Here is a 115,343-nt window from a genome sequence, read left to right as displayed (position 1 = left end):
GTCGCTCACCTAATCGAACCTTACTGGGACGATACAACACTCCTTGTCATTAGCTCGGATCTCAGCCATTTCCATCCTTACGAAGAGTGTGACGACATTGATACTAAAAGCTGTAACAAAATAGAAGCTGGTAAACCGCTAACAAGTAAAGAAGCCTGCGGCTATCTTGGAATCAATGCAGCAAATAAGCTCATAAAACAACAACGATGCCAATTAAAACGACTGTCTCGCACCAATTCAGGAGACAGCCCTCATGGCGATAGAAACAAGGTGGTAGGTTATGTCAGCTACGCAATATCAAGATAAAACGCTAACCAATCAGGAACTATCAAAGCTACTCGATATGGTTGAAGTCACCGTGAGCTGTTATTTGGCGGAAAAGCCTTTACCTAAAGTGCGACTTGACGACTATCCAAAAGCCATAGCAGAAAAAGGCGCGTGCTTTGTCAGTCTACATGTCGATGGCCAGCTTCAAGGCTGCATTGGAACCACAGTCCCTAAAGTACCATTAGTTCTAGAGGTGATGCGCAAAGCTTGGGCGAGTTGCTGTCAGGATAAACGGTTTCTACCACTGCAAAAATCGCAAGTCGATGGTTTGGAGATCGAAATATCGGTTCTGACGGAGCCTAAATCCCTCGATGTTGTTTCTGAATCCGCACTCATTGCTTATCTTACCAATAACAAATGTGGACTGACGTTGTCTGATGAAAAAAAAGCCGCACTGTTTCTTCCTCAGGTTTGGGAGCAGCTACCAAGTCCTATTCATTTTCTTCAGCACCTCAAACAAAAAGCTGGCTGGCACCCTACCTATTGGCCAGAAGATATGACGGTAAAAGTATTCGACGTTCAAAAATTGAGCCGTAAGTACCGGAGAATGTAGACGATCTTACTGATTTTCTCGCCGTACTTTCAATCTGTGTGCTATTTAAATCTTTGGTGGTATGATTCGCGCTCACAACAGGAGTTGAGTGAGCTTTTTAAACTGGTACAGCGAACAGTGGATGTCGCGGTTGCCACACCATGAGAGTACCTATGCTTGAAGATCTCGTTGTTGTTGTCGATAAATTTGGAAACCCAATTGGAACCGAAGATAAGTTAGATGCACACCGAATGGGCTTTCGTCACCTAGCCTTTTCAGTCATGCTGTATCGCTATCGTGATGGTGAACTTGAGTTCCTAATGCAAAAACGTGCGTCAAACAAGTATCACAGTGGTGGACTTTGGAGCAACACCTGCTGCTCTCACCCTAGACCCGACGAAGACATCATTCATGCCTCAAAACGTCGCCTAGAAGAAGAGCTCGGTATCCGAGACGCTTTAACATTTACCGATATCGGTACTATTAGCTATCTTGCCAAGTTCGACAATGGCCTTACAGAAAACGAGTTGGATCATATTGTGATTGCACAAAGCAGCGATGTCACATTAGATATCAACCCCCGCGAGGCAGAAACGTGTGAATGGCAAACGATCAGTGCGATTGAACAGGGAATAATCGCTCAGCCGCAAGCCTATACCGCCTGGTTTAAACTGGTCTTAAATAAAGTCACAGCGCATCTCAACGACTGATCATTGCACATCACTCATCTAGAGAATCGGCACTAACTCGCAAATTTTAGTGTCGATTCGCCGCTTCAATTTACAATGTAAAACAAGAACACAATTGGCTTTCAAGACAAGCGCTGTACAGCTTTAATCTTGTTTGGTGACAAATAGCTGCTCACAACGCAATAACCCCAATATCTGCCTTATTTTGCACCAAGTTGAAACATCAATAAATCTCAAGCACAACAAACGTGCATCCTGTCATACTTCATCCCTAAATTGGTGCAATCACACCGTCAACAACTAAGCTCTTCATTGATATTCAACACGTTAGCCTCTGGCGTGTTTCTTGAAAGGTAAAAGACTAGACCTACTCTAATTGCACAATTTCAGGGAGAAATAAGATGCAAGACGTTCTTACCATCGTCCTCGCGGGCGGCATGGGCTCACGGTTAAGCCCCCTAACCGATGACAGAGCCAAGCCAGCAGTTCCTTTTGGCGGAAAATATCGGATCATCGACTTCACGCTAACCAACTGTTTGCATTCAGGCCTTCGTCAAATATTGGTTCTGACCCAGTACAAATCCCATTCTTTACATAAACATATCCGTGATGGTTGGTCCATCTTCAACCCAGAACTCAAAGAATACATTACTGTGGTCCCCCCACAGATGAGAAAGGGAGGAGCTTGGTACGAAGGAACTGCGGACGCGATTTATCACAATATGTGGCTGCTGTCGCGAAGTGAAGCCAAGCATGTGGTGGTTTTGTCCGGCGACCACATCTATCGCATGGACTACGAAGCCATGGTCCAGGAACACAAACAAAGTGGTGCTAAACTCACTGTGGCCTGCATGGACGTCCCTCGAGAAGAAGCAACGGCCTTTGGTGTTATGGCCACCAACGAGCAAAAGCAAGTCACCGACTTTTACGAAAAACCGAGCGATCCTGCCTCAATGCCAGACGATCCAAATCGTTCTTTGGTTTCTATGGGGATTTATGTGTTTGAAATGGAAGCGCTGCAACAAGCACTGGAGCAAGATGCGGAGCTCGACAGTTCAAGTCACGACTTTGGTAAGGACATCATACCTAAACTTATCGACTCGCAAGGAGTCTACGCATACAACTTTGGTGATGACAAGGGTCGTGTAGCGCGTGATTGTTACTGGCGTGATGTCGGCACCATTGATTCTTTTTATGAAGCAAATATGGATTTGCTAGAGCCCGTTCCTCCCATGAACTTATATCAAGAAAACTGGGGAATTCGCACCTACGAGCCTCAGCTTCCACCAGCGCGCACTGTACCTTCGGCGACGGGTAACGAAGGTATTTTTATTAACTCTATTATCGCCAATGGCGTGGTGAACTCCGGAGGCTCTGTACACCATTCCATTTTGTCATCCAATGTACGTATCAATGATGGCGCAACCATTGCCGATAGCATCTTGTTTGGTGAAGTGACGGTGGGGGAAGGCTGTCAGTTGGTCAACTGTATCGTCGATAAGCACGTCAATATTCCTGATGGCACAGTGATCGGCGTGAACCCGAAAGAAGACGCTCGACGCTTTCATATTTCAGAGAAAGGCATTGTAGTGATCCCTGAAGGCTATGTTTTTGAATAGTTAAGCTATTGTTTCTCCTTGAATAATACCCAATTAAAAAATACAGAAAAGCCGCTCTCCCCCGAGCGGCTTTTGTTCATGGGTGTTCGTTACTCTCGTGTATTAGATAACACACACTTTTTCCCAGCTTCCATCACTTCCCGGTACCGAATTCGTCCACCACTTCGCTTTATATACGACACCTTGATAGCTCATCTTATCACCACCGCTGGCGTGACTTGGCTTGCCTTCCCAATCAAGGTTAGGGAAATTCGGGTACTCGTTTACGCCTGTAAGACTACAAGTATCACTACCCCCACCGCCTGTACCACCACCGTTACCGCCACCTGCATTTAGGTCTGCAAGCGGAAGATTAGGCTGCTCAAATGCGAACGCGTAATCTAAGCCATTTACATTCACGGTGTAATTAGCAGGCCCAGAAATTGGCAAGTAATACACCATATCCAGCTCGTAAGTGGCACCAGCCGCTAAGTTCTTCCAACTTGGTAAACTGAACGCTACTCGATGCATTGGTCCATCAAGACCACCAATATTGTTCGCTCTCGTGTGGCCCGAAGCAATCACCTTCAAACCACCACCCGATTGGTCTTTCGCATTATCTGGCGCAGAAACAGGAATATCAAACTGGAACTCAGTACCACCAGGAAGATCGCTGCCCGTGTTGTTGGTAAAGGTCACTTTCGGATTAATTGGATAGTTTTGGTCACCGACTTTGAAACCACTGATGGAAACCGTGATATCCACCGCTTTTTCAGGCACCCCTCCTGTAGCAACTTTGTTGCCATAAGGCGTAGCACTCAAGAACTTGTCGTACATGGCCTTGGTCATGCTGTTACCCATATGGTACTCACCATTACCCGTCGCACACGCACTCTCCGTTAAATCAACTGCACCACGGTTACCATTAGCATCAAGGACGTAGCAGTTATAGTCACCCGCTAACTCCCAAAACATAATGCCACCAATCTCCTTGTCGATGACGTACTGCGCTTTGGTATTGATAGAATCGACATCTTCAGTGGAAAGGAAGACATTTTTCTCTGCATTCCATAACCAAGGAGCCACTGCAACACTGTCGTAGTTACGCGTATAGGTACCAACAAACTTATCGGTAGGATCATTCACTGGATCTAGGCCATACGCCTCGGCGTAAGAGCCCCAAATACCCTTTTCAAGGTTTTTGGCATGCCACATTGGGTTAGAGCCTGCGCCCATCTCATTGCCATTGGCATCTTTGTCATGCCACATGTTATCGATACCCAGCGCACCATAGCCACAGTTGTTCTTCTCACCTTCACCCGTGCCCGCTGGACATTCTGATTGACTTGGTAACGGTGCCCTACCCCATAAGCCATTGGTACCACCGGTAACGTTCTGCCATCCACGAGTGTAATAAGGAACACCAATATTGATTCGACCTGCTGGCATCGAGCCGCGGAAGTAATGATACGCCCAATCCGTATTCAGATAACCAATCCCACCATAAGCGGCAGTGCCATAAACATTCCACATCGCAAGTTCAGAATCTTTGCCCGTATCATAGAGCGCTGCGTTGTGACCCACGTGGTCGTTCCAGGCACCGTGCAAATCGTAGGTCATGATATTAACGTAATCGAGGTACTGATTAACGGACATGGTTTCCATACCACGTAACAAGTAGCCCGACGAAGGTGCTGCGATCGTCAGCATGTAATGAACGCCATCTTGCGCACTCGCCGCATCAAGCTTCTCACGCAGCACCTTCATTAGGACTTCGTAAGACTTCCACAAATGCGGGCGCCTGGACTCGGCAAAGGCTTTATCATCTGGGTTACCCGCTCCTGACATTGAAGTTGGGTATTCGTAATCAATGTCTAAACCATCAAATTGATAGTTTCGCATCATTTCAACAGCAGAGCTGGCAAACGTCTCGATACCTTGGGTGTTTACAGATCCATCGGCGTTGGTCGTCATCGTATAAAAACCGCCATCGGCGATTCGTGTACCATCTGGAGCAAAGTGACCACCGGTCTCAGCCCAGCCACCAATTGAAATAAGCGTTTTTACACCGTGTTTCTTTTTAGCTGTCGCCAGTGCACCAAAGTGTCCTTTAAAGCCAAGAGCGGGATCGATTTCTACCCCAGACCATTCTTTATTAACTGCTACGTTGGTCGGATCGTTAACGTCACCAACATTAACCTGGCCATCAGAGCCTATACTGACAAATGCATAGTTGATATGAGTGAGCTGCTCCCAAGGTATGTCACTAACAAGATAGGCAGCCTGCGGGTCATCACCAGAACGCCAACTGGTGAAATAGCCAATCACTCGTCTTGGGTGATCGGCTCCCATGATCTCGCGCCCTTCTGCATCGTAAATCGTGCAGTAGGGAACTTGAACACCTGGGGTTTGATAGAGACCATCAGGTCGACAGTCAGGCTGCGTAGTAGTTGCAGCTGAAATTGGTGAGTAGATCGTAGCAGCGCAAATAACAGCCAGTAAACTCAGTTTACTGCCAGTATTCACCAGCTCCTTCTGAATAGAATTTTCCATTGGTTTATTTTCCATTAAGCAGTGTTTAACACTAGACATCCATACCCAACAAGCCCATTCACCTGAAGAATATATAGCTAGCGACCGATTGATAAATCACAAACACTTTAGTTACCAAGAAAATTAAGTGGGTGAAATTTGCGCTTATTGAGATTTTTAATAGGTTTTATTAAGAAATGCCTCGCAATAATTTGCTACTTAGATGTAAATGACTAGAACTTAATTTGCAGCAACAACCCAATTTTTCGATGGTGAAGAATGTTACATAACCTTTCATCTACAGCGTTTCGCTCTAGACAAAAATACTGTTTTTTAGTCGGTCAAAAAGCAATTCAGATTTTGTCGATCTATTTTCAACAAAATCGTCCTATAATGCTTTTATTACAGTCAGTTACATAGGATGGAAACCATGAAGTTAAAATCGCTTTTAGCGAGTGCTATCGCAGCTAGTTTGCTAGTGGGGTGCGGTGCCAACACAACCCAAGGAGCCGCAGAAGGCGCAGCTGTAGGCGCAGTGTCTGCAGGAATGCTTGGCGCATTAACTGACCTCATTGTTGATGGTGAAGTCGATACATATCGTTTGAGCCGCAACGTAACAGCTGGCGCTCTGGCTGGGGGGACTGCAGGTGCTGTGGATGGGTATGCCAAAGACCAACAGGCAGAAGCCAAGCAAGCGTCGGAAAGCGCCCCACCTCCACCGGCAAAACCAATGCTTGAATTCGGTCCCGATGTAGAAAGCTCCGTAACAGCATTGATAGCTTGTCAGCATGATGATGCTTACCGTGCTGCACTAAGAGCTGAGGAAGCGTCACAGCAATCCTACAAAGAAGCAGGCGTCGCCATGCAAGGCTTGATTGATTACGACCGTGACAACACAGAAGGTGTTGATAGAGCGGTGAGCAAATACGTCAAACTCAGCTCTAGTATGAACGATGTAAACCAAGCAAAAGTCCAGTTGGAAGCTTTACACAAAGAGCTTCAACAAGAGCGTCAAATCGCAGGTAGCGCGCCAAATTGTAGCTAATTTGACACCATCACACTCTTCGAAATAAACCAATCTGACTCAGGCTTCCCCTTGAAGCCTGATCTATTTGCCCCAAGTATAAGTAACAGCATTAAATTAACCGGGAATCAATTCTCCAGGTTATACATACAAGGCAATACATCCAAAGCTACCTATACTAGTCAAAAGGCAAAGTCATGAAATTCAGCTACGTAAACCCTACTGTGATTCACTTTGGCCAAGGTCAGATTGTACAGATCACCAATAGCATCCCAAAAGATTCAAAAGTCCTCGTTATCTACGGCGGCGGCTCTATCAAAAAGAACGGCGTTTATGACCAAGTAACCGCAGCACTGGGCGATCATGAGTGGCTCGAGTTCTCAGGCGTTGAGGCTAATCCAACAAAAGAAACTCTTGATAAAGCCATCGACATAGTGAAAGCAGAAAACGTCACGTATTTGCTTGCTGTGGGTGGCGGTAGCGTCATAGATGGCACCAAATACGTGGCCGCCGCGTCTTTGCACGATGGCGATAGTTGGGATCTGATCACCGGAGTCTACAAACCAGAAACTGCGATTCCGCTAGGTGTCGTACTCACACTGCCAGCTACCGGCTCTGAGTCAAACATGGGCGCCGTTGTGACTAAGAAAGCGACCCAAGAAAAGCTCGGTTTCCTATCGCCTACTGTCAGACCCGCATTCGCTGTTCTAGACCCAGATGCTATGAAAACTCTACCTGAACGCCAACTGATCAATGGCTTAGTTGACGCTTGGGTACACGTCTGCGAGCAATACATCACCTCGCCAACAGGTCACATGGTTCAAGAAGGTTATGCTGAAGTGCTGCTTCGCAATCTAATAGTGCTCGGAGACTCGTTTGAGCAACGTGATGATGCATGGCGAGCGAATCTAATGTGGACAGCGAACCAAGCTCTAAACGGCCTAATTGGTACTGGTATGCCACAAGATTGGGCGACGCATATGATAGGCCACCAGCTTACTGCCCTTTGGCACGTGGATCACGCACGTTCGCTAGCCATTGTTCAGCCGTCACTACTTCGCAGCCAAATGGAGTTTAAGCAAGGAAAAATCGAGCAGATGGGTCGAAACGTATTCGGTCTCTCGTCGAGTGACGATTTAGCCGAACGCACCATCAATGCAATCGAGGCTTTCTATGCCAAATTGAAGGTAGATACGCGCCTTTCAGAAGTTGAAGGCGACAAATCTGAGGCTGTAGAAGCGGTGATTAAGAAACTCGAAGACAACGGCTATCTCAAGCTTGGTGAAAATCAAGCCATCACCATAGATGTATCACGTCAGATCTTAGAAAACGCGTTGTAAATAGCCCTTTTTATACATAAAGCTCGGTCATTTTTGCCCGAGCTTTTTTGTGTAATTAATGAAGTTTATCTAGCTTCTTGATTTTCGATATTTTGGGTGAGTAATAGGTATAGCGGATAATAAAGTCTTCGTATAGTCATGCTTTGGTGTGCGATACACCTCATCACTAGTGCCATATTCCACGACCCTGCCCGCTTTCATCACCGCAACATTATCCGAAACGTGTCTCACCACCGACAGATCATGGGAAATGAAAATAATGGCCAAATTGAGTTCACGCTGTAAATCGAGCAGCAAGTTGAGAATTTGCGCCTGCACCGATACATCGAGAGCCGATACGGATTCATCGCAGATAAGCAGCTTAGGTTTAACCGCTATAGCTCGCGCTATTCCAATCCTTTGACGCTGCCCACCAGAAAACTCATGGGGATATCGATCAATGGCGTCTTCTGGCAGGCCTACTTTCTCAAGTAGTTCTCTTACCCATTTCTGCCTCTCGATCGGATTTCCTAATTTATGGATGATAAACGGCTCTTCCAAAATCATCCCAACAGTGTGCCTTGGGTTCAATGACTCCATTGGATCTTGAAACACAATTTGCATTTTTTTGCGAAGCGGACGCATAGCCTTTGGCGACAGCTTAGTAATGTCGTTGCCTTCAAAGAATATTTTTCCATCACCCGGCTCAAGCAGCTTTAAAATCGTTCTGCCCAATGTGCTTTTGCCACATCCTGACTCCCCGACAAGTCCCAGCGTTTCTCCGCACTTTATCGATAATGAAACGCCATCCACCGCTTTCATCACGTAGCCGCGACGGAAAATGCCACTGCCAGATCGAAAATACTGCTTCAAGTCCGTTATCTTCAGTAATTCACTCATCTAAATACCTTAAGAGTCTGTAACTCAAAGGATTACCTTAATGGAACATGTCTTCGGTAATCGGTTTAATATCAATTTTGTGTTTTGGTGGATTCTCTAAGCTCGGTATCAGACCCAGTAAACGTTCGGTGTATGGATGCTTAGGATGATCAAAGAGCTCAAAGACATCGGCTTGTTCGACAATTCGCCCCGCGAACATCACTGCTACGTCATCGCAGATCTCAGCTACGACGCCTAGATCATGTGTGATAAAAATCATCGACATACCAGTCTCTCGCTGTAGCTCCTGCATAAGTTCCAAAATAGACGCCTGCACAGTGACATCGAGCGCCGTGGTAGGTTCATCGCATATCAAGATGTCAGGCTTACAAGCGAGCGCCATTGCTATCATAACGCGTTGACGCATTCCCCCAGACAGGTTGTGAGGATACTCATCAAGACGCTTTTCCGGAAGTGGTATCCGAACCTTAGTGAGCATCTCCAATGACGTAGCACGACGCTCGACTTTGTTCAGCTCCGGACGATGCAGCTCTAACACCTCATTGAGCTGTTTGCCAACGCTCTGCACTGGATTTAGCGCTGTCATAGGGTCTTGGAAGATAATCGATATTCGGTCACCCCGCATCGCGTACATTTGCTCAGGTATTAACTGAAGTAAATCAGTATCACGATATAGAATCTGTCCTGCTGTGACCTCTCCGTATGGTTTTGGCAAAAGTCCCATAATAGACATGGCAGTAACACTCTTTCCACTTCCAGATTCACCCACAATACCCAAAGTGCGCCCCGCTTTTACATCGAAACTCACGCCGTGCAGTACCTCACGATTACCCTCATCGTTATAAAAACGTACCGCGAGGTCTCTTACACTTAATATCACATCATCTTGCATTATTACCTCTCCCTGCTCGCTACTCTTCACAGTTTATAGGTATCGTCGATAATGGTGACAGGCTCAAAGCTTTCGCCTTTTTTCAGGGCTGACTTGGTCTGTGTTTTTACATCGCTATCAATCCAAAAATTTGCCACATCCGTTACCGAGAACATGGTTTCAGTCAGCTTAGTCATGCCTTTTTCTGGTACCCGTAGCCAACGCCAATGCGCTTCACGAGTGTATGGCACCATATAACCAGGAACAATTAAGTACTCATCTGACACTTTTTGTTGGATCTGATGAGACAGTTGCTGCTTTTTCGCGACATCAAACTCAACCACATACTGGTCGATCAGATTGTCCATGTCTGGGTTTTGATAGAAGGTATGATTATTGGTTTGCGGCTTAGCATTGTCTGAATGTAAATACTCCCAATACGCCGGGATTTCGCCACCGCCCATATGTAAGAAAGCAAGCTGGTGTTTTTTCTCTAAAATGAACTTAAAGGCTGACGATCCATCAACTAGGTTGAGATTAAACTCCAACCCCGCTTGTTTCGCTTGCTCTTTGAGATATGCAACTCTTGGAGTATGTGGTGGGTAGCCGTAAGTAATATCGAAACTCAAGCGCTGACCTTTGTCATTGACACGAATTCCATCCGCACCGACCTTGTTAAAGCCCGCAGCTTCAAAATAACGAATTGCCTTTTTAGGATCGAAAGCTGGCGCTTGATTATTCGGTCGGTCGTAGCCACCATGACCAGCCCCCATGCTGTGAGGCATACGAAGATAGTCACCACGAAGCACTTTTTTTAGCATGCCGTCATAATCAGAGGCGTAGACGATACCCGCTCTTACATCACGACTCTCTAACAGCGGCATTGAAGTGTTCATCCAAAGACCACCTGCACCTTGAGCGGTTTGATTGTAACCCCAAAATTTTTGGATATAGCCTTGTTGGTAGGGTTTGCTATCCGCTTTCTCATGCCAAAGGCTTGGAAGCACTAAACCAAACACATCAAGATCACCTTTCTCAAAGTGTTTTCGTGCGATATCGGAGTCACGAATTACCGTTAAACGCACTTTCTCAACATTGTAACGATTCTTGTAATAGCGATTGCTGTAACCCCACCAGTCTTGACCGACGTGTTTAAAGGTCACGCTCTTGCCTTTTTTCACATTGGACATGTAATAAGCCCAAGTCGTTGGCTCTGCCTTGAAATTAAATTTACGCACGAAATTGTCTTCGATGCCATCACCATTTTCATCCTTCTTAGGATTGGCAAAGAAGTGCTCCGGTCTTGGCTGAAGCCCATTGCTTGGCAAGTTGATTTGTATCATCAACTCTTCTTGGCTCATTTTCGTCGCTGACTTGATGGCAATGGTGTAGTCATCAATTTTGCTGACGTCTTCAATTTTGTTAGTGAAAAAGTCGTTATACCACGGCGCTACAATGTCTTTTGAACGGTTGTAAGTAAGCATGAACAGGTAGTCGTCGGCATCCACCTTCTCACCGTCAGACCATTTTGCTTCGGGGTTGAGCTTGAAGTAGACCGTTTGGTTGTCATCACCATAGGCCCATGCTTCCGCTAATTGAGGTATCCAATTACCTGTATTTGGGTGTCTCGCCGCAAGTTTTGGAGTACCGTCCATAAAGTAGTGCCGTAAACCCGAGTTAGAATCGGAGCCCACACTTCTTAGCGTTTGCGGAAAACTCGACATATGAGTGCGCAAAGTCCCACCGAACTTTGCTTCATCAGAAGCAAATAGCGGCTCATTCATATTATCAATCCAGGTCAATCCGGACGGGAGTTCATTAGCGCTGCTGCCAAAAGAGAGTGCAGCCAATACTGCCGCAGTCAACAATGTATTCTTATGCATGAGATATCCTTATCCTTACTTCCAATCGCAAGACGCCCCAAACGCCTTTTTCAAAAGGTTAATACGGTCCTAGACTCGCCCGCATTCAAACCGTGTATTTTAAACATAGCGGGTAAACTTCTTGGGGTCGAAGGCCGCTCTCACTGCTTCTCCAATAAACGTCACCATGACCAACACCGCTACAATAGCCGTTACGACAGATGTCACTATCCACGGGGAGTCTAAATTCGACTTTCCTTGCTGCAGCAACTCTCCCCAACTCGGTGTTGGTGGCATGAGACCTAAACCCAAATAATCGAGCGCCGTCAGCGCCGTAATATTCGCAGCGATGGTAAATGGCGCCAAAGTGACAATCATTACCATGGTGTTAGGCAAGATATGATTGAATACTATACGTATATTAGAAGCGCCCAATGCTTTGGCAGCAGATACATATTCCCGTGCGACTTCTTTGTACGTCATGGTGCGCATGTACCAAGTAATCCCCATCCATCCAAACATCACGTTTATTGCCACAAACAACGCGAAGCTCGGCTGCACAATCGACACTAAAATCATAATCACATACAAGAACGGTACCATTGACCAAATCTCGATAAAACGCTGAACAAACAGATCAAACTTGCCACCCAGAAAACCCATGGCACAGCCTACAGCAACCCCAATAGCGTATGACGCCGCCATAGTAAGCAGCGCAAACCCCATAGCCGTCCTAAAGCCATAAACTAGGCGAGCCAAAATATCTCGCCCTATCACATCCGTACCTAAAAAGTGCCTAGACTCAACGCTCGGCGCATTAGGTGGGTATTCGCCAGAAAAATCTTGCTCGTAAGGGTTCCAAGGTACTAAAGGCATGATGACAAAATCCTCTCCCGCCTCCGCCTCCGCCTCCGCCTCAAAGGAGAGTTGTAACGCGCGATAATTAGCCTCGCCAGCACTGTCTTGACCGAATTCAATTCCTAATCGCACATCACTGACAACTGGAAAATAATAACTACCTTGATACTTCACCAGCAGTGCTTTGCTATTTATTAAGAACTCCGCAAATAAAGACAACACTAACATTGTGGACAGTATAATAAACGACCAGTAACCTCGCTTGATTCGCCTGAAGTTAATGAGCTTCTTCTTAGTAAGAGGACTAATAACCATGAACTAACTCCCAAACTTCACGCGCGGATCAACAAATGCGACGCATATATCGGATATGATATTTCCGAACAGTAATAATATGGCATTAATTGCGACTATTCCCATTACGACCGGATAGTCGCGTTCCATAATGGACTCATAACCAAGCAATCCAATGCCATCTATATTAAATATTACTTCTATCAAAAATGCGCCTGTCATAAAAAATAACAATGAGTTACCAAAGTGACTGGCAATAGGAATCAGGCTATTGCGAAGTGCATGCTTTCTTACTGCGTGTTTGAACGGTAAACCTTTGGCAATTGCCGTTCTTATATAGTCTGCTGATAGGTTCTCCATGAGATTGTTTTTCATAGTCATTGTCAGTGTCGCAAAGTCACCAATCAAGTAACAAATTAACGGTAGTATGGCATGCCACATTATATCTTTTACTTGCTCGGACAATAACTCATAGTCTTCAAAATCATCACTCGTAAAACCTCCCATGGGAGTCCATTCGAGGTGATAACTAAACAGTGTGATCAGCAACACGCCAACGACATAACCAGGGAGTGCGTAGCCAACGAAGATGGCTACGGAAGATACTGAATCGAAAATAGAGCCGTGTTTCAATGCTTTATAGTAACCAAGAGGGATAGAGATAAAATAGCTGATAAAGAAAGTCATCCCTCCATAGAACAGCGATACAGGTAAACGCTCGGCAATCATATCCGATACAGGCTCATAATATCGGGTCGACTCACCAAGATCTAAGCTAGCTAAATTGCTCAGCCACTCAAAATAGGCCACATGAACAGGCTTATCGAGACCGTAAAATGCATTAAGTTCTTGGATTTGCTCCTCAGATAATGCTGAGTTTGTGCCCGACATGGACAGGGAACCGCCGCCATCTCCTTGAGAATGCATATTCGCTAACATTCTCTCCACTGGCCCTCCAGGGACAAACCTTGTTATCGCAAATATTAGAATTGTTACGCCAATAAATGTCGGCACTACGAGTGCCAGACGACGAAGGAAATAAGACAGCATTTATCAACTTCTCCATGTTTGCTGTTCACTAAATAGCGATACTAATTAGCCTTTAATTTTTGGCTAAAAATTAATTACTCGGCTTCCTTGCTCAGACAATTAATTTTATCACTCTTTATTTTCGACAACGTTTTTATCACAAACCACAAACACTGTCACTTTTAATTAATAACACTCATAATTTTAAAAAAAGAACAAAATTTCATAAATAAACCCTCTCCAATATATCAAACTGGAAGATAGAGCATTGACTCTACATAAAATTGTAAGAATCGATCCATTAATTGTGCATAAATATTCAGATGAGCAGTATGAACCAAGTATACTATTGACTCTCATATCGCTTATGCATTAAAGCTTTGTTGCCCCAATGGTTAGATTATAGACGATGAGTCTATGCGATGAATTATTGTGTAACTTTGCAATTAGCCAATAAGTTCAAGTTCGCGTGAATTAACAGCATAAAATGCCAATTGTTTAATGTAAGATCGAATAATGATCTGCTTTTACGGCAATTGCTAGATTCAATGGAAATTTTTATAAATCACACTAGTTTTTGCAACTTACTTACAAGAAAACACCATTTTAATGACAATTTAAAGAACATAATACTTTTTACAAACTAGCATTCGTTTTAACTGGCTGATTTGACATTACTTTTTTAACCCGTCATAAGTTGCGCTTGTTGTTAACACCGAGTTAACGACTCAACCAAAAATGCAATACACAACAGACGTCAGTGGAAATCTGGCGAAACGGAGTACAAGGATGTTAAAAAAAAGCACATGTCTCTCGGTAGCAGTGAGTCTTGCGCTTGGTACCGCGAATTTATTCGCAGTGCCTATAGCGTTTGCTGAAGAAACGGGACAACAGGACGTAGAAAAGCTTCAAAAAATGAAAGTGACTGGGTCACGCATTTCTCGTGTAGAGATGGAAGGCGCAGAGCCAGTTCAAGTCCTTTCATCAGAATACATTGAAAATACAGGTCTAGTTGCAATAGGTGATGTCTTGAACCAATTACCTGGCGTGGGTGGTACGGTACAAAGCACATCTGTAAACAACGGCAGTAACGGCGCAGCAACGGTCAACTTACGTGGTTTAGGCGCTGAACGTACGCTCGTTCTTGTCAATGGCCGCCGTATGGTTAATGGTGGCACGGGGGCAGACGCATCCGTTGACTTGAATATGATTCCTGCTGCAATGGTAGAACGTATTGAAGTACTGAAAAATGGTGCGTCTTCTGTCTACGGTTCTGATGCAATCGGTGGTGTAGTTAACATCATCACTAAACAGAATTTTGAAGGGTTCGAGCTTAATGCTAAGCGCGGCACCACATCAAACAGCGATGGCCAGGTGACCGACATCAGCATGCTCGCAGGTGCATCAAACGATCGCGGTAATATTACCTTCTCTGCAGGCATGACCAAAGAAGATGAAATCATGGCCGGTGATCGTGGTTTTGCCAATACCGACCAACAGCATGATGGCTATGGCGGCCAGTTCCAAAGTGGTAGCTCGGCTCCTCCATGGGGTTACTACGATGGTAAGACATTTGGACCAGAGGGCAGCGATACTCTACGTGACTTTAATGCGCCTGGTGATCTCTACAACTATGCGCCGGACAACTACTTAAAACGCCCAGCGCAGCGTCGCTACCTTGCTGCTCAAGGCAACTACCTACTAGGTGAAACCAGCATACTTGGTCCAGTGACGGCAACATTCGAAGCTCTCTACTCCAACTCTGAGTCCAACTATTTACTTGCAGCTGAACCTATTTTCGGTAAGTTTAATGGCTATGACCCTATCTCAAAAGACAATGAATTCAACAACACAGGTTCTGATATCGTTGATTGGCGCCGACGCATGGTTGAGACCGGTGGTCGTAATCGCTTCTTCGAGTCAGATACGGGCCGTGTTGTATTAGGTCTAGATGGTGAGTTCCAAAATGGTTGGACGTGGGATGCCAACTACAACTGGGGTAAAACCAAAACCAAGCAAATTGAAGATGGCGTATTTATGAAAGATCGCGTGAGTAACGCGGTAGGTCCATCTGCAAATGGTCAATGTCTTGATGCGGGTGGTAACGTGATTGCTGGCTGTGTGCCCATGGACATTCTTGGAAACGTAAGCCAAGAAGCACTGGATTACGCGACATTCACTCGCCAAGATACCGGCTTTAACCAACAGCAAATCATCAACTTCAACGTAACGGGCGACATCTACGAAACCGAGATGGGCACCATCGCTTTTGCTGCCGGTTACCAAAACCGTGATGAGCAAGGTGCGAACCAACCAGATGCATTAGTTGTTCTCGGTAACGCTTCGGGTAATGCAGAATCAGAAACCTCGGGTGGCTACACAGTTGACTCATTCTACGGCGAATTACTGGTTCCAATTCTGTCCGAAGTGACGATGGCAGAATATTTGGAAGCAAAGATCACCGCTCGTCATGATAAATACTCCACATTTGGTGGCGCGACCACTATGGGTTACAGCTTCTTGTACCAACCGATTGGCGATTTGATGCTTCGCGGTACCTACAATGAAGTATTCCGTGCCCCGTCAATTGCTGATCTGTACGGTGGCGCGCAAGAAAGTGCGGATGTTCTATCGGATCCTACGGGTCAAGACACCAGTGGCCGCACGCAGTTCCCTGTATTCTACGGCTCAAACCAAGAACTTCAGCCTGAAGAAGGCCACACAGCGTCACTTGGTTTTGTTTTGTCACCATCATTCGCAGAGGGTTTCTCTGCAACGGTTGACTACTGGCAGGTAGAGCTTGAGAACCTAATTGACAACGTTGACCCTCAGTTGATGTTGGATCAATGTGCCAAAACTGGTGAGTACTGTGACAAGATCACCCGTGACGGAAACGGCGACATTGTTTCTATCGATGCTCGTACCACAAACCTAGGTAAGCTTGAGAAAAACGGTATCGACTTCAACTTGCGCTACGTGCATGACTTTGACGTCGTCGTCTTCAAAGCTAACTGGGACAACACCTACAACTTCAAGCACGAAGTCACACAAGCGGATGGCTCTGTTGTCGATTACGCTGGTAAATTCATCAGCGACCAAATCGGCCTATACAGTAAGTACCGCTCAACGCTTAACTTGGGCGTAACTCGCGATGCATGGCGTGTGAACTGGAATACTCGCATGATCGCAGGTGTTGACTACGAACTGTCAGGGGCTGCTGACGCCCCACAAGACACATACAACTTTAGCGTACCTACCATGTTCTACCATGACTTGAGCGCTGGCTACGCGTTTGATAACGGCTTCACTCTGTCTGGCGGTGTCAACAACCTGTTTGACGAAACACCACCGCTTATCCTAGACACCATCTCGGGTAACACAGACTCCACAACCTATGACGTTATTGGCCGTTACTTCTACGCCAATGTAAACATGAAATTCTAATTAATCCCTTCCTCCTGTTTCCGGCACGTTCGCGTGCCGGCTTTTTTCGACTGACATAACACAAGGATGCACACATGAAGATTAAGGATATCGCGCTGAGTAGTCTCACCATAGCCATGCTCGCTATTGGTGGAACCAGCTACGCTGCGGATAGTGGCCAAGTCGTCGCTACACAAGCAAAAGCGAACAAAAACGCGCAAACATCGCAGGCAAAAATCGACAAATACGCGGAAAATACCGACTCGATGCTAGCAGAATACAAGGGTTTGTTGCGTCAAATCGACAGCATGAAAGCGTATAACCAGCAAATCGAAAAGATGGTGAACTCACAACAAGGCGAGATTAACTCACTCAACAGTCAGATCTCTCAAATTGACCAAACCGCAATGGAAGTCGTCCCGCTTACGCTGAATATGGTGCAAGCACTCGAAGACTTCATAGAGCTCGACCTCCCCTTCCAAATCGAAGAGCGTGGCAAACGTGTTGCCGAGCTTAAACGCCTAATGGATCGTGCTGATGTTACGACATCAGAGAAATACCGTAAGGTAATGGAAGCCTACCAAATTGAAGAAGGCTTCTCGCGCTCAATCGAATCTTACAAAGCCAGCCTCGAGCGCGATGGCGAAGTCGTCACTTATGACTTTTTACGCATCGGTCGCACAGCGCTTCTTTATCAATCTCCAGACGGTCTAGAAACCGGCATGTGGAATCAGCAAACTCGCGAATGGGAGGCACTCCCAGAGCAATATCGCGGCGCAGTTCAACAAGGTCTACGCGTTGCTAAGAAGCAAGCGCCACCAGCACTGATCAAGCTACCAATCTACACCGGGGAGAAACAATAATGACTGCATTTAAATCTATGGCCTCACTTGTGCTCTCTGGCCTATTGCTTTTGCCGTGCGTCGCGAGCGCAGAAACCAAACCGATTTCCATGAACGAGCTTCTAAAAACGGTTAAATCGCAAAGCTCGCTAGAATCTAAAGAGAACAAAGAGCGTGAAGCAGAGTTCTTAGCCGATCGAAATAACCAGCAGGCGCTACTTGAAAAAGCCCGAGCTCAACTCGCGCAAGAAACGACTCGCGGCGACACACTTAAAGCGACATTTGATAACAACGATGTCCTCCTCACTGAGCTCACTGAAACTCTTCGCCAACGTTCAGGCACTCTCGGTGAAATGTTTGGTGTCCTTAGACAGTACGCGGGTGAGTTTAAAGGGCTATTTAACGCCTCTCAAAACGCGGTTAAGTTCCCAGAGCGTGGTGCACTCTTGACAAAGCTCGCTGAGAGTAAAGAGCTCCCATCGACAGCCGAGCTTGAAGGTTTCTGGTACACCATTCTTCAGCAAATTGTGGCCTCTGGTGAAACATCAAAGGCTAACGCCACCGTGGTTTATGGTGAAGGTAACGAAGCACAAACTGACGTCACTTTAGTGGGTGAGTTCAATGCTATCGCTGACGGTAAGTACGTCACGTACGTTCCACAAACGGGCAAGTTTGAAGAGCTGTCTCGTCAGCCATCTACCAACATCACTACCCTTGTATCACCGTTTGAAAGCACTGAAGACAGTTATCAACCGCTGTTTGTTGACCCATCACGTGGTGTGATCCTTTCACTATTAGTGCAAAGCCCAACCGTTAAAGAGCGCGTCGATCAAGGTGGCATCGTCGGCTATATCATTTTGGGTATGGGTCTTATTGGTGCCTTAATTGCGGTCGCTTGTTACCTACGCCTTCTAGTCATCGGCGGTAAAATGCGTAAACAAGCGAAGTCTGAGGAAGTACTAAAGAGTAACCCTCTTGGCGAAGTTATCGAAGCATACCAATCACATAAAGGCAGCAACCTTGAAGATCTAGAAGCGAAACTGGATGAGATCATTATGCGCAATGCACCGCGAATCGAGCGTTTCGTTGGCTCAATTAAGCTATTTGCTTCCGTTGCTCCCCTACTCGGCCTACTGGGTACAGTAATGGGTATGATTGGTACGTTCCAGGCCATCACACTCTTCGGTACAGGAGATCCTAAGCTGATGGCCGGCGGTATTTCAGAAGCACTCGTGACCACTATGCTTGGCCTCGTTGTCGCTATCCCACTGCTGTTCTTCTACACCCTAGTCCATAGTAAAGCACGTCGACTGGTTCAGACACTCGAAGAGCAAAGCGCTGGATTTATTGCTCGCTACCAAGAAAAACTGCACTCGTCAGAGGCATAAGGAGCGACTATGTGGTGGTTAGTCGAAGAATTTGAGTCGATAAGACGCTTTTTAGGAATGGGTGGTGATGTCTTATTCGCCATCTTTATTCTCAGTTTTTTGCTCTGGAGTGTGCTACTTGAACGCTGGTTTTATTTCTTAGCCGTTGCTCCGCGAATGGCAAAGAAAACACTCGCGGAATGGACTGCACGCTCCGAGCATCAAAGCTGGAACGCAAAAATGATCCGCCAAGAGCTTGTTTCACGTCAGGATATTGAGAACAAGAAAGGACTGCCGGTCGTCAAAGTGCTTATCGCACTATGTCCGCTGCTTGGTCTGCTGGGTACGGTTGTCGGCATGATCCACGTGTTCGACATCCTTGCTGTGGTAGGCACAGGAAGCCCGCGAGCCATGGCCTCAGGCATTTCAAAAGCAACCATACCAACCCTTGCGGGAATGGTCGCTTCTCTGTCTGGTTTGTTCTTTAGCACTCGATTGGATCATCTTGCAAAAGTGACCACACAAAAGCTGGAAGACCAGCTAAAACATGTCGCTTAGTAAACGGAATTATAAGGATATAGGTCATGAAAAGACGCTATAGCAGCGAAAGCAATGAAGAAGCAGCGATCGATATGACGCCAATGCTAGACATTGTTTTCATCATGTTGATTTTCTTCATTGTTACCACTTCCTTCGTCAAAGAAGCTGGTATCGAAGTCAGTAGGCCAAGCGCTAACACGGCGCAGGTGGTGAAAAACGGTAACATTATGGTTGCCATTGGTGCAGCTGGCGATGTTTGGGTCGATAAGCGCCGTATCGAAGTCGATGCAGTGCGCGCGAACATCGAACGACTCAAAGCGGAAAGTCCGGAAGGTGCAGTGGTGATCCAAGCAGACCAAGAAGCCAGTGCCGGTGTCGTGGTTAAAGTGATGGATCAAATAAAAATGGCTGGGGTAGAAAACATCTCCATCGCCGCTACAGATAAGGGGTAACCTATGCGTTATCTGGCCTCTGTAGCACTGGCGCTCGTTGTCGCCCTCGGACTTTTCTGGGGGATGGACAAGCTGGTAAACAAAGAGCGCCACGAGTTAGCGTCGAGTGACGATCTTCGTATGGTCGATTTTATTCGCGTTAAACCGCAAGAAAATGTACAGGAGAAAAAACGAGAACTACCAAAACCACCACCACCGAAACGCCCTCCACCGCCACCAGAAATGAAAGTGGCGTCGACGGTCAAGCCTGTGATGGAGCAGATCGCTATGGATATGCCTAACCTAAATCTGCCTGTGAATGTCACTGGTGGTTCTGTGTTGGGTCACTACACCCAAGGCGGTGGAGCTCAAGTTCTTGGCAATAACGGTCCAGTACCTCTGGCCACGTTCCAGCCGCAAATGCCGCGTAAAGCAGCGCGTTCTGGAATAGAAAGAGGAGTGGTGTTGGTTGAGTTCACTGTGAACGAACGTGGCACGGTTGAAGATGTCAAAGTCCTCAAAGAAAACCCACGTAAGCTAGGCCTCGGCCGCGCTGCCAAAAAGACTATCGCTAAATGGACATTCAAACCTAAGCAAATCGATGGACAGGCGGTCAGTACTCGTATGTCACAAGAAATTGAGTTTTCTACCAACTAAGGAGTCGAACATGAATACGTTCAAAAAATTGGCTTCTGTGTTACTTATAGCGGGCTGTTTAAGCAGCCCAGCTATCGCTCAGGATCCACCTCAGCTTTCCGACAAGACATTTCGTACCGTTAACAAGGTGCAAAAATGGATCGCAGAAGAAAAATACACTTACGCCATAGAAAAGCTAGAAAGTGCCATTGAGTCTACCAAGAAGAAAAAGTACGACCGAGCCGTCTTACTACAACAGATGGGTTTTCTGTACTCACTTCGTGAAGACTACAAACAAGCGGCGAACTACTTTGCTCAAGCACTCGAGGTTAATGCCCTACCCGTGCCTGTCGCGCAGCAAGTACGCTACAGTTTGGCTCAGCTCTATCTCGCCGAGGAGCAGTACCAAAAATCAGTCAATACCATGAAGGCTTGGTTTGACGTGGCGAAAACCACTGAAGACAAGCCAAACGCTCATGCTTATATCACACTGGCAAGTGCCTATGTGCAAATGGGGAATTACAAAAACGCCATTCCACCGACCAAAAAAGCTATCTCGATGACCAAAGAACCGAGTGAGTCTTGGTATCTGTTACTGCTTGCTTCTCATTATGAACTTAAGCAGTACAAGAGCACGGCAGGTGTACTCAAGACACTCACTTCCAAATATCCACAGAAGAAGCGTTATTGGATGCAGCTTTCTGGGATCTACATGGAGATGAACCAGGATCGAAACTCACTAGCAGCACTAGAAGCCGCTTACGAGCTCAACCTACTGGAAAGTGAAAAGGAGTACTTAAGGCTAGTCAACTTTATGGCTTATCAGGGCATCCCTTACCGAGCAGCGAAAACACTTAAGCTGGCGATGGAACAAGGAAATATAGAGAAAACGCAAAAGCATGTTGAAAAGCTCGCGTCTTTTTATCATCAAGCGCAAGAGGTAGACCAAGCGATTTTGGCCTATCAACAAGCGTACGAGATGAGCCCAACAGCCAAGAGTCAAATCCGTATTGCTCGTCTTATGCTTCAAGACAAACAGTATAAGGTCGCCTCTGAATACACTAAGACTTATGCGCCTAACGCAACTAAGGATCAAGTAGCAGAGCTGCAATACATAAAAGGAATGGCACACTTTGAGATGAAACAGCCAAAACTCGCGCTCAACTCAATGAAAAAGGCCGCAAGCTCAAAGGAGCTTCGTCCAACGGTCAGCCCTTGGATCAGTTTTTTGGAGCAATAAGACTGATTAGAATATCGAGAGGAGATGGTTGTGTTCTTCTCTTGGTTAAGTGTGAGTCAGTCGCACGTTTAGGGAAGCTTCGGCTTCCCTTTTTTCTCTTCTAATCTGACGTCAGTTTCAAATTGTTAATAAAATGTCGCAATTATTTTCTAGCGAAAATCGCAGTGTTGGGCATAACATTTACGTAACAAGTGATAATCAGATATGAAGGAGCAATATCTATGCTCTCCTCTTTGCATGTAAAATTAAACGCGATTAACAACAATAAGTACTTCCAAGCATTTACTGTAGTTGTGATCATACTTGCTGCGTTGACCATCGGCGCTAAAACGTTTGAGCTACCCGATGCTTTAAGCGGAGCAATTCAATGGCTCGATGTTTTCATATTGCTATTCTTCTTGATTGAAATAATCATCAAGTTCTTCTCATACCAAAACAAGCTCAATTTTTTTAAAAGTGGTTGGAACCTTTTTGACACCGTTATTGTTATCGGCAGTTTAATACCGACGGCGGGACAAGGCATTTTAATCGCTCGCCTCCTCCGTGTATTTCGAGTATTACGTTTAGTCTCTGCCGTACCGCAGCTTAAATTACTTATTAACGCATTATTTAAGGCGATCCCAAAAATGGGCTATATCGCCGTTCTAATGTTTATCATCTTCTACATTTATGCTGTCATCGGTAGCTTGGTATTTTCCGACATCAACGAAGAACTATGGGGGGATGTATCCATATCCATGCTCACCCTTTTCCGTATTGCAACTTTTGAAGACTGGACAGATGTCATGTACGAAACTATGGCGGTCTACCCCATCAGTTGGGTCTACTATCTAACATTTATTTTCCTGACCGCATTTGTTTTTTTAAACATGATGATAGGTGTTGTCATTGAGACTATGACAGCAGAACATGCACTAGCTGAAAAAGACAATGAATCCGAACTACCGCAGCTCACAGCCGATCACCAAACAAGACAGATATTTGCTACTCACCAACAAGTACAATCATTGCATCAAGAGTTAGAGGAGATAAAAGCGCTGTTGAAATCGAAGCCCCATCAATAAGGTCAATCTCTCTGTTTTCGCGAGTTAATATCCAGAAGTTATTTTACACGACAACCGTTCTTTTATCCTTGCATGCAACTTTTAAACCGTTAACGCACTTCTTCGAACGTATAAACGAGGAATATCACGAACAGTTCAACCTTAATAACGTGACGACAACTAATTTACTCTAAATTTTCTACCTGATTATTTAATCGAGCTGCTGTTTAGAACTGCACCGAATGTGATCTTTGGAACAATTTACAAACTCAAACCGTATGCAATTCCCCTCCTTATTGACAAACTGATCAATTGTACTAATCACTTATATTGCCACAACAAACTGGATAACGATATTAAGCAGAAAATATTCAAGGTCAGTTTAGGCTTATTCTTCACCGTCTCTATTTATGGCTGTAATAGCGACAACAACAATTCTACCGGTAATGTTAGTGCAGGAGACGCTTACAGCGTCACTGCCATCGATGAAACAGAAGGTGAAGTAACCGAACCTTTTGTGATGTCAGCACCTGCAGGAGAAAGCGCGGTAACGCCTCTGACCACCATTGTTCATAACTCGATGAAGAAAGATCCTTCACTTAGTAAAGAAGATGCGGTTCAAAAGCTTGCTAACGAGTTGGGAATAGAGTCTGACGATGTTTTAGGAGACTTTATTGCAGGCGAAGGTAAACCAAAAGCAGCGTATGCAGCAGAACAAATCGTCAGTATGGGAGCGCTACCTGAATCACCAGATGACCTTGCCGAAGCTGCAGACCAGACCTCGACTGAATCCTCAAAATTTGAGCTCGTCGTGACCGCTGTGAATCAAGATATAAAAGAGATCCTCGATACGGTCTCTGACTCACAAACGGTCGAAGAGATCAAGCAGGATTTGGCCGCGATTCCACCACAGGTCCCGCCAACCGATAGTGATGGCGATGGGATTCCCGATTCTATCGACGCTTTTGACCAAGATCCAACAGAGTGGGTGGATAGCGACCAAGACAATCTCGGTGACAACGAAGATGATCCCTACCCCAACGATAGTGACAACGACAGTTACGCAAATAACATCGACCGCTTTCCCAACGACGCTACGGAATGGTTCGATGATGACAACGACGGGCTTGGTGACAACGAAGATGATCAGTCACTCAATGATACCGACAATGATGCCATCGCAAATGACACCGACAACTGTACAACTGTCGCCAATCAAGACCAAGCGGACTTTGATCAAGATGGACTCGGTGATGCCTGTGACAACAACGTTGACCTCACGTGGAACGTAACCAATTGGAACGACGCAACCTGGCAGTAGCGACAAAACAAGATTAGAAACCTTAAGGATAAGTATCATGGAAACTTCAAACAAACTTATGTTGGCAACACTGTTCAGTCACACCATCGCAGTTGGCACTTTTGCCGCTGTACCCAACACATTCAGCGCAGGTTCACCAGCTCTAGCAAGTGAAGTGAACGAAAACTTCTCACAACTCGATTCTAGACTAACGGCGCTAGAGGGCTCTGAGTCAGATTCCTATATTACTGTTGAAGTGGATTGCTCCGAAAACGCTAAAGCGTTGGTCGAAGCGCTTGAAGGCTCACGTAATTCTAATGCACAGATGGAATATTTGATTTCCGGTTCTTGTGAAGGAGCTGAAATCGCTCGCGCAGACGTAAGAATCGACGGCTCGGGGAGCGCTAGTATTACTGAAGGCGAAGATATGGACGGGGAGTCCCTATTTATAGATGCGCAGTCCAACGTTCGTCTTTCTAACCTTACATTGGAGGGAACCCTGTTTGTACGCAACAATTCTAACTTGCGACTAGAGGATGTTACATTGCCTACGCCAGTAATTAGTGGCGACGAGTATGATCCCAATATCTATATACGCACCTCATATCTACGTATTAACTCGGGATCTATCGACAATCTATCTCTTCTACTTAATCGCAACGCATCGGCTGATATTAGAAGTGCGGTAATAGGAAATGCTTTCCAAGTTGTCGCCGATGGAAACTCCACTTTAGTTATCCAATCTGACACAGCCACTTACGATACCGTTGAAGCCATAGGCAGCTCATTCGTCCACAGCAAAGGTAGTGTTCTAGTAGCAGACGACCTATACGCCTCTAGGGGCTCATCGATAGAGGCAAACTCACTACAAGTTACCGATTTTGTCGATATCTGGGGCAACTCTCACCTTTATGTTCAAGGCGACGTGACTGTGGGTACTGAAGGAAATGGACGCTTCAACGTATTCCAGAACAGTGCAGCGCAAGTTTCGGGCAATCTTTCTGCTGGTGAAATGGAGTGTTCAAACTCTTCATCTTTCGATGTAGATGGCGACCTGGAAACGCGCGGTTCGCTCGACTGGGCTGGCGATGCAGGTTTAGCAGTTCAGCGTGGCTGTTTCGGTCGTTATGGTGAATCAGATTCGAACTCACTCATTGGCGGATATGTTATTGACCATCATTCAGAAGTCTACACACCATCTTGGGCTGCTCTAAGTGAGTCCAACGATGAAGAACCGCAGTAGAGAATAAGGTTGAAGGTTTTATGGAATGGTTTTTCAATTGACATTAAATACGCTTAAGCCTTTCCATAACAACGCTAGCTTTACTTTCTACTAAAGCTCAAAAGCCCCCATCATAGGGGGCTTCGAGTATGAAACAATTAAACGGCTAAGCTAGAACTGATAGTTAAATTCAAGGCGATGCTGGCCATCTCGAAAACTCACTTCATCACTAAAGTTTGCAAAATAGCGAAAATTCAAACGTGGGTTAACCTGATAACTTGCAATCAACTCGTGCATAGTAATATTGCTTTTCCCCGACCCATAAGCGTTATTTTTATAGAAATCTGAGCCACCAATGGTTGTAAAATCCGTTCGAAGAGAGTAGAGGTCAAAACGACAACAGCAACCATATGTGTCAACAGTAGCCCGAAGATCTTCGAAGAGTCAGAAAACTGCAGATGCGACAAAGCACGCATCAAAGCGTTTCTCTAAAAAGTAAGAATGAGTTTGCTACAGATAAGGATTGGAGCGTGCAGCGGGAATCGAACCCGCATCATCAGCTTGGAAGGCTGAGGTAATAGCCATTATACGATGCACGCATCATCGTGGGACGAGAGTTAATATGCCACATCTGATAGAAAAGAAAAGCCTCTTTTTGAACATTCTGGGTTAACTGCGCATCTTTGCTTCGATTTGCTTCTTAATTGCACTATCACACTGATACGAAAAGGAAAAGTGAGAGGTAAATCTCACTTTTCCTTTTCGAAGCGAAGAACCGTTCGCTCGTATAAATAGTACTTCTTCAAATCGAAATTAAATCTGATAGTCAATAGTTAGAGAAGCGTGTTAAATATAGCGACTACCAAGTCTACCTATCGTTTGTTATCAATCAGCTTTCTAAGACATTGAAACGTTTGCGGTTCGCCATCTGACTGCTGCAATGCGTTCTGTTACAGTGAATAAAATTGATAGCAAATTGAATATTAACTATCGAAAAACCCTTGAAGCTTTGGTACCTTTACGCCACCGAAGTGGCACCACGACATTGATTAGACGAACCTATGCCTTCCACTCAAACAATTAAAAAAATCGTAGATATCGGCGACACACTTCACCGCAGTGGATGTGCCCCTTATAAAGTGGAAAAGTACGCGCAATACTACGCGCAAAAACACGGCATCGATGTCATGGTGCAAGCCACCCCAACCGCCATCAACTATCAATTTCCAGATAAAGACAACACGGTTGTACTAAAGCGATTAAAACCCGCCTCCATCAACCTTAGCTTGCTCGCCAACACTATCATTCGAATCAATCAGCCAAGCAATGAGCCGGTTCCAGAGCCGGTCGGTTACCCAAAGTGGGTGGTCGCCCTGGCTAATATGGGGATCCCACCCGCTTATCTCATGCTGGTAGGCAGCACGTTGGAAGCCATTGCATTTTCTATGTTGTTAGGTTTGATGGTTTGGGTGTGTCAGCTTGTTTATCGTGGGCGCAACTCTATCGCGGTCGAGTTCATTTCAGCTCTACTCACCGGGGTACTTGTGGCATTTATCGCCAGTACCGGCGCTGCAATTCCCATATGGGCGTTATGTATTGCGAGTGTCGTTTTGTTTGTGCCCGGTTTATCTATCGCCAACTCACTTGAGTGTTTGGCATTTAATGACTTAGTCTCGGGTACCGCTCTTTTGGGGCAAAGCGCCCTCACCCTCATAAAATTGTTTATCGGTGTGATGATGGGGCTCAATATTGGTGAGGCCTTTTGGGGGCAAGCAGAGTCTCTGTCCTACACCAATGAAGTCCCGCTATGGCTGCATTGTTGTGGGCTATTGCTCATCTCAACCTCCATTGGCGTCATTTTTAACGCCCGCCCAACTGACATTCTACTGGGACTACCCGTAGCCGTGCTTGGCATGTGGGGGCCGTTCTATTTAGGGTTTGATAGCGGCTGGGTTGTGGGCACTTGGGTCACTACGGTGCTCATCACTTTATATGGCACCTGGGTTGCCAAAAGGCTTGATCTCACGGGTTCCATTTACATTGTTCAGGGCATCATTATCTTGGTACCAGGAAGCCGTGTTATGGTGAGCGCTAGCCAATCTGTGTTTGAGCAATCGATTTTACCGATCCCTAATATCGGTTTATCCGCATTATTTATGTTTTCAGCTATTGTGGCTGGTCAAATTACCGCATACTCAATATACTCGCCAAAAATAGAGAGATAGGCCTAATTAATTGGTAATTCTATAAAAACCTTTAGCACTTCAAAATAATCGTATTGTTTGCACAATCTTTACAAAACATTATTTCGAGTCGCTAAATAATGTTTTATATCAATATGTTACACATCCTACTCAGATGTTGATCCAGCGTCAAAAATTTAGCTATCTGTTTGAAATGTCATGAAAGTGCCATCTAAAAACGAGCTACACATCAAATATTCAACATTAATATATTCACCACTCTTTGACTTGCCTAAGAAGTCGCTTATATTCGTTACTGGCTAGAAAAAAAGTTCCATTGTATACAAAAAGCATTCGTTGAATTCTCGTGATTCCCCCGACGCGTTGTACGCAATAGCAATTTCATTTTCCACGCTATAGCTGCCGGATTGGCAATAGAAACAAGATAGTAAAAAATTTAGGATATAACTATGTCTAACACAGTAACTGGTACAGTTAAGTGGTTCAACGAAACTAAAGGCTTTGGCTTCATTCAACAAGAAAATGGTCCAGACGTTTTCGCTCACTTCAGCAACATTAAAGCAGACGGTTTCCGTACGCTTGCTGAAGGCCAAAAAGTTGAGTTCCGAGTAACTCAAGGCCAAAAAGGCCCTCAAGCTGAAGAAATCGTTCCAGTTTAAGACTGACTTCCAGTAACGTTTGATAAATAGCCAGCTCTGCTGGCTATTTTTGTATCAGTTAGTCCCAATCCCCTACTTTGTTAGTACCCTTTTGCGGTGAGACGCGTACTATAGAGTCAAACGATATTCACAAATTTTGAGCATTCTCATGGCCTTAAAACCAACCATTTATAAGTTTCGTGTTGCCTTGACCGACATGAATCGTGACTACTACGACTCTCTCAACCTTACCGTCGCCCTGCACCCTTCTGAAAATCAGCAACGTATGATGGCAAGACTGATGGCATTCTGCTTAAACGCATCTCCCGACCTTCAGTTCACCAAAGGATTATCGACCATTGAAGAGCCGGACATTTGGGAAAAATCACTCGATGATCAAACCTTGGTTTGGATTGATATTGGTGAGCCAGATGTTGATCGCGTTAAGAAAGCCACTCGACTCTCTAAGAAAACCAAGGTTTACAGCTTCAACACCAAAAGCGATGTATGGTGGCAACAAAACCAAGGTAAATTTGGCTATTTAGATGCTAGCGTCTATCGCTTCGATAATGAGTCTATCGAATCACTGACTGGGTTGGTTACTCGAACAATGGATCTTTCTGTCATGATTACCGGAACCTCCCTATTTGTTGATGCGGAGAGTGGCTCAGTAGAAGTCACTGTAGAGGAATTGCAAGACAAATGATTGAACTGAGGGAAGCACTGAACGACATTAAGGCCGACACGCTTAGCATTGCAGCGACGCACCAAGAAGCTCTGAATAACTTGTGCGAGCGAGAAAACCTTTTGTTCGCTAGAGCACAAGAGAATAAACCCGATCATGCCCCTTCTGGTTTACTACTTGGTCTATTCACCAAACTTAATGTAGAAGCGCTTTCCTCTCTCAATGCACATCTTAATCAAGTTCAGGCGATGCAATCTGCTATTGAGCAACAAGTGGGCAGTGAGCATGCCCGTGCATTTAAGCTCCCTGTTGTTGAAGAGCTGATGTTAGTAACCCATATCTGGGTCTATATCCAAGGGTACTTGGGAATGGACTTTAGCCTCGCCAATGATCACGCCCTGCAGACCAGCGAAACGCTCAGCCCTCTAACACAAAAAAGTATCGATGACTTACGTATAGCATTCAACCAAAGCTACTATCAGGGCTTTCGCGAATTTGAATCAAAAAACCCACCGTCATCCGGTTGGGAGAGGTGGTTTGAAAAATGGTTTAACTAGCCGGCTAATTGAACTAGCCGACAAGTTAGGCTAAGCGTTATAGGTTTGCATGTGGACCAAATACTTCATAGTGAATACGTGAGCGCTCCACATCCATCGCTTCTAGCTGTGCCACCACGGCCTGCATAAAGCCAACTGGTCCACAAAGATAGAACTCACCAAAATGAACTGGTAGAGAATCTTTGATAGCTGATAAATCCATCATCCCATTGTGACAATTCGTCGCTTCATGCTTGTCCTGTGGTTCACGATACCAAGTATGTTGTTGCCAGCCGTTTGCAGCCAAAATTGTCGCCGTTTCATCAACAAACGAATGCTGCAGCTCATTTTCACACGCGTGTAAGTAAGTCACTTGCTGGGAAGAATCTTGCTTACCGATTTGTTGTAGCATTGCTTGCATAGGCGTGCAGCCCACACCGGCAGAAATAAGTACCACAGGTGCATCAGACGGCTGGTAAAAGAAGTCGCCAGCAGGTGGCATAACGTCTAGTGTTGAACCAACATTTAACTCACGATGCAAATAGTTAGAGACCAAACCATCAGCATGCTCACTCGATTGCTCTTTTTTCACAGAGATACGGTAGCTTGTGCCCGTTGGTGCTTGAGAAAGTGAATATTGTCGAATTTCCACGTTATCACTGCCCGTTGGTGAGACTTGAATTCCCAGATACTGACCTGGTTGAAAATCGAGTACTTTGCCGCCGTCTTCAGGCTCAAGAACAAAACTCGTGACTAATTTAGACTCTGATGTTTTTTCGACGACGACGAATCGACGAGTACCGCGCCAACCACCCAGTGCTTTTTCACGCAATTGGTAAAGCTCTTCTTCGCGATCGATAAAGATCTGCGCTAAAAATAGATACGCTTCTGTCCAAGCCTCCTCTACAGCCGGAGTGAACGCCTCTGGCGCCAGTTCACGCAATGTCTCAATGAGGTGGTGCCCAACAATTTGGTAGTGATCAGCTTTGATGTGAAAGCTCGTATGCTTGTGCGCGATACGTTCAACTGCTGCTGACAAAGCAGCGAGGTTTTCAATGTTCTTAGCGTAAGCGGCTACCGCTTCAAACAAAGCAACGCTTTGACGACCCGACTTTTGATGAGTCATATTAAAAATGTCTTTGAGCTCTGGGTTATGAGCAAACATTCGCTGATAGAAATGCTGAGTCAGAGCAGGTCCAGCTGACTCAAGTAGAGGAATAGTGCTTTTGATGATTTCGATATGTTGATTACTTAGCATAGTGTTCCCTAGAAGGCTTTAAATTACGACTTTATTTATAGATATAATAATAGACTGGCTGTCTCACGTGTTTCCTGCTAACGCAGCACGCTTTTTATATTTAAAAGTGAACTATTCGCGTTCACATCTGATTTTACAGACAGTGTGTTGCAGAGTTCGTGCCAAGTATAAAAACATCGGTATTCATTGGTTTTAAAGAACATTTAGACTCTAAATTGAGTCAAAATGACTACTTCCATTTATGTCCAAATGACACTAGAATGACAACCATACTCATTTACAACGTCGTATCCCACATGCAAGATATCTCCACCTCAAGTCTTATCGACCTAACCGTTGGTCTCGCTAGCAGCAACAACGATCAAGAACGTTTCGATTCGCTGCTCAATACTATCAGGAAAACCATTCGCTGTGATTGTGTAGCGCTGCTTTCATTGCAGGGAGACACGCTAGTACCACTGGCGATGCAGGGGCTCGCTCGAGATACATTAGGACGACGCTTTGTCATTAATGAGCATCCGCGTTTCGCTGAAATCTGCGCCGCTAGTAGCCCAGTGATTTTTGATGCTGATAGTGAGCTGCCCGACCCCTTTGATGGTCTATTGATTGACCATCACGGCGACCTGCCAATGCACTCTTGTATGGGGCTTCCGCTGATTTTTGGCGAAAAAATGTTGGGAGCGCTAACGCTAGATAGCCTAGAACCGAATGTCTTTCATAGTATTCCAACGAGAAATCTCGAAGTTCTGTCTGCTATCGCCGCCTCTACGTTGAAAATGGCACTCACTTTCTCTCAGCTAGAATATCAAGCAAAGCAATCGAAGCAACTTCTCGAAGAGCTCAATGAGGAAGCTTGGGAGCGAGACGGAGGAGAGATGATCGGTAACAGTGAGCCAATGCGAGCGCTTAAATCTGATATTGAGATCGTCGCGCCCTCCGACTTCAACATTTTGATCCATGGTGAAACAGGCGTTGGCAAAGAGCTGGTTGCGCGCACGCTGCATTACCAATCAACCCGAAGACAACAACCTTTGGTCTACGTGAACTGCGCGGCCATCCCAGAAAACCTGATTGAGAGCGAACTGTTTGGCCACGTCAAAGGAGCGTTTACAGGCGCCGATAAAAACCGCCTAGGTAAGTTTGCACTCGCAGACGGTGGCACCCTGTTTCTCGATGAGATTGGGGAATTGCCACTGGCCGCACAAAGTAAGCTTTTACGCGCTCTACAAAACAATGAGATCCAACCTGTCGGTAAAGATCAGATTCAGAAAATTAACGTCCGCGTGTTGGCGGCAACCAATCGAGACCTCAAGTTAGAAGTGGAAAATGGCAAGTTTCGCGCAGACCTCTACCACCGTCTCAGCGTCTACCCGATTTCCGTTCCTCCACTAAAAGAACGTCTTGGTGATGTGGAACTGCTAACCGGCTTTTTCTTAGAACAAGTGCGCAGAAAACTCGGGATCAGCCAGATCAAACTCAACCCGAATGTCGTTACTCACCTTAACCGATACGCATGGCCAGGCAATGTTCGCGAACTTGAACATGTCATAAACCGTGCGGCCCTAAAAGCAAAAGCCCGCTCGATGGGAAAAGCGGTTGTGTCCGTCACCATCGATGACTGTGGACAATTTGATGACGCACTTCCACCACAAAATCAAACCAAAGCAACGACTATTGAGCTTCCAAAAGAGAGCGCTGGAATCCGCGAGGCCACGGAAGAATATCAACGAGCATTGATATCAAATGCGTTAGTCAGTGCAGACTACAACTGGGCTCAAGCGGCACGCGAGCTCAAAACGGATCGTGCCAATCTTATCCGATTGTCTAAGCGTTTGGGTCTTAGCGTCACCAAGCGTCATAGTTTATCTAGGGAGTAAACTGCTTTAGCGAATGGGTTTATCGAGAGACTAAACGTATCGGTAAAGTAAAAGAGGTGTTAAGATTTGGCGCTGTACGTGTTGGAAACAAAAACACGATAACAACTATAAGCTCAACAAATCCCAAAGAAAGGTAGTTATGAAGTTCATCCGCATTATTTTAGGCAAAATCATTCTATTGCTGAACTTTGTGTTTTCACCACGCGGCGTAAAACGCAGCAGTGAAGCACAGCAACAAGCTGATGCCAAAGCATCGGCGATGCAGCTTTATCAATTCGAAGCTTGTCCATTTTGTGTCAAAGTTCGCCGTGAAATGAAACGCCAATCTATCAATATCGAATTAAAAGACGCGAAAAACGATCCTGTTGCTAGAGAAGAGCTTTTAGATGGCGGCGGTCGAGTTAAAGTGCCATGTCTGAAAATCGTCGAAAATGGCGAAGAAACATGGATGTATGAGTCATCGGACATTGTGAGTTACCTGCAAAAAGAATTTGCCTAACCCACTTTGAATCTCGTCACCGAATAAACAAACACCCGGCCATGTTGCCGGGCGTTTTTCTAGGGAGTGTTGGCGGACTTACTCCACACAATCCCATCCTGTTGGGTCGATAGAGTTGATCCAGTCAGCAACCAAAGCCACTCCTTCTTTGTGTACGACATGACGACCAAGTTCAGGCATCATGTTGCCATTATCGATGTTGATTCGATAATGCAGAACCGAATTGTCGGCATCCCCTGGCATCACTACATAAGGACTAGGCCCTTTGTGGAACGTAATGCCACGCGCACACAATCCCATTTGACCGACACCTTCTCGCCAATATTCCAACTTAAATGGGTTACTGGCCGCCTTACCTTCTGTTCGATGGCAATGCGCACAGTTAATATCTAAGTAAGCTTTGGCGTAGTCTTCTAGCTCGGCTGGAGTTAAATTGGTTGCCCCGGCTTCGGTATCAAACTCTGGTACTGCCGGTAAGTTGCTCGGTGTATCCGGTAAGCTCACCAATCCCAAGTTTTCCCAGTGCAATAGTTGGTTAATCGGATTACCTAAAGATACAGAGCGAACACTGTTCATATTGCGTGCTTTTGGTCCAATTGGTGAGAAGCCTGCCGCTTGGGTACTACCTACAGGATCCGCCACATCTTCGGTAACTTTGTGACACAAAGTACACTCATTACGGCTTGGTACTTCGTACGTAAATGCCAAGTTTTCACCGTTATGTTCAATAGTGCGCTCAAATGGTACAGATACTGCGGTGAGTGTGGCGTCCGTTTTATCTTCATTCCACACATATGGCAGTGCCACCCAGCCTGAATCACGACGAATCAACAATCGAGTCTCGATCAACTCTTCATCTTCGCCAATCGAATTATCAGTACTCGTTGGTAATGTGAACGTTTTTATTAGTACCGTACCAACTGGGAAATCGAACACTTCTTGAGAACGGTAGGTCGCCGACACATCTTCTGGCATCAACACATAGCGATACTTGCGAGCGTAATCTGTAAACAGTTCAACGTTCATTTCATACAACGTACCTTTACCTGATGTCGCAAGGTTAAGGTTCTTAGTCGGATCGCTAGCATCAGCGAATAGATGATAGTCAGAGAGATTCGTACAGTTTTCGGCAAAGCTTGCAGAATCACGAGTCAGTGCAGCCCAATTAATATCACCTGCCGTATTAGCACGACACATCTCATTACCAACTATGCCATTGTTACCTGAGCCCGAATCTCCATCATCTGGCGTTGCATCCGTAATGCCCCAACCATATTCCACCCCATCAATGGTTACGGTGTTTACAGCCAAAGGCTGTTTAACATCACACCCACCGCGCAGCAGTGACGTATGAGGGTTCTGGTAGAGGAAATCTGCGTTTGCTGGGTTCTCTGAGTATCGGCCTATTGCTGTTGGGTCTAAGTGATCCACCAGCACACCAACACTGGTTCCAGTATTGTTGATGACACAGTTTGAATCTGCGTCCGTAAAATTGGTTAAGTAGTTCCAGCGGTCAGTACCAAATGTGCCATTAAGCGCATCGCGCAGCTCGGTAAACATTTGCGAGCGCACCAACGACTCACCGGCGCCATCATAGAAAACGGCAGGAAACGCTTGATGCTCAAGTGAATACGCCAGCACCATATCATCAATGAGGGCACCGTTGGGGTTCATGCCCACATTGGTAACCGAATTATCGTGGAAGTACATACCTGTCGGTACTGGGTTCCAACCTTGTAAAATCGCAGCTCCTTCAGAGCTACTTGGGCCAGTAAAGCTTGGCACGTACGCTTCTGGGTTGTCATTCACCAACAAGTAGCTGGTCATTGCCACAGCCATTGAGTCGTGGTTATCGATAGTGTTGTTAAAGAACTCGCCATTACGGCCAGATAAAATCACTATACCTGTACCGGGAGGTACGATACCCACCACGCCACAACCACCAACGCCTTTATCACAGGTTGTATCAACATAGTTAACTAAGTTATTGTCGCGAATAGTGTTATTGAACACCCTTACGTCATCAACTAGACGGCCAATAGTGGTTGCACCAGGCAAATCAAATAGTAAGACGCCGCCGGTATTACCCACTGCAAGGTTGCCGTATACATCAACGCCCGAGCTGTTTTCAATTTCAATACCTGCGATGTTTTTCTCAGCCACATTGTTACGCACCACGGCACCAATGGTTTGCCCCACATAGACACCTGCATCGGCACTGCCGTAGCTCCATGTATCTTCGATCAAAACATTTTGCGATTTCACAGGGTAGATACCGTACGTGCCACGCAGTGAACCATCTTCATCTCGTTCACGGGGTACTTCCAGCCATACCGTTGCGACATCACGAATAATCAGCCCTTCGACAGAGTCCGCTTTGATGCCGTTTTTCGACGCTTCAGACACCTGCAAGTCAGATATCACGATATTGCTACCGCCACTGACTGCAATGCCGTCCTTGCCATCTACATTAGAGAAATCCAAAAAGGTCTTCGTTATCCCCGCCCCTTTGAGCACTAGGTTGTCTTTCGAATCAACAGTAAGCTGATTGTTCATTTTGAAACAGCCTTCAGGCAACGTGATAGTGCTGTTGCTTTCTGCTAGTTCTACGAGGTTTTCAATGGCGGTCACTTCACTTGCGCTCGCCCACTCCATACCATCAGCACAATGCGTTGGTGACCCATAGTCAGACAAAGCATAAGCGCCGGTGGGCTGAGATTCTTCATATTCGTCACCGTTACACCCGGTAAGGATGACAGCAACCATTGCCGCTAGCGAGAGCGGTCTTAAAAGCGTAGACATCATGATTCATTCCTTATCAAAAATCGTCATCCATTAAAAACGGTGGTTGAATTGCAACGCGTACAAATAAGCGTCGCCTTCAGATTTGAAATCCACTGTCGTACCAGGCAAATTTTCTGGCTCTAACTCTTCAGTAAAGGTGGTTTCTTTCGCGTCGATGAAGCTGAAACCAAAGTCTAACCAAGTAGAATCACTAAACGCGTAGCTAGCACCTACGCTGTAGTTCATACGGTCAGAGTCCGGTAGGCTAATGCTTGGATGATTGACGTTAGGGGTTTGGTCAAAGGCAATTCCCGTGCGCAACGTGACGGCAGAAGAAACACCATAGGTAAGACCAAGTGCGTACTTGAACGAGTCCTCGAATTTTTCATCCTTTTGCAGCACAGTCACGCCATCTACCGTGCCACGAATTTCTTCGAAAGTGCTCCAGCCAGTCATTACGACGCTGTAGTGGAGTGCAAGTGGCTCCGTAACCTGGTGATAGCCCGAAAACTCAGCAATGCTTGGCAAATTAAGTTCAAGTTCACCGCCGACGGTTTGACCTGGCTGAGTCACTATGCCGTTGGGAACATCCGTGGTGTAATCACCCTTCAAGGTAATATCGACTTTCGAGCGATAGCTAAGCCCAAAGCGATGGTTTTCATTTAGCTCCCATAAAACGCCAAGATTAAAACCATACCCCCAACCATCTCCTTTTAATGAAGTTGCAATATCGGTGCGATTAAAGTTAGTACCATTCTGACTATTAATTGCATCAGCTAATATACCTAAGGTTCGCTCCAGTTCTGCATCAGCATAAACTGCGCTCGCACCAACCGACACACTAAAACTGTCATTGATTTTATAAGCAACGTTAGGGTTAATATTCATCGTTTTTAAGCTGGTTTTGCCAGCAATAGGCCCGGCCAAATAGTCTTTAGGATATTCAGTCATTAGACCAAAGTCGGTAAATAAACCCACTCCGACATGCCACTGTTCATTTATAGGCATGGAAAAGTAAGCTGATGGCACAATGACATCATCGACTACATCGTTGTTGGTCAGCTGTCGATTAAAACTCTCAGAAGGTCCATTACCCGTGACACGAACTTGCGGTGCAATATAGGCTGCTCCTAACGATAGTTGCGCTTTACTAAAACGAGTAATCGCCGCGCTGTTATGGGCAATCGTTGCTGCTGAATCAGCAATCGCCGCTTCACCCGCATTCGCTCGACCAAGGCCTGCAGCCGAATGCTCTGCAAGCTGAAAGCCCGCAGCCCACAAGGGTGTGGAGGATATTGCCAGCAAACCGGCTAGGGAGAGCGTCGCATACCTTTTATCCATTATTATCTACTCCATGATTTTATAAGGATGCAAAAATTCCGTGCGTTTTGGGGCAAACACACTATGATAGGAAGTCATTCCATTGTTATGCTGAGATATTGATGCACACTGTTTTCAAGATAAAACGGGTGCAATTAGACATGATTCTTTAGGGGAGTCACCTCTCTTTAAAATAGCTATTGAGCAAACTATCTAAAAAGTTAGAGCGAAAATTCCAATCCAGTTAGTCTTATGTTACAAAAATGTTAAGCCGGTCTCGTTATTTAATTATTTAACGGATTAAAAAATAACAGAATCGCACTTTACCGTATGGCTAACCTGCAATTTATCAAGCATCGTTTTATAACTGAATGCGCATATTTGGCTTTCTGAGTCATTTAACGTACGATATTTTTATTACTAAAGTAGAAGGCTCTAATTCAATACATAGCTCACCTACCCTTGATTATTATTAAACGCCATACAGTGTCAAAATAATGACTCGCCGTGACAAAATTACGACACTAGCAACTATCAAGCATGCTAGAGCAATACTAAAAGCTCTGCTTTCATGCACTGCGCATACATTGACGGTTCTCTCGACCAACACCTAGTGCTAGAATGTCCGCCCAACGGCTAAAAGTAAAAACAAAGGTAAGATAATGAATCCAATTATTGCCCTATTGAAAGAGAACAATATTAGTGACGCGCAAATCAATGAGATTTTCGAGACACTAACGCAAAACCCATTAGCGGCCATGGCAACCATTAGCCAACTGGGCCTGCCTCAAGACAAACTTCAACTATTGATGAATCAAGTGATGCAAAACCCAGCACTCATCAAAGAAGCGGCAGAAGAGCTTGGCCTCGATTTTGCTAAAGTTGAAGCGGCAAAAGAACAGCTAAACAAGTAATGCCTGAGACGTAAAAAGGCCGAGGTGACATTCGTTATCCTCGGCTTTTTTGTAGCCATAGTTTCAATTTGATGCTGACCCAAACAGCTCAACACATCATACAGGTAACAAGAACCGCCTTATTAGGCCTTCTGTTGGTAACTAAGGCGACTTCTCCATCCCAAGTTGCTAGAATCCGCACAGCTTTCAACCGTTACTCGTAAATAATTAAGTTTCCTATGTATAAATTAACCGTAAATCTCGCCGACTTCCTTGCCCAATACTGGCAAAAGCAGCCAACTATTATTAAAGGTGGATTCGCCTCTTTCACGGATCCTATCTCGCCAGAAGAGCTTGCAGGGCTATCGATGGAAGAAGAGATCGACTCTCGCTTTGTCTCCAATCTTGATCAAAATTGGCAGGCTGAACACGGCCCGTTTACTGAACAAAAATTCGCAGAGCTTGCAGATAGCCACTGGTCTTTAATTGTGCAAGCCACTAATCATTGGCATGCGGGTGCTGCTGAACTCATCGAGCCGTTTAAAGCGCTCCCTCAGTGGCTATTTGATGATTTAATGGTGAGCTACTCCGTCCAAGGTGGCGGGGTGGGTCCACACATCGACCAATACGATGTCTTTATTGTTCAGGGAATGGGAAAACGTCATTGGCGAGTTGGCGCGAAAGATATTGGGCAATACAAAGAAACTAAGCGCCATGAAGCACTGCGCCAAATTGAGTCTTTTGATGCCATCATCGACGATGTGCTTGAACCTGGCGATATACTCTATATCCCACCTGGTTTTCCACATGATGGATACGCCCTTGAGCCATCGCTCAGCTACTCCGTTGGCTTTCGTTCTCCAAAAGAACAAGAACTTATCAGCAACTTCGCCGACTATGTGTTAGCTCACGACTATGGTGATAAGCACATGGATAAGCCGACTCTCAGTGCTACCAAGCACTTCGGTCAAATCAGCACCAATGATAAAGAAACGCTGACAAACATGTTGATGTCGGCACTGCAAGACGAGTCGACCATCAAAGACTTTCTAGGTTGTATGCTTAGTCAGTCGCGTCATCAGCTCAATATCATTGAACCGGAACAAAAGTGGACATCCGAAGATATCGCCCAGCACCTTTCAAACGGTGGTTCTATCTATAAAGTGGCGGGATTACGTGCTCTGTTACATGAAGAAGAGCCGACCATGGTGTACATCAATGGTGAAGTGTTCAAGTTGCCAGAAGCGCAAACTTGGTTAGCAAGAGCCCTCACAGATAGTGACGTTATTGTAGATATAGAGCCTAACTCTCACGTGGTACCGCTTCTGACTGAGCTCATTAATAAAGGCTACTGGTTCATCGACTAACAACAAAAATGGCGTCCGATTTGGACGCCATTTTTTCTTCTACTCGGGGCGGTTAGTCTTTAATACGAACAAGAGTAAACAGCGCAAAAGCAAGTGCTACTGCGGCACTTAGCGCAATAAAGGTGAACAAGCTCGCCATACCCGCAACCTCACCCACAACACCGCCAAGCGCTGTGCCCGCTGCGTAACCGCCCGCAATCGCGAACAGCAGAAAGCCTTGGGTCGCTGCAGGAGACAAAGTCGTGACCTTGGCAACAATTGCCGGCTTAACCATGTCGACCATCGACAAGCACTGCATAAACACTAGGTGCATCACAAGTGGTAGATAAAAGTATTCTGTAGAGCCAGTGACTAAGTTTGAAAGTACCGTGCCAACCACAATGTAGCCAACTAACCCCACAACCCACACTTTACCTGCCCCGAATTTTCCAAGTGCACGACCAGCAATATCCAATGTTAATAGACTAATTACCGAAGAGATGGATAGCAGCAATGCCGTTGCTGACTTGTCAATGTTAAACAAGCTTTCAAATAGGTTAGGACCTTGCGCGACTTGGTTAGAGCTTGCCAGCATTGCAATGAACACCGCCAACAGGAAAGTAACAAACGTTAGGTTCCAGCGCCCTTTTTCTTCGCTTTCACCTTGTTGTGGTGTATCCGACACAATGCGCTGCGCAGCCGCTTTGCCATCAATAGATACAATTATCATCGCAATAATCGAAAGCGCGCTAACAATACCGAAGCTGAGCGTTGCACTGATGCCTTCAGCTATAGCCAAAATTGCGCCCATGACAATCGCGCCAACAAAGATACTTTGGTTCATGCGAGTTAAGCGCAATGCCTCTTGCGCTTTATCAAAACCTGCAGCCACGATAAAGGTCGGGTTGACGGTCATTAGTGTGATAGAGCCAAGACCCACCAAGAATGTCGCCAGGTACATCGCCCACGTCGTAGGAACAAAAGCGAACAACGCCATGGCAAAGGCATAGAATACGAGTGATGCTTTTTGTGCCATGCTATGCAGCTTCAAGCGATCGACGGTTGAACCTATTAGTGGCGCAATAAAACCACTTAATCCAACAAACGAAACCGCTGCTCCCGTGTGTACCATAGAGCCCGTCACGTCCAGAATATGACTAGGGATCAAAAGCGGTAACGCGATAAGCTGGATAGCACCAAACATAAACGCTGCGGCATACCAAAATGAAAGTCCGTGTTTTTGCATAAGTTAATGACCTGATTATCTGATTTCTATTGTCAGCCTATTCTTATTTGCTGCCAATGAGCAGTATCAAACCAGAATAATAGGTAACATACGTCGCTGGTTTCATGAACGTTTATAACTCGAATTAGCCAAATTAATCCAACCCATTAACAGAGCTATATCTATTTCGCGCACAATTTCACAGTTACATATTTTGTAATATTTAGTTTCTGTAAAACAATCCTTCAGTTGATGCTGATCAGTATTTAAAAGTGTCGATATCCTCAGACTATGCATTCTGTTCCACTTTCAATAGGTTGTTCCATGTCTGACTTAACTAAAGAACGTAAAGTAACGATCGGAAGCTATATAGCCTTAGCTTTTGCGATTGTTTTCTTCTCTGGCTTACTCCAATCCAACGAATGGTATGGGGTATTTGATTTCACCACGCTCAACGGTGCATTTGGCCAAGTTGCCCACAACGTCACTGAAACTGAAAATGGCGTTCAAGCTGCAACCACCTCTTTTCGCGGTGTCGGTGGCAGTGGCGCACGTGACGGCTTCATTTTCGCATTGACTCTGATTCCAACCGTGATGTTCGCTCTGGGTATGATTAATGTGCTTGAGCACTATGGCGCGCTGGATGCGGCTCGCAAATTGCTTTCTCCCCTTCTACGTCCGCTAATGGGCATTCCTGGCAACTCTGGCCTAGCATTGATTGCCTCATTGCAAAGTACAGATGCAGGTGCGGCGATGACGCGTCAGCTAAAAGACGAAGGTCACCTAACCAAGCGCGAAACCGACGTTTTCACCATGTTCCAGTTCACCGCAGGTGCGGCGATTGTAAACTTCTTCTCATCTGGTGCCGTACTTTTCACATTGACTCTTATGGACGGCTCACTTGCCGTAACATCTTCAATTGGTTTGGCCGTCGCCGTCATGTTCTTGTTTAAGTTCGTTGGCGCTAACCTGTTCCGTGTGTATTTGAACATTACTGAAGGCAAAGAAGATAAGACACCAAAACAAGACCAAACGAATACGCAGCAGGAGACCGCATAATGAGCGACGTAAAAGCTAAAAAACCAATGGTCACTGACATTTTTGTTGAAGGTGCAAAGAAAGGTTGGGTAATCGCCACCACGTCAACCGTACCGAATGTCCTAATGGCATTTGTGATCATCAAAGCACTGCAAATTACCGGTGCTCTAGATGCTATGGGCGCTATTTTTGCTCCAGTCATGGCTATTTTTGGCTTGCCTGGCGAAGCGGCGGCTGTACTTATTGGTGCTTGGATGTCGATGGGCGGCGCGGTTGGTGTGGTCATCACACTGTTTGACCAAGGCATCTTAAATGGTACTCACATAGCCATCTTAGCGCCTGCTATCTATCTGATGGGATCTCAAATTCAATACATGGGTCGTATTATGGGACCGATTGGTACTGAAGGCCGTTACATTCCAGTAATGATCGCAATCTCTGTCCTCAACGCCTTTGGCGCTATGTTCCTAATGAACATTTTGGTCTAGCAATAGCACTAATTTGACCATAAAAAAATGCCCATCATTCTATGTTGATGGGCATTTTCTATTTGTGGCGATTACACCTTAAAATTAGCGACTTGCTGATGAAGCTCGCCCACGTTCGCGGTGACCTGCTCTGTCACCTCGTTGGCTGAACGTGTTTGTCCTGCGACCGCACTGAGTGAGTCATTGATATCATTCACTAACCCTGAGATGGTTTGTGTCGCATTCGCCTGCTGCTCTGCGGTTGCCGCTAAGCTCGCCATTTGTGCATTCACAAGTTCTACTTGTTCTGCCGACAACTGAATTCGACCCAGCGCTTCATGAGTCTGCTCCATAGCATCGGAAGCAATCGAAGTTCCCTCATTGATTTGCTCTTCCACTTTATTGGTTGAACTGCGGATAGCTTGCACAATGGCGTTTATCTCTGTAGTGGATTCCGTTGTTCGGCTGGCAAGCATTCTCACCTCATCAGCAACCACGGCAAAGCCTCGGCCTTGCTCTCCTGCTCTTGCCGCTTCTATCGCCGCATTAAGCGCTAATAGATTGGTTTGCTCAGCCAACCCTTCGATTACCTCGGTTACTTTGCCGATAGCTTGACTCTCGTTGCTAAGCTGCGCGACGAGCTGCTGTGCAGTTTGAATCGCACTAACCAAATCCGTCATATTGCCGTGGTTTTCGGTCAGCATGGTTTCACCAGAGGCTAACTCTTGCTTAGCATCCACCAGCGCAGAAGACGAAATCTGAACCTGGCTTGCGGTTTGCTCAGAGCCCACCGCAACCTCAGACAGCGAATGACCAATGTTATCTAGGTTTGACGACTGCAATTCAACTTGCTGCAAACTTTGGCGACTATGTTTGGTCAAGTCATCCATCTTGTCCTCAACAGCGCCAACACTTTGCGACACTTGCCCCACTAACCTAGACAGTGATTGGTTCATGCTGTTGATAGAGACCATAAGATCCGCCAATTCATCGCGGCCAGTGACCGTCAGTGGTGCACTCGACACATCACCTGCAGCGATCAACTGCGCACGCTTAGCAATTAGCGACACACGGCCACCAATTTGACGCCCTAAGAAATGGGAAACGATAAAGGCGACACCAAGAACAGCAACGCAGCTTAGCGCTAATATTGCCAGCAGTGATTTCACGCTAGAGCCGATGCGATTTTCTGTCTCGCTTGCTTTTTGTTGAGCAAGAAGAACCACATTATCTAGCTCACTTTCAACTCGCTGAATCGATGGTAGCAACTCAGACTCCATCAAGAAATTAGACTGGTTCCAGCTCGGTGATTGGCGCAGTTCAATCACTTGTTTTGCTAGCGGTATATACAGGCCTTTCATCTCATTAAACAGAGACCATAGACTTTCATCACTGCTACTAAATAGCTGTGTTTTGTAGCCGATTTGCTCGACGACTTTAGCGTGTGATTTCAAAAAGTCATTGTACTTATCGAGGTAGTCTTGATTGCCGTACTGAAGATAATCTCGCTGAGCAGAAAGTGCGTTAGCAAGAGAGTTGTAGGCGTCGGCATAGAGTTTAAATAAGCGTTTGCGCTCACCACCCGCCACGCGGCCTGCTTCTTCGTTGATAAGCCCCTGTATTTGATCAAGAGCGACCTCAGCAATTGGCGCCGCTTCATTGATAAATAGCGCATGCGCTGGGAGGTTGTCATGGGTTTGTGCAATCTCTAATATTTTATTCGCGGTCTCTTTAATCGATGTCCAGCGCTCACTCACTGCCAAATAGGTTTGTTCCGGCAACAGTCCTTCTAAGCTAATAAGCTGAATATCAACGCGTTCAATATGTTCCAGCACCTTGGTTTTAGAAACCTCTACCTGCTCTTCCGAGCCCACCAGCAACATATGGCCTCTTAACTCAGAAACCGTCGTTTGCAATGACTGGCCAAGTTGGCGACTGGCATCAACCGTTGGTAGGTCAAAGCGCAATAGTGAATGTGTTTGTGTTTGCAGTCCATCAACGCTTCGATACACAAACAGAGATGAGACGATAAAAAGTACTGCAAGCGCCAGATAACTCATCCGAAGCTTACTCGATATCGAGAGTTTCATCCTTAAACCTCTATAAAATACAAACGAATTATCACTATATCGGTAAATTAAAAGAATTCTAAACATTTTGTTGATGTTTTTATTACCAATTTTTTGCGATGCCATGGATTAGACTTTAAGATTGAGATCAAAGTCGACATCACAAGGTGCAGTTATGGCTAAAGATTTATTCGCAAATCTTGATTTAAACCTATTAAGAACCTTCATCATCTTGAACCAAGAGCGCAATATGCGAAAAGCGGCGGAGCGCCTGTTTGTCTCACAGCCCGCCGTAAGTAAAGCTCTGCAACGACTGCGTGATCACTTTGATGATGAGCTGTTCGTAAAAACCCATCATGGATTGCGTGCTACCGAAAAAGCACACCAATTGGCGGATGCATTAAGCCCTGTCATGGATGATTTGGCGAGTGCAGTCAATCACTCTGCAGAATTTGACCCAGCGGAACTGGATGTCACCTTAAAGCTTGCTATCTCCCCTTTTTTCCTCGCCGGGATCGCCAACCAACTGTTTAATGCTATCCGGGCAGAAGCGCCTAATGTGCAAGTTCAGCTACTTAACTGGAGTAAGTCAACGATTCAAGATATCGTCAACGACGATATTCATTTAGGGCTAAACTACACCATCAATCATGCACCAAAGGAAATCATCCAAAAGCGCATCATAGAAGACCGGTTCAAAGGCTACTTGCGTACTGGGCACCCGTACGACAAAGACTACCTAGAAATTGATGACGGTGTAGAGTTTGAAATTGCCACGCTTATTGCCGCTGACTGGAACTCGAATCAATCCATATCGGAAAAGATGATTCGTATGCGAGGCCATGATCCTAAGATCGTATTTCGATCCGAACTTCCCTCGGCAATTATCGACGTAGTGAAGCACTCAGATATGATGTTCCCAGGCTCTAGCTTTTTAAACCTCGACACACACCCGGGGCTACGTTCACTCGATATCTACTTCGGTAGCGCCGCCTTAGACACAGATATCAATGCCTTCTACCACTACAAAAACCGAAACAACACCACCACCTTGTGGCTACATAAGCTTATTAAGACAATTTTAACCGCTGATAACCCTGGGTTATCAGGCTAATAATAGCCATTTATTAATAACTTAAGTTCATTTGCATGATAAAGGCTGTTCATTAGTTCAGCCTCATCAAATTCTTTATAGTTCTCTCATCGGCTCGGAACGCCAAATCAAAAAGCAAGATGCCTCCTTTAGTTCCAATACAATTTTGAGAGATAACCATGAAACTTAAATTAATCAGTGCAGTAATCGCCGCTTCATTCCTAGCAGGTTGTTCTTCTAATGGTTCTAGTCACGATGGCGGTGAGCAAGCACCGCAAGATGGAATCGCCAACGTAACCGTTCATGAAGGTGATGTTTTCAACGCTGCGCTGGTTGAAGGCGACGAAGGCAACCACAATGTACTTGCTGTAGGGGGCACCGAAGGCAATGGCTACATTGTTCACAACGGCACAACTTATCTCGTTGAGGCGGGTGATGTGACTACCCTTGACGGTCAAGAAGTTGGCAGCATTCAAGCACAAGACGGCGGTTTCATTTTCCACGGTGTTAACGGTGGTGAAGTTAAGCTAACTAATGTTGATGGTCGTCTGGTTATTTCGGATTATCAACCACCTCGTCCTGGTAACGATTTACCAGTTACCGACCCAGATTTCGGTGTAAGTCCAAGTGATGTTTGGTTTATCGATAGCGAAACCGGTGAGCTTAAGTTTAATGGTGAGACCGTTGGCCAAATCTCTCCAACAGATGACGTGGTCGATGGTACAGGTACTTATAACGTTCGAATTGGCGATGACTACGAAGTAAAGCAAATCCAAGTGATTAACTATGGTGGCTATGTTGAGATCAAAGTACCAGGCAAAGGTCGCCTTGCGATCACTATCGATAACGGTGTGATTAGCCGCATTGGATGGGATGCTCCAGAAATGGATCAACCTATCGAGATTGACCCTGGCTTTGGTAATGATCGAGTGATTAAAGATATCGAGCGCCAAGAAACGGCAACCGGTGTTGAAATCAAACTGGTCGGCTTCAACGGCGGTGAAGTTTACGTGTACACCGACCGAAATGGCAAAGTGGAAGATGTCAAAATGAATTCAGAGGCGAGTGCGTTCATCAAAGCTCACTTACCTAAATCAGAGATCAACCGCGATGAAGTAAGACAAAAATTGCAATCGCTATCTCAAGAACAACGCCAACAAATCAAGCAAGCAGTAAAAGACCGCGTTGGTCGCTCTTAACAGACAGCATCATTAGATAAAACCAAAGGAGCCGGATTTATTCGGCTCCTTTTATTTTGAGCGAAAGAAATATGAAGAGATACATAGCTACCGCGATGGCGTTGTTGCCTTTTTCTACGTTGGCCAGTCACCATGAATTGTCCTACTACGAACCAACCATGAGTTTTCAAACCTCAAAAGTGGCAGACACTTGGGTTGGGACTCTTTCCGGTACGGTTCAAGCGACAGAAGAAATCAATCTCGGGTTTGAAGTTGATTCAACGGGCTACCTTGAGCTAGGTGCCGGCTACGGTATGTTGTTAGGCGAAACCTATACAGAAGCCTTCGCTACATATGGCAGAGCGGACTTGGTCGACATCTACAACCTTGGCGCTTTCGCCGGTCGTATGCTTAGCCACAATGTTTTAGTCTTCGCTTCAACATCCTATGAGTGGCGAAAAAATGTCTTTCAGAGTGATGACTTCCCTATTTTGAGTCCAAATTTCAGCACACACCGCGAATGGAAAGCAAGCTTGGGAGCAAGCTACACCCCGGTGACTTGGCTAACCTACAGCTATGCGCTCAACCACGACCGTATTATGTCCGAAACACATTTGGAGCCCAGTATTTTTCATGCCGACTTTACCCTGACCTTTAAGCCAAAATATGTAGAGCCATATGTAAAATACCGATATGGCCAACACCGCGTCCGTCCGGGAGAGCCAAGAACGACAGAAGGTACATTTGAGTTTGGGTTTAACCTAAATTTCCGATAATCAAAAGTGATTAAGGCCAAATGCAGTCAGCATTTGACCTATTGACTACTTGCCCTTTTGAGAAGTGGTAAGCAGCAACCGACTTACCTTCGTGCTCTCGACTTGTATTTTTTGATTGAGGCTAGGGTTAACAAAGCGAATAACGACAACATCGACGCAGATCCACCGTTTTCTTCGGCAATAGCTGGCGCTGTTGGTAATTCTGGAATCTCAATATTTGGGTCGATGCGTGAGGTAGTTTCATCACAGTGTTCATAGTCACTAGAGTCTGACAACTGACAATGAGCTATGTAGTCCACTTCCATAGTGGCACGTTGCAAATTAGGGTCAATTTGCCCACCTAACATACCTCCCATGGCGACATTAAGTAGAACAAACATAGGTTCTTTGTAGCGTGGACAATGGCTCACGTCGTGGCGAATGACTTCTTGGTCATCGATGAAAAAAGCAATTGAGTCGCGATCCCATTCAATGGCATAACGATGCCAGTCCAAGACATCTTGCGCACCATTCGTGTATGGGTGGCGATATTCAGCACCGCACCCCGCAGTATTGAAAAAGTTGGTGATATAGCTTTGTGGCTGATTGGAAAACCACTCCCAAACATCAATTTCGCTGGCACCGGAGTTTGGCCAGCCAACATTGTCGTTGTCACCTTTTACCGGCTGCTCCGCGATTCTATTTTCTAGCATCCAAAAAGCTGGCCATGTCCCGCCCTCCAAATCGTGAAAGCGAATACGAGCTTCAATCCGACCGTACAAAAACTCTCGTTTGTCTTTGCTATTAAGCCGACCTGATGTCCAAGTTTTGGTTTGCCCTCCCAACGTCATACATTGGTTGGTTTGCTTTCTGGCGATAATTTTCAAAGTACCATCAGATACGTCATAGTTACGCGACTCGCTAACATCATCGTCGGTGTAACACTGCACTTCGTTGTTGTAGTTTGCTTGTGTTTGCGCCGTCCAGTTATCCCAATTGACACCTTCTCCCTCAAAGGTATCAATCCAATGAACCTCCCATCCGGCGTGCGCTTTAGGGGCGATAACACCAGCAACTAAAGCACCCAACATCAAACCAAGGCTGTAGAGCCTGTTGTTAACCATTTCTTTGATCCTGTATTTCAGGCAGCACAAAAACCACTTGCGACACGACGGTCGAAGCAGAATTGAACTTAGAGATTAATGAAAGTGGCGATGGCATTATTGCCATCGCCTATCGATAGTTATGTTCTAACGTTAATTGAAGTAAGACTTATGTTATTGCTTCTGATGAGGGGTACTCATACCCGGGCAATTATTCAAACCAAGAGATATTGCGAACCTGAATATCCGCATCAGTCAGACCTACTTTAGTGGTACCGTTAACGATAAACGGCTGGGTGACTTGGCTTAAGTTTGGATCACTAGAGAACTCACTGATATCGACTTCAAATGATTGCCACTCGGTCGTTAGCTGACGTTCACCTTCATTAAAGCGAATCGTGTGATTGGTTGACCACTCACCGCCAGTATCGGATTGGAAACCAACACCAAACCCAAATTCAGCGAGTGCCTTACCACCCTCAGTAAAGCCACGGATTTCAAATTTGAGTGTCTTAACCGCGGTAAAATCACGGCGGCTGTCGTCACCAATGTGAGCTCCCCATCCCCAATCTTTTGCAGAGCTAGGTGAGGTAGCCACGGTTAGCACGCCTTCTTCGTCAACACCAGCCCAAGCTGTATCTTCCCAAGCAAACGCTCCTGCACCACTAAATAGACCAGCACCAAGGACTTTGAATTCACCCTCCACTGGAGGCTGTTCAACTGGAGCAAACGGTGGTGGTAAAACATCGTCCAAAAGTGATGCGTAGATACCACCGTAGCTCGCAGTAAAGCCATTGCAGTCACGTGTCAGCCCAAGTGCATTGAGTGTGTCGACTTTGTCCCAAGCAACGTACTTAACATTACAATCGATATCGATGAGACCGAAGCTTTTCTCTGAGTGACCTGGGTTGTCACCACCTTTCCATGGCTCGTCAAACGCTTGAAAGAAGAACAGAGATACGCCTTCGTTGTTAGCGAAATCGCGCATATCGTCATGGAACATCTTCTGTTTATACTCATCAGCCGCTTGTGTGCCACCCTCGCCGTAGCCGTCGTTAGAGTTCGTCGACCAACCTGTCTCACCTATATGAATTGGCTTGCTAGGATCGACGCTATTAATAAACTGCTGCGCGGCCGCGTACTGCTCTAGCGAATGCTGATGGGCTTTTTGCATTGAGATGGCAATTTGCTGCTCTTTAGTTAATGTCTGATCTGCTTCAGCTACCTTCCAATCTTCTTTAAACTCTGGATGATAGAAAGTGTCATGGTGTGCATATGTGTGCAGCGATACATAGTCCACCGCTTGTATTAGCGCTTTTAGATCTGCTTGGTCACCGTAGTTGCCATTGGGATCTATGCCTGCCCATACTGCCCAGTTGTCTGATGTCGTAACCCAAATGTCTTCGGTGTCACTGCTTTCAAGCTTCCAGCTTTGTAGGTCATTCACGTGATTGAGGATGATTGAAGGGTGGACCTTGTAAGACGAAGCCCAGTCGACCATTGCCTCATTACCCACCGCAATCACTTTAATGATATCGGGATACGCCAAGGCGAGTTCTTTTGCTTTTGCGAGCTCTAACGCGTTATTCGGAGAGTCGGTTGCCGAATCAATCGCCTCGCCAGTCCAAGCGCCGTTCGCATCTATCCAAACACCGAGCATGACGTACATTTCAAATGTATTGCCATCGCCTGCGGCCTCATCTTTAAGCTGACGGATTGCAGCTAACAGGTTCTCAGTGTTGCTCTTGCCATCAGTGCCAATAAATCCTTGAGTGTTATAGGTACGAACCACTTTAATGCCCATAGCATTAAGAATTTTCATATCTTCAACATGATCAGCGACAGAAGGAACAAGGTCACCAGATGCACGAGTGTCGCTACGCCATGCGCCATAAGAGATTGCTTGATACTGAGGGTTACCTAATAGTGGCTGACCCGTATCAGATACAGGGTAGCTCTCTGGCATCGGTTGCTCTGCTAGGCCATCCCCTTCAAGGCGAATATTGTCCCAATAAAACACTTTGTCACTGCCCACGTTTCCAAAGTCGAAAAACAAACTCTTCATGTTATAGGTAATAGCATCGCTCAACTCGCCTTGGTTCAAATCGGCAAAATCAAAAGTCAGCTGTTCCCATTCATTAGCCTTAGTCGTTGTCACTAGCACTTCAGCAAACTGAGTAGCATCGTTAGAATTTTCAACTTTAAGTAGAATTGGTACATCGACCTCTGGTGAATAAACCCATGCAGTGACAACGCTTCTTTCAGCGCTTAGCTCGAGGCTAGTACTATCTGCAATCGTACTACCAGCCCAAGTTTCTGCCCCGGCTACTTTCGTCGTCTTAAGTACCGAGCCTGTTACAGACATGGACGTTGGATCTGGGTTGATAGCGTTCGTTTCTGTGAACGCATTGCCAAAGTCAATTGGAGCTTGAGATTTCACATCCATTTGATAATCCGGCGTAACAGAAACAGTAATTTCACTACCGCCTCCATTGTCTCCACCTTGGTTACCACCATCCGTTGTAGTATCTGTAGAGTCTGAACCACAAGCCGCGAGCATCGCTGCAGCAGTGGCGAGAACAAGAGGTTTCAAACTGCTTTTAATCATTGTAACTTCCTTGCGTATTGGAATTTCTTATTGTTGAAGGCGCGAGGCACCATCATTGAACAGCTCAAAAAGTGGCATTATTTGAGTAAGCGCTTTCTTTTAAAGAAACAAGAAAACACTGATAAAGCCTCCTTTAGTTTCACCAAACTTGGCGAACTCACTATTGGTGAAAAGCTTGTATATCTAGTATTAATCAACATTTTCTGAGTGTATAGCGGTTAAAGAAAGTTGTTTTCGTAAACAAGAAAACCATCACCAATAAGAAAGCGCTTACTTTTATGGGAGGTTAGTCGACGGTTTATTGTTCAATATATTTAGAGGCTAGTTATCCAAACACACGCTCTCTTAGTTCATCATCCTACCTACTTGTCATCCTCGAGAAATCGAGGATCTCTTATAACGCATAGACATCTGAAAATTGACGATATGTATTTTGCATTTAGATAAGGTGCAGGCTGTGGAAGCTCCCCTTTTTCAAGGGGATGACAGGATTTGAATTTCTAAAACTAAAAAAGGAGCATACGAATATGCTCCTTATGGCCAGTTAGTCTTATGTATTAATTAACTATCTTTCGAATCGAATATTGTCTAACTTAAATGTCATCGCGCCTTGTGGTTCAAAGACTAGGAGGTTGTTTACCGCTTTTGGATCCGCCTGGGAGCCAGGCGCGAAGCTGTTATCACTATCTAAAATATCAGCGATGGCTATCTTCACCTGTCCCCATTCGCCTACCGCTGGCGTTGCAACGACATAGTCACTCGTGTTTGGCCAGCCACTGTCCATCTTGATTAGTAGCTCAGTATCTGAGCCTTGTTCTACTTTGATATCAAAAATTAAGGTGCCATTTTTCTTCCAATCTGTCATGTCAGTCACCGGAGATCGGAAATAGAGGTTACCCGCACCGTTTTGCTTAGTGATTTCAAGTACCGAACCACGTCCCGCTTCTTCAACGACTGCATGTTCCACTAGGTTCACCGGATCGTAACTTGCGAACGCCAGTGCTGCATTCAACGTATCCGTGAAAATATCCAGCGTTGGACTATCGGCATAGCTATCGTCCATCGCCAAGATAGCCGGCGCTTCGTGACCTTCGACGTGTTTCGCTAGTTCAGAGCGACTAGAGCAGCCCTTGCCTTTCCAGCGGTCGACGCCACATCGGTATACTTTGACATAATCCACCAGCATGGTTTTCGGATAATCACTATCATCAACACCCTGTTGATTGGCATTTGCAGACCAAGAACCACCAATCGCCAGATTTAACAGTAAGTGGAACTTCTCATCAAAAGGGGCTGCGCCTTTTGCATTGACCAATAGGCCTTTCTCTTTTTCATACTGGCTATACCAGCCATCTTGAGTCTGCGTGGCGTAGTGCAGATTATCAACGTACCAGCGGATTTCGCCTTCTTCCCACTCAATGGCGTAAGTATGGAATCCATCAGCTGGATTCACGCCCTCTGGCAACGTCGCACCTTGGCCACTGTACACATTGTCTGGCCACTTCTTACCATAGTGGAGGCTGCCATAAATGCGGTTTTCTTCATCGCCAGATTGTGCATTCGGGGCATCGGATTGAGTCTTTAGGTTCACGGCCTCCATAATGTCAATTTCACCAGATGCCGCCCACGTCCCGTATTTATTTTCGGTTGGAAGCATCCAAATTGCCGGCCATGTACCTTGACCTGTAGGCAGTTTGGCGCGAATTTCAAAACGACCGTATTTTTGGTCGCGCTTGTCTTTAGTACGAAGCCTCGCCGAGGTGTAAGGCAGCGTTTTTTCCGGACCCGCTTTTCCTTCTGGATTATCAGGCCCCGTGTAGCGCTCTTTGTGCGCTACAATGTGCAGCATACCATCTTGGACAAAAGCGTTCTTACTTCGGTTGGTGTAGCACTGCTGCTCATTATTGCCACCCCCCCAGCAGTTTTGCTCCAAACTCCAGTTTCGTTTGCTGATGCTGTCACCTTCAAACTGATCCTCCCATACCAACTGCCAATCACCACTCACTTCTACTGGAGCATTGGTAAGCATAACGGGTGCTTTGGTTTGGACGAGCCCTGTATCCGCTTCCTTCTCTTTGTCTGTACTAGCGCAGCCAGACAGCAGAGCTATTGAGATTACTGAGCCCAGTACTGTTGGGGTGAAATTTGCTGTTCGCTTTTCCATTCGCATCACTACTCCTTGAATACGAGTATGCCTAAACCGATTAAAACTGATTACTCAACTCACTGACCAAACTGCCCACCCACATTGAAAGCGCTTACTTTCGAAACTAAAAAAACGCGCGTTAGCTTTGATGGTAAAATCAATAAGTTTTGTGTCATTTTGCTGCCTATTTGACTCTTGCAGCCCGTATTAACTAGTTCACTACAATTCAGACACCTTGTATACAGCGATAAAAATTCCTTTCTCTAAAACTAGCGAACCATCACCAAAAAGAAAGCGCTTTCAATTAAAAATATAAAACCGCGGCTATTTATTGAACTAGCCGCGCTGGCGCGGCTAAAATGCAGACAGCGAGACCAGAGTTTTGGTGTAATCTTGTTCTGGCCTAGCAAACAGTTGCTGAGTATTGCCTTGTTCAACAATCTGGCCGTCTTTCATCACTATGGTGTAATGGCACAGCGACTTAACCACATTCAAGTCATGACTAATAAATAGATAAGTGAGCCCGTGCTTTACCTGAAGTGCTTTAAGCAAATCCAGCACCTGAGCCTGAACTGTGCGATCCAGTGATGAGGTTGGTTCATCGAGCAGAATAAACTCAGGCTTTAAGATCAACGCCCTCGCTATTGCAATTCGTTGACGCTGACCGCCGGAACACTCATTTGGATAACGATGACGCGTTTCTGGATCTAAATCGACTTCACGCATCACATCGCAAATCATAGAATCCAATGTTTGCTCATCATGCTCAAAGTGAACACGAAGCCCCTCACCAATGACTTGTGCTACTGACATTCGTGGGTTAAGCGCAGAGAACGGGTCTTGAAACACCACCTGCATTCGGCTTCGATATGGCAGCATTCCTTTTCTGTCCAAAGTTTGAATGTCTTGCCCATCAAACTCAATCAGCCCTTCACTTTGAACCAACTTGAGTATTGCCATTCCAGTGGTCGATTTACCTGAGCCACTCTCCCCTACCAGACCAATTGAATGCCCTTGCCGTAACTCAAAGTTCATGTTGGTCACAGCTTTCACGTGGTCGAGAACCCGCTTAAACAGTCCCCCCTTAATTGGGAACCATACCTTGAGATTTTCTACTGACAGTAATGGTTTTGCGCTAGTGCTGACTTCAACCGGTAAACCGCGTGGATCTGAATTAATAAGCTTCTGAGTGTAAGGGTGAGAAGGCTCATTGAACACCTGCTGACACTCACCGACCTCTACTAATCTACCTTGCTGCATTACCGCTACGCGATCAGCAATACGCCTTACAATACTCAAGTCATGGGTGATGAAGAGCATAGCCATGCCCATCTCTTCTTGGAGCTCTTTAAGCAAGTCAAGAATTTGTGCCTGAACCGAAACATCAAGCGCCGTGGTTGGTTCATCTGCGATAAGAAGCTCTGGCTCATTGATAAGTGCCATAGCGATCATCACACGCTGACGTTCTCCACCAGACAGCTCATGCGGATAAGCGGTAACCTTCTGCTCCGGGTTGCGAATACCAACTTTCTTGAGCCAACTAATCGCGTGTTGTTCCGCTTTATTGGTGCGCATACCTCGGTGAATCGATAGGGTTTCTACCAACTGCCTACCCACTTTGTGAAGCGGATTGAGCGACACCATCGGCTCTTGGAAAATCATACCAATGCGACCACCACGAATGCCACGAAGCTGTCGCTCAGAGCAGTTCAACATATCGATATCATCGAACTTAATATGACCGTTCAAGTAATGGCTGGAGCCCTTTGGCAATAGTTTAAGTATGGAATTGGCGGTAACTGACTTACCAGAACCACTTTCACCTACCAATGCCAGCGTCTCTCCTTTTCGGATATCCAGTGAGACATCGAAGGTCACTTGTTCAACATTTTTGCCTCTGCCAAAGCCAACCGACAAACTATCAATCGAGAGCACGTGTTTTGGATCGTCTTTAGTCATCATCCTCTCCTAGCCTTGTTGATGTGGGTCGAATGCATCGCGCACCGCTTCGCCAGCAAAAACCAGTAAAGTCAGCATCATAGATAACACAGCAAATGCGGATAAGCCAAGCCAAGGCGCCTGCAGGTTAGCCTTGCCTTGCGCCAGCAGCTCACCCAATGATGGAGAGCCCGCAGGCAAACCAAATCCTAAAAAGTCGAGCGAGGTAAGTGTGGTTACCGAGCCAGAAAGAATGAACGGCATCATAGTTAATGAAGCCACCATCGCATTGGGTAACATATGTCGCAGCATAATGCGCTTATCGTCGACCCCCATGGCATGAGCTGCTCTCACATAATCAAAATTTCTACAGCGTAAAAACTCGGCACGCACCACGCCGACTAAGCTCATCCAACTAAAGAGCACCATAATACCAAGTAGCCACCAAAAGTTGGGCTCCACGAAGCTGGATAAGATGATAAGCAAGAACAGCGTCGGCATACCCGACCACACTTCAATAAATCGCTGCCCAAATAGGTCAACCCAGCCACCGTAGTACCCTTGCGTGGCACCAACGCCAGCGCCAATCACGCTGGAAACAATGGTTAAAATAAAACCAAACAATACCGAAATACGAAAACCGTAAATCACTCGCGCCAGTACATCACGGCCTTTGTCATCGGTACCCAACCAGTTCACATTATCTGGTGCAGATGGTACTGAGGCAACAATGTCGTAGTTGATGGTATCGTAGCTAAAGCGGATCAATGGCCAAATCAAATAACCTTTCTCTTCAATTAGCTCAATGACATACGGATCGGTATAGTCAGCTTCGGTTTCAAATTCACCGCCAAACTCGGTTTCGGCGTATTGCTCAAATATCGGGTAATACCATTGATTGTCATACTCCACCAATAGCGGTTTATCATTGGCAATAAACTCAGCAAAAAGACTGAGAATAAACAGCAACATGAAAATCCATGTAGACCAGTAACCACGTTTATTGGCTTTAAATCGCTGCCAACGCGCTTTTGTAAGGGGATTCATTGCCATTTATCGCGCCTCGAAATCGATACGAGGATCGACCCACGTATAAGTTAAGTCAGAAATAATGCTCAAAATCAGACCCAATAACGTCATAATGTACAAGGAGCTAAACACCACTGGATAGTCACGCTGAATCGTCGATTCAAAACCAAGCAGACCAATGCCCTCTAACGAGAACATCACCTCAATCAGCATTGAACCAGTAAAGAAAATGCTAATAAAAGCCCCAGGGAAGCCGGCAATAATAATCAACATGGCATTGCGGAACACGTGCTTATAGAGGATGCTGCTTTCATCCAGACCTTTCGCACGTGCTGTCACCACATATTGCTTGTTGATTTCATCTAGGAATGAGTTCTTAGTCAGCATACTAAGCGTCGCAAAACCACCAATCACCATTGCAAGGATGGGTAGCGTTAAATGCCAGAAGTAATCGACGATCTGCTGATACCAGGTTAACTGGTCAAAGTTGCTTGATACTAGGCCACGCAGCGGGAACCAACTGAAATAGTTACCACTAGCGAAAAAGATAATAAGAATGATGGCAAACAAAAAGCCGGGAATGGCGTAACCGACAATCACCACGGCACTCGACCATATATCAAACCGAGAGCCATGATGAATCGCCTTCAAGATCCCAAGAGGTATGGAGATCAAGTAGATAATGAGCGTGCTCCACAGACCAAGCGATATCGAGACGGGTAGCCGCTCTTTGATCAAATCAATCACATTACCACCGCGGAACAAGCTATCGCCAAAGTTAAACATGGCGTAATTTTTCAGCATATCAAAGTAGCGTTCGTGAAGCGGTTTATCGAAACCAAACTGAACCTTAATCGCTTCTACGACTTCAGGGTCAAGGCCACGTGAACCCTTGTAGCCTGTGGCGACATCACCCTGCCCCGCATCAAGCTCTACCTCTGTACCACCACCACTAAATCGTTCCATGATGCCAGAATCCAAGCCTTGCATCTGAGCTAAAGCTTGTTCGACAGGCTCGCCAGGGGCGATCTGAATGATGAAAAAATTAATGGTTATGATCGCCCACAGTGTTGGTATCACCAACAACAAGCGTCGGAAAATATAGGCCGCCATGCAATCCTCTTATCGACGTTTTTCAGGAAGCATTTGTGCCTTCTGCTCTGAAATCCACCAAGTATCTATACCCAAATCATAAGTAGGCAGAACATCCGGACGCTCAAACTTATCCCAAGTCGCGACACGGTACTTTTTGATGTGCCACTGAGGAATGATGTAATAATTCCATTGCAGCACTCGATCTAATGACCGTCCGAGAACCTTTAATCTTTCCGGATCGTCTTGGCTGTCTGCAATCATATCGGTGAGTGCGTCAATAACTGGGTCTTTAACGCCAGCTTGGTTATAGGTGGAGTCGATAAAATTCGAGTTCCAAACAATTTTTAGGTTTGAACTTGGGTAGCGATGTGCCGAGTAGCTAGAAGAAACCATGTCATAATCACGGTCACGCCAGCGTTTTAGGTATTGAGTGGTGTCAACCGTACGTATGCGCATATCGATACCCATAGCACGCATGTTCTTTTGAACAGGTATCGCGATACGCTCTGTGGTCGGGTTGTAGATCAGAAGCTCAAAACTCAGTGGCTCACCTGTATCAACATTGGTCATCACCTTATTTTTAAGCTCCCAACCTGCTTCTTTGAGCAGGGCAAACGCTTTGCGCATTTGTGGACGAATACGGCCAGAACCATCCGTTACAGGAGGATTATATTCGTCAGTGAATACACGCGCTGGAATTTTATCTTTAAACTTATCCAGTACTTCTAGCTCTTCCGACGAAGGTAACCCTTTCGCCTCGTAATCCGTATTTTGGAAATAGCTACGTGTTCGCGTGTACTGGTTATAGAACATGTTGCGATTCATCCACTCAAAGTCCATGGCATAACTCAACGCCTCACGGACTTTCGAATCACTAAATGCTGGTCGCTCGGTGTTGAATACAAACCCTTGAGTGCTCATAGGCTTGTGGTGTTCAATTTCTTCTTTCTTGATATAGCCACGGTCAAAATTACTGCCTGTGTAAGAGCTAGCCCAAAACTTAGCACTCGACTCTTGCCTAAAATCAAACTCACCCGCTTTGAATGCTTCTAACATTACCGTGTCATCACGGTAATAGTCATATTGGATGGTTTTAAAGTTGTTTCGGCCAACATTAACCGAGAGATCTTTCGCCCAGTAATTCTCGTCGAGCTGGTAAGTAAGGGTTTGCCCCATTTTGAAATCGACAATTTGGTAAGCACTGCTGCCTACTGGAGGCTCATTGAGGGGCTCGGAGAAGTTTCGATCTTTCCAATAGTGTTCCGGTAGAACTCGGGTGCCCTGCGCTAAACCGAACAGTTTCTCTTTGTTGGGAACCGACATATCAATTCTTACTGTAAGCTTATCAATAGCTTTAACGCTTTTGACATCCTTATAGTACGCCTTGTACTGAGGCACACCTTCCGCCATGAATTTGTTGAAAGTGAACTCTACGTCTTTGGCAGTAATCGCTACACCATCACTAAAACGTGCTTTAGGATTAATATCAATCTCTAGCCAGGAGTAATCATCGGAGTAACGGATTTTCTCCGCGATGAGTGGGTAGTAGGCATCGACCTCATCCCCGGAAGGAAGCATCAACGGATCGTATAACTCGCCAGTCGCAGCGGCAGGTTGACCACGAGATGCATAGCGGTTGAAATTATCGAAAGTGCCCATCTGCCCAAACGTAACTTTGCCGTACTTTGGTGCATCAGGGTTAACATAATCAAAGTGTTTGAAATTTTCTGTATACTTAGCGCTACCGAATCCGGTCAATGAAGTGGTCTCAACCACATTAGCTGCCATCACCGCCGATGAAAACAGCCCTACTCCCATCGCAACTACCGCGTGTTTTATTAACGTCATCCTTTCCCCCGAAATAAAGAAAGGGCGTCAATGTGCGTCCTTTCTTCGCTAGCGTATTTTTTTGCTTATTTTCTTAAGTATATATCTATAAATAGCTGTATTTGACGGGGTTTTCAAGGGTTCGAGGGGGGAGTTATTTCAATATTGGGTTAAACCTATAGGGTGATGAGGCCAAACGATGAATTAATCGCCACATTGACTACTTTGTTGGATCTTATGTGTTTCTGGACAGTACATGTGTACTCGGCCTGAATTACCTTTTTTCGATTTGTAGAGTGCCTTATCAGCTAGCTCGATAATGTTACTGTCATCAGAGCTATGCGTGGCAACACCGATCGAGCACGAGACGTTAAATCGACTTCCACTGCTGCTTTCAAACTCCAACGCATCTATCTTGCGGGACAATCGAGTTGCCAGTGTATACGCTTGATGCACGTGACTGCCTGGTAGCAACAGCACGAACTCATCACCACCATAACGGCACAGTTTATCCTCCGAACGGGTAAACTGATCGATCACTTCGACCACATCAACCAAGACTCGATCGCCAATAGAGTGACCATACTTGTCGTTAATCGGCTTAAATCGATCGACATCAATAATCAGTAAAGAGCTCGGTACACCCAATTCCCTGTAGTTAGTTCTCTCTTCTTCCAATGCAAGGTGCAAGTAGCGGCGATTAAAACAACCCGTTAGCCCATCAGTGTTTGCTTCTTCCAACAGCACCTGTCTCTCGGCCATATCTTTTGACACATCAACAGCAAAACCGATAACACCTAATACTTGATTGTTCTTTACGATAGGCGATGACACGGTAAGGTGATAAAGCTCACTATCATCAATTGAAAAAGGAATCTTTTGCTGACTAGGCTTACGATTCTCGACGACTTGCTTATCATTGAGACGCATCATTTTTGCGGTGCGAAAACTAAATAAATGCCAATCAGTTTTGCCCTTAATACCCTCAAGGGTTACGCCAAAGGTATCGAGCACTTTTTTATTCACGTACTGATAATGACCATCCACATCTTTAATAAAGATGTAGGCATCGACTGCATCGAATACCTCAGATAGACCAAGTAGTTCTTCGCTGGATTCATGTTGAGTCGATAAAATCAGATCAAGCATACAATAACGCTTTTAGTGCACCACGTTGAATATAATAGCCTTAGAGTTTATACCCAACTTTCCGAGTTTGCAGAAGAAGGTGGCTATTTTGTCGCCACAAATCCTAATTTTGATAGCTGGAACACATTTTGAACAAAGGTCACACAGTCATCCTGCAAAAACTTCCCTAACAGATTGACAGAGCGAGAACTTAACTTGGAAAAGCACCATTATAGGGGATGAAAACAGGGGGATTAACCGCAGATACAAAGAGAAATAGCCCTGTTCCACAGGCTTGATAAATAGCCGATAGCCGCTAGTCTTAGTACGATAGTTGTGATTTAAATCACATTAATTGAGTCATTGAATCTTTAACTTCAGGATTGCGTTATGAGAGCACTACTTATTGCAGCCCTAGCATTGGGCTTTTCCCTTTCAGCGAATGCCGCACAATTAGAGCCTGCCGGAGTGGCAACTGGACAAGGCGGAGCGAATGTCTGCCTCTATAAAGCGGCGGGCACTGAAACGGTTGTTTATGCCCTATATAGCAACACGCCTTGCCCTACCCTAACAAGCAAGTAAGGTAATGACAGAGTAGTAAATAAACTACTCTGTCACTTACGTCTAATACTTCTTCATTGCCTCAACAAAAGCCTTCTCCGCACTTTGCGAACCCAGCGCTTCTGCTTCTTTTGATAGCCTTAATGCTTTCTCAAATTGTCCTTTCTCGACGGCACGCTCAATAGCGGCATTAAAGGCTTGTTCTTTTTCCCCAGTAAGTACGCCCTCTGGTTCTGCCTCAACATACTTCTCCGCAACTTGTTGGCGCTCTTGCTGCTGAGCTTCTGTTTCGAGACGTGGCCCTGTCGGTTGATAATCTAGCTCGAGAGTCACAAGTCCGACGGCGGCGTGAGGTATCTCGTTGGTGGAATAAAACGGATCACTGGCCGACACTTGTCCTGATTGCAGAGCAAACTCACTTGGTGGCATTGGCTCTGAGCTCGTCGCCATGGCCTTATCTGTGGTGACGACGACCAAATAGCTTGGCGCTCTCCCATCAGGATAGCGGTTTGGAACCGAATACTCACCAATAAAACCCGATTTGTACAATAGCGAACTTTCGCGATGCTGAATGACGTTGTCGTCAATTACATCAACAACTTGATGGTCGCTATCGAGGATGAGAACGGTGGGCACCAACACTTGTTTGTCGATCACTGAGTACACGGTAAGATCGATGTTGCCAAGCGCGTTGGGCAGTTTTATTCCTTGAGCAAAACTGCGCCCGGTCTTTAGTGCTACTTTTGCAGACTGAGGGGTAAGCAAAACATCCAACGAACCAGGCTCTGTGACATTTTGATAATTGAGGCTTGCCATTGATTGGCAACACCCTTGAGACGAGGCAAGTTGCTCATACCCGAGCACATCATCACCACTTGGTACGATTTGATCTTGTTTCGCACAACCAAAGGTGGTCGCGAGTACTATCGCGAGAATGGTTTGTCGTAACATGGCAACACTCCTTACTGCTTATGGCTACGTCATGGTATGAACTATTTTAACCAAAAAGTAACCGCTTTCACGACATATTGTCGGAAAGTTAGAGTTCAAACAAAAAGCCACTCTATAATTAGAGTGGCAACATAAAACTAGCTTTGATAAAGCGAGAACCAAAACCCTTTATCTTTAGCATAAACACAATACAAATCATGAATATTGTGAAAAATACGGATATGCTCTCTCCCCGTGATACACATATCCGTCCCCTCTATAGACAGTGGTTTACATTACCACCACATATCCGCTTGGATACCTACTAGCAGGTCTGCCTTATCGCGGCTTGAACCATCAAGGTACGTCGCTAGGAAGCGGATTTCTGGAGCAGGACCAAAGCCTGTACCTACTGTCACTGTTGGTGCGATAGTCAGTTTGTAGTCATATGCACTGCCACCAACATCATTTGCGTCAGACCAATCACCGTATTGATAGCCCGCTTCTGTTGCAATTGACCAGTTCTTAGAAATTGGGAATGTTGGACGTACCATCGCCGATGCCCAAGAATCTTTACCACGTTTCTCTAGGTCGTTATATTGACCTTGAATTGAGTGGAAAATACTCACGCCGTTTTCAAAGAAGTAACCACCCCAAATTAACGCACGTGTTGATACGTCACCCGAGTCGATTTTCTTCATATTAGCAGGACCAGCTGCACCGCCGTAGCCTGGTTTCCATGCATTATATGTTGTGATTGTACCGCCCAACAACTGACCAGAGCCTAAGCCTTTACCTGCTTGTGCAATATATTTAGTGAAGCCCTTTTCAGACAAACCAAATACAGTATCAGAATGGTAGATACCGGTAATTTCCATACCTGTGTCAGCATATTCTACGTCATCAACGAAGTTATCCGGGAGGTATTTACCCATAGCGTGAACTTCGAAAGAACCAAAATTAACACCAACATGAGCTGAGTGCATTGGGTTGTTATCATCGAGTCCCCAATAACCACCTTCCGCATTGTCACTTGCGATATAAGCGAAATCCCATTTGTTACCACCAAGTTCAATGCCTTCTACGCCTACACCAGTACCAGACATATCGGTATAGAAGAAATCTGTCATAAAGATGTAATTATCTTTACCATAGAAACGCTTACCACCCCACATTGTGCCCGTTTCTGTTACACCATCAAATTCAACGAATGTTTCAACCAAACCAATGCTACCGTTAGCTGCATCCGCGTTGGTACCTAATTGGTTTTTACCCTCAGACTGCGCGTTGTCTGCACCAGCACGAGTCTTAATACGAATAGCTTGACCGTCTGCAGTATCAAAGTTCTTTTGTAGAGCAAGCTCAAAGTGGTTATCTGATTCGATACCGAGACGACCTAACTTCTCTTTTGTAGCAGGGAATTTTGAACGTTTAAAATCATCGTTCTTACTATACAATGCACCTGCACGGAAATAACCATGGAATTCGAAACCTTGTGTATTTTCAGCGGCGATCACGTTTGAACTAGCAGCACTTAGACCAGCCATTAGGCAAGCAAGCGAAATTTGTGATAATTTCATTATCAGCTCCTGATTTATTATAAATTGTTTTCCGTTTTTAAATACCAAGAAAATAAATTAGCAACCACTGCTTTTATTTAATTAGCACTGACATTTAGAAAAAGAATGAAATCAGACCCCCACCTGAATTCACACTATTTCTAGTTTTCACCTCTCCCTTAGATAAAGGAAGAGAATAATTCATTGTTGCTCTTTCTATTACTAATCAAATTTTTGGCCGCAAGAGTCCCCCAGCATTTAGCCGAAATAATCATTTTTTTGCGTCACCTCAATGTAAGCGCTTACTTTAGTAAGCTAACACTTTTACGTTTGATCAGTTCTATCTTACACAACACTCAGCCTATCACTTGATATGGCGGCACTTTCACGTGCCTTCGTCTGAAAGCCACCCTTACTACATAGAAAGCGCTTTCATAATTTGTGAGATTTTTGAGGAATAGTGACGATTGAAGCGCTTGTTCCTCATTGCTTGATAACCATATTAATAGCAGGCAAACACTATGTACACAGCATCCATTTCAATGAATGAACAAAACATGAGGCTCATCACCAGAAAGAAAGCGCTTTCTTTTGCTAATGTGGCGTCTATCACTAAACGTGAGAAAGCAATTCGATATGATGCTTTCAAGCCTACAAATCGCAAGCCAGATCACAGAATGCCGTCGTGGATTATGCGTTCCACGCTCGGATTACCAATGACCTGTCTATTTGTAGTATAGTTAAAAGGTGTTATTGAATAAATTTCCAATAATTTCAATAAGATTGAATGATAGGATCGAAAATTGATTACGATAAAAGAAGTCGCAGAACTTGCCCAAGTATCCCAAGCGACGGTGTCGAGGACACTCAATGGCCACTCTTCTGTAAAAGAAGCCAACAAGCAAAAAGTGTTTGCTGCGATGGAAGAACTGGGCTATCAGCCTAATACCTTCGCGCAAGCGCTTGCATCAAATCGCTCATGCAGTATTGGTATGCTCGTGGGTACTTTAGACGGTCCTTTCTATGGTCCAATGATGCATGAAGTTGAGAAAGTGGTACGTTCAGAGAATTATCATCTGATCATCACTAGTGGTCATGAAGAGTACGATGAAGAACATGAGTCAATCCGCTTTCTGCGTTCAAAGAAAGTTGACGGTTTGGTACTCACTGTCGATACCCTTTCCGATAGTGAGCTACTTGAGATTTCTCGTCAAAATGAAGCGACGGTACTGATTAACCGCTACATTCCAGAAATGGCAGATCGCTGTATTTGGTTAGATAACGAAAAAGGCGGCTTTCTCGCCACTGAATATCTAATTAAAAAAGGTCACACTCAAATCGGTTGTATCAGCGGTCAGTTAAGCAAAGTGGACAGTCGCGATCGTCTGCAAGGCTATCGCAATGCGCTAAGTCACTATGGTGTTGCTTATAATCCGAATGCTGTCGTTGAAGGTCGATTTGATAATCAATGCAATCACGATGCGATTCGTCGTCTTTTGGATCGCGATATTCCACTGACCGCCATTTTCTGTATGAACGATAACATCGCAATGACGGCTTACACGCTTTGCTTAGAACGCGGCATCAAAGTGGGTGAAGACATTTCAATTATTGGTTTCGATAACGTACCTTTTGGTCAACATATGACACCAGGTCTCACCACAGTTGATTTCCCTATTCAAAAAATGGCCACCGCCGCCGCCAAGAAAGTCATGGCCATTGTTAAAGGTAAGAGTACCGCATCGCAGCCTATCGAACCCATTGAGCCAAGTATTATTAGCCGTGGTTCAGTTAAGACATTGAGTAGCTAATACACTTAGTCATTAATACATAGCACCATTAGCTCAATTCTTAACACGTTTTTCTCCCATTCATTCATAAAAAAAGGCAGGACAATTCATTGTCCTGCCTTTTTATTTACGTTTTGTTTCTAGATAACCAGTTTTTCCGCTGGAATCGTCACGTATACCGCTTTCACCTGACCACTACGATCGAAAATGTGTTTGCTCAAATTCTCAGGAATCATATTCGACACTTTTTCAATCTTAGGACCATTAACTAACTCTACCGTAAGAGAAACTTCATTTTGCTCTTCACTCAATGTGTACACAAATGGTACCTGACACAATGTGAATGCAAGACTACCTACTTCTACATCAATTTGATGCTCCTGACCATTAAGGTCGAAGTAGTCAAACGCAACTGGCTCAGTTAAGAACTCAGACTTATCGAGTAGGTTCGGAGTAATTTGAATCTCACCATCAGTGATTGCAACCCCTAGCTCACCGAAGCGAGTGATCACTTCCTCTTTCACTTGACCGGTCATACCTGGTTGCTGTGCACCGGCTTGTTTTGGTGTGTGTGAGTATGGGTCAGTTGGGAACGCACCATACACTAGAGGCGTTTTGTTGAAACCGATACCTTCACGGACTCGGTAGTAAAACTCAGCCAATTGCTTAGTTTTCTCTGTATTGCCCAGCTCTACCCACGCTTGCTGATAGTTCTCTTGAACCGCTAGCAATAGCTTTGAAACCATGTGCCAGTAAATACAGCCTAAGCCCTCATAGCCAAACATGGTGCCAGAGCGCCCCGTAAACGCTTTGTGATTAAAGGTCTGTTCGTAGATATCAGCGACTTTTTCCCAGTCCTGACGACCAAAACGTGGATAGTCTGCAGCAACTTGTGCGATGCGTGCTTCCAGTACACCTGCATTTTCGAAATCAGCATTGAAGTGAACACGGTTTTCAATATCTTGATTCACAATACGCTTGTCATCGTTCTCTAGCATCGCTTGCAGCAGCGGGCTATTATCCACGAGGTTCTTAGTAATGTGGTTCTTCTTCAAGAAAGCCGTTAAGTCACGGTCTGGATAGAGCATAAAGCTCAGTTGATCTTCACGGAACATCTCGCTATCGAAAAGCTTGGTTAGCAAATCAACCGCTTGTGTCGCATCTAAGATGCCCGCACTTAGAATAGCAACTTGACCTTCAAGCATCGGGTACAAGTACTCAACATTGGCACCATCACCTTGTAGATCAAGAATGTTGTAAGCGTTATACAGGCCGTCTTCACGCTTGTTGCTATGAATCGTATGGTCAAGTAGCGTCTTGGACACGCGAAGTAGCTCTTCCACTTCCGTCATCTCAACCGTCGACTTTCCTGAGAAACCGTTGGCGTAAATGCCCACACGGTATTCTTCTGCTACTTTTGCAAGCTTAGTCAGTAACGCTTTACGTGACTGAGGTGTAATTTTCTCAACACGCAATGATGCTGCCGCTTCTGATAGCACTTCACTGGTTTTAGCCAGCCACGTTGCCACTTCGCTTGATAGCGCAACGTTAATTGGCGCGCGACAAATAAGCTTTTGCATGAATGTTACGTATCGGCGCATGTAGTACAGCGTCACCATAGACAAACCGTTACCAACAATCGCGTTGTTCGCATCATTCCACTCTGGACGTTGCGTATTGAGCCAAATACCGCCATCGATCACGAAGTTACTAAGCTTAGAAAGTAGTGGCACCAACAATTTCTCTAGCAGGTTAACTTGGTAGACCTCACCATTGCCACTCATCACTAAGCGACCATCACTGCCCATGGTTTCCGTTAGTTCTTCAGTTGTCGCTTGCTTTTGCTCGTTGAACGTGACGGTATCTTTCGGGTTAGCAAACAACTGCTCTACACCAGAAATTTCATAAGGTACGTTAGCGTAACTGTATGTCTCTTCACTTAACCATTCGATAAGGTCATTGCTTTGATACTTATCCGCCAATTCAAGGAACTTAAGTAGGTAGATGATCTGGTGATCACCCCAGTAACCAATGTTGCTCCATGGATCATCTAAATCTAGAAGTTCCCAGTCGACACCCTCTTTAGTAATACGGTAAGGGTTGTAACCATCAATAGTCGATGCGTTGACAAACTTCGCTACAAAGGAACCAATGAAGTTTGGATAGCTGAGCGCCATTGCTTCCCAGTTTTGGAAAATATCACGCCAGTTACCTTGGTACGCGAGCAAACGCTGACCTTCTTCATCACGCACTTTGATTTCAAAATGGTTCCATGGGCGGCTTGGATCACCGTGGCGACGACCGAATGTAAGTGGTAAATACTCGTAAGCCATACGCAGTAATTGCTGGTCACCGGTATCTTTCGCCATAGACACCAATTGTGGATGCGATAGGTTTTCTGGCAGCGTGCGCAGCAATGCAGAGTGCTTCTCTACAACCTTCTTGTTGATACGAGTGAACGTTGCCAGCACATCGCTGCTATCAAGCTTATAACCATCCACAAAAACGCCGCCACGCATGTTGTTAAACAACACATTAGCGTAGTGGTGAACCGCGGTTTCTTCCGATGACGTCAACTGCCATGCATCCGCTCCAGCCATAAGTAACTTGAGCTCATCACGATTCGCTTTCACATCTTTGGCGACAGTCGCATAGATTTCATCGTCTAGGACAAGCTGGTTTTTCAGAACAGCAACGTCAGCGTGTGACTTATCGATATCCGCGATGATAGTCCAAGATTCACAGTCACCAGCAGAAAGCGTCAGGGACTGAGTGATAAGGAAAGCACCACGCTCGCCGCGAGTCAGTGATTCCGCGTTTAGCGGTAATCCTTTACGGAAATTCGCTACATCTTTGGCGTTCAGCGTCACTTGCTGAGCGTTAGGCGCGATGCCGAAAACCGTTGTTGCACGCAGTGATTCTGCTGGCTCAGCACGGTCGCTAAGCTTGGCGTACATGCTGTACGTTGCCATTGGCAAATCTTCAATGCGCTCATTCCATTTGTACGCGTCTACCAGTGCACTGCGCGTTTGCAGAGCTTGAAGCGGTGCACCTGAAGGTAGCAAGTTTTGAATACCATCAATGATGTCAAACTCAACCGCGTTCTCACCCAAGTTAGTAACATGAGTTTCACGAACGAAGCCAAACTTGTCTGATGTAGACCAGCTATATTGATAGCCCAGACCTAGTGTATGGTTTAACTCTTCAAAGATGACCTTATCGCCAACTGCGTTTTTATACAGATTACGCTGCACATCATACAGACCATCATGGTGCGGATTGAACGGTTCCCAAAGTGCTGGTTTGCCCTCGCCTTTTTTAACGCGTAGCACCGCTTTTGAGCCAGTGTTGTCAGCATTCTCATGAATATGATCAACTGAACGATATGGGAATAACGCGTTCTCAGGGCGAATGCGACCTGCAGATAAGCTTCCTGTTGAGGAAATAAATAGCCAATGGTTGCTGGCAGAGACGACACTGATAAAAAACGGTGCCATCTGATCGACGTTAGAAATCTGGTAAAAACGTTCGTCGTTGATAGTAATAAATTTTCCGTGTACTTCAAACGCTTGATTAGCTTGTAATTGTTCCGTCATATTGGTCACTTCTGATTTTGTAAGCGCTTTCTTCTAAGCGCAAAATTTTTGGGATTCTTCAAATTACATGTTGTGGCAACGAACAAAGTGCTGCTCAGAGATCTGTGTCGTCTCAGGCATCTCTTTAGTGCATATATCGGTCGCGTTCGGGCAACGTGTCGCAAATGGACAGCCTACGCTCGATGGTTTCCAAAGCGGGATTTCACCTTTCTTCACAGCGAGGTCACGACGACCAGCCTTACCTACCTCAGGTACTGCAGACAGTAGCAGCTTCGAATAGGGGTGCTGAGGATTCTGAGTCACACTATCACTCTCGCCCCACTCCACCATATGGCCGACATACATCACCGCTGTTTTTTCAGCAAAGTAACGTGCTGTCGCGATATCGTGAGTGATATACATGAACGAGATACCATGCTTGTCTTTTAGATCCGCCATCAGGTTCAAGATACCAAGACGTACGGATACATCGAGCATTGAAATCGGCTCATCAGCTAAGATCACCTCAGGATCAACGGCAATCGCACGTGCAATCGCAACACGTTGTCTTTGGCCACCACTTAGCTCGTGAGGGAACTTCTCTGCGGTTTCTTTTACTGGAGTTAGACCCACCAGCTCAAGCAAGTCATACACCAATTGTGGGATAGCTTTCTTGTCTGCACGGTTGTGAATCATCAACGGACGTGCAATGTGGTGATAAATCGTGTGCACTGGGTTGAGTGAGCCAAACGGGTCTTGGAAAATCATCTGTACCTGACGTGCATATTCCAACTGGCCGTTGTTCTCAATGTATTCATTCAGTGGCACACCTTTAAAGTGGACATCACCTGCGGTCTTGTCATAGATTTGAGTCAAGATACGTGCACCAGTACTTTTACCAGAGCCTGATTCACCTACAATCGCCAGCGCTTCACCTTTACGAAGTTCAAACGACACATCGTTTACCGCTCGCATTAGGTTTGATTTAGCCGATTGGCCTAGAGGGAAATCTTTAACCAAGTTTTTTACCGATAGGATGACTTCGTTACTTTGCATCATTACTTCCTTAAACCAAATGACAAGAGACTTGACGGCCGTTCGCTAGCAGTGAAAGCGCAGGTTCTACCTTCTGACACTTCTCAAAACACTCACCACAGCGAGCTTGGAAATTACAACCTGTTGGGATATCAAGCAGGTTCACTGGGTTGCCTGGAATACCAAACAGCCTTTCTTTAGGACCATGGATGGTCGGGAAAGACGCAACCAAACCTTTAGTGTATGGGTGCTCTGGAGCACCAAATACTTGCTGAGCTTCACCCATTTCAATCAAGTTGCCTGCGTACATAACACCAATACGGTCGGCAATCTCACCCATAAGGCTCAAATCGTGACTGATGAACAAGATCGAGAAGCCAAATTTGGTTTTTAGATCGTACAGTTCGTTAAGGATTTCACGCTCAACGACCACGTCTAGCGCTGTTGTTGGTTCATCCATGATGATGAGCTTTGGCTCAAGAGCTAGCGCTACCGCAATGACCACACGCTGACGCATGCCACCACTTAACTGGTGCGGGAAACTCCCCATACGATCACCGTGAATACCAACGATAGACAGCAGTTCCACCGCCTTTTCGTGAGCTTGCTTATACGGAATTTTCTTATGTGCCAAGATAACATCAGTCAGCTGCTCACCAATGGTAATCACCGGGTTTAGTGAGTTCATTGCACTTTGGAATACCACTGATACGTCGTTCCAACGGAACTGGCGCAGCTTACGGTCGTTCATTTTTAGTACATCTGTACCCTTGTACAGGATCTCACCTTCTGAGATAAGCGCTGGTGCTTTGTGTAAACGAGAGATAGCAAACGCTAGCGTACTCTTGCCACAACCTGATTCGCCCGCAATACCTAGCGTTTCACCTTCATTGATGGTCAAACTCACATTGTTTACCGCGCGAGCGACGCCATTCGGCGATACGTAATCGACACAAAGGTTATTGATTTCAAGTAAAGCGCTCATCGTAGGCCTCTCTTTTTATCTGCTTCTTTTTTCAGTTTGTGCCACAGTTTGATGTGTGGGCCAGTACGAAGTTTCGGGTTACTCACTTGGTCAATCGACATGTTAATCAGTGCCAGTGCGCCACCAGTAATTGCCAGTGCCATTGCTGGAACCATCATTTCCCACCATGCGCCGGTGTAGAGTGAAGACGAAGTTTGTGCCCAGTAAAGCATTGAGCCCCAGCTCACTTCCGTTGCATCACCTAGACCAAGAATACCAAGACCGGCTTCTGCACCCATTGCGTAGATAACGGTACCAAGGAAGCCACCAAATACGATTGAGATAAGGTTTGGCAGAATCTCTACCAGAATAATGCGAATTTTTGATTCACCCATTACTTCAGCAGAAATAATGAACTCTTTGTTACGAATTGCCATTGTTTGAGAACGTATCACCCTCGCGCCCCACGGCCAGGAGGTGATACCGAGCAACACGGTAATAACGAGGGACCCCACCTGCCCTAAGAATGCTGCGAGTACAATCAATAACGGTAACTGTGGGAACACCAAAAATACGTTAGTTAAGAAGTTTAAGCGTTCATCAATCTTGCCACCAAAATAGCCAGACGATACACCCACCAGCACAGCAATACTCATCGCAATCACACCGGCAGTCAGTGCCACTGTTAGTGATTTGCGTGCTCCGTAAAGCACCTGGCTGTAGACATCACGACCACTACGAGTAGAACCAAGCACATGCTCTGCGTTTGGTGCCACATGAGGGCGAGCAACGCGGCGCTCTGGATCATGTGTTGCAAATGCGGGAGCAAAAACAGCACCAGCTAAAACGATAGTCAGAAGAAAACCACCAATAATCGCTGGCGGGTTGCCATAGAAAAAGGCGTACACCTTACCCAGTTTTGATTTGATATTTTTCCACGAGAAAGCAGATTCTCTCACCGCTAATTTGCTCTCGCGGTCATATTTATGAGCGTCAATTAACTTTTCCATAATACGGCCTAGTTGGAAATTCGTGGGTCAAGCCAAACGTATAAAAGATCGGCGATAAAGTTAGCAGTTAGTACTGCGGTCACTAAGATAAGCAGAATGGCTTGGATTAGCGGGTAATCACGAGCAACGATACCTTTGAGAAGAATGTTGCCAAGACCTTGGTAGTTGAACACCACTTCCGTCATGATTGAGCCTGCGAACGAGAAACCAATCGCCATCGCAATAGCGGTTGCAACTGGCAAGATAGCGTTACGACCCGCGTAGCGATACATGACTCTAAAGCTGCTAAGACCCTTGGCTTCTGCCATAGTGACGTAGTCTTCACCTAACACGTTGATCATCGCGTTACGCATGTTGAACACCCAAGTCGCAATACCAACCACAACCATTGAGCCCACAGGTAACACAGCATGCTTGGCAACACTTGCAATGAACTCCCAAGTCCAACCCGGCTCTAGAGAAGGGTCGTAAGTGTACGCGAGCGGTAGCAACTCCATTTTCAAACCGAAGAAGTAGAACAAAAGCAGCGCGGTTACGATGTACGGGAAGTTACTGATGAAAGCCAATACTGGCGGTACGACCTGACCAAACAACCCTTCGCGGCGGTAAGATGCATAGGTACCGATGCTCACACCAATGATCAAAGCCACAATCAGTGAGCCAAGCGCTAGGAACATAGTCCAAGGCAGCGCCATAGCAATCACCTCAGATACGTTGATTGGGAACATCAACACTGAAGGGCCAAGGTCAAGAGTGAACACACTTTTGATGTAGTGAATGTATTGAACAAATACGTTGCCATCAACGAAGCCGTACATTTCACGAACAGCATCCATTTGAGCTGGATCCATACGGCCTTGAGCAGCAGCAAACAGAGCGTCGACTGGGTCACCTGGCATCAGACGTGGCAACATAAAGTTAAATGAGATTGCGATTAAAAACGCAGTAAAATAAAAGCCAAAACGGCGAGCTAAAAACGACATAGCAATACCTTTTAATGTGGGGCCTCAGACGAGACCCCAAATGTTACGAGTTACTTAAGGTGCAAGTTATTTAGGATAATGACTCGCTTACCACCATCGTAAAATACAGGTTGAATGTATGGGTTTTCTTCACTTGGCCAACCAACAATTTTCTTAGTGTTGTATTGGAACCAAGTCGCATTAGAGAACAGCGGGATAAACGGTAGGTTTTGCGCTGTGAACTCTTGCAGTTCAGAGATGATCTCTTGCTGCTTCACTTTGTCACCCGTCTTACCGAAGCTATTAATTAGCGCATCGATTTCTGGGCTATTTACACCGTGACCAGCATGCCAAATCTTACCTACATACGCAGATGAGAAGTAAGCTTGATACGCTAGAATTGGGTTAGTCGATACCATCGACCAGTTGATAGACATCTTGTAGTTACTGTCTTTTAGGTTCTTGTCGTAAACCGCCCAGTCAACCGTTTTAACGTTCGCTTTTACGCCAACTTCATCGAAGAACTCAGTTGCCATTTGAACCACTTGAATCCAGTCTGTCCAACCGTTAACGACTTCAATGTCAAATGTGAACTTGTCGCCGTTTGGCATATCACGGTAGCCGTCACCATCCACGTCTTTCAGACCTGCAGCATCAAGTAGCTTTTTCGCTTCTTCTGGGCTGTATGTCGTTAGGTTACGGTACTTGTCGGTTACACCTTGGTCGATGTTTGCTTTGTAAAGCTCAGCAATACCGCCCGCATTGTAGTTCACTGTTGGGTAACCGTAAGCCGCAATATCAACGATCATTTCACGGTCAAGTGACATAGAAAGAGCCTGACGAACACGGATGTCATCAAATGGCGCTTCTTTTGTGTTCACATAAAGGTGAATGGCATCATTCGCTGGGTACCAGAAGTGGTGATTGTCAGGGTTTTGCTCAACAAATGTGCTTTCGATGTCAGCGATGAAGTTTGAACCCCAGTCGATTTCGCCTTTGATAAGTGCAGGTTGAATTTGCGAGTTATCGTTGTACGAGCGGAACGTCATACAATCTAGGTAAGGACGGTTATCTAGGTAGTAGTTCTCGTTGCGGCAAAGCTCCATTTGTTGAGGCTTAAGATACTTCACCGTCGTCATTGGACCGCTGCCAATTGGATTTGGGTTGGTAAAGGTCGTTAAGTCTTCAGCTTTGCTCCATACTTTCTTAGGAACAATATGGTAGTCCGCAAGGTTCCATAGGAATGTAGAGTCGGCTTCTGTTAGGTTAAGCTTAATCGTACGAGCATCAACAACGTCGATACCTTGTAGGTTACCGCCAGACCAAATACCTTTAAGGTCGAATGCTGGCGCTTTCTTAGTCATCTCGAAACTAAATGCCACGTCTTCAGCCGTTAGAGGGCTGCCGTCCGACCATTTAAGACCGTCACGTAGTTTGATAGTGATGGTTTTTAGATCATCAGAATAGTCAGCAGACTCAGCCAAACGCCAGTGCGTTTCACCAGTCATGTTGTTGAAGACCATCAACGGTTCAAACATCGTACCGTTATAAATGTCCTTCACTGTGTATGGGTTAAAGTTATCAACGAAACCAGTGTTGATGATTGGCACCGTTAGTGTGCCCCCTTGCTTAATCTCTTCCGCTTGTGCAGTCACTGCACTACCAGCAAACAATGCACCACAAATCACTGAGGCGATAAATGTTTTCTTTTGCATCACTTTGTCCTTTAGTTTTGTTTTTGGGTCGAGCGATTTTCAATTTAAGTGGAACTGAATCAGTTCGGGGGTAACACTTCATGAAAGCGCTTTCTTAAGATGCTAAGCAATCCATTGCTCGATAACAAAAACGTCCCCCAAAAAGCCCGTGCCGATCACAATAAATAAAATCATTTAAAAACAATAGGTTAAATTCAAAGACTAATAATTAACCGCATAAAACTCAAAGATATTACTCTTACAATTCAATCAATTAGCTCATCTCAAGCTCTTTAAAATGTCTCTTTCGAGAAATGTGATCTCAGCAACTTTGTAACTCAGATTAACATGCGACTCACGACATTATCGCTAGCAAACGCCATGCATAAGTGAGTGAATTTTAAGCTCATAATGATTCATTATTATCTTAATAACAGTAACTTATAATACCAAACCAAACTATTAATCCGTTATGTGATCTGCTCACTACCACCATTTTTCCAAACTGATATTATCCAAAAAGAAACCGCTTACTTTTTGGTGATCAATGTGACAACGATTAATTCGGTACGTTTTTGGAACGGAAACAAGTCTGCGTATCGTCAACAATTTGAGCTTGATGTGCTCAATCTACTGCTTTCTGTTACCGCTGAGAGCCATGGCGACGTCAGTATCATTGACGATCGCACCGACTTGCCTTCAGCTAAAGATGAAGGCGCTGTTCTCGACAACGGTAGCGATGTACTCGTCACAGTAAAAGGCAATGCTAAATTTGCCGGTAAACGCTTTATCGAGCTTGCACTGTCTGTTACAAAACAGCTTTTGGGGCAGCGCATTTTATTTGCGCGAGATGATAAGCTTAATGAGTTCTCATCGGTAGAGGCCATTAAAAATAAAAGCGTTGGCGTACCCGAGACATGGGTTGATGCCGAGCTATTTCGAAGCAACGGCTTTACTGTTGTAGAACGCGGCAACTTTGATGGTTTGTTTAAGCGCTTAACCGACGGAGAGTTCGACTTTGTCTGTTTCGGCGCAAATGAAGCACTTGAAGTGTTTGAAAGCCGTGTTGCCAATCAATATCCAGTAAGCCTAGTCGGCGGGGTGATGATCGAGTACCCCTTCCCTTTAGTGTTCTACGTAAATGCAGACAACCCAGAGCTTGCTGCACGCCTCCAGCTTGGCTGTGAAATTGTGCTTGAAACGGGCGACTATGAAGCGCTCTATCAACAATACTTTTCAGACATCGAGAGCACCTTGAAAATTGAGCAGCGTGAACGACTTGAACTGAACAACCCATTTATCTAAATCTTAGTAATCTAAGCTCCCAAAAACGATAGAAAATAACAGGAACTGGAACCCAATTATGCCCTTCACAAACATTGAATTAGCAAGGCAAGCCCTTGCGCCCGTCAGCCGCCAAGCCGCTGCTGAAGGCATTGTTTTATTGGAAAACATCGACAACACTCTCCCACTGCACACAGGCAGTCGTGTATCGCTTTTCGGCCGTTGCCAAATTGATACTGTTCGCAGCGGTACAGGCTCTGGCGGTGCAGTAAACGTTCCCTACTCTGTCAATGCACTAGAAGGGCTCAATTCTCACCCAAGTATCGAAGTGAACCAAGAATTGGTTAGCGCTTACCAAAGTTGGCTGGATCAGCACCCGTTTGATGATGGCGGTGGCGGCTGGGCGGCCGAACCTTGGTTCCAACAGGAAATGCCACTCGATAAAGAGACGATTGAACGTGCGAGCCAGCAAAGTGATCATGCTCTCGTTTTTATCGGCCGCACAGCAGGTGAAGACCAAGATAACTCAGACGAGGCAGGCAGCTACCGACTCACCGATATTGAATACCAAATGCTTTGCCAAGTTTGTGAACAGTTCAACTCAGTAGTGGTGATCCTCAATGTGACCAATATTGTTGATATGTCTTGGATGGAGTCCGTCACCAAACCAGAATCCATTAAAGCTGTTCTATATAGCTGGGCGGCAGGGATGGAAGGTGGTCACGCACTTGCTGATGTTCTTTCGGGCGACCTATCGCCAAGCGGAAAGCTAGCGGACACCATCGCTTTTGAGCTTAGTGATTACCCTTCTCATGCTAACTTTGGCAACAAAGACAAAAACCTCTACCAAGAAGATATTTACTCAGGTTATCGCTACTTCGCCACTTTCAAACCCGAAGCGGTTCGTTATGCGTTTGGTGAAGGTTTGAGCTACACCCAGTTTAAACGCAAACTCATTGCACACTCTATCGAAGGCCGCGGCAACACACGTGCCGTACACTTTCACATTGAAGTGACCAACACTGGCAATCAATACAGTGGCAAAGAAGTTGTGCAGTTGTATGTTGAAGCGCCGCAAGGCAAGCTTGGCAAACCTGCCCGTAGCCTTGCAGGTTTTGGTAAAACCCGCATGCTTTCGCCAAACGAGTCTGAACTGGTTCGTATCGTCGTACCACTCGAGGTGCTAGCGTCTTATGATGACTCCGGTGTTACTGGTCATAAGTCTTGCTATGTTCTCGAAGCCGGTCGCTATGATTTCTATCTCGGCGGTAGTGTTAGAGAAGCGACATTAGTCGATGCGCCATTCAACGTAGATACGCTACAAGTTATTGAGCAACTCTCTGAATCGGCAGCGCCTGTTGAGTCATTCCTCCGCATTAAGCCTGTCCAAAGTTCACAAGATGGTCGTTTCTCTATTGAGCACGAATCGGTGCCAACTCGAAACGTCGATATGCAAGCGCGCATTGAGTCTCGCCTGCCCGAGAGCATTGAGCTTACCGGTGATAAAGGGATTAAATTGCAGCATGTGGCAAACGGCAAAGCCTCACTGACAGACTTTGTTGCTCAGTTCAGTCCATCCATGCTTGCAACTATCGTACGCGGCGAGGGTATGTGCAGTCCCAAAGTGACTCCAGGCACCGCAGCGGCATTTGGTGGAGTGAGCGATGCCTTGTTTGATCTTGGTATTCCTGTTGCCGCCGCAGCGGATAGCCCGTCGGGTATTCGCATGGACAGCGGCCATAAAGCGACACAGGTGCCTATTGGTACACTACTCGGTTGCACTTGGAACACCGAGCTTAATGAGCACCTATTCTATCTCGTTGGTGGTGAACTGCAGAGCTACCAAATTGATACATTACTTGGTCCAGGTATTAATATTCATCGCCATCCACTTAATGGCCGTAACTTCGAGTACTTCTCTGAGGATCCACTACTAACGGGCTCAATGGCAGCAGCACAAGTTAGTGGCCTTAAGAGCGCTGGCGTATCAGGCACAATTAAGCACTTTGCGGCCAACGATCAGGAAACCTCGCGTTTCTTCGTCGACGCCGTCATGTCTGAACGTGCTCTTCGTGAAGTCCACATTAAGCCATTTGAGATTGCGGTGAAAAAAGGTGGCGCAACGACGATAATGACCTCTTACAACCCAATTAATGGGCATTGGGGCGCATCACATTATGATCTTAATACCACCCTTCTTCGCGGCGAATGGGGATTTGATGGCATTGTCATGTCTGACTGGTGGGCAAAAATGAACCACCCAGTCACCGGAGGTGAAGAGTCTAAAACCTATACCTCCTACATGGTTCGTGCTCAGAACGACCTGTATATGGTGGTCGACAATGATGGTGCCGAGCGCAACGCGATGGATGATGACACACTTAGCGCACTGGAGGCGGGTCAACTGACTCTTGGCGAGTTGCAGCGAAGCGCCATGAACATCTGCCGATTTATTTTAAGTACCCCGGCGATGCAACGTCCATTAGTTCGCTATAACCCTATTAAACCGTTCAACGCGTGTGACGAGCAGCCAGAAGGCTCTGTACACACCATTGATGGAGCGGTCGCACTCGAGACCAAGAATGATACCAATATCGTTCTTCACGTCACCAAGGCTGGTCAATACCAAGTCAGTATGAATGCCAGTTATGACCGTAATGAGCTCGCTCAATCATCCTGTAGTTTGCACCTCAATGGCAACTACAGTATGTCATTGTCTACGAATGGCACAGAAGGCAAGCCTGTCGACGTTGAAGGCCTCATTGTCGAGCTGCAAACCGGCTGGTATGAATTGGACGTGTCTTTTGTTAAGCCTGGACTTACCCTGCATCACCTAAACTTCAAGCAGGTTTAGGCTCTAAAATCGACAGTGGTAAGTTGCAAATAAACAAGGGCAGACGTTAACGTCTGCCCTTTTTAATTGTTTTTATTAGGTCAATCCCTATTACACCGCTGCTTGACGCTGGCTCACCACCCAAACTCGAACATGGTCGTAAGTCAGGTTGTAGACAAACGCATAAACGGTCACGAAGATCGTCACGCCGATATCCATAATAAAGGCTTGCCATAAGTTCACGCCAAGCATCACTGCCATTACAGGCACCGTTGCCAACAAGAGTCCCGCTTCGAACAGTAGCACGTGAACCACGCGAACCATCACAGTTCGTTCTACTCGCTCACCTTTGACAAAATAATCGAAAATCAGATTGAAGAGATAATTCCAACACATTGCCATTGTCGCTATGACTATCATTGTTCCTGACAGTCTCGCCACGTCATGGTCGGTAAATACTGCTAATCCCGCGATTGATAGGCTCACGGCTAATACTTCAAACAATACTGAATGAAAGACTCTCTCAAGCACTCCCATTGTTAACTCCTCACTGGTTTTTATTTGGTTTGTTGATAATTCGCCTCTGATTATCCTCACCCAGCAATAGATAGAAAGTTAACAACCATCACAGTTCGTGATACCTTGGGCGCTGTTTTGTGACTAAGGATTGCCGATGTACAGTTTCGAACAACTCAAGGTTTTTGTCGCAGTCTGTGAGTACGGCTCGTTTTCGGCCGCTGCGCGCAAACTCAATCGCGCCCAATCTGGCGTAAGCCAAGCAATATCAAATCTTGAAATTGCCATCAATCAAACCTTATTCAGCCGCGAGAAAAACACGCCAGAGTTGACGGAGAGTGGTGAAGCTTTACTGCCCATTGCTCGGTCTATTCTTCATCAGCAGCAGTATTTCGATCAGAAAATAGATTCACTGGCTAATGATTATGAGCACGAACTCGTCATCGCCGTGGACGAAAGCCTGATGAGCTCTGCTTTATTGTCGATTCTTACACCGCTTGCCACCCAGTACCCCATCACCAACTTTGAAATCATCACCGCTTCTACATTTGATGTTGAAAAATTGGTGAGAGAAGAGGTGGCGCAAATAGGCATTGTATATGCCGATGGAGAACTGCGTGTCGATATGGATTTTTTTGTCATGGGGCAAGCTCGTTTTCTGACCGTTGTCGCACCAGATCACGCCCTCGCGACACTTCCCATCGTTAAAGACTCGGATCTCAAAGCGTATCGCCAATGTGTACATCGTAGCTCTGACAAACAAGAACTGTGGTTTACCTATGGAATAAGTACCAATGTTTGGTACGCGAACACTCATCAGAACTTAGTCGATATGGTATTGCAGGGTATCGGCTGGTCAAACTTACCTGAAATGTTGGTAAAACAACCCATACAAGAACAACGCATGGTTGCCCTTCCTGTCGCACATGAAAAAAGCGGCTGGGTTACTACAGTCGGCTGCTTAGTCTCTCGACGTCATGCCAACGGGCCAGTACTTAGCGAGCTGGTCAGTGTTTTACAAAAGCACCAGTTTGTAAATGACCACTGGCAATAGCATAAAGTGACAGCGTCACTGAAAATTATATAAAAACGTGACCGTAGATCGAAGTGAAGGTTACTGAAGTATCTATAATTTACAAAATGTTATGCCCAAACTTATTTCAATAAAAGGTCTAAACCATGCAAATACCCTCCCAATCAAAACAACAACGCAGAAACTTGGGGATTTTAGTTGAGCTTTTGGCCTTTATCCGTCCTTACCGAATGAAAGTGTTCGCCGCACTGCTGGCTCTTATTGTCACGGCTGGATTGACCCTCTCGGTTGGCCACGGCGTACGCATTCTCATTGACCAAGGTTTTACTCAGCAGTCACTGGCTGATCTACAGAGCGCGATACAGTTCATTCTCCTCATCACGTTGTGTATCTCTATCGGCACGTTTTTCCGTTTCTACTTAGTCTCTTCTGTTGGTGAGCGTGTCAGCGCCGACATTCGTCAAGCCGTGTTCGACCATGTGATTACGCTGCATCCGAGTTACTTTGAAACCAATGGCAGCGGTGACATCATGTCTCGTATCACCACAGACACAACGCTACTGCAAAGCATTATTGGCTCATCATTCTCAATGGCAATGCGCAGTGCCTTGATGTGCGTGGGTGCCATCATCATGCTATTTGCGACCAACGTTAAGCTCACCCTCATTGTGCTTGCCTCTGTGCCATTCATTCTAGTGCCTATTTTGTTTTATGGCAGGCGCGTAAGAGCACTATCTAGGCAAAGCCAAGATTCAATGGCGGATGTGGGTAGCTATGCAGGAGAGGCCATTGAACATATCAAGACGGTTCAAAGTTACAGCTTTGAAGCGCAAGAGCGCGCCTCGTTTTCCAGTGAAGTAGAACGGGCTTATGATATCGGTCGCCGCCGAGTTAAACAGCGCGCAATCTTAATCTCGGGCGTGATTGTGATCGTGTTTAGTGCTATCGCCGGCATGCTTTGGGTAGGCGGCAGCGATGTGATTAACGGTGTGATGTCGGCAGGCGATCTCGGTGCTTTTGTGTTTTATGCCATCATGGTGGCTTCATCCCTTGCCACCATTTCAGAAGTCATGGGCGAGCTGCAACGTGCAGCGGGAGCCACGGAAAGATTGGTCGAGATTTTACAAGTCGAAAGCCATATTACCGCCCCAGCAAGTGATATACTCTCACCAAACAAACTAAAGCCAGAAGTCGTATTTCACAATGTGATGTTCCACTATCCATCTAGACCTACACTGGCAGCGGTGGAATCACTGGATTTGGTCGCCGAAGAAGGCAAGGTTTTGGCATTGGTGGGGCCTTCTGGCGCCGGAAAAACCACCTTGTTTGAGCTGATGCAGCGGTTTTACGATCCTGAAGCAGGGCAAATCACCTTAGGTGGCATCGATATTCGACGCTTTGATCCTCATGAACTTCGCAAGCAAATGGCATTGGTTCCTCAGCAGCCTGCTCTTTTCAGTAATGACGTGTTCCACAATATTCGCTACGGCAATCCGAACGCCAGTGATGCTGAAGTGATTGAAGCGGCGAAGAAAGCCCACGCTCACGATTTTATTATGAATTTACCTGAAGGGTATCAAAGCTTTCTGGGAGAGCGAGGCGTGCGACTCTCTGGCGGTCAGCGACAACGCATTGCCATTGCGAGAGCGATACTTAAAGATCCTAAGATCTTGTTACTCGATGAAGCCACCAGCGCTCTTGATAGTGAAAGCGAACACCATGTTCAGCAAGCACTAGAGGAACTCATGCAAGGCAGAACAACCATCATCATCGCGCATCGACTTTCTACGATTCAGCACGCGGATCAAATCGCTGTATTGGATCACGGCCGTTTAGTCGACAAAGGTAATCATCATGCGCTGCTGCAAACCTGTGAACTTTATCGACGCTTAGTGGACTTACAGCTTAAACACCTTGCGAGCTAGCGACTTTGCTCGCTCCATATCTCTCGGGATAAACCATAAATGGCATGATCCACCACTCGCCCATTAAGATTTTCAGCTCGAGTGATAATCCCTTCAAGAGTAAATCCAAGCCGCTCACATACGCGGCGGCTTGGGCTATTTTGTTCCGCTGCTGAGATTTGTGCTTTTTCCATATTGAGCTGGGTAAAGGCTATCTCTATCATTTTCGCCACAGCTTTGGTCACAATACCCTTGCCTTGCTGAGGCCGCGATAGCCAATACCCTATTTCTACTTTTTTCAGTGAGTGATTGATGGTGTTAAAGCTTATATTTCCCACTAGTTCACCTTTAAAGACGATTCCGCAAGTCATCGACTTACCAAGCGCATAGTCATGTAAAGATTGCTCAATAAAGCGCGCGAAAAACTCTTGGTTCTTGCCATGCTCTGGCCACACCAACCACTGAGCAAGATAATCTCTGTCTCGTGAAACAATCGCAAGGTAATCAACAGCAAAGCTAGGTTGAACCAAAGCTAGTGAAAGCGTGTCATCGATATCAAGTTTAAACATAACGTCCTTATTCTCGGGTCTTTGAAGATTTTATACAGGTTGAGGGACTCCAAGAGAAGCAAACCTTAATCAAACTCTGCTAGAGCATCTCGATAAGCACTCTGAGCGGAATCACTTAAATAATTGTCCATTCGAAGAAACAGCTCGAATAACTCAGCGCCATATTTAGCTCTAAATGATGCGTCAGCCAAGACAAGCTCTAGTTCATTGGCTACCGTGAGCTCACAAAAATCGGCGGCTTGCTTATCCGTTAGCGCAAATTGCGCATCCGTATAGCGGTCTCGAAACAGAATCGATTTTTTATGCCCGAACTGCGCGAAAACCTCTTCCCTGTGACAGCTACAATAGAGGTAAACTAAAGACTCTGCTTCATCCCCTATCACACCCGAAATCTCATGGCGCTGGCTCAATGACACCATGTTGTCATCAAAACCTGCGGTTCCGTACGCAGCATGAAACAAACCTGCATCAACCAACACGTCCCTTGAGTGCCATTGTTGTAATAAATCAGCCGTTCCCTTTAGATGCGCTTCTAAACTACCGTTAAGGTGCTGAAAGTCGCCAGCGCCCAAGGCTTTCAATAATTCAAATTTTTCCATCGAGCCCTCTATTCTAACCACGCTTAACTGCTATCACCGAATAGATATGCCAATGTTTCTCAATCCCAATCGCCGTTATACCTGGCTCATTCCGCTCGTGAAATCGAATCACATCAAAGTCTTCAAACAGGGATTCTACTTCCAGTTGTGTAAGGGGGGTGGTTTGTGAAGGATACTCAGACGCCCAGCTGTCACTCTGCCCCAAAAAGTCGCCCACAAAAATGCCGCCTTCAGCAATAGAGTCGCTGATACGCTGCCATGTTTGTTTAAACTCTGCGGGGTTAGCAAAAAACAGACTCGCGCCTGCGATAACAACGCCAGCATTCGGGTAGGAAAAATTCTCAAAGGTATCTTGTGATACCTCAACCAACTTATCGTCTGAAAATCGGTCACGACAAATGGCGACAGCTTCTGCATTAATATCGAACCCGAAGACTCGATAACCCTGCGAAGACAAATAGCCGATATCACTACCCGTACCGCACCCACAATCTACCGCAATCTGAAGTCCAGATTCATTCAGAGATAACGCGAACTCCGTGCGCTTAGCATGAGGTTTGGCGAGCGATTTTTCGTAGTAGCGTTTCCATTTTTCTGCGTGGTTATCCATACCTAATTATCCATTTTTAAATAACTACTCTTAGACATCTAAAGTAACGGCTTGGCTATCACGATATCAAGATTAACACTGCAAGGTATAGCTAGGATTGTGTGATAACCGTCTAATTTAGATAGAATAAAGAGAACAGAAAACAAAAGCTTAGAAGTAAAGGCGAACAAAAAAACCAAAGCAATCGCTTTGGCTTAGCACTAATCGGCGTGAATCTACCAATGCACATCCAAATCCTGATCAATACCATTTTGGATGGCTTGCCATTGATCCATTAACGAACTGGCTTTTTCAGCGCTGATCGGTTTTTCGAGTGACGCGTTTTTATGGTCATTTACCGAAAGCATATACGATTGTGCACTTAGGTCAGCCTGGATGTTGTGATAGTCCTTGATGCATTGAGCTGTCGTTTGGTTAGGTCCCCAGGCAAGAACCAGTTTACTACCGTTTATATCCATTGTGATGGCTAGTGAGCTGCAGTCCATGTCATTCTCCTTATCGCTTTTAGAGCTGTTACACCAAAAGCATAGTAGAGCCAATGAAACGGGGCGATATTAATACTCATTCCGTGATCGCCACCGACATCAACTGACTTAGCATGTACAAAGCTTACAGTACACTAGATGGTTTCTGCTCGAGCCTTTATTTTACTCGCTCGATTCGAGGTTTTTCGCCATTTTCTCTGCGGTGGCATTAAAGCTATCCAGTTCTTCTTCGCTCAGCCCCTGAGCCATAGCCGCAAGTACCTGTTTATCAATATCTGCCAAACAGGCCATGACCTTCTGCCCAGCTTCTGTAAGCTCCAAAAAATGACTTCGCTTATCACTTGGATTGGGCGCTTTAACCAATAGAGACTGTGCTATTAGCGTATTGATCAACCGAGTCACCTGCGCCTTATCCCTGTTTAAATAATGCGCAACATCGATAGACGTACAAGGTGATTTTTTGGTGATGATCTTCATGACTCGCATATGCATGGGAGCAATATCGTAGTCGAGACTTTCTATCTGCTCGGCCATCTGGCGCTTAAGCGAGTGAACCAAACGAAAGACAGATTCTAAAGACGTGTTTTCAGACATGACCGATCCTTTCTAAAATTTAGTTGACAATATCAACCATTGAACTTATAGTTGACATTATCAACTTAAATCGAACTTATTTCAAGACTGGGGAATCGAAATGACGACACAAGCAACACTGAATCCATTGGAGTCAAACGCCTCTCTAGAGACCACCAAGAAAACGCCTGTCCTTCTAAAAGTTCTCGTTTTGGTGAGCATGATGAGCCTAATCGGAGGTTCGCTCACTGCAGTAATGACGTATATGAACGTCGGATTCGGCGACACATTTATTCAGCAGTGGCTCTCTTCATTTGCTCTTGCCGCCACAGTAATGATGCCCCTCGGCATGGGAATGATGGCGCTGATGACCAAAGTCGTAAGCAAACTCCTTCCAGAGAAAGGTGAACATGTTCGCAACTTAGTGACAGGTCTAATTATGGCCGTGGTTATGGAGTCCCTTTTGGCGTTTATAACCGCAGCAAACACCGTTGGATTTTCTGATGCTTCAGATTTTACCAATGGATGGTTTAACGGCTTTATTGCCGCACTCCCAATCGGCTTAACAATCATGATTGTTATGTCGATGACTATAAAACCTAAGATTGAAAAGTTTCTTAAAAGCTAATTCAGTAACCGTTTTTTTGGAGAACCCTATGAACAGTAAACACAATCAATACCGTATTACTATCGAAGAAGTAAACACCAAAGCAGATCGTGAACTTCAAACGCTGACGTTCGAGATCGAAGATCGTGAGGACATGTTCGAAATCATTGAGAAAATGAAGCAAGGTAGCAGCCTCGATGAGCAGTCCGCAACGCGCCTAGGACTAAGCATTCGTCTGCTTGGGCCAATGATGATGCAAGATAGAAAGCACCCATTGTTCGCAGATTTCATGCCTCATTTCAAAGAGTTCATGCAAAACCTTAAGAAGACAATCAAAGATCAAATTAAGGGTCACTAAACCTATCTAGCCTCGTATCTGCGAGGCTTTTCATTTTTCTCTTCCCCTGCACGACATACCTCGAGTTTTTACAAACAGTAACGTCATTTCTATCAAAAAGTGAATGACTTAACGGCGAACGCGACTCTTAACTGCTAGGGTTTAATCTCACCCATAGATCAATCTAGGCGATGTATGTCAAAGACAGCGAAATTAGAAAACGAAGACAAGTTGTTTAAAAAGGCACTTGAGGTAGGGTGTAAAATGGCGGCAATGCAGGGTTACCCGATTCATGATCCTTCTGCGAGTCAATCAATGAAAGCCAGGGCGCTGTATCTCTTCTTAGTGGAAGTTCGCCAAATCGTCCCGCTTCCAGAAGATAAAGTAGATGGGCAAAACATCAAAAAACGACTGGCACTTTGGCTCCATAGCGTACTGCCAGACAATGATCCTCTTAAATAAGTCCTCAGTCTTTATGACATGATAAATGAAAAGCCCCAGCACTATAGCTGGGGCTTTTCATCGCTATTTCTTATGTTCAGGAATCGGCTGGTTTATGTCGTTTCAATGTCATTTGATTCATCCGTCCAAACACTCCTAAAATCAGGCCAGGACCAATCGGTGATTCTCACGCCTTGTAAGACACTACCCCAGCGCAGTGTTTGTCTGTGGTGAAACAGTGGTAGAAGTCTGTTTTCTATCAGTAAATTCGTAGCAACAGACTCTAGTTCCTTAATATAGTTACGTGGACTTTGCTGCTCTCTGATTTCAGTTATTTGGGTATCCAGCCATTTTAAGACAGGAGCATCAAGCCCTTGCCTTAATACAGCATCAGAGCAAAGCCAGCGGAATACAGATACAGGAAGGTTGTCATCGACAATAAAGCTGGCAATAGTGATGTCTTCTGAGAGTTTTCCTTCGCTCGCTTTACTGTGCAGCGTCTCAAGCGTATATACATTGATTTGGCACTCAACGCCTAACAAGGCTAACTGAGCTTTGATGCCATTAGCGCAGTCTAGTATTACTTGGTGATCGTACACGGCTATGGTTAGTCTCTCTGGGAGAGTGACTCTATCCGCAACACGTCGTTTAATTTTGGTCCAGCTTGGCAAAATGTTAAAAGCAGGAATCGAGGCTCTTGAGAGTGGGGTGAGATCAGGGTTCTCTAATATCAAGTATGGGGAGAGAACACTGAAAAGGTAGGCTCGTTGCAAGGCGTTTAAAGGGAGTGAAGAACTGTTGGCATTCATCAGCAAATACAGACATCCGTTCTCGATACGGGTTTGAGTTTGCCCGTACTCATCAGGCGTGTCACTTGGTGTTGAGCCCCCTTCCGATTGAGGGTGTTCAAGCTCTATCCGTTCAGTTGAGGTTTTATCAAGCTGCCAAATCGTAACCGTATCGGTTAGTGCGGGAAGATCGAAAAACCGATCATTGGCTTCCAACCGCAACCGCTCATCTGAATGTTCGATGACTCGAAATGCACCACATCCATCCACTACTCTCTCCGTCAAACCATCAAGTTGCGTTTGCGGCTGAATCGAATAGCGTAAATCCGATATCAAGGCATCAAACCCGCAGTCTGGGCGACCTAACTCAAAAGTAACCGTTTGATGTCCGTAGTTTACCGCCCTCACATGAGCCAGTTCTGAGTCATATTCAGGTAACGATTTGAGCTTTAAAAACAGCTGAGCAACAGTTGCAGGGGTGAGCGCTAAACCTGAGTGAAACTCTAATCTTGGCCTTAAATAAAAGCGCCATTGAGTATAATCTTCGTTGGCCGTCCAATGGTGAGCAAGCTGTGGCGTTACCTTCCCTTCATAGTCGCAAGCCGTCAAGCATGAATAAACCTGGCGAACCAAAAAACGCTCACTATTTCTTAGCGGTTTATGAGGCAAGATAGGTTGAAACGCACGCTGATAAGTAAGCTGAATATGAAGCTGCCCTTCCCGAACCATAGTTCCAGAGGTTTGTTGCAACAGCTGTGAGAACTGCTCTTGATCGCCATGCAGCATGGAGAATGCTGATTCGTAATAACCTTGTTCAATCAGTTCTCGTCCCAATAACTGGCGAAGGGCTTTGGGGTCAAAGTGTAATATGAGATGCGAACGCTGGTTTCTGCCAACTTTAGGTGTCCAAGTTAGCCATCCTCGCTGTTGGAGTGCTTGCAAAACGGTTCTCGCGTGCCGTGTTGTCGTAAATAAAACTTCTGCCACAGCAGATAACGGCAGGTGATACTCATTTTTGGCGACTGAGCCTTTGGAGGCCAATTGCTTAGTACCAAGACTAAGTAGCCTCTCGTAGTAATGCAGTGCTCGTTCATCTTTCATAAGATTAGAATATAGGGAAGTTATTGAAACTATAATTTCCTTATAATAACTAAAAAACACCAATAACACCTCATCAAAGCAGGAGAGCTTACTTTTGGGGAAATTTATAAACCAAATCCAGCTCTTTTTATCTTCCTGTTTAAGCCGGATACTAGGTCTATATTGAACAAGCGCGCATTCACTATGCTCGCCATCTAATCTCATCAATTTAGAGGCTTCTATGACGCAATTTCCTGACAATTTTCTTTGGGGTGGCGCGATTGCCGCAAACCAAGTTGAAGGCTCATTCACACTCGATGGTAAGGGACTATCAACGTCAGATATGTTGCCTTCTGGTATTCTGAGCCCACACCAAACTCGCGAGGCACGCACTCCGGGTATCAAAGATATTGCTATCGACTTTTACAATCGCTATCCAGAAGACATTGCCTTGTTTGATGAGATGGGTTTTAACTGCTTAAGACTCTCTATTGCCTGGACACGCATCTACCCTAATGGCGATGATGCTGAGCCGAACGAAGCTGGCCTTGCCTACTATGACCGTATTTTCGATGAATTGGCAAAATACAACATGACACCATTTGTCACCCTATCGCATTACGAAATGCCTTACGCCTTGGTAGAAAACTACGGCGGTTGGGGTGACCGCAAGTTAATTGAACTGTTTGAGCGCTACGTAACAACAGTATTTGAACGCTACAAAAACAAAGTGAAACTTTGGCTGACGTTCAACGAGATCAACATGTCTTTGCACGCCCCTTTCACTGGTGTTGGTTTGCAAGAAGGGGCAACAGAGCAAGAGATCTACCAAGCGATCCACCATCAACTGGTCGCCAATGCCAAAGCGGTACAGACATGTAAGCGCATTATTCCAGATGGCAAAATAGGCAATATGCTATTAGGGGCATTAAACTACCCTTACACGTGTAATCCGGATGATGTCATTGCCGCTATGCACGAAAACAACAAATGGCTGTTCTTTGGCGATGTGCAAACTCGTGGTAAGTACCCTGGCTATATGCTGCGTTATTTCCGCGAAAACGAGATTGAAGTTGTGATGGAAGAAGGAGACTTGGAAACCATCGCTAATGCTTCTGTCGATTTTATTTCGTTTAGCTACTACGCCAGCGGCTGTGCGAGTGCCGATCCAAAACAGAAAGAAGTTGGCAACATTGTTGATAGTGTGCCAAACCCATACCTTGAGAAAAGTCAGTGGGGATGGCTCATCGATCCTAAGGGTCTTCGTGTACTGCTTAACTTCTTGTACGACCGTTACCAAAAGCCACTGTTCATCGTTGAGAATGGCCTAGGGGCACGTGATGAAGTCGATGAAAACGGGGAAATCCAGGATGACTACCGTATTGCCTATTTGAACGATCACTTAGTTCAGGCTCGCGAAGCCGTAGCCGACGGCGTCGAGTTAATGGGCTTCACAAGTTGGGGACCGATTGATTTGGTGGCTAACTCAACAGCGGAAATGAGTAAGCGCTACGGCTTCATCTATGTCGATCGTCACGACGATGGTACTGGCACACTAGAACGCAAACGCAAGAAGAGTTTTTATTGGTATCAAGGTGTTATTTCAAGTAACGGGCAGTCACTGTCAGATTAGTTCCAACTGCTTTTTGTAACTGGTAAAGAAATCATCAGTCGCGCTCAAACATTCAATAAATGTCTAGTTTCGGCGCGCCTTCAGTGTTAAATTTATGAAAAAATTAACAAGGAGTTCACGATGAATTCGAAAATCGCAGTGGTAATGGGCATAGCGTTAGCAGCAGTGCTAGCAGGGTGTGCTCCGTCGAACGAATATCGTAATAACCAAGAAATTGGTACCAAAATGGAAGAAGACGCTAAGCGTGAAAAAGAGATTTGTACCGCATTAGGCGATATCAACTGCGCGCAGCAGCTTTAGTCAGAACGAATGAATAGTAGAAAGGGAGCACAGGCTCCCTTTTTTGGTTAATTTCTTAGCTTAATCTTTCTTGGAATCAGCTCAACACCAGGGTTATAGCGTTTAGCCGATGCATTAAGTGCTAGCTCAAGCGCACTATCGCAGATGAGTTCAAACTGCTGCGGAAGCGAATTAACGCGCAGTGGTAAAAAATCGAGTAGGCGATTGTCACCAAAAGTCCCTATCTTAACTTTCCCCATCAAATCCGGGTTGTCAATCAGGACATCGAGCACACCTTCAAGTAAGGTGTAAGAAGTGGTGACCAATGCATCCGGTACGTTGCCCTGCTCTATCCACTCCATGAAAACTCGCTTGCCTTCATCACTATTAAAGTGATCGCCATACGCAACAACGGAGCTAAGCTGCTTTTCTTTGATTGCAGTTTCAAAACCCAACTGGCGCTCTCGAGAGATATTCAGCTCTGGTAAGGCGCCAATTAAGCCAACGGTATCAACCTTGCTATCCAATACCGACTGAGTCAGCTCATAAGCCGCACCATGATCTTCACTAATCACGCAGCTAAAGTGTTCATCATCCAAGCTTCGGTCTATCGCAATAACCGGCGTACCGCGCTGCTGCACTGGCAGATAGTAGTCGCTGGCATCGGTAATAGCACTGGCAACAAACAACGCATCAATACGACGAGAAATCAACGCATCGGCCACCAGCTTCTCTGTTTGCGGATCGTCATCGGAACATCCAATCAATATTTGAAATCCAGCCTTACGAGAGTTCTGCTCAAGCAACTTGGCAATGCGGGCGTAACTGGTGTTTTCTAGGTCTGGGATGATCAAACCAAATGAACGGCTCTGTCCCGCACGTAGCGATGATGCGGCGTGATCCGGTCGGTAGTTGTGCTCCTCTACCACGGCCATGACTTTGCGCTGAGTCTTCTCTGAAATTCTGTATTTTTGCGCTTTGCCATTGATAACGTAGCTGGCGGTGGTTTTCGATACCCCTGCCAGTTTGGCGATCTCGTCGAGTGTCATGTTTCGATCCTTTTCTGTGCGATGGATCATATAAATGAATTCCAAGCTAACTGATGAATTGAATTATAAGCTGAATCGGTTCAGTATAAAAGCTGAAAGGATTCAGCAGAGTTCACAAATTTAAAACTTAGTCCATACTGAGAATGGACAGGAAGTGAACATAGCCAAGGGTGGCGCTAAGTCTGATGCTACAAATCACGCATCATTACGGGTAATAACACCGTAATTAAGTCCACCAAAACAACAGCAAAGGACTTGCTGACTTTTTTTGAGATTTTTGCTGAATCGATTCAGTTACGCTTAAAGCAGTAAGCATCAAGCCAACATGAATCGGTTCTTTAATAGAATTAAACAGGTGAGCAACTATGCTTCAACTCGACACGAACACGATTACACTGAATCAATCCTCCGATAATAAACTGAATGCTATTAAAGCGATCGCCGCAGACCTTACCGCTAAAGGTTTGGTGCAATATGGTTACGTTGACGGCATGCTAAATCGCGAAGGCCAAAACTCAACGTTTCTTGGTAATGGCATTGCGATCCCGCACGGCACAACCGATACCCGTGATCTGGTTAAGCAAACCGGTGTTGCCGTTCACCACTTCCCTAACGGCGTAGATTGGGGTGATGGCAATATCGCTTATGTCGCGATTGGCATTGCGGCAAAATCTGACGAACACTTAGGTATCCTTAAGCAGCTTACGAAAATCCTATCTGCTGATGGCGTTGAGCAAAAACTTAAGCAAGCGAAAAGCGAAAAAGACATCATCGCCCTTCTAAACGGTGACGTTCAGCTAGAAGCTGACTTTGATGCCTCACTTATCCAACTTAACTTCCCAGCAAGTGACATGGTGCAGATGGCAGCGGTTGCGGGCGGTCTTCTCAAAAACACTGGCGGTACTGGCGCCGAGTTTGTTGCTGATCTCGTCACCAAGTCACCGACTCACCTAGGTAAAGGCCTATGGCTAGTCAGCAGTGATAAAGCGGTTACGCGCACTGGCATGGCATTTGTTTCTACCATCAACCAATGCGAATTAGATGGAACACCAGTGCAAGCGCTGATTGCTTTTGCCGCTTGCAACAATGCTCACCAACCGATGCTAGACAAAATTACTGAACTGGTATTCAAGCAAGAGCAAGACAAACTGATGTCACTCTCTACCGAACAAGTGCTTGGTTTCTTCACTGGCGAAGATGTTCAAGCGGCTGACGCTGAAGATGGCAACGTTGCTGTATTCAAAATCAAAAATGCTCACGGCCTTCATGCTCGCCCTGGCGCCATGTTAGTGGCGGAAGCGAAGAAATTCGAATCGTCTATCAAGGTGTCTAACCTAAATGGCGATGGCAAAGCAGTGAACGCGAAAAGCCTGATGAAAGTGATCGCCCTTGGCGTAAAACACGGCCACGAGCTTCGGTTTAGCGCTGAAGGTGCAGATGCTGCAGAAGCATTAGAAGCGATTGGCAAAGCTATCGCATCGGGTCTGGGTGAAGGCTAAGGAATCTGTTATGACCACTACGAATAAAGTCGTCACCATCACGCTAAACCCTGCACTGGATCTCACTGGCAGTCTAGAGACTTTGAATAAAGGTTCCATCAGCCTAGTGAACCAAGGTTCTTTGCACGCAGCTGGTAAAGGCGTAAACGTCGCAAAAGTACTTAGCGACTTAGGCGCTAACGTCACGGTTACGGGTTTTCTTGGTACCGATAATCAAGAGCTGTTCTGTCAGCTGTTTGCTGAGATGGGCGCGCAAGACAAATTTGTTCGCGTTGCGGGTTCTACTCGCATCAACGTCAAATTGGTCGAACAAAGCGGCGACGTTAGTGACATCAATTTCCCGGGTGTTGAGGTTGACGCGAAGGCTATCGCCGCATTTGAGCAAACCCTTAATGAGCTAATGGCAGAGCACGATTACTTTGTCTTCGCGGGCAGTTTGCCACGCGGTATCACACCAGAGCAATGTGCGATTTGGATTGCACATCTGCAGCAAAACGGTAAGCGTGTCTTGTTCGATAGCAGTCGCGATGCACTAGCTAAAGGACTGGACTCAAAACCGTGGCTAATTAAGCCAAATGATGAGGAGCTATCACAGTTTGTTGGCCGTCACCTCACCACGCAAGCGCAATGTTTAGAAGCCGCCGAATCACTTTCTGACAAAGGTATTGCCAACATTGTAGTGTCAATGGGCGCCGAAGGTGTGCTGTGGTTAGAAAACGGTGAATGGCTACAAGCAAAACCGCCAAGAATGTCAGTCGTGAGCACTGTTGGTGCTGGTGACACGCTCGTTGCAGGCCTATGTTGGGGCCATATGCAATCTAAGCCGAAAACAGAATTACTTTCTTTTGCAACCGCCTTATCTGCGCTAGCAGTGAGCCAAGTTGGCGTCGGTGTTGCGAGTGTGGAAGAAGTTTTATCCCTACAACAAAAAATAGAGTTACAAAAGCTTAGCCACTAATTTACCTAAGTCTTTGACTTAGATTCTTGTGGCAAATGGACACGAAGGTCGAACCTATGAAAATTTCAATTATTACCGCTTGCCCTAGTGGCGTAGCAAACAGCATTATCGCAGCAGGTCTTTTAGACCAAGCGGCGAAAGCACTTGAACACGAAGCGAATGTCGAGTGTCATTCTAGTGTGGTGGAAACACAAACTCTAACAGAGGCTCAAATCAACGAGTCTGATGTCATTGTTGTGGCCGCTAACGCGCCAGTAGATACTCAGCGCTTTGTAGGCAAAAAAGTCTATCAAGCGAGCATCTCCGACTGCACATCGGATCCAAAAGCATTCCTTGCTGATGCCATCGAAAAAGCGACCGAACTAGAGCAAGGTGTGACTGTTGCAGCGACAGCAGACACATCAAGCAGCGCGAAAAAAATCGTAGCTATTACAGCCTGCCCTACTGGCGTGGCGCACACCTTCATGGCGGCAGAAGCGCTTGAAGACGAAGCTAAGCGCATGGGTCACACCATTAAAGTGGAGACTCGTGGTTCTGTAGGTGCGAAAAACCAACTGACCGCACAAGAAATTGCCGATGCGGATTTGGTTATTATCGCTGCGGATATTGAAGTTCCACTGGATCGTTTTGACGGCAAACCAATGTACAAAACCAGTACTGGCCTTGCTCTTAAAAAGACCGAACAAGAGATCAATAAAGCGTTTGTTGACGCGTCTCCTTACAAACATACCGCTGGCGCAAGTCAGTCTGGTGCAGCCGAAGAGAAGAAAGGCGTGTATAAGCACCTAATGACCGGTGTATCTCACATGCTTCCTGTGGTTGTTGCTGGTGGCCTTATCATCGCGCTGTCGTTTGTATTCGGTATCGAAGCGTTTAAAGAAGAGGGCACGCTTGCAGCAGCACTTATGACCATTGGTGGTGGCAGTGCATTTGCTCTGATGATCCCAGTACTAGCAGGCTACATTGCGTTCTCAATTGCAGATCGCCCAGGTCTAGCTCCAGGTCTTATTGGCGGCATGCTAGCAAGCTCTACAGGTGCGGGCTTCCTTGGTGGTATTGTGGCGGGTTTCCTAGCAGGTTACTCAGCGAAATTGATTGCCGATAAAGTCAGCCTTCCACAGTCAATGGAGGCGTTGAAACCTATCTTAATCATTCCGTTTGTAGCTAGCTTGTTCACAGGCCTTGTGATGATTTACATCGTTGGCGGCCCAGTATCTGGCATTATGGCGGGTCTGACTGATTTCCTAAACAACATGGGTAGCGCCAATGCGGTTCTACTAGGCGTACTTCTAGGCGCAATGATGTGTTTCGATTTGGGCGGACCGGTGAACAAAGCCGCTTACACCTTCGGTGTTGGTCTTTTGGCTTCTCAAACGTACGCACCTATGGCAGCTATCATGGCAGCGGGTATGGTACCAGCGCTTGGTATGGGTCTAGCCACATTCCTAGCGAAAGATAAGTTTGAAGCTGGTGAACGTGAAGCAGGCAAAGCGTCATTCGTACTTGGTATGTGCTTTATTTCTGAAGGTGCTATTCCATTTGCAGCGAAAGATCCTGTACGCGTTATCCCTTCATGCATGATTGGTGGTGCGTTAACGGGTGCACTATCTATGCTAATTGGCGCGAAACTAATGGCACCTCACGGCGGTCTGTTCGTTCTGCTTATTCCTGGTGCAATCTCACCAGTACTGATGTACCTAGTAGCGATTGCGGCGGGTACTGCGGTAACAGGCTTTACGTATGCCTTCCTAAAACGCAGCTCGGATAAGAAGACGCTAGCTGCGGCTTAAGAGATCTATGATTTAAACGATGCCACCCCCTAAATAAGGCATTTCGAATAGCGCTGCACTAGCAGCGCTTTTTTTAATCTCATGCAAACACTCGTCTGCGTAGCCAACCAAGGCTTATCAGACTCAACGACAGCAGCCAAGACCAAGCGCCACCACCGCCTCCGTCACCACCGCCAGAGTTCACTGTTCCACCCTGAAGAATAACGCGGCCGTTCGCTTCTAAATATTCGATGCGATCTTGCTCAGTCACTATCAGAGTGGGTACTTGCTGACCACTCAGCACACTATCAATCCAGCCTGCGTAATCCGCAATTTCAGTATATGCCGCGGTCACTGCTGAAGTCGCATCACCGCACTCGGCAGGGCCAAAACTGGTGATTCCGACTTGCTTGAACACGCCATTATCATTCCAGTAGATAGGTCCTCCAGAATCACCTTGGCATGTTCCCGCTTTAAGACCATTAGCAATTGAAGTCGCTCCACTAAAACAAATTTGTTTATCTGTCAGGAAGTTGCCGTTAGTAAAATTGTTAGCGCAGGTAGCATTGGAGACCCAGAATAGATCTGCACGTTGCAGAATATTGGTACCATTCACTCCGGTTTCCACGTCACCATGCCCTAGCGCAACGAACGCAGCGAGGCGGCTTCTATATTGACTCGACTCTGTGGACGTAGCGCGTGAAACTAAGCTCCCCCCCGACACAGAGCTCTCTAGACGAATAATTGCAATGTCATTGGGGAGCAGTTTGGTAATGTTGTTTTCAAAGTTCGGGTGGAAGAACACTGCTTCAGCACGCTGTTTTTCAGCGTTAAGAAATTGGTTCTCGTTTTCCAGACCGACAACAGCGCTGGTAAAGAACACGGCACCTTCATCATAACTATTAAAACTCGATAAACAGTGTCCCGCAGTCATCACATGGCGGCTATCGAGTAACGTACCCGCACAGTATGCACCCGACGAATAACGTCCGTCATACTCCAACGAATCAATAAAAAGGCTAACGAAAGATGGAAAGTCTAAAATCGATGCATTGGTGCCATTCACAATCATTGGGGCGATATCAACCTTTGGGACTACCTCACCTTCAGGAGTAACATCACTTTCGGCATGCACTAACCCTGCCACCAAACCTAGCGGCAGAACCAATGATGCAAACAACCATCGTTTCACGTTTAGATTCATTCGGAATCTCCTTTTCTGAATAATCTGTGGGAGTTAACGTGATTTAGCTCTCACTTTCAGTATAGAGTGTTACGAACGATCTCGTAGGTTCGATTAGGTATGTCTTAACAATGAGTCAAAGATGATCAAAAACGCCGAGCAAATAGCTCGGCGTCGCAACTGAAGGGGTTTAAATCAATCTAACCATCAGTGAGCTTTCTTCTCGACCAACCAGCATAGACAAGTAGCGCTGTGAATATCCAAGGGAAGCTCCCACCACCACCGTCGCTTCCAGTTGACTTATTGGAATTTGGTGACACGCGTTCTCCAAAATTTACGCGCTCTTGTTCAGTCGGTGTATAGGTTGGAGTTTCGTGCCCTGCTAGTACACCTACTATCCAGTCGTAATGGTGAGCTACCTCAGTAAAAACCGATGTCACTGGAATGCTTGTATCACCGCATTCTGCTGGACCGAAACTGGTGATACCAATTTGCACCAAACTGCCATTGTTCTCCCAATATACCGGACCTCCCGAATCACCTTGGCAGGTTCCACCATTTAATCCAGTCACGTTACTATAATCGCCAGAAAAACAGATATAGTCATCTCGCACACCACTTAACCCAAAAGCCATACATTGGCTATTGCTGACATAGTTAAGAGGCACCTCAAGTAGTTGCTCAGAATCATCGACATTTGAGCGAGTATCACCATGCCCGACTGCTATAAAGCTTGCTGGCTGGTAACGATACGCTTTTGAGAATCCGTAGCTAACTGGCTCTCCCAATTGTGCCGACTTTTCTAACTTCAAAATAGCAATGTCATTGCGCCAAAGATAATCCTCTCCATCCCTGTAATCTGGATGTAAATATATCTCTGCGATACGCAAGCGCTCGGCACTACCTGCCTCATCAGTATTTTGTAACTTGGTTATCGCGACGGTAAATAATTGATTCCATTGAGCGGAGTTGCTGTCACCATAAAAGCAGTGTGCTGCCGTCAATACATAGTCTTGACTGAGCAACGTGCCACCACAAATCGGCCCCTCAAGCGAGTAATCTGTATAGGCCTCCGGATCCGAAAATAAAGATACAAAAGAGCGATAATCTTCAATATCAGCTACGTTACCGTTCACAATGTATGGTGAAACCGACTTACTATTGTCAGAAGCAAGAACTTGGTCAGCGTTAGCATGGAGTGAAATAAAACTGGTTGATAAAACCGCAACTGCGATTGCACTACGGTTAAAAAAACGTCGAAACACGAAACGCTACTCCTTGTTGTGTGTGTCGTGACGCTGCATGTAAAGCAGCATTCTATATTTAGGTGCAATAGTAACGTCCTTGTTTACCCCGTTTTTTTGCACTTCTCACAGCATGACAAAATTCATACAAAAAAGCACCACTGGGTGACAGTAGTGCTTTGTAGTGACATCAGGTTTAGAAACTAAACCTAGCCGTCAATCTGAGCTGAAGCTCATTTAGCCTCGGTAATAACGCTGTGGCACGAACGGCATTTTTTCGACCGTCATAGCAAGCTTTTTACCGCGTACTTCTGCAAACACTTCTGTACCAATTGCCGCAAACCCAGTCTCAACGTAACCCATAGAGACCGGTTTTCCAGCAGTTGGACCGGCTGTACCACTGGTTACGACACCAATCTCGTTGTCGTCGGCATCAAACAGCTTCGCGCCTTCACGCACTGGCGCTTTAGTTTGACCAATCAGACCAATACGCTTGCGAGCCACATCTTTAGTTTCGATTTGGTTCAGAACGATATCTGCACCAGGGAAGCCACCCGCACGCTCACCTTCATTACGACGTACTTTTTGAATGCCCCAAAGTAAGCTTGCTTCAACAGGGGTTGTCGTTGTGTCTAGGTCGTGCCCGTACAAGCACAGACCACATTCAAGGCGAAGCGAGTCACGAGCACCTAGACCAATCCACTCTACTTCTTCATATTCTGTAAGCGCTTGAGCCAATGCTTCGGCATTTTCAGACGGTGCTGAGATTTCGTAACCATCTTCACCAGTGTAACCAGAGCGACTAACAATGCACTCAACGCCGTTGATATCAAGTTTACGGACATCCATAAACAGCATCTCAGCAACTTCAGGCTGAATACGAGCCAAAACCTCAGCCGCTTTAGGGCCTTGCAGTGCAAGCAGAGCGCGATCTTCGATCACTTCCATCTCGACACCTTCATCAAGGTGCGCTTGAAGGTGTGCAATATCCTGCTCTTTACACGCAGCGTTGACGACAACAAACAGATGATCGCCTAGGTTTGCCACCATAAGATCATCCATGATGCCGCCTTGCTCATTAGTAAAGAACGCATAACGCTGTTTACCCGCTGGCAGGTCAATAATATCTACAGGAACCAATGTTTCGAGAATTTTAGCGGCGTTTGCACCGTGCAGGCGAATTTGCCCCATATGCGACACGTCAAACAATCCCGCTGCATCGCGACAATGAAGGTGCTCCTTCTTTACACCCAACGGGTATTGAACTGGCATATCGTAGCCGGCAAATGGCACCATCTTAGCGCCAACGCTTACGTGCAATGCGTGTAGAGGTGTTTTCAATAGATCTTGGGTTGCTTGTTCTTGAGCCATTGTAATCTCCATTGGGTTGTACCACAGTCTGTGGAACCTGCTCCTGTTATAGGGTAAGTGACGATAACTTAGTCAACTAAAAAACCAAGTTGACTAAAAGCCATGCCAACGGGAAACCATGTTTCCTATAGTGAACAAGGATGCGGGTATTTTTCTCATTTAACAAGATACAAACACCGCAAAATGTGACATTTAACATCTTATTCACAGAATTAAAGTCAATAAAAAAGCGCCATTTCGACGAGCTTACCGTCAAAACCGCGCCAATTCAGAGCATTTTCGCCACAAAGCAAACGTTTGCCTTCATTATACGAAACCTAATCAACTGATGATTATTTCGCCGTAACCCAAAGAATATGGGCGTCTTCTTCACTGGTTGATATGAGCATGTGCCCCATGTTTGCATCGTAGTAAACACTGTCCCCTTCGCTCATTATCATCGGTTCATAGAACTCGGAAAAGAAGGTGACTTGACCCGATAGAATCAGCAAAAACTCTTCGCCATCATGCCTTACCCAATCGCTGTATTCTTCAAAAGCGCGAGCTCTCACTGTGCTTTTGAATGGCATCATCTTTTTGTTCGATAATTGCGTTGCGAGCAGCTCATGTTCATAGGTTGGCGTAGGATGTGGTTTCCCTTCTCCACGCTTGGTAAAATCACGACGACCTGTAGCAACCTTTTTCTTTGGTGGTTCAAAGAGTTGCGGCATATCGATGTGCAGGCCGGACGCCAGTTTTTGCATCGCCTGAAAGGTTGGTGAAATCTGCTCGTTTTCGATTTTGCTCAGTGTCGAGCGCGCAAGCCCTGTTCGCTGGCTCGCTTCTTCAAGCGTGAGTCCCATCTTAGAACGAATGTCCTTGATGCGTTCACCCAGTTTAAGAGGCTCTATATTTTCATCCACTGACTCACGAGCGAGAGTTAAGGACGGATACTCATCATAGATGTCTTCTGACATGCGATCCTTCTTTTTCATGACTTCCTGTTTTGCAAATTCATTGTTGCATGAAGCGACTTCTATATTAAAGACCAAGTATAAAAATAAAGCGTGCTCTCGGTAACATTTTCGGAAACTGTGTTTCCTATAGGAAATTTCTGATTGATTGTTTGAGCCGACAGAGGTATGTTATCGGCTTGTTAGATGAAGAGATGCACTTACGCGCTGGTGAGTCAACGGAAGTCCCCTACTCGACAGCACGTTTACTGAATGATTTTTGTCCTACTTATTGGGACTAATTCGCGCCGCTGTTTTGAACAGTTTGCCTGTTCTTACAGTACTAAGACACGACGCAATCGACACCATGAAAAACACAAACGTCGATTGAACAATGGAAGGTTTACCGCCATGAATGCTCAGTACTCAAAAAGCTATCCAAATCACAGCCTAGAAAACTTCTTCTCAACCAACTTGTCTGCGACAGACGATGCTGTGTTCACAGGAATCCAAGCAGAGTTCGCTCGCCAGAATGACCAAATCGAGCTGATTGCTTCTGAAAACATCGTTTCCAAAGCAGTTATGCAAGCACAAGGCACTTGCCTAACCAATAAATACGCAGAAGGCTATCCTAACCGTCGCTACTACGGTGGTTGTGAGCATGTTGATACTGTAGAAGCTATTGCTATCGAACGTGCAAAGTCTCTTTTTAAGTGCGAATACGCAAACGTTCAACCTCACTCCGGCGCTCAAGCGAATGGCGCAGTAAAACTGGCGCTACTTCAACCTGGCGACACCATCATGGGCATGTCTCTTGATGCAGGTGGTCACCTTACTCACGGCGCTCGCCCTGCGCTTTCTGGTAAATGGTTTAATGCCGTTCAATACGGTGTGGACAAAGAAACCCTAGAGATTAACTACGACGACGTACGTGCTCTAGCTGTTGAACACAAACCGAAAATGATCATCGCTGGCGGTAGTGCAATTCCACGCGTTATCGACTTTGCTAAATTCCGTGAAATCGCGGACGAAGTTGGCGCTATCCTAATGGTCGACATGGCGCACATCGCAGGTCTGATTGCAACAGGCGCGCACCCTAGCCCACTGCCACACGCACATGTTGTCACCACGACAACGCACAAAACTCTGCGCGGCCCTCGTGGTGGCATGATCCTAACCAATCACGAAGACATCATTAAGAAAATCAACTCAGCGGTATTCCCTGGCCTTCAAGGCGGTCCGCTGATGCACGTGATTGCAGCCAAAGCTGTCGCGTTCGGCGAGGCTCTTGGCCCACAATTCTCAACTTATATCGATTCAGTGATCGCGAACGCAAAAGTACTTTCTGAAGTATTGCAAACTCGCGGTTGCGACATCGTGACTGGCGGCACTGATACTCACCTTATGCTGGTTGACCTACGTCCAAAAGGACTTAAAGGCAATAAAGCTGAAGAAGCCTTAGAGCGTGCTGGTATCACATGTAACAAAAACGGCATCCCGTTCGACACAGAAAAACCTATGATTACATCTGGTATTCGTTTAGGGACGCCAGCTGGAACCACCCGTGGTTTTGGCACCGAAGAATTTAAACTCATTGGTGAGTGGATTGGTGACGTGTTAGACGGCCTCGTAGAAAGCCCAGAAGGTAATCCAGAGGTCGAGAAACGCGTACGTAAAGAAGTGAAGGCGCTGTGCGCTCGCTTCCCACTCTACACTTAAAGAACAAAACATCCTTAATTTTTGGAGATATAGCAATGGACAACACTTTGAAGTTTTCTGACAGCCACGAATGGGTACGCGACAACGGCGACGGTACTGTGACTATCGGTATTTCAGAGCACGCTCAAGAAATGCTAGGTGACGTAGTGTTCGTTGACCTACCAGAAGTAGAAGACGAAATCGAAGCAGGCGAAAGCTTTTCTCTCGTTGAGTCTGTAAAAGCAGCGTCTGACATCTACGCACCAATCACTGGTGAAATCGTTGAAATCAACGAAGAACTAGAAGACAGCCCAGAGCTTATCAACGAAGAGTCATACGAAGGTGGCTGGATTGTTAAGGTAAAAATGTCTGATGCTTCTGAGCTAGACAACCTTAAGAGCGCTGAAGAATACCTAGCGTCTATCGAAGACGAATAAGCAAAACGTAACCGTTGCCCGAATGTACCGAATAAGCGAGTCATCAACAAAAACGTCGTCATTTTAGCATTGCTAAGCATGTCGTCATCCCTGCGCAGGCAGGGCTCTTGTTTAAGTTGGGTACTCGCTTTTAGTAGATTCCTGCCTGCGCAGGAATGACGTACAAAGTGGAAACACGTAAAAAATTCGGGCTACGATTTTAAAGGTCTCGCAGAAGATCTTTGAGAAGGTAAGGGAACCATGACTGAATTACTCAACAGCCTAAGCACACAAAATGAATTTGTTGCTCGCCACAATGGGCCAAACAAATCTGACCAACAGAAAATGCTGGACGCGATTAACGTTCTAAACCTAGACACGCTTATCGACGAGACTGTCCCAGCACAAATCCGCCTAGAACAACCAATGACGCTAGACGCTCCAATGAGCGAAGCGGACATGCTGGTAGAAATGAAAAAATTCGCGGATTTGAACCAAGTAAAACGCACATTCATCGGTCAGGGTTACTACAACACCTTCACACCAAATGTGATTCTGCGCAACGTACTAGAGAATCCAGGTTGGTACACGGCGTACACGCCATATCAGCCAGAGATTTCACAGGGTCGTCTTGAGTCATTGCTGAACTATCAGCAAATGGTCATGGATCTAACAGGCATGGAAATTGCGAACGCATCTTTGCTTGACGAAGCGACCGCAGCAGCAGAAGCGATGACGCTGTGTAAGCGCGCTGGTAAGAGCAAGAGCAAAGTGTTCTTCGTGGCAGACGATGTCCATCCACAAACACTAGAAGTGGTGAAAACTCGTGCTGAGTTCATCGGCTTTGAAGTTCAAGTGGGTTCTTTAGAATCTCTACCAGAGCAAGACGTATTTGGCGCGCTCGTTCAATACCCTGGCACAACAGGTGAAGTTCGCGACCTAACTGACATCATCGCTGCCGCGCAAGCAAACAAGACGCTAGTCACTGTAGCGACAGACCTACTTGCTTCTGCACTGCTTAAGCCAGCGGGTGAGATGGGTGCAGACGTGGTTATCGGCTCAGCTCAACGCTTTGGCGTTCCTATGGGCTACGGCGGTCCACACGCTGCGTTCATGGCAACCAAAGATAAGCACAAACGTACCATGCCTGGTCGTGTAATCGGTGTGTCTATCGATACTAACGGCAACCAAGCTCTACGTATGGCAATGCAAACTCGTGAGCAACATATCCGCCGCGAGAAAGCGACATCGAACATTTGTACTGCCCAAGCACTGCTAGCTAACATGGCAGCGTTCTACGCGGTTTACCACGGTGAAGAAGGTCTAAAGACTATCGCTCGCCGTACGCACCACATGACGGCAATCCTAGCGGCTGGTCTAACTAAAGCTGGCTATGAATTGGCGCACAACAGCTTCTTCGATACCATCACGGTTAACACCGGTGAGAATACAGACAAGCTGGTTCAAAAAGCACTGGCGTCTGACGTCAACCTTCGTCAGCTTGAAGGTCAAATTGGTATCAGCTTCGATGAAACCACCACTATCGAAGACATCAATGCTCTATTTACTGTATTTGAAGTAAAAGAAAGCGTTGAAGCACTATCTACAGAGATTGCTGGCAACGAGTTGGCAGCGATTCCTGAAAACTGCCGTCGTACCTCTCGCTACCTAACCCACCCTGTGTTTAACACTCACCACAGTGAAACACAGATGATGCGTTACCTAAAACAGCTAGAGAACAAAGACTTCTCACTAACACACGGTATGATCCCACTTGGCAGCTGCACCATGAAGCTAAACGCAGCCGCAGAAATGATCCCTGTGACGTGGCCAGAGTTTGGCTCTATCCACCCATTCGCGCCACTAGAGCAAGCAGCAGGCTACACAGCCCTAGCTGATGACCTTAAGAAGAAGCTATGTGAAATTACAGGCTACGATGATTTCTCACTTCAGCCTAACTCAGGCGCATCCGGTGAGTACGCAGGTCTAATCGCAATCCAGCGCTACCACGAGAGCCGTGGCGAAGGTCACCGTAACGTGTGTCTGATCCCAAGCTCTGCGCACGGTACTAACCCTGCAACAGCGTCTATGGTGTCAATGAAGGTTGTGGTTGTTAAATGTGACGACAACGGCAACATCGATACTGATGACCTAGCAGCGAAGATCGAGAAGCATCGCGACAACCTATCAAGCATCATGATCACCTACCCTTCTACGCACGGCGTATACGAAGAGCATGTAAAAGAAGTGTGCGAGATGGTTCATGGAGCTGGCGGTCAGGTCTACCTAGATGGCGCTAACATGAACGCTCAGGTTGGTCTAACGAACCCAGGCTTCATCGGTTCAGACGTATCGCACCTAAACCTACACAAAACCTTCTGCATCCCGCACGGTGGTGGCGGTCCAGGTATGGGTCCTATCGGTGTTAAATCACATCTAGCACCATTCCTACCAGGTCACATCGAAAACGGTGTTGAAGGCGAAGACTACGCAGTGTCTGCAGCCGATCTTGGCAGCGCTTCAATTCTACCAATCTCGTGGGCATACATCGCGATGATGGGTGAAACTGGTCTAACGGATGCAACGAAAGTCGCTATCTTAAATGCAAACTACGTGATGGAGCGTCTACTTCCACACTATCCTGTTCTTTACCGTGGCACCAACGGCCGCGTAGCACACGAATGTATTATCGACATTCGTCCGCTGAAAGAAGAAACAGGCATCAGCGAAGAAGACATCGCTAAGCGTCTAATGGACTACGGCTTCCACGCGCCAACTATGTCGTTCCCTGTTGCGGGCACACTCATGGTTGAGCCTACCGAGTCAGAAGATCTTGAAGAGCTAGACCGTTTCTGCGAAGCGATGATCGCTATCCGCGAAGAAATGACACAAGTGAAAGACGGCGTATGGCCACTAGACAACAACCCACTAGTGAACGCACCACACACCCAAGTTGACCTTTCAAAAGATGCATGGGATCGCCCATACTCTCGCGAACTAGGCTGCTTCCCATCTGCTCACCAGAGAACTTGGAAGTACTGGCCAACGGTTAACCGTGTCGACAACGTTTATGGTGACCGTAATCTAATTTGTTCTTGTCCTTCGATTGAGAACTATGAAGATTAATGGAGTTGGTTAACTTCTAGAAATTGAAAAGCGAACCTTAGCGGTTCGCTTTTTTAATCAATTACCACGTTTGATTCGAGATAAAAATTACCCAGTAAACTCTTCAGAATCGGGACGATTGGTAAACTGCACACCATTTAAGAAGTCGCACAGCAGTTGGTCTTCACACTGTTTGTAGTTTTTGTTGTTTGGCTTGCGGAAATACGCACCAATTTCGTATTTACTTAAACTAATACCAACCACTTCTAATACGTCCAACACATCTTCTGCTTTCATATCTAGCGCAATGCGCAGCTTCATGAGAATCATGTTGTTGGTCAACGCGACTTCTGGCTTAGGTTGCTCGCCGTCTTTTTTGCCTCGCTTGAGGTTAATAAAGCCATTTAAGAATACCGCTAACTCTTGATCCTTCATCTTAACGCAAGATTTGTCGCTTTCATCTTTTAACCAGTTTGCCACTTTATCGTGAGCCACAGTGACTTCTGCCTGCTCGAAAGCTTTCATTATCTGTGCATTTTTAAGGTTTAACGCGTGTTGGATACGACGTAAAATTTCGTTGTTAGTCACTAGGGATTCCTAAAATGAGTTCTAAGGGTGAATAAAAATCCATCAATTACATGCGATTTGTGGGTGTCTTTATTCAATAGCGTAGTTGACGGTGACTCTAACAGAGAACACGTTTCTTAGGTAGGTTAAAAATGGAGATAACACTGCCTATTCGAACTAGTTAGCGAAGTATTGGTAAGCCCCCGATAATCTGGACATTGCGCAGATAAGAATAAGTAGGTCAAACAACCACGTTGTGGTTTGTGAGATTGAGTGTTGCTGCCACACTTTGGGACAGTTCTAACGCAAGTAGCCAACAAACAATGAGAGCCCAAAAAAGAACAACACTACCCCGGCCACTCTTTCGACTACGTGTATATAGTTCGATAACGGTCTTTGCACGCTGGGTTGGCTAATAATTGATGCAACAAGTAAATCCCAAGTTAGAACCGCGAAAAACATCCACAAGCCGCATGACACTTGCTGTGTCAATGTAACCTCGTTACCCAGAATCACTGTCATTAAACTCATATAGAAAAGCGCATTCTTAGGATTGAGTACCGCTGAGTTGAAACCTAGAACTAACTGTTTTGGTACTGACGGTACTTGTATTTGCTCAAAATCCAAATCAGTATTTCGTTTTTTACTTCTTAGCAACTCAGCCCCAAACAAAAGGAGCCAAAGCCCACCAATAGCTTCAACCATCTGATAGATAGCCTGATTATCACGAATAATCGTCCAACCAAATATTGCGACTCCAATATAGAACGCATTCCCAAGAGCAACACCCAAACAAATGAAGCGGCTCCCCCGTAATTTATGACGTATGGAGTGAGCAACGATCAAGAAAAAGTCTTGGCCAGGACTCAACAGCGCTAAAAAATGAGCAATAGCTAATGCAGGAAATGCAGCAGGGAAAAAGGTAGAGTAAGACATATTTGAGTATCCAATTAAAACACCCAAGTACTATGCTGTACTCCGTTTAATCATTATTGTCGAAAATTGACTTTATCTGTTGATATTGCTTAGGCGTTGAGGCTGTATAGGTCACAAAAGCCCGGTGTAACTGACTCTGATCAAAAAAACCGAGTTCATTAGCGACATCGGTAATGTCCATACCCCCTTTCAGAAGCACCTTAGCCTTCTCGACCCTATAATTGCTGAGAAATGATTTAGGCGTAATCCCAAACTGTCTTTTGAACTTTCTAATTAAGGTTTCAGGGCTATACGTTAGCTGGTTGGCGATAGCATCAAGCTGCGGAGCATTTTCAATATCTTTTAGCAGTAACTCTCTGACTTTGTATGCTAGGTCATCATTATTGTCACTCATGCAAGGTGTACAGTATCGACTTAACAGATGGAGTATAGAGTTTTCGATTGATGACGCGATATGGTGCGATTCACGCTCAATGAGCATAGAGATTGAACTTCCAAGTCCCAACTCACTAGCTTTATCGGAGAGAAAAATATGATCAACTTTGAAATTTTTTACTTCGACACTAAACAGCTTCGATAACGCACTACAACACCATTGATGATCTATGTAAAGCATGTGGTAGCTTCTAGAGTTGTTGTCTACAGGACTGCAGGCATGAACCAAATTAGGCTCAATAAGAATGATGTCACCTTTATTTAGCAGTACATTTGTATTGCGTAGAGACAAACATGTTTGACCAGCAAGCATGATTCCAATAGAGAGCTCCGGATGGTAATGTGCTTTGTAGCCCTGGGTACTATCTCGAGTTGTCCGTACCGTCAGATAGGGTGTCAGTTGGCTGGTCCAATACCCCTGACTGATGTTCCTTACATTACTCCCCATGCTAACAAATCACCTTTCCATTCAACGTTGGCGTATCGAGGCTTCCACATTACATAAAGTAAGTCAAAAATTCGACTTTGGTTTTAAGGTAATGAAAGAATAAAGCACAATTTGGGGCAAAAACGGTTTAGACCTACTCCACTAAACCGTTTCTATCAAGCTAGAAAAATACACTCAAGCAACAGCCTCGTCTTTCAGGCTCTCTAACGAAAACTCGGAATAATCGCCGGAATCCCAGGCAGCAAACCCACCAACGCCATCACACTACTTAGCACGATAAACATGATTCCAGGCAGTACCCAACGGCTCATTTTACTGAGTTCACCGCTGCGTTCTTTGCAGCCAACCAAGCCTAAATTGTCCAACAGCATGGTGAGGGACCAGCCAAATGCTGGGTTAACGAGCACCGAAGAAAACACAACAATCGCTGCCGATTGTGTGGTTTTCCCTTCACGCGTCATTTCCATTCCAGCCTCTAGCAATGGTACGAATACCCCAACAATGAGCGCAACACAAAGGACAGGTTGCCATATCGCAAGATCCATTGGGTAGCCCCAAACAGCAGCGATAATACAGAACAGTGCCGTTAGCAACGCACCAGCTGGTATAGGACGTTTAGCAATCGCTGCTGGCACGATATAAGTGCCCCACGACGAAGTAAAGTTAGTACCGCCAAGCAAAGAACCGAACGTTTGACGAATCGAGGCCGTAGTCATGGTGTCGTCGATGTTCATGTGTACTTTTTCTGTACGCTCTGGATAGCTAATTTTCTGGAACACTTGATGGCCTAAAAAGTCCGGTGACCACATCGCCACTGCTAAGATAGCAAACGGTAATACCACCATGAAGTGCTCAAGCGTTGGTAGGCCTAGCATCCAGCCAGTGTCCTCTCCCCACCAATACATAGGGTTCATGTTGGGCAAACCTGGCTCGGTTTGAAAAGAGAACGGAGCACCCATGGCAAACGCTAACGTCCCACCGAGTAGGCAGCTAAGCGGTACGGCTAGCCAGCGCTTACGAAAATGCTCCAATAAGGCGTACAGAATAATGGTGCAAAAGATCACAACAAAAGCAATGTGACTCATGCCGATTCCTTCGGCCCAAGCGAATAGCTTTTTAACTTGAGATGCGGTTCCAACAAAGCCTAAGTAGAGCAATAGCCCGCCACACACCCCTTTGCTGGTGAGGCTGGCTAACATGCTGCCACCTTTACTGATGGCTAAGACTAAACCAAACGCACCAATCAACAACCCAAAAGCCATAGGGTGTCCGCCAGCAGCGACAACAATGGGAATTAAAGGAATGAGTGGACCATGTGTACCGGCGAGGTTGGCGGTCGGCAATAAAAAGCCAGAGAAAAGAATAATGAAAACAGAGGCTATGAGTAGTTCATAACGCACGTTTTCTAAAACAAAGCCTTCATTAAGCCCTAGAGCGCCGGCAAACGTTGCGGCAATGGCACCCACCATAACCACTTTACCAATGGTCGCCGCCATCGCAGGGATAGTGTCTTCTATCTCAAATCGATAGTCTTTAAACGGCAAATTGGGACGCCAGCGTTTGGGCGCCATGATTTGCAATTCGTGTTCTAAATATTGTTCTCGGGAAGCAAATTCTGATCTTGGTTTATGCTGCTGTTCATAGTTGAGTTCATCCTCATTGGCTTGAGGCTTGTCAGTTGTTACATGTATGGACTCTAAAGTACTGCTCATTGTGATTCCTTTCGTTCACACTCTATGGTGTGTTGTTCCAGCAAACGTTATTGGTTCACTGCACAAAGGTTTAGCGAATCGTTTCTCACTCTTTTTTACTGCAAAGAGCTGGATGACTTTTCGCTATGAAACCTTGAAATACAGTCGCTAGTACCATATACCAAACCAAAAAAAACAAATAGTCTCAGACAGTTAGACATTAGTCGTAGAGTCCCACTACTAGTTTGGGTCTTACGTATTTGGATGGAACGGAATCAGGAAGTTACGATCGGATTGGCAGTCTCAGTTGCAAATATGAAAAAGCGAACCACTATGGGTTCGCTTTTTCGTTTCAAGTTATCAAGGTCTCAAGGTCTCACACACTAAAATTAACTCGTTTTTGCTGCGGCGTGTTGTTCGACCATAAAGGCAAGCATTTCATCACTTAAGCAAGATTTGCTGACGTATTGGCGCTGTTTACCCATGTGAAGAATGACTCCCAAATCACTTTGTTGTAGTTGGTCGATATCACCCCATGCAATGGTATTATTGACCTTGCCACTTTTATAAGTCACGCCTTTGGTGCCGATGGTAAGCTCCACTTTACTGCCAGCACTCGAACCAATGTTCTGACGCCACACCCACCAGCCTCTTTTAAAGTAGACGCTTAAAGCCTCGATAAAACTCAAAACAATAAAGAACCAACCCAAATAGCCGTTAGGCAATAACTCAAACTTAACTAAAACCGAGCCAAAGAGCAGAAACAGCGCAGCTTTGTAGTAGGATTTCGGGAACTCAGTTGGGGTACTGGTTTGATCGTAACACTCAGCAAAAAAGGCTTTGTTGAGGGTGTATTCTGCTGTGAATTCTTTGTTGTTGGGCATATGTAGTTTCTTTGATGTGATATTTTGTGTAAGAGGCTACTTAGTGCGCGACGTCGTAGCTTTCACATTGTATATGCTAATGCCACTTTTCTTTAGCAATTTTGATTCAACAAGCCATGCAATTCGAATTAACTGTTACCTTTACAACTGCTTGAGAGCTCAAGACTCAGAAAATCTTTGCTTTGATGCAACATCGTTACTGCCTCATAGCTGGCTGCAAATCGAACCTGGAACGTTGATACTACATCCTGTTGGGAAGAGCTCTCATAGTCATCTAATATGCTCACACTATGACTGACTATGTATGCGTCTTTAAAAGCAGACTTCGAAAGGACATCATTCAACCCCATGACACGCTGCTCTATTACTTCACCAAGCGCTTCACTTTTCGATATCCTATTTACATACATGAGATGAGCACTCACTTCTGTAGCTTCACAGTTGCCAATCGAGTAGCCCCAACTGCTCAAAGGTAGGAAGATACTGCAGAAAACCACCAACCATCTTGTCATTTAATAGATCTCCTTAATTTCAATTTCTGGGCACCTTCGTCTGTTTTCGACGCAAGAGCAATAAAAGTCGACCATATATGTCATCCTGATCATGAATGTTCATACTTTTCTCCGTACATTGCTCACGGGTAAACTATTAACAAATCCAGACACCAGAGCACCCAAAAATACCAAATCAAAAATACCTACACCCAGCCATAGAATTTTCACCCTAATAGATCCATAATCCCCCACCCTAAGAGTTACTTCGCCACCAAACACAGTAAGTAGTGCAACAACCATGACAACAAAGCCCAAAGTCGTTATCGGCCTAAATAACCCGAAGAGCCCAACCAATGTGGGTGCAGTAATGCGCGCTGCTGGGTGTTACGAGGCAGGTGAAGTGCGTTATAGCGGTACACGCTATAGCCGAGCCGTTAAATTTCAAACCGATACCCAAAACAGTCATGAACGAATTGCTTTGGTGGAAAAAGAAGATCTCACTGCGGATTTGGCGGATGATGTTGAAATCGTTTGTATTGAGTTTGCTGTTGGTGCGAGCTCTCTGCCTCACTTTGAACATCCTGAGAAAGCCATCTATATATTTGGCCCCGAGGATGGCTCGTTGCCACAAGAGATCGTCGATAAAGCTCATCACGTGGTTTACGTACCGACTAACGGCTGCATGAACCTTGCTGCGACGGTGAATGTGGTTTTGTATGACCGCCTAGCGAAAACCATGGGCACGATCGATGACCATCAACAAGTTATCGCCAATCGAGACAATAAAAACCGTTTAACAGTGAAAACGGTTTAAACCACTATACTCGTTATAGCTACCCTATCCTTCTTATAGATATCTCTGCGCGGCCCAGTTTGCTACACTCCGCCCATTGATAAGTGAGACCCTTAAAATGATGACTGACGAAGAAAGAATTGAACTGCAACAAAACAACCCACTACATGGGCTAAAGCTTGAAACCATGTTGCAAGAGTTAGTGGATTTTTATGGCTGGGACATTCTCGATACCGCAATGCGTTTCAACTGCTTTAACACAAAGCCTACGATTGCGAGTAGCGTGAAGTATCTGAAAAAAACTGAGTGGGCGAGAGAAAAGTTAGAGAACTTTTACCTTTATCGCTTCAAACGCATGCCAAGAGCGAGCGCAGAAGAATACAACATCCCACCAAGAGCACGCACCTTCCCGCACGGGATTAAACCGAAAGAGCCGATGGCGCTCACTGTTGAGTCGATTCTTAAATCACAAGCTAAAGCGGCTACAGCATTTAAGGAACGTTCAGGGCGCGGACGTCCACCACGTCGATAATGCATAGCTAAACACTCAAAAATAAAAAAGCCTTACTTGACGCTCAAGTAAGGCTTTTTAATTTTTTGATAGAAGCGGCAGATTGCAAAGTGAACTCGCTACCCGCCACGAGCGTGACTCTATTGATTGCGCTTTTTTTTCTTTTTGCCAGTGCCCGCTGGTTTTGCGCGTGGCTTCATCGGTGCAAAGTAGGCTTCGCTTTGGTCGTCTTCGACTTCAAAGCCTTTAACTTGCTCACGCTCAAGCTGGAATTTATTCTTCTTCTCGATCACTTTGAAGTGGTGATAGTCATCAAAATCAATCAGTGATAAACCCAAACCTACCTCACCAGCACGGCCGCTTCGGCCGATACGGTGCATGTAATCAGCAGGACTGCGCGGAAGATCGAAGTTAATCACAACTGGCAGTTTTTCGATATCTAGCCCGCGAGCAGCAATATCAGTTGCGATCAGCACTTGAATCTCGCCCGACTTGAAGCCTTCCAAAACGCGAGTACGAGCGCCTTGCCCTTTGTCACCATGGAAAACCTCCACAGTGATACCGCGTTTTGACAGTTTTTGAGCCAAGTGATTACAGGCGTTCTTTGCATTCACAAATATTAGCGTCTGGCGCCACTGGTGTTGCTTAATCAAATGAGCCAGTACCGCTGTCTTTTGACCTTTGTTCACACTGAACACGCGTTGCACCAAAGTGCTGGCTTCAGCACTTTGCAACTGAACCTCAACAGGGTTGTTCAATAAACCTTGAGAAAGGTTTGTCACTTTGTCAGGGAAAGTCGCAGAGAACAATAATGTCTGCTTTTGCTCTGGAAGTAGCGCTAGGATCTTGTTGAGCTCTTCGGTAAAACCAAGGCTTAGCATACGATCCGCTTCATCCAAAACCAATGTTTGTACTTGGTCTAGCTTGATGGCATTGCTAGAGACGAGATCCAGAAGACGGCCAGGCGTTGCCACAATCACATCCGCGCCACCACGAAGTGCCAGCATTTGAGGGTTAACCGATACGCCACCAAACACAGCAACCGTTTTAATCTTGTCTCTTAGATGATAAGAGTAAGATTTCACATTGTAAGCCACCTGTGAGGCCAGCTCGCGTGTTGGCACTAAAATCAGATGCGACACATAGTTGCCACGACGACTCGCTGAATTTTCTTGTTGATAAACCTTTTGAAGGATCGGCAACGCAAAAGCAGCAGTTTTACCAGAACCGGTATTGGCTCCACCAACAATATCTCGACCTTCAAGTACATGAGGAATGGTATGAGATTGAATTGGAGTCGGTTGGCTATACTCTAACGCTTCTAGGCGCTCGACTAAGGTTGGAATCAAACCAAGTTCGGCAAATGTCGTTTGCTGTGTGTTATCTGTCATTACAATGAGTGGCTCAGTGCTGGGTAAAGGGCGTGTATCTTATGCTATTTACCGCCAAGATGTTAGCAATATTCAGTTCTCAGCCTGTAACCAAAAAGCTCTCGGGAATGCGAGAGCTTTATTGTGGAGGAAAACAGGCTTACAGGTGTTTGAGCGAAATCCCCTCGCGATTAAACAAGTGGATCTTCTCTGGCTCTGCTTTTAGATAAATTTCTTCGCCCTTATGGAAATCTAATATACCTGGAAGCTTGGCTACAACAGCTTCTTCATGCCCTTCTACTTTGATGTGAAGTAACGTGACTTCACCCAAAGACTCAACAAACAGCACCTTACCCGACATCAGCGCATCCGCGGGTTCGGCAACAAGAAAATCTTCAGGGCGAATACCTAGTTGCAGCTCGGTGCCTGCTAAAGAATCCTCAGAGCACACAGGAACTTCAATATTAAGGCCACTTTCTGCGGTCACGAGTGACGCTTCACCCGCTTTCTCCATTCGAGCTTTGCTGATGTTCATTGCTGGAGAGCCGATGAACTGCGCAACAAAAACATTGGCAGGGTCGGTATAGAGTTCTAGCGGCGTACCAACTTGCTCGATACGACCAGAAGAGAGCACAACAATTCGGTCTGCTAATGTCATCGCTTCAACCTGATCGTGCGTCACGTAGATCATCGTTGTCTCAGTGAGCGCCTCCTTGAGATTAGCGATTTCAATTCGGGTCTGAACACGCAGCGCCGCATCTAAGTTAGACAATGGCTCATCAAATAAGAACACCTTTGGCTGCCTTACAATGGCTCGGCCAATCGCAACACGCTGCCTTTGACCACCAGAGAGTGCTTTTGGCAGACGATCCAAATAAGGTTCAAGCTGGAGCATACGTGCCGCTTCCATCACTCGTTCGTGAATGGCCTCCTTGGACTCTTTCGCAATACGCATCGCAAATGCCATGTTGTCGTACACGGTCATATGTGGGTACAGCGCATAAGTTTGGAACACCATGGCAATACCGCGCATCGCTGCAGGCAGTTCATTAACCCTGGCGCCTTCGATACAGACTTCTCCAGAAGTAATATCTTCAAGCCCTGCAATCATTCGCAATAGTGTCGATTTTCCGCAGCCCGATGGGCCAACGAACACAATAAACTCCCCTTGCTGAATATCGAGGTCAATCCCTTGCAGTACCTGAGTTTCACCGTATGATTTTTTGACGTTTGTTAAAGATAATCCTGTCATTTCACTCATCTCTTCTTAGAATCAGTCACATCGTTGAATCAGGTACTGTTTATTTAACAGAACCAGAAAGTAGCCCACGAACTAAGTATCTTTGCAGCACAAAGAACACAAATAACGGCACCGCGATTGAAACGAACGCCGATGCTGTCAAAATTTCCCAGTTGCCACCTCGAGATCCCAATAGCTCACGCAAACGCGCTGTCAGTACCATATGCTCTTCTCCTGTTCCTAAGAACACCGTAGCCACGAGCAAGTCATTCCACACCCATAGGAACTGGAAAATGGCAAACGACGCCAAAGCGGGAAACGACAGCGGCAGAACGATTCGCATGAAGATCTCAAAGTCCGTCGCACCATCGACTTTGGCCGATTCAATGATTTCTCTAGGTAGGCTGGAGATATAGTTCCGCAGCAAGTAAATTGCCAACGGCAAACCAAAGCCCGTGTGTGCAAGCCATATTCCAAGGTA

The 115,343-nt window shown here is 45.8% G+C and carries 97 protein-coding genes and 1 tRNA gene (2 of these 98 running past the window's edge); 48 read left to right on the top strand and 50 right to left on the bottom strand.

Features of this window, described 5'->3' with window-relative positions; genetic code table 11:
- The 4 genes from amrB to glgC all read left to right on the top strand — a co-directional run.
- Positions 1-306, top strand: the 3' portion of a protein-coding gene (gene amrB, locus PG915_RS22010; RefSeq protein WP_353499119.1) for an AmmeMemoRadiSam system protein B. 489 nt of this gene lie to the left of the window's left edge; the window shows 306 of its 795 coding nt (coding positions 490-795); the start codon falls outside the window, past its left edge; it ends in the stop codon at positions 304-306.
- A complete protein-coding gene (gene amrA / locus PG915_RS22005) occupies positions 281-880 on the top strand; it encodes an AmmeMemoRadiSam system protein A (protein ID WP_353499118.1) in 600 nt (199 codons plus the stop codon). Before amrB ends, amrA begins: the two co-directional genes overlap by 26 nt.
- Positions 881-1,032: 152 nt before the next feature.
- Positions 1,033-1,569, top strand: coding sequence for an isopentenyl-diphosphate Delta-isomerase (idi, locus tag PG915_RS22000; protein WP_353499117.1), 537 nt, complete (start codon positions 1,033-1,035; stop codon positions 1,567-1,569).
- A gap of 380 nt (positions 1,570-1,949) precedes the next feature.
- Positions 1,950-3,167, top strand: coding sequence for a glucose-1-phosphate adenylyltransferase (gene glgC / locus PG915_RS21995; RefSeq protein ID WP_353499116.1), 1,218 nt, complete (start codon positions 1,950-1,952; stop codon positions 3,165-3,167).
- A gap of 102 nt (positions 3,168-3,269) precedes the next feature.
- On the opposite strand, the gene PG915_RS21990 is transcribed toward glgC, so the two are convergent.
- Positions 3,270-5,672 (bottom strand): chitinase C-terminal domain-containing protein, encoded by a 2,403-nt coding sequence (locus PG915_RS21990; RefSeq protein WP_353500189.1) that lies wholly within the window; start codon positions 5,670-5,672, stop codon positions 3,270-3,272.
- Positions 5,673-6,108: 436 nt separating this feature from the next.
- On the opposite strand from PG915_RS21990, the gene PG915_RS21985 reads away from it, so the two are divergent.
- Positions 6,109-6,723 (top strand): hypothetical protein, encoded by a 615-nt coding sequence (locus PG915_RS21985; RefSeq protein WP_353499115.1) that lies wholly within the window; start codon positions 6,109-6,111, stop codon positions 6,721-6,723.
- Between the two features lie 176 nt (positions 6,724-6,899).
- A complete protein-coding gene (locus PG915_RS21980) occupies positions 6,900-8,042 on the top strand; it encodes an iron-containing alcohol dehydrogenase (RefSeq protein WP_353499114.1) in 1,143 nt (380 codons plus the stop codon).
- Positions 8,043-8,111: 69 nt separating this feature from the next.
- Here the strand turns inward: PG915_RS21980 and PG915_RS21975 are convergent, their stop codons facing one another.
- From PG915_RS21975 to PG915_RS21955, 5 genes are all read right to left on the bottom strand, one after another.
- Positions 8,112-8,921, bottom strand: coding sequence for an ABC transporter ATP-binding protein (locus tag PG915_RS21975; RefSeq protein ID WP_353499113.1), 810 nt, complete (start codon positions 8,919-8,921; stop codon positions 8,112-8,114).
- Between the two features lie 37 nt (positions 8,922-8,958).
- Positions 8,959-9,813 carry an ABC transporter ATP-binding protein gene (locus PG915_RS21970; protein WP_353499112.1) on the bottom strand — a complete coding sequence of 285 codons (855 nt, stop codon included), beginning with the start codon at positions 9,811-9,813 and terminating at the stop codon, positions 8,959-8,961.
- A 26-nt stretch (positions 9,814-9,839) separates the two neighbouring features.
- On the bottom strand, positions 9,840-11,675 hold the full coding sequence (locus tag PG915_RS21965; protein WP_353499111.1) for an extracellular solute-binding protein: 1,836 nt from the start codon (positions 11,673-11,675) through the stop codon (positions 9,840-9,842).
- Positions 11,676-11,774: 99 nt separating this feature from the next.
- Positions 11,775-12,827, bottom strand: a complete 1,053-nt coding sequence (locus PG915_RS21960) for an ABC transporter permease (RefSeq protein ID WP_353499110.1) — start codon at positions 12,825-12,827, stop codon at positions 11,775-11,777.
- 3 nt (positions 12,828-12,830) lie between these two features.
- Positions 12,831-13,856, bottom strand: a complete 1,026-nt coding sequence (locus PG915_RS21955) for an ABC transporter permease subunit (RefSeq protein WP_353499109.1) — start codon at positions 13,854-13,856, stop codon at positions 12,831-12,833.
- A gap of 768 nt (positions 13,857-14,624) precedes the next feature.
- On the opposite strand from PG915_RS21955, the gene PG915_RS21950 reads away from it, so the two are divergent.
- The 10 genes from PG915_RS21950 (at position 14,625) to PG915_RS21905 (ending at position 25,900) form a co-directional block, all read left to right on the top strand.
- Positions 14,625-17,279 carry a TonB-dependent receptor gene (locus PG915_RS21950; RefSeq protein ID WP_353499108.1) on the top strand — a complete coding sequence of 885 codons (2,655 nt, stop codon included), beginning with the start codon at positions 14,625-14,627 and terminating at the stop codon, positions 17,277-17,279.
- 74 nt (positions 17,280-17,353) lie between these two features.
- Complete coding sequence (locus tag PG915_RS21945) at positions 17,354-18,121, top strand: DUF3450 domain-containing protein (protein ID WP_353499107.1); 768 nt, start codon at positions 17,354-17,356, stop codon at positions 18,119-18,121.
- Positions 18,121-19,488 carry a MotA/TolQ/ExbB proton channel family protein gene (locus tag PG915_RS21940; RefSeq protein ID WP_353499106.1) on the top strand — a complete coding sequence of 456 codons (1,368 nt, stop codon included), beginning with the start codon at positions 18,121-18,123 and terminating at the stop codon, positions 19,486-19,488. The genes PG915_RS21945 and PG915_RS21940 overlap by 1 nt, the downstream gene beginning before the upstream one ends.
- Before the next feature lie 9 nt (positions 19,489-19,497).
- Positions 19,498-20,025 (top strand): MotA/TolQ/ExbB proton channel family protein, encoded by a 528-nt coding sequence (locus PG915_RS21935; protein ID WP_042497471.1) that lies wholly within the window; start codon positions 19,498-19,500, stop codon positions 20,023-20,025.
- 26 nt (positions 20,026-20,051) lie between these two features.
- Positions 20,052-20,459 carry an ExbD/TolR family protein gene (locus tag PG915_RS21930; RefSeq protein ID WP_042497468.1) on the top strand — a complete coding sequence of 136 codons (408 nt, stop codon included), beginning with the start codon at positions 20,052-20,054 and terminating at the stop codon, positions 20,457-20,459.
- 3 nt (positions 20,460-20,462) lie between these two features.
- Positions 20,463-21,095, top strand: coding sequence for an energy transducer TonB (locus PG915_RS21925; protein ID WP_353499105.1), 633 nt, complete (start codon positions 20,463-20,465; stop codon positions 21,093-21,095).
- 10 nt (positions 21,096-21,105) lie between these two features.
- The gene (locus PG915_RS21920) at positions 21,106-22,314 is read left to right on the top strand and encodes a tetratricopeptide repeat protein (RefSeq protein WP_353499104.1); all 1,209 of its coding nucleotides are present in this window, start codon (positions 21,106-21,108) and stop codon (positions 22,312-22,314) included.
- A gap of 221 nt (positions 22,315-22,535) precedes the next feature.
- Complete coding sequence (locus PG915_RS21915) at positions 22,536-23,378, top strand: ion transporter (RefSeq protein ID WP_353499103.1); 843 nt, start codon at positions 22,536-22,538, stop codon at positions 23,376-23,378.
- A gap of 223 nt (positions 23,379-23,601) precedes the next feature.
- Entirely contained in the window at positions 23,602-24,678 is a 1,077-nt protein-coding gene (locus tag PG915_RS21910) for a hypothetical protein (protein ID WP_353499102.1), read from the top strand.
- A 37-nt stretch (positions 24,679-24,715) separates the two neighbouring features.
- Positions 24,716-25,900 (top strand): hypothetical protein, encoded by a 1,185-nt coding sequence (locus PG915_RS21905; protein WP_353499101.1) that lies wholly within the window; start codon positions 24,716-24,718, stop codon positions 25,898-25,900.
- Positions 25,901-26,050: 150 nt separating this feature from the next.
- Here PG915_RS21905 and PG915_RS21900 read toward each other — a convergent pair whose 3' ends face one another.
- Together PG915_RS21900 and PG915_RS21895 are read right to left on the bottom strand one after the other, a co-directional pair.
- Positions 26,051-26,176: a hypothetical protein gene (locus PG915_RS21900; protein WP_353499100.1), complete on the bottom strand. Its 126-nt coding sequence runs from the start codon at positions 26,174-26,176 to the stop codon at positions 26,051-26,053.
- Between the two features lie 227 nt (positions 26,177-26,403).
- Positions 26,404-26,478 (bottom strand) — tRNA-Gly (locus PG915_RS21895).
- A 462-nt stretch (positions 26,479-26,940) separates the two neighbouring features.
- Here PG915_RS21895 and PG915_RS21890 point away from each other — a divergent pair.
- The 4 genes from PG915_RS21890 (at position 26,941) to PG915_RS21875 (ending at position 29,963) form a co-directional block, all read left to right on the top strand.
- Entirely contained in the window at positions 26,941-28,104 is a 1,164-nt protein-coding gene (locus PG915_RS21890) for a threonine/serine ThrE exporter family protein (protein WP_353499099.1), read from the top strand.
- A 428-nt stretch (positions 28,105-28,532) separates the two neighbouring features.
- Positions 28,533-28,742 carry a cold-shock protein gene (locus PG915_RS21885; RefSeq protein WP_042497416.1) on the top strand — a complete coding sequence of 70 codons (210 nt, stop codon included), beginning with the start codon at positions 28,533-28,535 and terminating at the stop codon, positions 28,740-28,742.
- Between the two features lie 148 nt (positions 28,743-28,890).
- Positions 28,891-29,427, top strand: a complete 537-nt coding sequence (locus PG915_RS21880; protein ID WP_353499098.1) for a YaeQ family protein — start codon at positions 28,891-28,893, stop codon at positions 29,425-29,427.
- Positions 29,424-29,963, top strand: a complete 540-nt coding sequence (locus PG915_RS21875) for a hypothetical protein (RefSeq protein WP_353499097.1) — start codon at positions 29,424-29,426, stop codon at positions 29,961-29,963. The genes PG915_RS21880 and PG915_RS21875 overlap by 4 nt, the downstream gene beginning before the upstream one ends.
- A gap of 37 nt (positions 29,964-30,000) precedes the next feature.
- On the opposite strand, the gene hmpA is transcribed toward PG915_RS21875, so the two are convergent.
- Positions 30,001-31,200 carry an NO-inducible flavohemoprotein gene (gene hmpA, locus PG915_RS21870; RefSeq protein ID WP_353499096.1) on the bottom strand — a complete coding sequence of 400 codons (1,200 nt, stop codon included), beginning with the start codon at positions 31,198-31,200 and terminating at the stop codon, positions 30,001-30,003.
- Between the two features lie 296 nt (positions 31,201-31,496).
- Between hmpA and norR the strand changes: the two genes are divergently transcribed.
- Both norR and PG915_RS21860 read left to right on the top strand, forming a co-directional pair.
- On the top strand, positions 31,497-33,077 hold the full coding sequence (gene norR, locus PG915_RS21865; protein WP_353500188.1) for a nitric oxide reductase transcriptional regulator NorR: 1,581 nt from the start codon (positions 31,497-31,499) through the stop codon (positions 33,075-33,077).
- 139 nt (positions 33,078-33,216) lie between these two features.
- A complete protein-coding gene (locus tag PG915_RS21860; protein ID WP_353499095.1) occupies positions 33,217-33,576 on the top strand; it encodes a glutaredoxin family protein in 360 nt (119 codons plus the stop codon).
- 78 nt (positions 33,577-33,654) lie between these two features.
- Here PG915_RS21860 and PG915_RS21855 read toward each other — a convergent pair whose 3' ends face one another.
- Both PG915_RS21855 and PG915_RS21850 read right to left on the bottom strand, forming a co-directional pair.
- Positions 33,655-36,381, bottom strand: coding sequence for a parallel beta-helix domain-containing protein (locus tag PG915_RS21855; protein ID WP_353499094.1), 2,727 nt, complete (start codon positions 36,379-36,381; stop codon positions 33,655-33,657).
- A 30-nt stretch (positions 36,382-36,411) separates the two neighbouring features.
- Positions 36,412-37,701 carry an outer membrane protein transport protein gene (locus tag PG915_RS21850; protein ID WP_353499093.1) on the bottom strand — a complete coding sequence of 430 codons (1,290 nt, stop codon included), beginning with the start codon at positions 37,699-37,701 and terminating at the stop codon, positions 36,412-36,414.
- Between the two features lie 641 nt (positions 37,702-38,342).
- Between PG915_RS21850 and PG915_RS21845 the strand changes: the two genes are divergently transcribed.
- Positions 38,343-38,594: a DUF2999 family protein gene (locus PG915_RS21845; RefSeq protein WP_353499092.1), complete on the top strand. Its 252-nt coding sequence runs from the start codon at positions 38,343-38,345 to the stop codon at positions 38,592-38,594.
- A 218-nt stretch (positions 38,595-38,812) separates the two neighbouring features.
- Entirely contained in the window at positions 38,813-39,940 is a 1,128-nt protein-coding gene (locus PG915_RS21840; RefSeq protein ID WP_353499091.1) for a cupin domain-containing protein, read from the top strand.
- A 52-nt stretch (positions 39,941-39,992) separates the two neighbouring features.
- Here the strand turns inward: PG915_RS21840 and PG915_RS21835 are convergent, their stop codons facing one another.
- On the bottom strand, positions 39,993-41,165 hold the full coding sequence (locus PG915_RS21835; RefSeq protein WP_353499090.1) for a hypothetical protein: 1,173 nt from the start codon (positions 41,163-41,165) through the stop codon (positions 39,993-39,995).
- A 303-nt stretch (positions 41,166-41,468) separates the two neighbouring features.
- On the opposite strand from PG915_RS21835, the gene PG915_RS21830 reads away from it, so the two are divergent.
- Both PG915_RS21830 and PG915_RS21825 read left to right on the top strand, forming a co-directional pair.
- Positions 41,469-42,203 (top strand): nucleoside recognition domain-containing protein, encoded by a 735-nt coding sequence (locus tag PG915_RS21830; RefSeq protein ID WP_042497400.1) that lies wholly within the window; start codon positions 41,469-41,471, stop codon positions 42,201-42,203.
- The gene (locus PG915_RS21825) at positions 42,203-42,670 is read left to right on the top strand and encodes a nucleoside recognition domain-containing protein (protein ID WP_112462870.1); all 468 of its coding nucleotides are present in this window, start codon (positions 42,203-42,205) and stop codon (positions 42,668-42,670) included. The genes PG915_RS21830 and PG915_RS21825 overlap by 1 nt, the downstream gene beginning before the upstream one ends.
- A gap of 71 nt (positions 42,671-42,741) precedes the next feature.
- Here the strand turns inward: PG915_RS21825 and PG915_RS21820 are convergent, their stop codons facing one another.
- Positions 42,742-44,739 carry a HAMP domain-containing methyl-accepting chemotaxis protein gene (locus PG915_RS21820; protein WP_353499089.1) on the bottom strand — a complete coding sequence of 666 codons (1,998 nt, stop codon included), beginning with the start codon at positions 44,737-44,739 and terminating at the stop codon, positions 42,742-42,744.
- Between the two features lie 154 nt (positions 44,740-44,893).
- On the opposite strand from PG915_RS21820, the gene PG915_RS21815 reads away from it, so the two are divergent.
- The 3 genes from PG915_RS21815 to PG915_RS21805 all read left to right on the top strand — a co-directional run bounded on the left by PG915_RS21815 (position 44,894) and on the right by PG915_RS21805 (position 47,765).
- The gene (locus tag PG915_RS21815; protein WP_353499088.1) at positions 44,894-45,832 is read left to right on the top strand and encodes a LysR family transcriptional regulator; all 939 of its coding nucleotides are present in this window, start codon (positions 44,894-44,896) and stop codon (positions 45,830-45,832) included.
- 158 nt (positions 45,833-45,990) lie between these two features.
- Positions 45,991-47,010, top strand: a complete 1,020-nt coding sequence (locus PG915_RS21810; protein ID WP_353499087.1) for a hypothetical protein — start codon at positions 45,991-45,993, stop codon at positions 47,008-47,010.
- A gap of 71 nt (positions 47,011-47,081) precedes the next feature.
- The gene (locus PG915_RS21805) at positions 47,082-47,765 is read left to right on the top strand and encodes a hypothetical protein (protein ID WP_353499086.1); all 684 of its coding nucleotides are present in this window, start codon (positions 47,082-47,084) and stop codon (positions 47,763-47,765) included.
- An 83-nt stretch (positions 47,766-47,848) separates the two neighbouring features.
- Here the strand turns inward: PG915_RS21805 and PG915_RS21800 are convergent, their stop codons facing one another.
- The 8 genes from PG915_RS21800 to PG915_RS21765 form a co-directional block, all read right to left on the bottom strand.
- Positions 47,849-48,868 (bottom strand): glycoside hydrolase family 16 protein, encoded by a 1,020-nt coding sequence (locus PG915_RS21800; RefSeq protein ID WP_353499085.1) that lies wholly within the window; start codon positions 48,866-48,868, stop codon positions 47,849-47,851.
- A 190-nt stretch (positions 48,869-49,058) separates the two neighbouring features.
- Positions 49,059-51,455 (bottom strand): hypothetical protein, encoded by a 2,397-nt coding sequence (locus PG915_RS21795; RefSeq protein ID WP_353499084.1) that lies wholly within the window; start codon positions 51,453-51,455, stop codon positions 49,059-49,061.
- A 565-nt stretch (positions 51,456-52,020) separates the two neighbouring features.
- On the bottom strand, positions 52,021-53,619 hold the full coding sequence (locus PG915_RS21790; protein WP_353499083.1) for a glycoside hydrolase family 16 protein: 1,599 nt from the start codon (positions 53,617-53,619) through the stop codon (positions 52,021-52,023).
- A gap of 336 nt (positions 53,620-53,955) precedes the next feature.
- Positions 53,956-55,560: an ABC transporter ATP-binding protein gene (locus tag PG915_RS21785; protein WP_353500187.1), complete on the bottom strand. Its 1,605-nt coding sequence runs from the start codon at positions 55,558-55,560 to the stop codon at positions 53,956-53,958.
- A gap of 9 nt (positions 55,561-55,569) precedes the next feature.
- Positions 55,570-56,592: an ABC transporter permease gene (locus tag PG915_RS21780; RefSeq protein WP_353499082.1), complete on the bottom strand. Its 1,023-nt coding sequence runs from the start codon at positions 56,590-56,592 to the stop codon at positions 55,570-55,572.
- The gene (locus PG915_RS21775) at positions 56,593-57,681 is read right to left on the bottom strand and encodes a microcin C ABC transporter permease YejB (protein ID WP_353499081.1); all 1,089 of its coding nucleotides are present in this window, start codon (positions 57,679-57,681) and stop codon (positions 56,593-56,595) included.
- A 9-nt stretch (positions 57,682-57,690) separates the two neighbouring features.
- Positions 57,691-59,511, bottom strand: coding sequence for an extracellular solute-binding protein (locus PG915_RS21770; RefSeq protein ID WP_353499080.1), 1,821 nt, complete (start codon positions 59,509-59,511; stop codon positions 57,691-57,693).
- A 183-nt stretch (positions 59,512-59,694) separates the two neighbouring features.
- Positions 59,695-60,639, bottom strand: a complete 945-nt coding sequence (locus PG915_RS21765; RefSeq protein WP_353499079.1) for a sensor domain-containing diguanylate cyclase — start codon at positions 60,637-60,639, stop codon at positions 59,695-59,697.
- Positions 60,640-61,008: 369 nt separating this feature from the next.
- Between PG915_RS21765 and PG915_RS21760 the strand changes: the two genes are divergently transcribed.
- Positions 61,009-61,200, top strand: coding sequence for a hypothetical protein (locus PG915_RS21760; protein WP_353499078.1), 192 nt, complete (start codon positions 61,009-61,011; stop codon positions 61,198-61,200).
- Between the two features lie 42 nt (positions 61,201-61,242).
- Here the strand turns inward: PG915_RS21760 and PG915_RS21755 are convergent, their stop codons facing one another.
- Complete coding sequence (locus PG915_RS21755) at positions 61,243-62,130, bottom strand: MalM family protein (RefSeq protein ID WP_353499077.1); 888 nt, start codon at positions 62,128-62,130, stop codon at positions 61,243-61,245.
- Between the two features lie 275 nt (positions 62,131-62,405).
- Positions 62,406-63,689 (bottom strand): carbohydrate porin, encoded by a 1,284-nt coding sequence (locus PG915_RS21750; protein ID WP_353499076.1) that lies wholly within the window; start codon positions 63,687-63,689, stop codon positions 62,406-62,408.
- Positions 63,690-64,471: 782 nt separating this feature from the next.
- On the opposite strand from PG915_RS21750, the gene PG915_RS21745 reads away from it, so the two are divergent.
- Positions 64,472-65,479 (top strand): LacI family DNA-binding transcriptional regulator, encoded by a 1,008-nt coding sequence (locus PG915_RS21745; protein ID WP_042497374.1) that lies wholly within the window; start codon positions 64,472-64,474, stop codon positions 65,477-65,479.
- Between the two features lie 119 nt (positions 65,480-65,598).
- Here PG915_RS21745 and PG915_RS21740 read toward each other — a convergent pair whose 3' ends face one another.
- The 6 genes from PG915_RS21740 to PG915_RS21715 form a co-directional block, all read right to left on the bottom strand.
- Complete coding sequence (locus PG915_RS21740; protein ID WP_353499075.1) at positions 65,599-69,054, bottom strand: hypothetical protein; 3,456 nt, start codon at positions 69,052-69,054, stop codon at positions 65,599-65,601.
- A gap of 63 nt (positions 69,055-69,117) precedes the next feature.
- Complete coding sequence (locus tag PG915_RS21735) at positions 69,118-70,092, bottom strand: ABC transporter ATP-binding protein (RefSeq protein WP_418642434.1); 975 nt, start codon at positions 70,090-70,092, stop codon at positions 69,118-69,120.
- Positions 70,093-70,099: 7 nt separating this feature from the next.
- A complete protein-coding gene (locus tag PG915_RS21730; protein WP_353499074.1) occupies positions 70,100-71,053 on the bottom strand; it encodes an ABC transporter ATP-binding protein in 954 nt (317 codons plus the stop codon).
- Positions 71,050-72,042 carry an ABC transporter permease gene (locus PG915_RS21725; RefSeq protein WP_042497363.1) on the bottom strand — a complete coding sequence of 331 codons (993 nt, stop codon included), beginning with the start codon at positions 72,040-72,042 and terminating at the stop codon, positions 71,050-71,052. The genes PG915_RS21730 and PG915_RS21725 overlap by 4 nt, the downstream gene beginning before the upstream one ends.
- Before the next feature lie 8 nt (positions 72,043-72,050).
- Positions 72,051-73,025, bottom strand: a complete 975-nt coding sequence (locus tag PG915_RS21720) for an ABC transporter permease (RefSeq protein ID WP_353499073.1) — start codon at positions 73,023-73,025, stop codon at positions 72,051-72,053.
- A gap of 50 nt (positions 73,026-73,075) precedes the next feature.
- On the bottom strand, positions 73,076-74,719 hold the full coding sequence (locus tag PG915_RS21715) for an ABC transporter substrate-binding protein (protein ID WP_353499072.1): 1,644 nt from the start codon (positions 74,717-74,719) through the stop codon (positions 73,076-73,078).
- 528 nt (positions 74,720-75,247) lie between these two features.
- Between PG915_RS21715 and PG915_RS21710 the strand changes: the two genes are divergently transcribed.
- Positions 75,248-76,003 carry a transporter substrate-binding domain-containing protein gene (locus PG915_RS21710; RefSeq protein WP_353499071.1) on the top strand — a complete coding sequence of 252 codons (756 nt, stop codon included), beginning with the start codon at positions 75,248-75,250 and terminating at the stop codon, positions 76,001-76,003.
- A 58-nt stretch (positions 76,004-76,061) separates the two neighbouring features.
- Positions 76,062-78,836, top strand: a complete 2,775-nt coding sequence (locus tag PG915_RS21705) for a glycoside hydrolase family 3 protein (RefSeq protein WP_353499070.1) — start codon at positions 76,062-76,064, stop codon at positions 78,834-78,836.
- Positions 78,837-78,926: 90 nt separating this feature from the next.
- Here the strand turns inward: PG915_RS21705 and PG915_RS21700 are convergent, their stop codons facing one another.
- Positions 78,927-79,352, bottom strand: a complete 426-nt coding sequence (locus PG915_RS21700) for a PACE efflux transporter (RefSeq protein ID WP_353499069.1) — start codon at positions 79,350-79,352, stop codon at positions 78,927-78,929.
- A gap of 136 nt (positions 79,353-79,488) precedes the next feature.
- On the opposite strand from PG915_RS21700, the gene PG915_RS21695 reads away from it, so the two are divergent.
- The gene (locus tag PG915_RS21695) at positions 79,489-80,385 is read left to right on the top strand and encodes a LysR family transcriptional regulator (RefSeq protein WP_353499068.1); all 897 of its coding nucleotides are present in this window, start codon (positions 79,489-79,491) and stop codon (positions 80,383-80,385) included.
- Positions 80,386-80,510: 125 nt separating this feature from the next.
- The gene (locus PG915_RS21690) at positions 80,511-82,289 is read left to right on the top strand and encodes an ABC transporter ATP-binding protein/permease (RefSeq protein WP_353499067.1); all 1,779 of its coding nucleotides are present in this window, start codon (positions 80,511-80,513) and stop codon (positions 82,287-82,289) included.
- Here PG915_RS21690 and PG915_RS21685 read toward each other — a convergent pair.
- From PG915_RS21685 to PG915_RS21665, 5 genes are all read right to left on the bottom strand, one after another.
- A complete protein-coding gene (locus tag PG915_RS21685) occupies positions 82,286-82,837 on the bottom strand; it encodes a GNAT family N-acetyltransferase (protein WP_353499066.1) in 552 nt (183 codons plus the stop codon). The two genes, PG915_RS21690 and PG915_RS21685, sit on opposite strands and share 4 nt — an antisense overlap.
- Positions 82,838-82,902: 65 nt before the next feature.
- Complete coding sequence (locus PG915_RS21680) at positions 82,903-83,436, bottom strand: DUF6817 domain-containing protein (RefSeq protein WP_353499065.1); 534 nt, start codon at positions 83,434-83,436, stop codon at positions 82,903-82,905.
- Positions 83,437-83,449: 13 nt separating this feature from the next.
- Positions 83,450-84,046 (bottom strand): class I SAM-dependent methyltransferase, encoded by a 597-nt coding sequence (locus PG915_RS21675; protein ID WP_353499064.1) that lies wholly within the window; start codon positions 84,044-84,046, stop codon positions 83,450-83,452.
- Between the two features lie 215 nt (positions 84,047-84,261).
- A complete protein-coding gene (locus PG915_RS21670; protein ID WP_353499063.1) occupies positions 84,262-84,531 on the bottom strand; it encodes a hypothetical protein in 270 nt (89 codons plus the stop codon).
- 162 nt (positions 84,532-84,693) lie between these two features.
- On the bottom strand, positions 84,694-85,125 hold the full coding sequence (locus PG915_RS21665) for a MarR family winged helix-turn-helix transcriptional regulator (protein ID WP_353499062.1): 432 nt from the start codon (positions 85,123-85,125) through the stop codon (positions 84,694-84,696).
- A gap of 100 nt (positions 85,126-85,225) precedes the next feature.
- Between PG915_RS21665 and PG915_RS21660 the strand changes: the two genes are divergently transcribed.
- The 3 genes from PG915_RS21660 (at position 85,226) to PG915_RS21650 (ending at position 86,510) form a co-directional block, all read left to right on the top strand.
- Positions 85,226-85,732 carry a DUF2798 domain-containing protein gene (locus PG915_RS21660; RefSeq protein ID WP_353499061.1) on the top strand — a complete coding sequence of 169 codons (507 nt, stop codon included), beginning with the start codon at positions 85,226-85,228 and terminating at the stop codon, positions 85,730-85,732.
- A gap of 28 nt (positions 85,733-85,760) precedes the next feature.
- The gene (locus PG915_RS21655) at positions 85,761-86,069 is read left to right on the top strand and encodes a DUF3861 domain-containing protein (RefSeq protein ID WP_353499060.1); all 309 of its coding nucleotides are present in this window, start codon (positions 85,761-85,763) and stop codon (positions 86,067-86,069) included.
- A 174-nt stretch (positions 86,070-86,243) separates the two neighbouring features.
- Positions 86,244-86,510 carry a DUF5062 family protein gene (locus PG915_RS21650; RefSeq protein ID WP_353499059.1) on the top strand — a complete coding sequence of 89 codons (267 nt, stop codon included), beginning with the start codon at positions 86,244-86,246 and terminating at the stop codon, positions 86,508-86,510.
- 92 nt (positions 86,511-86,602) lie between these two features.
- On the opposite strand, the gene PG915_RS21645 is transcribed toward PG915_RS21650, so the two are convergent.
- Positions 86,603-88,378, bottom strand: a complete 1,776-nt coding sequence (locus tag PG915_RS21645; protein WP_353499058.1) for an SgrR family transcriptional regulator — start codon at positions 88,376-88,378, stop codon at positions 86,603-86,605.
- Positions 88,379-88,598: 220 nt separating this feature from the next.
- On the opposite strand from PG915_RS21645, the gene PG915_RS21640 reads away from it, so the two are divergent.
- Together PG915_RS21640 and PG915_RS21635 are read left to right on the top strand one after the other, a co-directional pair.
- Entirely contained in the window at positions 88,599-89,990 is a 1,392-nt protein-coding gene (locus tag PG915_RS21640; protein ID WP_353499057.1) for a glycoside hydrolase family 1 protein, read from the top strand.
- Positions 89,991-90,110: 120 nt separating this feature from the next.
- Positions 90,111-90,290, top strand: coding sequence for a hypothetical protein (locus PG915_RS21635; protein WP_353499056.1), 180 nt, complete (start codon positions 90,111-90,113; stop codon positions 90,288-90,290).
- 47 nt (positions 90,291-90,337) lie between these two features.
- On the opposite strand, the gene cra is transcribed toward PG915_RS21635, so the two are convergent.
- Positions 90,338-91,318, bottom strand: a complete 981-nt coding sequence (gene cra / locus PG915_RS21630) for a catabolite repressor/activator (protein WP_353499055.1) — start codon at positions 91,316-91,318, stop codon at positions 90,338-90,340.
- 365 nt (positions 91,319-91,683) lie between these two features.
- Between cra and fruB the strand changes: the two genes are divergently transcribed.
- The 3 genes from fruB to fruA are packed head-to-tail and all read left to right on the top strand — an operon-like array spanning position 91,684 to position 95,565.
- The gene (gene fruB, locus PG915_RS21625; protein ID WP_353499054.1) at positions 91,684-92,817 is read left to right on the top strand and encodes a fused PTS fructose transporter subunit IIA/HPr protein; all 1,134 of its coding nucleotides are present in this window, start codon (positions 91,684-91,686) and stop codon (positions 92,815-92,817) included.
- Between the two features lie 10 nt (positions 92,818-92,827).
- Positions 92,828-93,775 carry a 1-phosphofructokinase gene (gene pfkB / locus PG915_RS21620; RefSeq protein WP_353499053.1) on the top strand — a complete coding sequence of 316 codons (948 nt, stop codon included), beginning with the start codon at positions 92,828-92,830 and terminating at the stop codon, positions 93,773-93,775.
- Between the two features lie 56 nt (positions 93,776-93,831).
- Positions 93,832-95,565 (top strand): PTS fructose transporter subunit IIBC, encoded by a 1,734-nt coding sequence (gene fruA / locus PG915_RS21615; protein WP_353499052.1) that lies wholly within the window; start codon positions 93,832-93,834, stop codon positions 95,563-95,565.
- Positions 95,566-95,644: 79 nt separating this feature from the next.
- On the opposite strand, the gene PG915_RS21610 is transcribed toward fruA, so the two are convergent.
- From PG915_RS21610 to PG915_RS21595, 4 genes are all read right to left on the bottom strand, one after another.
- Complete coding sequence (locus PG915_RS21610) at positions 95,645-96,748, bottom strand: S1 family peptidase (protein ID WP_353499051.1); 1,104 nt, start codon at positions 96,746-96,748, stop codon at positions 95,645-95,647.
- Positions 96,749-96,927: 179 nt separating this feature from the next.
- Positions 96,928-97,992: a S1 family peptidase gene (locus tag PG915_RS21605; protein ID WP_353499050.1), complete on the bottom strand. Its 1,065-nt coding sequence runs from the start codon at positions 97,990-97,992 to the stop codon at positions 96,928-96,930.
- 216 nt (positions 97,993-98,208) lie between these two features.
- Positions 98,209-99,342 (bottom strand): glycine cleavage system aminomethyltransferase GcvT, encoded by a 1,134-nt coding sequence (gcvT, locus tag PG915_RS21600; RefSeq protein WP_353499049.1) that lies wholly within the window; start codon positions 99,340-99,342, stop codon positions 98,209-98,211.
- A gap of 332 nt (positions 99,343-99,674) precedes the next feature.
- Positions 99,675-100,298: a helix-turn-helix domain-containing protein gene (locus tag PG915_RS21595; protein WP_353500185.1), complete on the bottom strand. Its 624-nt coding sequence runs from the start codon at positions 100,296-100,298 to the stop codon at positions 99,675-99,677.
- A 387-nt stretch (positions 100,299-100,685) separates the two neighbouring features.
- Between PG915_RS21595 and PG915_RS21590 the strand changes: the two genes are divergently transcribed.
- The 3 genes from PG915_RS21590 (at position 100,686) to gcvP (ending at position 105,514) form a co-directional block, all read left to right on the top strand.
- A complete protein-coding gene (locus PG915_RS21590) occupies positions 100,686-101,993 on the top strand; it encodes a serine hydroxymethyltransferase (protein WP_112462898.1) in 1,308 nt (435 codons plus the stop codon).
- A 35-nt stretch (positions 101,994-102,028) separates the two neighbouring features.
- Positions 102,029-102,409, top strand: a complete 381-nt coding sequence (gcvH, locus tag PG915_RS21585) for a glycine cleavage system protein GcvH (RefSeq protein WP_042497316.1) — start codon at positions 102,029-102,031, stop codon at positions 102,407-102,409.
- Between the two features lie 240 nt (positions 102,410-102,649).
- A complete protein-coding gene (gene gcvP, locus PG915_RS21580; protein ID WP_353499048.1) occupies positions 102,650-105,514 on the top strand; it encodes an aminomethyl-transferring glycine dehydrogenase in 2,865 nt (954 codons plus the stop codon).
- A gap of 87 nt (positions 105,515-105,601) precedes the next feature.
- Here gcvP and PG915_RS21575 read toward each other — a convergent pair whose 3' ends face one another.
- From PG915_RS21575 to PG915_RS21550, 6 genes are all read right to left on the bottom strand, one after another.
- Positions 105,602-106,081, bottom strand: a complete 480-nt coding sequence (locus PG915_RS21575; RefSeq protein WP_221070201.1) for a DUF1456 family protein — start codon at positions 106,079-106,081, stop codon at positions 105,602-105,604.
- A 279-nt stretch (positions 106,082-106,360) separates the two neighbouring features.
- Positions 106,361-107,023, bottom strand: coding sequence for a LysE family translocator (locus tag PG915_RS21570; protein ID WP_353499047.1), 663 nt, complete (start codon positions 107,021-107,023; stop codon positions 106,361-106,363).
- Positions 107,024-107,042: 19 nt separating this feature from the next.
- Positions 107,043-107,879 (bottom strand): AraC family transcriptional regulator, encoded by an 837-nt coding sequence (locus PG915_RS21565; RefSeq protein ID WP_353499046.1) that lies wholly within the window; start codon positions 107,877-107,879, stop codon positions 107,043-107,045.
- 203 nt (positions 107,880-108,082) lie between these two features.
- Entirely contained in the window at positions 108,083-109,591 is a 1,509-nt protein-coding gene (locus PG915_RS21560; RefSeq protein ID WP_353499045.1) for a DUF3360 domain-containing protein, read from the bottom strand.
- 368 nt (positions 109,592-109,959) lie between these two features.
- Positions 109,960-110,454, bottom strand: a complete 495-nt coding sequence (locus PG915_RS21555) for a YcxB family protein (protein ID WP_353499044.1) — start codon at positions 110,452-110,454, stop codon at positions 109,960-109,962.
- Between the two features lie 128 nt (positions 110,455-110,582).
- Positions 110,583-110,966: a hypothetical protein gene (locus PG915_RS21550; protein ID WP_353499043.1), complete on the bottom strand. Its 384-nt coding sequence runs from the start codon at positions 110,964-110,966 to the stop codon at positions 110,583-110,585.
- A 280-nt stretch (positions 110,967-111,246) separates the two neighbouring features.
- Here PG915_RS21550 and PG915_RS21545 point away from each other — a divergent pair, with 280 nt between their 5' ends.
- On the top strand, positions 111,247-111,762 hold the full coding sequence (locus PG915_RS21545) for an RNA methyltransferase (protein WP_353499042.1): 516 nt from the start codon (positions 111,247-111,249) through the stop codon (positions 111,760-111,762).
- A gap of 97 nt (positions 111,763-111,859) precedes the next feature.
- Positions 111,860-112,273, top strand: coding sequence for a VF530 family DNA-binding protein (locus PG915_RS21540; RefSeq protein WP_353499041.1), 414 nt, complete (start codon positions 111,860-111,862; stop codon positions 112,271-112,273).
- 119 nt (positions 112,274-112,392) lie between these two features.
- Here PG915_RS21540 and PG915_RS21535 read toward each other — a convergent pair whose 3' ends face one another.
- The 3 genes from PG915_RS21535 to PG915_RS21525 all read right to left on the bottom strand — a co-directional run.
- Positions 112,393-113,643 carry a DEAD/DEAH box helicase gene (locus PG915_RS21535; protein WP_353499040.1) on the bottom strand — a complete coding sequence of 417 codons (1,251 nt, stop codon included), beginning with the start codon at positions 113,641-113,643 and terminating at the stop codon, positions 112,393-112,395.
- A gap of 139 nt (positions 113,644-113,782) precedes the next feature.
- Positions 113,783-114,874, bottom strand: a complete 1,092-nt coding sequence (locus PG915_RS21530; protein WP_353499039.1) for an ABC transporter ATP-binding protein — start codon at positions 114,872-114,874, stop codon at positions 113,783-113,785.
- Positions 114,875-114,923: 49 nt separating this feature from the next.
- Positions 114,924-115,343, bottom strand: the final stretch of a protein-coding gene (locus PG915_RS21525) for a carbohydrate ABC transporter permease (protein ID WP_353499038.1). 780 nt of this gene lie beyond the right edge of the window; only the last 420 of its 1,200 coding nucleotides appear in the window; its start codon lies off the right edge, out of view — the gene reads right to left on this strand; the stop codon is at positions 114,924-114,926.

The organism is Vibrio sp. CB1-14 (assembly GCF_040412085.2).
Classification (GTDB): domain Bacteria; phylum Pseudomonadota; class Gammaproteobacteria; order Enterobacterales; family Vibrionaceae; genus Vibrio; species Vibrio chaetopteri.
The sequence above is the reverse complement of the archived record's forward strand: the minus strand, read 5'-3'. Positions and strand labels throughout refer to the sequence as shown.

What these genes read in the sequence shown, in the direction of transcription:
- PG915_RS21535 (WP_353499040.1), bottom strand. Translation starts at nt 113,643, where the DNA reads ATGACAGATAACACACAGCAAACGACATTTGCCGAACTTGGTTTGATT.
- PG915_RS21860 (WP_353499095.1), top strand. Translation starts at nt 33,217, where the DNA reads ATGAAGTTCATCCGCATTATTTTAGGCAAAATCATTCTATTGCTGAAC.
- PG915_RS21720 (WP_353499073.1), bottom strand. Translation starts at nt 73,025, where the DNA reads ATGTCGTTTTTAGCTCGCCGTTTTGGCTTTTATTTTACTGCGTTTTTA.
- PG915_RS21900 (WP_353499100.1), bottom strand. Translation starts at nt 26,176, where the DNA reads ATGCACGAGTTGATTGCAAGTTATCAGGTTAACCCACGTTTGAATTTT.
- PG915_RS21880 (WP_353499098.1), top strand. Translation starts at nt 28,891, where the DNA reads ATGGCCTTAAAACCAACCATTTATAAGTTTCGTGTTGCCTTGACCGAC.
- PG915_RS21555 (WP_353499044.1), bottom strand. Translation starts at nt 110,454, where the DNA reads ATGCCCAACAACAAAGAATTCACAGCAGAATACACCCTCAACAAAGCC.
- PG915_RS21550 (WP_353499043.1), bottom strand. Translation starts at nt 110,966, where the DNA reads ATGACAAGATGGTTGGTGGTTTTCTGCAGTATCTTCCTACCTTTGAGC.
- PG915_RS21675 (WP_353499064.1), bottom strand. Translation starts at nt 84,046, where the DNA reads ATGGATAACCACGCAGAAAAATGGAAACGCTACTACGAAAAATCGCTC.
- PG915_RS21840 (WP_353499091.1), top strand. Translation starts at nt 38,813, where the DNA reads ATGTATAAATTAACCGTAAATCTCGCCGACTTCCTTGCCCAATACTGG.
- hmpA (WP_353499096.1), bottom strand. Translation starts at nt 31,200, where the DNA reads ATGCTAAGTAATCAACATATCGAAATCATCAAAAGCACTATTCCTCTA.
- PG915_RS21650 (WP_353499059.1), top strand. Translation starts at nt 86,244, where the DNA reads ATGTCAAAGACAGCGAAATTAGAAAACGAAGACAAGTTGTTTAAAAAG.
- pfkB (WP_353499053.1), top strand. Translation starts at nt 92,828, where the DNA reads ATGACCACTACGAATAAAGTCGTCACCATCACGCTAAACCCTGCACTG.
- PG915_RS21815 (WP_353499088.1), top strand. Translation starts at nt 44,894, where the DNA reads ATGGCTAAAGATTTATTCGCAAATCTTGATTTAAACCTATTAAGAACC.
- PG915_RS21780 (WP_353499082.1), bottom strand. Translation starts at nt 56,592, where the DNA reads ATGGCAATGAATCCCCTTACAAAAGCGCGTTGGCAGCGATTTAAAGCC.
- PG915_RS21925 (WP_353499105.1), top strand. Translation starts at nt 20,463, where the DNA reads ATGCGTTATCTGGCCTCTGTAGCACTGGCGCTCGTTGTCGCCCTCGGA.
- PG915_RS21940 (WP_353499106.1), top strand. Translation starts at nt 18,121, where the DNA reads ATGACTGCATTTAAATCTATGGCCTCACTTGTGCTCTCTGGCCTATTG.
- PG915_RS21890 (WP_353499099.1), top strand. Translation starts at nt 26,941, where the DNA reads ATGCCTTCCACTCAAACAATTAAAAAAATCGTAGATATCGGCGACACA.
- PG915_RS21540 (WP_353499041.1), top strand. Translation starts at nt 111,860, where the DNA reads ATGATGACTGACGAAGAAAGAATTGAACTGCAACAAAACAACCCACTA.
- PG915_RS21590 (WP_112462898.1), top strand. Translation starts at nt 100,686, where the DNA reads ATGAATGCTCAGTACTCAAAAAGCTATCCAAATCACAGCCTAGAAAAC.
- PG915_RS21765 (WP_353499079.1), bottom strand. Translation starts at nt 60,639, where the DNA reads ATGCTTGATCTGATTTTATCGACTCAACATGAATCCAGCGAAGAACTA.
- PG915_RS21960 (WP_353499110.1), bottom strand. Translation starts at nt 12,827, where the DNA reads ATGGTTATTAGTCCTCTTACTAAGAAGAAGCTCATTAACTTCAGGCGA.
- PG915_RS21670 (WP_353499063.1), bottom strand. Translation starts at nt 84,531, where the DNA reads ATGGACTGCAGCTCACTAGCCATCACAATGGATATAAACGGTAGTAAA.
- glgC (WP_353499116.1), top strand. Translation starts at nt 1,950, where the DNA reads ATGCAAGACGTTCTTACCATCGTCCTCGCGGGCGGCATGGGCTCACGG.
- gcvP (WP_353499048.1), top strand. Translation starts at nt 102,650, where the DNA reads ATGACTGAATTACTCAACAGCCTAAGCACACAAAATGAATTTGTTGCT.
- PG915_RS21820 (WP_353499089.1), bottom strand. Translation starts at nt 44,739, where the DNA reads ATGAAACTCTCGATATCGAGTAAGCTTCGGATGAGTTATCTGGCGCTT.
- PG915_RS21985 (WP_353499115.1), top strand. Translation starts at nt 6,109, where the DNA reads ATGAAGTTAAAATCGCTTTTAGCGAGTGCTATCGCAGCTAGTTTGCTA.
- PG915_RS21825 (WP_112462870.1), top strand. Translation starts at nt 42,203, where the DNA reads ATGAGCGACGTAAAAGCTAAAAAACCAATGGTCACTGACATTTTTGTT.
- PG915_RS21545 (WP_353499042.1), top strand. Translation starts at nt 111,247, where the DNA reads ATGACAACAAAGCCCAAAGTCGTTATCGGCCTAAATAACCCGAAGAGC.
- PG915_RS21725 (WP_042497363.1), bottom strand. Translation starts at nt 72,042, where the DNA reads ATGGAAAAGTTAATTGACGCTCATAAATATGACCGCGAGAGCAAATTA.
- amrA (WP_353499118.1), top strand. Translation starts at nt 281, where the DNA reads ATGTCAGCTACGCAATATCAAGATAAAACGCTAACCAATCAGGAACTA.
- PG915_RS21760 (WP_353499078.1), top strand. Translation starts at nt 61,009, where the DNA reads ATGAGAGCACTACTTATTGCAGCCCTAGCATTGGGCTTTTCCCTTTCA.
- PG915_RS21795 (WP_353499084.1), bottom strand. Translation starts at nt 51,455, where the DNA reads ATGATTAAAAGCAGTTTGAAACCTCTTGTTCTCGCCACTGCTGCAGCG.
- PG915_RS21635 (WP_353499056.1), top strand. Translation starts at nt 90,111, where the DNA reads ATGAATTCGAAAATCGCAGTGGTAATGGGCATAGCGTTAGCAGCAGTG.
- PG915_RS21975 (WP_353499113.1), bottom strand. Translation starts at nt 8,921, where the DNA reads ATGAGTGAATTACTGAAGATAACGGACTTGAAGCAGTATTTTCGATCT.
- PG915_RS21830 (WP_042497400.1), top strand. Translation starts at nt 41,469, where the DNA reads ATGTCTGACTTAACTAAAGAACGTAAAGTAACGATCGGAAGCTATATA.
- PG915_RS21700 (WP_353499069.1), bottom strand. Translation starts at nt 79,352, where the DNA reads ATGGGAGTGCTTGAGAGAGTCTTTCATTCAGTATTGTTTGAAGTATTA.
- PG915_RS21740 (WP_353499075.1), bottom strand. Translation starts at nt 69,054, where the DNA reads ATGACGGAACAATTACAAGCTAATCAAGCGTTTGAAGTACACGGAAAA.
- PG915_RS21750 (WP_353499076.1), bottom strand. Translation starts at nt 63,689, where the DNA reads ATGAAATTATCACAAATTTCGCTTGCTTGCCTAATGGCTGGTCTAAGT.
- PG915_RS21810 (WP_353499087.1), top strand. Translation starts at nt 45,991, where the DNA reads ATGAAACTTAAATTAATCAGTGCAGTAATCGCCGCTTCATTCCTAGCA.
- PG915_RS21645 (WP_353499058.1), bottom strand. Translation starts at nt 88,378, where the DNA reads ATGAAAGATGAACGAGCACTGCATTACTACGAGAGGCTACTTAGTCTT.
- PG915_RS21855 (WP_353499094.1), bottom strand. Translation starts at nt 36,381, where the DNA reads ATGATGTCTACGCTTTTAAGACCGCTCTCGCTAGCGGCAATGGTTGCT.
- PG915_RS21735 (WP_418642434.1), bottom strand. Translation starts at nt 70,092, where the DNA reads ATGATGCAAAGTAACGAAGTCATCCTATCGGTAAAAAACTTGGTTAAA.
- PG915_RS21705 (WP_353499070.1), top strand. Translation starts at nt 76,062, where the DNA reads ATGCCCTTCACAAACATTGAATTAGCAAGGCAAGCCCTTGCGCCCGTC.
- PG915_RS21835 (WP_353499090.1), bottom strand. Translation starts at nt 41,165, where the DNA reads ATGCAAAAACACGGACTTTCATTTTGGTATGCCGCAGCGTTTATGTTT.
- PG915_RS21845 (WP_353499092.1), top strand. Translation starts at nt 38,343, where the DNA reads ATGAATCCAATTATTGCCCTATTGAAAGAGAACAATATTAGTGACGCG.
- PG915_RS21680 (WP_353499065.1), bottom strand. Translation starts at nt 83,436, where the DNA reads ATGGAAAAATTTGAATTATTGAAAGCCTTGGGCGCTGGCGACTTTCAG.
- PG915_RS21965 (WP_353499111.1), bottom strand. Translation starts at nt 11,675, where the DNA reads ATGCATAAGAATACATTGTTGACTGCGGCAGTATTGGCTGCACTCTCT.
- PG915_RS21655 (WP_353499060.1), top strand. Translation starts at nt 85,761, where the DNA reads ATGAACAGTAAACACAATCAATACCGTATTACTATCGAAGAAGTAAAC.
- PG915_RS21935 (WP_042497471.1), top strand. Translation starts at nt 19,498, where the DNA reads ATGTGGTGGTTAGTCGAAGAATTTGAGTCGATAAGACGCTTTTTAGGA.
- PG915_RS21530 (WP_353499039.1), bottom strand. Translation starts at nt 114,874, where the DNA reads ATGACAGGATTATCTTTAACAAACGTCAAAAAATCATACGGTGAAACT.
- PG915_RS21805 (WP_353499086.1), top strand. Translation starts at nt 47,082, where the DNA reads ATGAAGAGATACATAGCTACCGCGATGGCGTTGTTGCCTTTTTCTACG.
- PG915_RS21915 (WP_353499103.1), top strand. Translation starts at nt 22,536, where the DNA reads ATGCTCTCCTCTTTGCATGTAAAATTAAACGCGATTAACAACAATAAG.
- norR (WP_353500188.1), top strand. Translation starts at nt 31,497, where the DNA reads ATGCAAGATATCTCCACCTCAAGTCTTATCGACCTAACCGTTGGTCTC.
- PG915_RS21945 (WP_353499107.1), top strand. Translation starts at nt 17,354, where the DNA reads ATGAAGATTAAGGATATCGCGCTGAGTAGTCTCACCATAGCCATGCTC.
- gcvH (WP_042497316.1), top strand. Translation starts at nt 102,029, where the DNA reads ATGGACAACACTTTGAAGTTTTCTGACAGCCACGAATGGGTACGCGAC.
- fruB (WP_353499054.1), top strand. Translation starts at nt 91,684, where the DNA reads ATGCTTCAACTCGACACGAACACGATTACACTGAATCAATCCTCCGAT.
- PG915_RS21565 (WP_353499046.1), bottom strand. Translation starts at nt 107,879, where the DNA reads ATGGGGAGTAATGTAAGGAACATCAGTCAGGGGTATTGGACCAGCCAA.
- PG915_RS21875 (WP_353499097.1), top strand. Translation starts at nt 29,424, where the DNA reads ATGATTGAACTGAGGGAAGCACTGAACGACATTAAGGCCGACACGCTT.
- PG915_RS21930 (WP_042497468.1), top strand. Translation starts at nt 20,052, where the DNA reads ATGAAAAGACGCTATAGCAGCGAAAGCAATGAAGAAGCAGCGATCGAT.
- PG915_RS21640 (WP_353499057.1), top strand. Translation starts at nt 88,599, where the DNA reads ATGACGCAATTTCCTGACAATTTTCTTTGGGGTGGCGCGATTGCCGCA.
- PG915_RS21885 (WP_042497416.1), top strand. Translation starts at nt 28,533, where the DNA reads ATGTCTAACACAGTAACTGGTACAGTTAAGTGGTTCAACGAAACTAAA.
- PG915_RS21905 (WP_353499101.1), top strand. Translation starts at nt 24,716, where the DNA reads ATGGAAACTTCAAACAAACTTATGTTGGCAACACTGTTCAGTCACACC.
- PG915_RS21775 (WP_353499081.1), bottom strand. Translation starts at nt 57,681, where the DNA reads ATGGCGGCCTATATTTTCCGACGCTTGTTGTTGGTGATACCAACACTG.
- PG915_RS21660 (WP_353499061.1), top strand. Translation starts at nt 85,226, where the DNA reads ATGACGACACAAGCAACACTGAATCCATTGGAGTCAAACGCCTCTCTA.
- PG915_RS21695 (WP_353499068.1), top strand. Translation starts at nt 79,489, where the DNA reads ATGTACAGTTTCGAACAACTCAAGGTTTTTGTCGCAGTCTGTGAGTAC.
- PG915_RS21770 (WP_353499080.1), bottom strand. Translation starts at nt 59,511, where the DNA reads ATGACGTTAATAAAACACGCGGTAGTTGCGATGGGAGTAGGGCTGTTT.
- PG915_RS21755 (WP_353499077.1), bottom strand. Translation starts at nt 62,130, where the DNA reads ATGTTACGACAAACCATTCTCGCGATAGTACTCGCGACCACCTTTGGT.
- PG915_RS21595 (WP_353500185.1), bottom strand. Translation starts at nt 100,298, where the DNA reads ATGTCAGAAGACATCTATGATGAGTATCCGTCCTTAACTCTCGCTCGT.
- PG915_RS21955 (WP_353499109.1), bottom strand. Translation starts at nt 13,856, where the DNA reads ATGCTGTCTTATTTCCTTCGTCGTCTGGCACTCGTAGTGCCGACATTT.
- fruA (WP_353499052.1), top strand. Translation starts at nt 93,832, where the DNA reads ATGAAAATTTCAATTATTACCGCTTGCCCTAGTGGCGTAGCAAACAGC.
- PG915_RS21560 (WP_353499045.1), bottom strand. Translation starts at nt 109,591, where the DNA reads ATGAGCAGTACTTTAGAGTCCATACATGTAACAACTGACAAGCCTCAA.
- PG915_RS21715 (WP_353499072.1), bottom strand. Translation starts at nt 74,719, where the DNA reads ATGCAAAAGAAAACATTTATCGCCTCAGTGATTTGTGGTGCATTGTTT.
- PG915_RS21730 (WP_353499074.1), bottom strand. Translation starts at nt 71,053, where the DNA reads ATGAGCGCTTTACTTGAAATCAATAACCTTTGTGTCGATTACGTATCG.
- cra (WP_353499055.1), bottom strand. Translation starts at nt 91,318, where the DNA reads ATGACACTCGACGAGATCGCCAAACTGGCAGGGGTATCGAAAACCACC.
- PG915_RS21785 (WP_353500187.1), bottom strand. Translation starts at nt 55,560, where the DNA reads ATGACTAAAGACGATCCAAAACACGTGCTCTCGATTGATAGTTTGTCG.
- gcvT (WP_353499049.1), bottom strand. Translation starts at nt 99,342, where the DNA reads ATGGCTCAAGAACAAGCAACCCAAGATCTATTGAAAACACCTCTACAC.
- PG915_RS21685 (WP_353499066.1), bottom strand. Translation starts at nt 82,837, where the DNA reads ATGTTTAAACTTGATATCGATGACACGCTTTCACTAGCTTTGGTTCAA.
- PG915_RS21800 (WP_353499085.1), bottom strand. Translation starts at nt 48,868, where the DNA reads ATGGTTAACAACAGGCTCTACAGCCTTGGTTTGATGTTGGGTGCTTTA.
- PG915_RS21920 (WP_353499104.1), top strand. Translation starts at nt 21,106, where the DNA reads ATGAATACGTTCAAAAAATTGGCTTCTGTGTTACTTATAGCGGGCTGT.
- PG915_RS21850 (WP_353499093.1), bottom strand. Translation starts at nt 37,701, where the DNA reads ATGGATAAAAGGTATGCGACGCTCTCCCTAGCCGGTTTGCTGGCAATA.
- PG915_RS21665 (WP_353499062.1), bottom strand. Translation starts at nt 85,125, where the DNA reads ATGTCTGAAAACACGTCTTTAGAATCTGTCTTTCGTTTGGTTCACTCG.
- PG915_RS21980 (WP_353499114.1), top strand. Translation starts at nt 6,900, where the DNA reads ATGAAATTCAGCTACGTAAACCCTACTGTGATTCACTTTGGCCAAGGT.
- PG915_RS21790 (WP_353499083.1), bottom strand. Translation starts at nt 53,619, where the DNA reads ATGGAAAAGCGAACAGCAAATTTCACCCCAACAGTACTGGGCTCAGTA.
- PG915_RS21690 (WP_353499067.1), top strand. Translation starts at nt 80,511, where the DNA reads ATGCAAATACCCTCCCAATCAAAACAACAACGCAGAAACTTGGGGATT.
- idi (WP_353499117.1), top strand. Translation starts at nt 1,033, where the DNA reads ATGCTTGAAGATCTCGTTGTTGTTGTCGATAAATTTGGAAACCCAATT.
- PG915_RS21970 (WP_353499112.1), bottom strand. Translation starts at nt 9,813, where the DNA reads ATGCAAGATGATGTGATATTAAGTGTAAGAGACCTCGCGGTACGTTTT.
- PG915_RS21950 (WP_353499108.1), top strand. Translation starts at nt 14,625, where the DNA reads ATGTTAAAAAAAAGCACATGTCTCTCGGTAGCAGTGAGTCTTGCGCTT.
- PG915_RS21610 (WP_353499051.1), bottom strand. Translation starts at nt 96,748, where the DNA reads ATGAATCTAAACGTGAAACGATGGTTGTTTGCATCATTGGTTCTGCCG.